This window comes from Desulfovibrio legallii (genome assembly GCF_900102485.1).
Taxonomy (GTDB): Bacteria; Desulfobacterota; Desulfovibrionia; order Desulfovibrionales; family Desulfovibrionaceae; genus Desulfovibrio; species Desulfovibrio legallii_A.
The window spans coordinates 55,983-151,554 of the sequence record NZ_FNBX01000006.1; the positions used below are offsets into that span (position 1 = coordinate 55,983).

A 95,572-nucleotide genomic window follows, 5' to 3' on the forward strand; every position below is an offset into this window, starting at 1 on the left:
TCGCAGGCCAGATCGCACCAGCTGGCCTGGCCGCTGTTGGCCGCGTGCCACAGCCCGGTGGCCTGCTTTTCGGCCAGGGCCGCGCTCCACTGAGCAAGATCCAGGCTGTAGGTGGGCGAACCCGTCTGATCGTGCACCACCGTAATGGCGTCGCGCCGGCGGCAGGCCGCCAGAATGGTGTCCACAAAATTCTTGCGCCCCGGCCCGAAGAGCCAGGCCGTGCGCACCACGCAGGCCCGGTCGGGCAGGACGCGCAGTACGGCCTGTTCGCCTTCCAGCTTGGTGCAGCCGTATACCGAGGTGGGGTGGGGCGCGTCCTCTTCCTTCCACGGGGTTTCGCCCGAGCCGGAAAAGACAAAATCCGTGCTGTAGTGCACCAGATGCCCGCTGCCCTGGGATTTGATCACCCGGGCCAGGGCGTCGGGCAGGGTGCGGTTGAGCAGGCAGGCTTCTTCGGCGTGGTCTTCGGCGTCGTCCACAGCCGTCCAGGCCACGGCGTTAAAGACCACGTCAGCCTTGGCCGCGGCCACCCGGTCTTCCAGAAAATTCAGGTCCGACAGATTGCCTTCCCCGCGCCCCAAGGTCTCCACCTGCCAGTCCTTTTGTCGCAGCACGCGCGCCAGCGCCTGACCCAGCAGGCCGGTAGCGCCCCCCAAAACCAAGGCTTTCGGCATCAGCATTTTCCTCCAGCAGCCCGTGCCGCGCCGTGGGGGTCACGGCGGGGCAGAGGACGCATGCGGCACTGTAGCCTTCTGGAGGGGCAAGGGTCAATACAAGACGTTCTACGGCGGTTTGCAGCGCCCCGTGCCGCTCCGGTCGCTGCCCTAGCTTGCTTCCGGCCCGCAACTGACGTACACATGGGGGCCATGAAGCGCGCTATTCTGCTGGTGGCCTTCGGCGCGAGCAGCGCCCAGGGACAAAACGCCCTCAAGGGTTTTGACGCCCTTGTGCGGCAGCGCTACCCCGGCGTGCCCGTGCGCTGGGCCTTTACCTCGCTGCTCCTGCGCGAGCGCCTGGCCCTGGCCCGGCAGAAAAGCGATTCGGTGTTCAAAGCCATGAGCCGTCTGGGGTTTGAGCGGTTCACCCATGTGGCCGTGCAGCCCCTGCAGACCATTCCGGGCAGCGAACACGAGCAGGTCTGCGCTGCCGTTGCAGAAGCGGCCGCCCCGCACGGGCTTGTCTGCCGGGTGGGCGCGCCCCTGTTGCAGAGCCCCGCGGACGTGCAGGAGGCCGCCAGGGCGCTGGTGCGGCACCTGCCCGCCGAACGCGCCCCCCATGAGGATGTGGTCTGCATGGGGCACGGCGCGCGGCATGCGGCTGTGGGCCGCTATGCGGATCTGGATCAGGCCGTGCGCGCCCTGGACCCGCGCGTGCATGTGGGCACCATGAACGGCGCGGCGCTGCTGGAGGATATCCTGCCCCGCCTTGCGTCTTCCACGGTCTGGCTCATGCCTTTGCTTTCAGTGGTGGGCCGCCACGCCCTGCGGGATATGGCCGGCGCGCAGGCCCAGTCCTGGCGCAGCCGCATTGAAAGCGATGGCCGCCGGTGCCGTCCCGTGCTCCTGGGTACGGCGGAATACGCCGGGTTTGCGGAACTTTGGCTGCGGCACCTGGAAGCCGCGGCCCAACCCCTGTTCGCGTCTGCGGAATAAACGGGCTTGCGTGAGGTGTGCTATGCGCGGAATGTTGTCGGCCCTGCTGGCATTGGGGCTTCTGCTGGGCGGTTGCGGCTTTTCCGGAGGCGAAAGCGCCCCGCGCGGCGCGGTAAATCTGCCTTCTGAGGCCCACAGCGACAAGGCCAATCTGTTCAATCCGTTCCTGCGGCAAAGCCTGCCCAATCTGCGGGCCGGCTCTCCGGAGGCGGTGGCCATGATCAACCAGCTGGGCGGCAAGGTCACCAGCATTGAGGGTGAGGCCGCCTACCGGCCGCAGTGGAAGACGGAAGTCTACCCCGTGGTTTTCGGCGACCCTAAAGCGCCCCACGAAGTCCTGGTGCTGCTAGATTTTGCCGCGCCCGAAAGCGCCAGGGTCTGGCGCGCGGCGAGCGAGGCCGCCCGCTCCCTGTCGCCCGCCCAGTGCAAGATTGTCGTTTTTGCCAACAGCAGCGAATACTACGGCACGGACCTTATGGGCATGGCCATCTGGATCGTCCACAACCGCCCCGGCCAGGCCATGCCCTATCTGACCTACGCCCTGGAGCGCTGGAACAGCGTCAAGGCCGCGCAGAAAAAGGCCCGCGGCAAGGCCGTGCCCTTCCATAACGAATACGACGCCACCGTGCAGTCCACGGATTACCCCATCCACTACAGCTATATGGCCCGTCTGCGGCCCCCCGTGCCCGCCAGCCAGGAGCTGGCCGTGGCCAAATACTGTTACGACGCGGGCAACGTGAATCTTTACCAGGCGCAGCAGATCAGCCAGTTTTACGGCGCGGGCCGCCTGCCCGCCGTGGTGGTGGACGGCACTGTGCTCGGCTCCGTTTCCAGCGCGGCGATTTTGAAGTCCTTGCAGTAGGGCAAGGCTCTTTGCGCGCGGGCAGGGGGCTTTGGTTCACAAAACGCCCTTTGTCCGCGCGGTCTTTTCCCCCTGAAGCAGCTTGTCTTTGAGAACGGGCATTCTCAAAGTTTGCGATACGCTCGCTCCGGCGCGTGCCAACGCAAAGGCATTGCGCCTACGCCGGCACGGCGGGCGTCTGCTCATGCAGCCGCCAGGGCATTTCCCAATTGAAGGGCCTATCCCTTTTCACCCTCGGTTCTCTTCTCTGGGGGAGCGCCCGCGCGTTCGCCTTCCCGGTGCGCGCTTTTGGGGGGAAGACCTGGGCGGCGACGCTCAGCGGCGGAAGAACTCCAGCGGCGGCACGGCGGGGATCATGCCGGCCTGGGCGAGCTTGGCGTAGAACAGGCTGAGGCCCTGCTGCTCTTCGTCACCCAGGCTGTAGACCAGCCCTTTGCGGTAGTAGAAGTCCAGCTCCTGGCGCGAGAGGGGGCAGCCGTGGGCCGTAAGGTCCAGAATCACGTCCATATGGCTGAGGCCCCAGTCCCGCCCCCGGCGCAGCAGGGCTCCGGGGTCGTCGTGAAAGAGGTCCGCCGCCGCGCGGCTGACCACCCAGAGGCCGAAAATAAAGGGCAGCCCTGTCCAGTCGCGCCAGGCTTCGGCCAGGTCCAGCCGGTAGGGGTAGTCCGGATGGTTGCGCAGGCGCAGGGCCTCGTCGCCGATGGCCAGAAAGGCCACGGGCGGGGTGGGGGAGTTGACGGCTGGGGTCACCTGACCGGTGCGGTAGGCGACCTCGCAGCGGTAGCGGTCATGCATGAGCAGCCGCAGCAGGGCTACGGAGGTGTGGGTTTCGCCGCTGATGAGGATTTCCTTGCCCTGGAGCTGCTCCACGGGCAGGCGCGAGAGCAGCAGCACGCTCATGACCGGCCCGCGGGAGCCGATGGAGAGATCCTCCACCAGAAAATAGCGCTCCGGGCGGCAGGCGTACTCAAAGCAGGAGCAGGAGGAGACGTGCAGCTCGCCCCGCGCCATCATGGTGTTGAGCAGGGCGGGCGGGCCGGAGACCAGCTCGTAATCGTGGGGCAGAATGCCCGCCTCCAGCGGATGGTAGATGGGCAGCACGTTGAGGTAGCCGATGCGCCCCATGCGCAGCACAGGGCGGGCGGCGGGGGAAGTGTTCATAGCAAAGCCTTTTGCGGGTCTGGCGGCCTGGCGGTTTGGTCAGGCCTCCGGCTGCGGGTCCACGGGGGTGTAGTCCATGGTGCGCTGCACGGGGGTAAAGCCCGCGGCGCGGATGACCTTGTGGATGTCCTTCCGGCTCATGCGGTAGGAGACGCCCGCGGCGGCCACCACGTTTTCTTCAATCATCAGGGAGCCGAAGTCGTTGGCCCCGTAAAACAAGGCCAGTTGGGCCACCTGCGGCCCCATGGTCACCCAGGATGACTGGATGTTGGGCACGTTGTCCAGCACCAGGCGGGAGACGGCCAGCAGACGCAGATAGGCCGGGGCGGGCAGCGGGTCCACGGCAATGCGGGTGTGCGCGGGCTGGAAGGTCCAGGGGATGAAGGCCGTAAAGCCGTGGGTGCGGTCCTGCAGATCGCGCACGGCAAAAAGGTGGTCCAGGCGCTGGCCGGGTTCCTCCTCATGGCCGAACATCATGGTGGCCGTGGTGCGCAGGCCTTCGTGGTGGGCGGCTTCCATCACGTCCAGCCACTGTTCCGCCGTGCATTTGTTGGGCGAAACCCTGGCGCGCACGGCGGTGTGCAGCACCTCGGCCCCGCCGCCGGGCAGGGAATGCAGCCCGGCCGCCTTGAGGCGGCGCAGCACCGTGGGCACGCTCAGGCCGAACTTCTGGGACCAGAAAAATATTTCCGGTGGGGAAAAGGCGTGGATGTGCAGGGTGGGCCAGGTGGCGCGCAGCCAGCGCAGCAGCTCTTCGTACCACTCCAGGGGCAGGTCGGGGTGGTGCCCGCCTTGAAGCAGAATCTGCGTGCCGCCCAGGCGCAGGGTTTCCTCCACCTTTTGGGTCATTTCCTCCCGGCTGATGACGTAGCCTTCGGGGCTTTCCGGCGGGCGGAAAAAGGCGCAGAAGCGGCAGCCGCACACGCAGATGTTGGAATAGTTGATGTTGCGGTCGCCCACATAGGTGACCACAGGCTCCGGGTGCAGGCGCAGGCGCGCCTGGTGGGCCAGGCTGGCCAGGGTGGGCAGGCTGGCCTTGTAGTAGAGGGCCTCGGCGTCCTGGCGCTCCAGGCGTTGGCCGGCTGCGGCTTTGGCCGCGGCCGCGCGCAGGTCGGCAAAGGCGGGGCCGGATTCTTCAAAGGGACTGTGAGCGGGCAAAAAGCTGGTCACGGGCGCGCCTCCGTGCTGACGGTCTCGGAAAGGGTGGTGAAGGTAGCGTTGCGCCGCACGGGCGTAAAGCCGGAGCGCAGGATCATCTGCTCCAGCTCGTGGATGGTCAGGCCCTGCGCTGAGGGCGCGCCGGCCATATGGCCGATGCGTTCTTCAATGATGGTGCCGTCCAGGTCGTCGGCCCCGTACCACAGGGCCACCGGGGCCAGCTTGGGGCCCATCATGATCCAATAGGCCTTGATGTGGGGGATGTTGTCCAGCAGCAGCCGGGACACGGCCACTGTGCGCAGCTGGTCCAGACCGCGCTGGGGGCCCACCTTGTCTTCCGGCAGCTTGAGGCGGCTGTTTTCCGTCAGGAAGGGCAGGGGAATGAAGCAGGTAAAGCCGCCGGTTCTGTCCTGTTGCTCCCGCAGGCGGCAGAGGTGATCCACGCGCTGTTCATAGCTTTCCAGGTGGCCGAAGAGCATGGTGCAGTTGGTCTGGATGCCCAGGGCGTGCGCCTCGCCGGAGACGCGCAGCCAGGTGGTGGAGTCGGCCTTGTGCGGGCAGATGCGGGCGCGCAGATCCTCGTCGAAGATTTCCGCGCCGCCGCCGGGCATCATGACCAGCCCCGCCTGCTGCAGCCGCTCCAGCACGGCGCGGGTGCTGATGCCCTCCAGACGGGAAAAGTGCTCGATTTCCACTGGGGTGAAGGCCTTGATGGGCAGATCCGGATGTGCGGCGCGCACGCGGCGCAGCAGATCCTCAAACCAGGCGAGGGGCAGATCGGGGTGGCACCCGCCCACGATGTGCAGCTCGTCCAGGCGCAGGGAAGAGGCCTCGGCCTCGCGCAGGCGGGCCAGAATGTCTTCATGGCTCAGGACAAAAGCGCCGGGTTCGTCCGCGCGGTCGCGTCGGAAGGCGCAGAAGACGCAGCCGTTGACGCAGACGTTGGTGTAGTTGATCTGGCGGTTGACCACATAAAAGGCCCGCTGGCCGTGGCGTCGGCAACGGTCGTGCAGGGCCAGCGCGCCCACGGCCGTGAGGTCGGGGCAGCGGAACAGGGCGAGCCCTTCTTCGGGCTCCAAGCGGCGGCCGTCAAGCACTTTCTCATAGATGGACGAAAGGCCGAGGCTGGCGTAGTATGCTGCGTCTAACATGGTTTAGGCATCCTGTGCGTAGGGGGCTGTGTAACCTTTTGAGAATAATCCCGGCCGCCGCGCGCTGTCAATGTGAGGTATCTCATGTCTGTTTCTCATCCGCAAACGCTGCGTCTGGGGCTTTCGTCCTGCCCTAACGATACGTTTATCTTCCACGCTCTGCTGCACGGCATCGCCCCCGCGCCCCTGCCCTTGCAGCCCCACATGGCCGATGTGGAGGAGCTGAATACCCTTGCCCGTCAGGGAAAGCTGGACGTAACCAAAATATCGCTGGGCGTGGTGCCCTGGATTATGGACGACTACGCGCTGCTTTCTTCGGGCGCGGCCCTGGGCTGGGGGTGCGGCCCCCTGGTGGTGGCGCGCGAATCCCTGCCGCCCACGGCCTGGCGCACGGCCAGCCTGGCGGTGCCCGGGGCCATGACCACGGCCAACCTGCTGTTGACCTTGCACGGCGGCTTTCACGGCCCGCGCCGGGCCATGCTTTTCAGCGACGTTATGCCCGCCGTGGCCCGGGGTGAAGCGGACCTCGGCCTGGTTATTCACGAAGGACGGTTCACCTACGAGCGGCTGGGGCTGGTCAAGGTGCTGGACCTGGGCCAGTGGTGGGAGCAGGAGTACCATCTGCCCTTGCCCCTGGGGGCCATTGCCGTGCGCAGGGATATCCCCCTGCCGACGGCTCTGGCCCTGCAGCGGGCCATTGCCGCAAGCCTGGCCTGCGCCCAGGCCGATCCCGCGGCTTCGCGGGAATTTGTGCGGGCCCACGCGCAGGAAATGGAGGAGCAGGTCACCGAGGCGCATATCAAGACTTTTGTCACCGAGTTCAGCCTGGATCTGGGCCCGGCAGGCCGCGCGGCCATAGAGAATCTGGTGGGCCGCGCCGCTGTGCTCCAGGGCAGGCGTCTGCCCGTGGACGGGCTGTTTCTGTCATCAGAATAGGTGCCTCATGCGTTTTTTTTCCTGGGCGGAAGCTCGCCGTTTTTATGCCATAGGACTGCCCATTCTTGTGGCGCAGATAGCCCAGACGGGCATGACCTTTGTGGATACGGCCCTGGCCGGACAGTACAGCGCCGAGCATATGGCCGCCGTGGCTGTGGCCGGTTCCGTGTGGCAGCCCGTGGCCCTGCTGGGTATCGGTTGTCTGCTGGCCCTTTCCCCTTTGAGCGCCCAGGCCGTGGGCGGCGGGCGGCCGGACAGGGCCGCGCACCTGCTGCGGCAGGGGCTGTGGCTGACCCTGGGCCTGAGCCTTGCGCTCATGAGTTTTTTTTATGTGGTTTCCTGGCGCATGGAGGCCTTTGGCCTTGCGCCGCATCTGGCGGCCATTTCCGGCGGCTTTTTGCGGGCCATGCTCTGGGGGCTGCCCGGATTCTTGCTGTTTGTGAACCAGCGCGGCTTTCTGGAAGGCTTTGCCCGCACCCGGCCGGCCATGATCATCGGCGTGCTGGGGCTGGTGGTCAACGTGCCCTGCAACTATGTGTTTATTTACGGCAAACTGGGTATGCCGGAGCTGGGCGGCGTGGGCTGCGGCGTGGCCTCGGCGGTGAGCTTCTGGTTCATGGCCGTGTGCATGTTCCTGCATTTGAATTTCTCACGGCAATACGCTGGGTTGCGGCCGCTGTTCGCGCCCCTCTGGCGCGGGCCGGAGCGCTTTGACGGAGCGCTGGTGCTGCGGGTGCTGCGCATCGGCCTGCCCGGCGCGCTGGCCCTGTTCTTTGAGGTGGCGCTCTTTGCCGTCAGCGCCATTCTGCTGGCCCCGCTGGGCACGGTCATGGTGGCCGGGCACCAGATAGCCCTTAATTTCGGGGCGGTGGTTTTTATGGTGCCGCTCTCCATCAGCATGACGGCCACCATCCGCGTGGGCGCCTGCCTGGGGGCGGCCCAGGTGGACAGGGCCAGGCTCGCGGCCCGTACCGCCTTGAGCATGAGCGTGGTTTTTGCCTTGGCCATAGCGGTGCTGACCGTGCTGCTGCGGCGGCAGATCGTGGCCATCTATACGGAAGACGCCGCCGTGGCGGCCCTGGCCGCGCATCTTTTGCTCTTCGGGGCCGCCTACCAGGTGGTGGACGGCCTGCAGGCCACGGGCATCGGCATCTTGCGCGGGCACAACGACACGCGGATCATCTCCGTCATCTGCTTTATGGCCTATGCCGTCATCGGGCTGCCCCTGGGCTTCATTTTGGGGCGCACGGATCTGCTGACCCCGGCGCTGGGGGCCACCGGCTTCTGGATTGCCTATATCGTGGCCCTGGGCTTCGGCGCGCTGTGCTACCTTACGCGCCTGCGCTATCTCTACCGCCTGCCCGCCCAGAGCCTGCTGGTCCGCGTGCGGCGTTGAGAAGCGCGAGGCGCTTCCCCCTCCGCAAAAAGGCCCCCTGCCGCAAGGGGGCAGGCGCACAGAGGCCGAGCGGGCTTGCGGAACATCTAGAGCAGATTCGTTTTGAGAATATGCATTCTCAAAGTTTCCGCCACGCTCGTTTCGGCGCTTACCAGCGCAAAGACATTGCGCTTACCACCTCCACAGCGGGCGTCTGTTCACGCAGCCGCCACGGCATTTCAAAGTTGAAATGCCTGTACACCCTGCCGGATTTGAATATGTGCCCAAGCGCATGTGCCAAAAGAAAAGCCCCTGCGGCGGTTACCGTAAGGGCTTGGAATACTTGGTGGGTCGTGCGGGGATCGAACCTGCGACTCTCTGCTTAAAAGGCAGATACTCTACCTACTGAGTTAACGACCCGTGTGAGAAGCGCAATATATCCATGAGCCTTGCAGGTGTCAAGAAGATTTCGCAAAATACGCTCTCCGGCTGCCGCGGCTCGCCGCGTCCGGGCGGAATGCGCTGCGGGCCCTATGTGCGGTTCTGTTTGCCGTTGCCATTGCGGGGTTCGATGCATTCCACGCCGTTCATGTAAGGCGCCAGCGCCTTGGGCAGGCGCACGCTGCCGTCTTTTTGCTGGCCGTTTTCCAGCAGGGCGGCAATGGTGCGGCCCGTGGGCAGGCCGGAGCCGTTGAGCGTGTGCAGATAGGCGGCCTTGCCCCCCTTGGGCTTGAATCGGATGCCCGCCCGGCGGGCCTGAAAATCCGTGCAGTTGGAGCAGGAGGAAATCTCGCGGTAGGTGTTCTGCGCGGGCAGCCAGACCTCCAGGTCATAGGTTTTGGCGGCGCTGAAGCCCATGTCCCCGGTGCAGAGGGTAATGACGCGGTAGGGCAGCTCCAGCATCTCCAGCAGGCGGCAGGCGTGCCCGCGCAGGATTTCGAGCTGGTTAAAGCTGTCTTCCGGATGGGAGAAGCGGACCATCTCCACCTTGGTGAACTGGTGCATGCGGATAATGCCCCGCGTGTCCTTGCCTGCGCTGCCCGCTTCGGAGCGGAAACAGGGTGTGGCCGCGCAGTAGGCGCGGGGCAGGTCGGTTTCGTCCAGCACCTCGCCGGCGTGCAGGTTGGTCAGCGGCACTTCGGCCGTGGGGATGAGGTAGTAGTCGTTTTCCCGCAGTTTGAAGAGGTCTTCCTCAAATTTGGGCAGCTGTCCGGTGCCGGTCATAGTGGCGCGGTTAACCATATAAGGAGGGCAGACCTCTATATAGTCTTCGTGCCTGGTGTGCTGATCCAGAAAAAAGTTGACCAGCGCCCGCTCCAGGCGTGCGGCCCAACCCCGCATGACCACGAACCGGCTGCCTGTAAGCCGCGCGGCGCGTTCAAAATCCAGGCCGTCCAGGGCCACGCCCAGCTCGCCGTGTTCGCGGGGGGGGAAGTCGAAAACGGGGGGCGTGCCCCAGCGGGAGACCTCTACGTTTTCCGTTTCGTCCTTGCCCACGGGCACGGAGGTATCCGGCAGGTTAGGCACGCGCATGAGCCAGGCTTCCACCTCGGCCTTGGCCTGGGCGGTTTCCCCGTCCAGCTCCTTAATGCGGTCCGCCAGAGCGGTGGATTCGGCCAGCAGGGCGGCGGCGTCTTCGCCCTTGCGTTTCAGTTCCGCCACCTTGGTCGAGGCTGCGTTGCGCTGCTGCTTCAGACCTTCCACCTGGGTCAGCAGGTTGCGGCGACGGGCGTCCAGGGCCAGAAATTCCTGAATGTCCAGCCCGGAATGCCGGTCGGCCAAGGCTTTGGCCAGCAGATCCGGCTGGCGTTGCAGCAGTTTGAGATCCAACATACCCGCTCCTCTCACAGGGCTGAAAATATCGATCGGCGGGGGAAGTCTTCCCCTCGCAAAAGGCGCGTTTGCGCTTCGCAAGGCTGTAGCACGGCCCGCCGCCGCCTGCAAGGCGCGTCCCGGCCCGCGAGGTTTCGGCCGCCGAGCCTTGCCAGAAGCTCAGATTCCGTATATAGAGGCTGGAGTAATCTGGAGAATTTCTATACAAACCGCGAGGCCGTCATGAAATCTATCCGCATTGTCCTGTATTGTTCTCTGCTGACCTTGTTGCTTGCGGCCTGCGGGCCCAGCAACACCGTCCGGCTGCTTGCCCCGCCGCCGCTGGACGGAGCTGTTCTGCCTACGCCCAACGCGCCGCGCGTGACCGTGGTCATGTTTGAAGACAAGCGCATGGATCAAACCACCTTGGGGCAGCGGCGCGACAAGAGCGCGTTTGTCACCGGCGACAACGTGCCGCAGTGGATCAGTAAGGCCCTGGCTGACGAACTGGCCCGCAACGGCCTGCAGATCTCCTACTCCGTGAGTGTGGCTGAGGCCCGCAAAGGCAACCCGGACTACCTGGTCACCGGTCAGGTGGACGAAGCCTGGATCAACGAAACCTCCAGTACGGATATGAACACCTCCCTGCGGGTCGGCTATGTGCTGGCCAACCGCCAGGCCCGGATGGTGCGCGAGTCGCTCAACGCTTCCCAGTCGCGCACGGGGCTGCCTTCCGGCAGCGCTGCGGACAACCTCATGCTGGAGACCCTGTGCGATCTGGTTAAGCCCATGGCCCGCAAAATAGTGCAGACCATTGAGACAAAAAAATAATTTTTTGACGGCAGCATGCCGCATTTGGGGCGCGCTCTGCCCTTCGGGGTGGGGGCTTATGGCTGTGCCGCCGGTCATTATGGCCGGCGGCCTGCTGTTTGGCGGCTTTGCACAGGCGGCCGCCGCGCCCGGCACTGAGGCCGCGCCCGCACCGGCGGCGGCAACGGTCGGTCCCGCGGCCATAACGGTGGCCGCAGCCTGCCCCGTCAAACCCAACGACGCCCGTCTTGAGCGGGCCTGCGCGGAGGCTGCAGCCTACCTGGAGGCCTTGCGCGGTGCGTCGGCCCGGCTGCGGCAGCGGCGGGACGTGGCCCTGAGCCTGGACGCGCCGGAAACGCAGGCGGCCTTGGCTGCAGCCTTATATACCCCTGTGTTGCGCCCGGCGGGCGCGGGCCGGGTGGAAGTGACGCTGGCCCCCCGACCGGATGAGGAGGCGCGCCTGGCCGCGTGGTTGCGCCAACCGCAAGCGCTGGACGTGTACCGGCGTCTGTTGCGGGACTATGCGGCTGCGCTCGCCCTGGTGTGCGCGCCGGCCCCGGCCGCCCGCGGCGGAGCGTGGTATCGGGCCAGGGCCGTTTTGCCAACGTCCGCGCCGCCTGGCGCGGACGCTGCGCCCTCGGCGGATGGGGGCCGTGACGCAGAGGGCCTTGCCGGACGACTGGAGGCCGTGAGCGCGGCCTTGGCGGCCTTGCGGCCGGATGCGGCCGTCTGGCTTGCGCGTCCTGAAAGCCTCAACGCGCTGGAGCGTGCGGCGGTGCGGCTGCCCCAGAGCGCCGCTGTCCTGCTCCTGTTGGGCGAAGTGCAATTGCAGCGGGATTTGCCGCAACAGAGCATAGGCGCCTGTACCGCAGCCCTGCGTCTGGCCCCGGAGCTGAACTACGCCCGCTTTGTGCGGGCCCTGGCTCACTGGCGGCTGCAGCAGCTGGCCCTGGCTGAAGACGATTTGAGCGCCGCCCTGGCCTCCTGGCACGGCCGGGCCCCCCAGGGCGCGGAGCGCGCGCGGATGCTGCGGGCGCGCGGGACCGTGCGGCAGCTGCGGCGTCATGCGACGGGCATGTGCGCCGATTTTGCCGCTGCCTGCGCGCTGGGGGATTGTGAGGGCCTGGCTGCCGCGCGAGCGCAAGGCCAGTGCTTGAAGGCTGCGGCGGCGCAGCCGCCGGAAAAGGCCGCGCCTCCGGCAAAACAGGACGCAAAGCCCGCACCGCAGCGCAGCCCTGCGGAGGCCGACGGCGCGGTACTGCCCCAGGAGATTTCCGGCCCGGCCGCCTCCCAGGCGACGCGACCTTCAGGCGGTAAAGGACGACAGCCATGAGGAACGATGTGCCCCTGAAAGTGTACGGCCACCTGTATCCGGTGGACGCGGCCGGGTACGCCGCCCTGGCGGCGGCCTGCGCCGACGCGCTGCCTGCCGCGGATGACGTGCCCGTGCTGGAGCGCGAGGGCGACATGGCCCGCATTTCGTTTGAAGGTGTTTATTTTCCTGTGGACGCAGTGCTGGCCGCCGTGCGCGCCCAGCTTCGGCCTGAGCAGCGCGGCAAGCTGGACGTGCTGGATTTGGAGGCCTGGCGGCTGACGCGCCACACCTTTGACCAGGGCGCGGTGCGGAGCCACAGCGCTTCCCTCAACAGCGTGCTGGATTATTCCGGATTTTGAGCCCGCAGTCAGACCGCCGCGTCAAGCGGACGCGCCTTGGTGCAGCGCTGTGCCCCCCCCCCCCGATATATTCTGACGGCTGCGCAAGCAGGCGTTCGCCACAAAGGCGTAAACGCCGGAGTGAGCATTTGGCCTGCCGTTGAAAGGCAGTGGCAGGAGTGACCCGCTCTGAGCGCTTGGCGCGGGAACAATGTTGACGGCCCATCCCGGTTCTGCCGGGATGGGCCGTCGTTGTCGCGCGGCAAGCGCGCTTGCGGATGCGGTTTTGGTTACGCTTCGGCCTCGGCTTCTTCCTCGGCGCCCTCAAACTTGATATAGCCGGGGTTCACGTTGGTCATGGCGTTGACAATGAGCTCCACCAGACCGCCGTAGGCGAAGTTGTTCTTGGTGTACAGGTCGTTGTGCTCCAGAATTTCGCGAATTTGCCCTTTGCAGTTGGAGCAGGGGGCGCAGATGTACTTTTTGGTTTCCGGCCCCAGGCAGTCCTTGAAGGCTTCGCTGATCTGCCACATCTTTTTGCGGCCAGAGATGTTGCCGCGCCATTGTTCGATATTGTTGCGGGTCATGATGGCAAAGCCGGATCCGCCGCCGCAGCAGTAGTTATCAACGCCGTGGCAAGGCATTTCGCGGAACTTGGGCGCGATTTTGCGCAGGATTTCGCGTTGCGGCTCCACAATGCCCATAAGACGCACGATGTTGCAGGGGTCGTGCAGGGTCACGGGAAAGTCGTTGCGCGCCGGGTCCAGCTTGAGGCGGCCGCTCATGACGATGTCGCGCAGGGTCACATAGCAGCTTTCGCGCGGCACCTGGTATTCATAGGGGATAACGCGGTCGGCGATGACGGTGAGGGCCTTGTGGGCGTGGCCGCATTCGCCGATGACGATCTTCTTCACGCCCAGTTCCTTGGCCGCCATCATGTGCTGCAAGGCGATGCGGGCGGTCTGGGCGTCGTCGTAAAACACGCCGTAGTTCACGCCGTCATAGGCCATGGCGTGGCTGGAGAGCGTCCAGGAGAGGCCCGCCTCCTGAAAGATGAGGGAGAAGGCGGCGATGTTTTCGGGCCAGGCCATGATTTCGCCCGCGTTGTGCAGCAGCATGATGTCCGCACCCTTGACGTCAAAGGGCGTGTGGATGCCCACGCCGGTGATCTCGGTGTAGTCCTCGTCGATGAACTCCACGTTGTCCTTGACCACTTCCGGCGTCATGCCTGTGGAGGAGCCGCACTTCATCTGGTTCATGGTGCCTTTTTCGTGCAGTTCCTTGGGGTAGATGCCGAGCTCCTGGCTGAACAGCTTGCGGATCTCGCGGGCCAGCAGGCCGTTGTCCACGCCGATGGGGCAGACCTGGGCGCAGCGGCGGCAGAGGTTGCAGCGGTAGGCCAGCTCGCCCAGGCGTGCCACGGTTTTCCAGTTGAGGTGCATGTCGCCGTAGCGCCATTTGGCCAGGGGCTCCTTCTTCACATACTGCTTGTAGATGCGGCGGAAAATCTCGGAGCGGAAGTTGGGCCGGTACATCTCGTTTTTGCCGGACATCTCATACAAATGGCAGGCCTCGGAACAGGAGTTGCACTGGGCGCAGTAGTCCATGCTGGTTTCCAGCATGGGCAGGAAGGTCCAGTTGTTTTCCTTGCTGAAGAGCTTGCGCATGCCATTGAGGAATTTGTTGACCAGCTCTTCTTCCTCTTCCTTGTTCTTGGGCTTGGGGATATTCAGCACGCAGACGTCGTCGAGAATACAGGCGGTTTCGGCCTTCTGTTCCTCGGTAAAGGGCTTCCAGGGCATGGTGGCCATGTCCACGGGCAGCTCAGGAATGTCTTTGAGGTCAATGCTGACCATCTGCCCTTCGGCGGTGGAAACGTCGGTCAATTGCAGGTTGTCTTTCATGTGGGACTCCCTAATCTTTCTTTTCAGGGGCTGCGGGCTTGGGGGCCGCGGGGTTGGTGGTGGCCACGTCCACCCAGGATTTGGGCGCGCCGTCGCCGGCAATGTGGCTGGCGGCCCAGCTGACCTTGTACTGCAGGGCTTCGTTGATTTTTCCCTGGTTTTTAGCGCTGTAGGCGGTGGGCTCGTCGCCCCAGCGGATGTCGTGATAGGTGAAATATTTCATGAAAACATGGCCCATGTGGGTCATGGGAATCCAGATAAGCAGGAAGAAGCCCACCAGCAGGTGCAGCACAAAGAGGGCGTTCTGGGGCAGCACGAAATTGGCGGTGAGCAGATTATAGATAAAGCCGCGAGCCAGCTCGAAGTAGGAGGGAGCAGTGGCCCAGGCGGCCAGGCCCAGCGCGCCGAAAAGCACGAAAATCAGGAGGTTGAAGTAGTGTTCCGGCGTGCTGTAGCGGCGCAGGCCGGGGTCGCTGCGGCGGCGTTGCACCAGGGCAAGCCCACCCACGATGATACAGACGGCGCCTATCAGGACCATGGCGTTGATGACGTTGCCCACAAAGATCATGAGCCCGCCCTGGGGGTTCAGCCCGCAGAGCTGGGCGACGGCGGCGCAGAGCACAATGATGGTGCCGCCCATGAGCATGTACATGCCCACATGGAAGGGATACGTGCGCGCCCAGAGCTTGATGTTGTGCTCAAAGGTGGCGTGCAGAAAAAGCACCTCGGTCAGCAGGGCCTTGATATCCCCCAGGTGGGACACATGGCGGGGATGAGTCCACCAGTCCTTTTCTTCCATGAAGCTGCCGCCGTAAGCGTTTTTGGGGCCCTCATGGGGGACGGGATACAGCTCCCAGCGCACGTGCAGGGGGCTGGACGCCAGGTAGGCCCGGATCTTGATATAGGCCATGCAGAAGAAGCCGACTACCGCCAGGTAGCCCAGGACATAAAACACAATGCTCATGAGTTTTCTCCCGTGGGTCGTGATGCCGCTGATCTGGGTTTGCACGCGGGGTGCGGCCTCGGCCTTTTGTCGCTGCAGCCGCGCTTCCCGCACCTTGGGCGCTGCTTCCGCCGTTGCCTTTAATGTAGACCGCTTTTGTCAGGAATTGATCATAATAAGCGGAAAAGTCAAGCGGCGTGCGGAACACTCGTGATAGCTAAAATTATAAAAAATGCAAAGATGTCAGGAGGATTCATTTGCATTTTTTAATCTTGATTAACATAATTTTATTTAAAAAAATCAGATAGATTCGATGTGAAAAATTTTTTTTGCGTATAAAAAAGAAATTTTTTCGATCGTCGGCGAGACCTTCCCGTAGGGGGGGAGGTCGTCCACCGCGCGGCCACGCAAATGGCCGTTTGGTGTGAGCCGACCGCCATGGCCGGAATCTGCGCCTCGACAACCCGCAGATGGTGATTGGGGGTGTGGCGCGCGGCCTGTGGAGCGGCCGGGGCTGCGGCTCTGCTCCCAGGCGGGGGCGCGCTGCATGCGGAGGAGGCTTGCGGCCTGGTGACGCCGCGGGGCAGGCCTTGGTGCTTGCGTGGAGACGCCGCTGCGGCGTTTGCGCCCGTCAGAGGCAGAAGGGGCAGCCGCGTCGCCGCGCCTGACGGTCTGCGCCGTGGGCAAAAGGGCGCAAGTGAACCGCGCCGGGCTTGCCTTTGCGGGCGGGTGTGTTTACTTTTGGCCAGACAAGGCGTAAAGTGTCACATTGCAGAACTGCCGACGAGACGCTGTGTCCTGTGCGTTTTTTTCTGCCCGCAAAGGAGTTTTTTATGACCGCTGCAGTGCATTTTACCAAGATGCAGGGCATTGGCAACGACTATGTCTATATTAACGGGTTCGAGGAGCGGGTGGAAAACCCCGGCGAGCTCGCCCGGCGCGTCAGCGACCGGCACTTCGGCGTGGGTTCGGACGGCCTGGTGCTTATCCTGCCTTCCGGCACGGCGGACGTGCGCATGCGCATGTTCAACGCCGACGGCTCCGAAGCGGAAATGTGCGGCAACGCCATCCGCTGCGTAGGCAAATATGTGCACGACCACGGCATTCTGGCCAAGGACGTCATCCGGGTGGAGACCCGCGCGGGCGAAAAGGTGGTGCGGCTGCTGTTTGAAGGCGGTGAGGTATGCGGGGCTACCGTGGATATGGGTGAGCCGGAGCTCAACCCCGCCCGCATTCCCGTGACGGACGAGCGCCCCGACGGCAGCCAGCGTTTTGTGGCCCGCCCCGTTGAAGTGGCCGGCACAACCTATGCCGTGACGGCCGTATCTATGGGCAATCCCCACGCCGTGGTCTTTCTGGAGGGCATCGACGCCCTGAATCTGCCGGAGCTGGGCCCGCAGTTTGAGCACCATCCGCTCTTTCCCCAGCGCACCAATACCGAGTTTGTGGAGGTGGCTTCTTCCACCGCCATCCGCATGCGGGTCTGGGAGCGCGGCGCGGGCGAAACCCTGGCCTGCGGCACGGGTGCCTGCGCCGCCGCCGTGGCCTGCGTGCTTAACGGCCGCACCAGCCGCCAGGTGGCGGTGCAGCTCAGGGGCGGCGTGCTCAAGGTGCACTGGGATGAGGCCTCCAACCATGTTTATATGACGGGCGGGGCCGAGACCGTTTTTACCGGCACATATTTTCTGTAGTAACAACCCGGCGGCAGGGGCGTCATCGCTGCCGTCATTATGCAGCATAGAAGGATGCAGTCCATGCGCACTACGGTCAACGGCAATTTTCTCAAGCTCCAGAGCAACTATCTGTTTTCGGACATCGCCCGCAAGGTGGCTGTGTTCAAGGACGCCAACCCCGACCGCCGCGTCATCAGCCTGGGCATCGGCGACGTGACCCGGCCGCTGGTTCCCGCCGTCATCGAGGCCCTGCACAAGGCGGTGGACGAAATGGGCGACGCGGCCCATTTTCGCGGCTACGGGCCGGAGCAGGGCTATGCCTTTCTGCGCGAAGTCATCGCCGAATACGATTACAAAGCGCGCGGCGTGGACCTGAGCCCGGACGAAATCTTTGTGAGCGACGGAGCCAAGTCCGACGTGGGCAACTTTCAGGAGCTCTTTGCCGCAGAGAGCGTGGTGGCTGTGACGGATCCGGTCTATCCTGTCTATGTGGATTCTAACGTCATGGCGGGCCGGGCCGGCGTTATGGCGGACAAGCAGTGGGACCGTCTGGTCTACCTGCCCTGCCTCAATGAAAACGACTTCGTGCCGGAATTTCCCAAAACCCGGCCTGACCTTATCTACCTGTGCTACCCTAACAACCCCACAGGCACGGTGCTTTCCCGCGAGGCCCTGCAGGGCTGGGTGGACTACGCCCGGCGCGAAGGCTGCGTTATTCTCTATGATTCGGCCTACGAGGCCTTTATCACGGAAGGGGAGGTGCCCCACAGCATCTATGAGCTGGAGGGCGCGCAGGAAGTGGCCGTGGAATTTCGCAGTTTTTCCAAAACCGCCGGCTTCACGGGCCTGCGCTGCGCCTATACCGTGGTGCCCAAGGCCCTTAAGGTGCGCGACGGCCAGGGCGGCATGACAGCCCTGAACGGGCTGTGGAACCGCCGCCAGTGCACCAAGTACAACGGCTGCCCCTACATTGTGCAGCGCGCCGCGGCCGCCACTTACAGCCCTGAGGGCCGGGCGCAGATCATGGGCGTCATCGGCGGCTACCAGCGCAACGCCGCCCAGCTGCGCGCCGCTGTGACCGGCATGGGGCTTGAGGTCTACGGCGGGGTGAACGCGCCCTACATCTGGGTGCGCGTGCCCCAGGGCGCGACCTCCTGGGGCTTTTTTGATCATCTGCTGGAGAGCGCGGCCCTGGTCTGCACGCCGGGCGCGGGCTTTGGGCTCTCCGGCGAAGGTTATGTGCGGCTTACGGCTTTCGGTTCGCCGGAGGATACGGCCGAGGCCATCCGGCGGCTGGAGTCTCTGCGCTAGCAGGCCTTGCTCCGCGGGGGTGGGGGCGGCCCGCCTGGGCTCCCTCCACCCTTGTGCTGGAAAAAGTGGCCATTTATCGCTTGCCCATCGTATCCGTTTGTAGCAATATTGCCTTCCCCCCTTTGCCGGCGTTAGCCTCCGCCAGGGCTGAATGACGGCGCCATAGTGCGGCGGAACCCCGTTTTTTGCGGAACGAGGAACCGCACACGTCGCATTTACGCGGCTGCTGGTCAGCCGCGTTCGTTGCACACACCCTTCGGTTGCGGTCGCAGGGCGGCTGGCAGCGGCTGTCCGCGCGGGCATCGCGCGGTCCGCGCGCTTGTTTCGTCGTCGGATTTTACGGACGCGCGCTCACATTCGGGTTATAAGCGCCCCGGTCTCCTCCCTGCGGAGGGCTGTGCCGCGGCGCATCTTTCCAGAGGTTACGCTATGTGCAGAATCGGTTCCATCAAAAGCAGAACGCCCGTGCCGCCGGCGCTGGCGCTCAATCTCATGCTGCCGCAGCAGGAAGGGCACGACAACTCCGGCTTTGCCATGGTCATGCAGGACCTGGAAGGCGTATTCGGGCATTACAAGGATAAGCCCCTGCTTTCCCTGGCCTGTACCACCAAGGGCGTGCAGCTTGTGGACGACTACATGGAAAAAAAGGGCTTTGTGCAGGTGGCCCAATGGGTGCCGGAGGTGGACAAACGCCCCGGTCTGCGCATCAAGGCCATGCCGCGCTACGTCTTTCGCAATTATGACTACCCGGAAGGCTACCGGGACGCCGGCCGCGAAGCCCGCGAGGATCTGCTGCTGGACACGCGCCTGGCCTTGCGCGCCCTGCTGGAGAAGGACGACAACGGCTTTGTCTACTCCTTCTGGCCGGACGTGCTGACCCTTAAGGAAATCGGCGACCCGGCGGACATCGCCACCTATTTTCGCCTCTGGGACGATACGGACCGCCTTACCGCGCGCAACATCGTCACCCAGTGCCGCCAGAACACCAACTACGATATCGTGCGCTACGCGGCCCACCCCTTCTTTTTGCAGGGCTACACCCTCTGCGCCAACGGCGAAAACACTTTTTTCACCAAGAACAAAGAGTTTCAGAAGTCCCTGCATCGGGGCTATGTGGGCTTTGAGTCCGATTCGCAGAATTTTCTCTACACCTTGCACTATGTGCTGCATGAGCTGCGCTGGCCCATCAAGTATTACAAGCACGTCATCACGCCGCTGCCCTTTGTGGAGGCGGAGCAGCGCGAAGACAGGCAGGTGCTGGCCCTTATCCGGGAATCCCTGGCCCACCTGGAGATCAACGGACCCAACACCATCATCGGGCTTCTGCCCGACGGCAAAATGATCACCTGCTGCGATTCCAAAAAACTGCGGCCCGTGGTGGTGGGCAGCGACGACAACATGGTGGCCATTACCTCCGAAGTCTGCGGGCTCAACGCCATTCTGCCCAACCGCGACATCGCCGGCGATATCTACCCCAACGAGCGGGAAATGGTGGTCATCGACAACGACCTGGCGGTGCAAAGATGGAAACAGTAAGAACCCAGGACGTGAGCGTTAACGATCTGCGCTGGAAGATCGAATACCGCCCGGAGCTGTGCACCATGTGCGGTTCCTGCGTGGCGGCCTGTACGTTCAACGCCCTTGAAGTGAGCATGATGCGCCGCAGCGTGACCCTTTCGCGCAAGGCTTTTCCCGATCCCAGTCAGGAGCACATGGCCCGGCCCGTCATCGCGCAGCGGCACACCATTGCCGAAGCCTGCGTGGGCTGCGGCATGTGCGAAAAAATCTGTCCCAACCGGGCCATCCGCCCGGTGCGCAACGAGGACAGCCGCTTCCCCCTCCTGGCCCGGCACCACGGGCCCATCAAGCGCGGCGGGCGCACCAATCTGAACCCGCCCCGCACCCTGGACGCCATTGTGGTGGGCCGCATCAGCCAGATGACCGACCCGGCCCTGGATTCGGAGCGCCACACCTTTGACATCCGTTCCCCCCTGGGCCGCGTCATGCTGGCGCAGGAGCTGCCCCTGACCGTGGACGGCGACAACCTGGTGCTCAGCGGGCATACGCCCCCGGTGCACTGGATCTACCCGGCCATCTTCAGCGATATGAGCATCGGCGCGCTCTCCACCCGCGCCTGGGAGGCCCTGGCCCTGGCCACGGCCTACCTCAACGAAAAATGCGGCATGCCCGTGCGCATGTGCTCCGGCGAGGGCGGCATGCCCATCAAGCTGCTGGAATCCGAGCAGCTCAAGTACATGATTTTGCAGATCGCCTCCGGCCACTTCGGGTGGAACCGCATCATCAAGGCCATGCCCCGCATGAAAACGGACCCGGCGGGCGTGCTCATCAAGATCGGTCAGGGGGCCAAGCCCGGCGACGGCGGCCTTCTGCCCGCCGCCAAGGTGGCCCCGCACATCCAGGCCATCCGCGGCGTGCCCAAGGCCACCCTGCACTCGCCGCCAAACCATCAGGGCCTCTATTCCATTGAAGAATCCGTGCAGAAAATGCACCTTTCGCTCAATGCGGCCTTCGGCTTCCGCGTGCCCGTGGCCATCAAGTGCGCCGCTTCGGCCACGTCCGTTTCCGTGTACAACAACCTGCTGCGCGATCCGTACAAAATCTGCGGCGGGTTCTTTATTGACGGCATTCAGGGCGGCACGGGCGCGGCCAACGAGGTTTCCCTGGAGCACACGGGCCATCCCATTGTCTCCAAACTGCGCGATTGCTACCAGGCTGCCGTGGCGCAGGGCCTGCAGGGGCAGATTCCCCTTTGGGCCGGCGGCGGCATCGGCATGACCGGCAACGCCGCGGCAGACGCCTTCAAGATGATCTGCCTGGGGGCCAACGGCGTTATCATGGGCAAGATACTCATCCAGCTTCTGGGCTGCGTGGGCAACGAGCACGGGCGCTGCAACGCCTGCAACACGGGCAAGTGCCCCACAGGCATCTGCACCCAGGATCCCCGGCTGGTCAAACGCCTGGATGTGGACCGCGGCGCGCAGAACGTGGTGGACTACATGTTGGCCTTTGACGACGAGCTGCGCAAGCTGCTGGCCCCGGTGGGCAACAGCTCCCTGCCGGTGGGGCGCTCCGACGCCCTGGTTTCCACGGACAAGGCCGTGGCCGACAAACTGGGCATCCAGTATGCCTGCTGACCCCTTGTCCCGGTTGACAAGAGTAGAAATGCCGAGGAGCGGAACATGCTGCGCGTAAGCACGGTGCACGAACACGAACGCATGTCCACCCAGGACCTGCTGCTGGCCATAGAGGCCGCGGTGGCCGCCGGTGAGACGGATTTTCATATTGAGGCCTCGGGGCAGCACGATATCGGCGGCCCCCTTTGGAACAAAGAAGGCAAAAAGCTGACCTTCACGGTGCGCAATCCCGGCCAGCGCGTGGGCTCCATGTGTCTGGGAAACACGGAAGTGCTGGTGGAAGGCTCGGCCCCGGCCGACGTGGGCTGGCTCAACGCCGGCGGGCGCATTGTGGTGCGCGGCGACGCGGGCGACACGGCCGCTCACTGCGCGGCCGCGGGCGTGGTCTACATCGGCGGCCGCGCGGGCACCCGTACCGGTTCGCTCATGAAGCACGACCCCGTGTACGAGCCCCCGGAGCTGTGGGTGCTCAAAAATGTGGGCAGCTTCTCCTTCGAGTTTATGGGCGGCGGCAAGGCCGTGGTCTGCGGCTGGGACTGTGCGGATTTTCCTTCTGTCCTGGGCGAGCGGCCCTGCGTGGGCATGGTGGGCGGCGTGGTCTATGTACGCGGCCCCGTGGGCGCGCTGCCCGCGGACGTGCGCGCTGCAGCGCTGGAAGAGGCCGACCAGGCCTGGCTGGCCACGGGGATGGAGGATTTTCTGGCGGCTGTGGGCCGGCCGGAACTGCGCGACGCGCTGACCTGCTGGGAAGATTGGCAAAAAATCGTCCCGCTCTCCTTTGACGTGCGCAGCCACTTGGCGGACAAGCCCGGTCTGGACGACTTCCGCGCCCAGGAATGGATCAAGGACGGCATCTTCAGCGACGTGGCCCCGGACGACTTCCGGGTCAACGGGCTGGTGGCCCACGGGGACTACCGCCTGCGCGTGCCTTTGTGGGAGAACGCCCGCTACGCGGCCCCTTGCGAGTTCAACTGCCCGGCCTCCATCCCCACCCAGCGGCGGCTCAACCTGCTGCGCGAGGGCAAGGTGGACGAGGCCTACCGCCTGGTGCTCGATTACACCCCCTTCCCCGGCTCGGTCTGCGGCAGCGTCTGCCCCAACCCCTGCATGCAGGACTGCACGCGCGGCCTGCTGGACAGCCCGGTGCAGATCGGTAAGCTTGGTTCCTGCTCCGCCGATATCCAGGTGCCCAAGCCCGAAGAACGCACGGGCAGGCATGTGGGCGTCATCGGCGGCGGGGTGGGCGGCCTGACCGCCGCCTGGCAGCTGGCCCGCATGGGCCACGACGTGACCGTGTATGAGGCGGACAGCGTCATGGGCGGCAAGCTGGAGCAGGTTATCCCCCGCGCTCGCCTGAACCACGACCTGCTGCGCAAGGAGCTTAAGCGCATTGAGGACATGGGCGTGCGCTTTGTGACCAACTGCAAGGTGGACGCCGCCAAATTCGCGGAGCTGCGCCAAAGCCACGATGCCCTTGTTGTAGCCACGGGCGGGCATATGCCGCGCATTTTCGACTGGCCCGGCAAGGAAAAAATCGTGCCCGGCATCGACTTCCTCAAGGCCGTGAACAAGGGTGAAAATCCCGCCGTGCCGGACGAGGTCATCGTCATCGGCTGCGGCAATGCGGGCATGGACGCGGCCGCCGGGGCCTACGCCATGGGCGCCAGGCACGTCACCTGCATCGATGTGCAGAAGCCCGCCGCCTTTGCGCACGAGATCAAGCACATTGAAGACCTGGGCGGCAAGCTCATCTGGCCTGTGCAGACCAAGGAAATCACCGACGAGGGCATCATCGTTCAGGATGGGCGGCTCATTCCCGGCCAGATGGTCATCATCACCATCGGCGAAGCGCCGGACCTCTCCTTCCTGCCCGAAGGGGTGGAAAAGTTCCGCCAGTGGTTGAAGCCCAAAGCCGACCAGAGCGTCATGGACGGCGTGTTTGCCGTGGGCGACGTCATCAAGCCGGGCCTTCTGGTGCACGCCATCGGCTCCGGACGCAACGCGGCCTTTGCCGCCGACGCCTGGCTTAAGGGCGCGACCTGGACGCCGGAGAAAAAACCGCTGGTGCCCACCACGCGCCTGCATACGGCCTATTTTGCCAAATGCCATGATAGTGACCTGCCCCGCCCGCAGGAGGAGTACGCCCGCTGCGTCAGCTGCGGCACCTGCCGCGACTGCAAAATGTGCCTCAAATCCTGCCCGGAAAAGGCCATTGACCGCAAGGAGACTGAGGGCGGCGGCTTTGAGTACGTTTCGGATCCGGAACGCTGCATCGGCTGCGGCATCTGCGCCGGCATCTGCCCCTGCGGCATCTGGACCATGTATCCCAACTGGGATATGTCTTAAAGCGGCAGCATCGCGGGCGATGGCCGTGTCTGCCCCCGCGACGCCGGCCCAGGGTGCAAGCGCAGCCCTGGAATGTGCTGGTGGCTGCGCTGGTGGACATCCGCCGCAAAGGCGCAAGACGCACAGGGCTTGCGCCACTGCCAGTCTGGCGCGCGCCTTGCCTGCCCTTAAGGATGCCCTTCTACGGGCAACAGGTTTGAAGGAGAACAGTTATGGACGTGTTGGAAGCCATTTTCACCCGTCGCAGCATCCGCAAGTTTACGCCGGAAGCCGTGAGCGAGGCGGACGTAGCCACCCTGCTCAAAGCGGCCATGTGCGCGCCCAGCTCGCACAATTCCCGTTCCTGGCATTTTGTGGTGGTGCGCGACCAGGCCCAGCGCCAGGGCATTGCCCAGCGTCATCCTTACGCCAAAATGGCCGCCGAAGCCCCGGTGGTCATCATTGTCTGCGCCAACCCGGCGGAGGCCAAGGAGGCGGGCTTCTGGCAGCAGGATTGCGCCGCGGCGCTGGAAAACATCCTGCTGGCCGCACGCGGCCTGAACCTGGGCACGGTCTGGTGCGGCATGTATCCCTTTGAGGACCGCGTGCGCCCCATTCGGGAGCTTTTGCAGGTGCCGGAAGCCGTTAATATTCTGGGCCTGGTGGTGGTGGGGCACCCCGCGCAGCCGTTCAAAGAGGCGGATCGCTTTGATCCCGCCAAGGTGCACCACGACCGTTGGTAAGCGTTTGCCGCGGCAGCGGGCGGATCCGGCATTATTGGGCCGGTCGGGGCTTCCTCCCGGCCGGTCTTTTTTGTGGGGGCCCGCGCGGCGGCAGCCTGGTTGTCGTCCGCAGGGAAACGGACTATGCTGCCACAGCCGGCGCGGCCGCCGTTTGACGCGGGGGGCCGAAACGGCTAAAGCCATTTTTTCGGCCGAAGGCCGAGCGGGGCCCGGCAGTGCCTTGCGCGGCGGGCCAGCGTGCTTTTTGCCGCGCAGCGCGTCTGCGCCTTTGGGGAAAACAGCGTTGGGGCGGCATAACCATAGCGTCTTCGGGGGCAGCATGCATCTGCGCAAAAGGGTTCTGGTCACCGGCGGTTCCGGTTTTTTGGGTTCGCATTTGTGCGAGCGTTTGCTGGAAGCGGGGCACGAAGTGCTCTGCGTGGACAATTTTTTTTCCAGCGCGCGCGCCAATGTGGAAGCGTTTATGGACAACCGGCGGTTTGAGATTATCCGCCACGATGTGACCTTCCCCCTGTATGTGGAAGTGGACGAAATCTATAATCTGGCCTGCCCGGCCTCGCCCATCCACTACCAGCACGACCCGGTGCAGACCATCAAAACCTGCGTGCACGGGGCCATCAATATGCTGGGCCTGGCCAAGCGCCTGCGCGCGCCCATTTTTCAGGCTTCCACCAGCGAGGTCTACGGCGATCCGGACGTACACCCCCAGCCCGAAAGCTATTGGGGCCATGTGAACCCCAACGGCATCCGCTCTTGTTACGACGAGGGCAAACGCTGCGCCGAGGCGCTCTTCTTTGCCTACTGGCGGCAGGGCGGCCTGCCCATCAAAGTGGGGCGTATTTTCAATACCTACGGCCCCAGGATGCACCCCAATGACGGCCGGGTAGTTTCCAACTTCATTGTTCAGGCCCTGCGCAACAAGCCCATCACTATCTACGGCGACGGCAGCCAGACGCGCTCGTTCTGCTATGTGGACGATCTTATCGAATGCATGCTGCGCTTTATGGCCTCGCCCGCCGATTTCGTGGGCCCCATGAACATGGGCAATCCTGGAGAATTCACCATCCGTCAGCTGGCCGAAATGGTGGTGGAGCTGACCGGCAGCGCTTCCGCCATTGTCTGCGAGCCCCTGCCCGGCGACGACCCCAAACAGCGGCGCCCGGACATCTCCCTGGCGCGGGAAAAGCTGGGCTGGGAGCCCCGCGTGCCCCTTCAGGCCGGTCTGCAGAAGACCATCGCCTACTTTGAGGCGCAGTTGAGCGCCGGCCTGATCTGAACGCCGTTGCCGACGCGGAGGGCGGCTGCGCGCCGACAAAGAAAGGCCCGAACCTTTGCGGTTCGGGCCTTTTCACTGCTGCGGCTTTTTTATTTTTCAGTCTGCGGCAGGGGGGATGTTGTTACTGCTGCAGCCAGGCGTTCACCTGGTCCGGGTAGGTTTTCATGAACCGGCGGGCGTTTTTCAGCGGGTCCGCGCCTTTTTCCTGGTTCCAGGCCATGAGCTGTTGCAGCTGGTCCGCGCCCGTATAGCTGAAGCGCGTGAGGAAGGCCCAGGCGGCGGGGTGGTCCTTTTTCAGACCTTTGCGGCCCACGTTATAGATGCCTTCTTCCTTGCCCAGGCTGCCTTTGGGGTCGTCCAGGTAGTGCAGCTTCCAGCGGCCGAACATCCAGTGCGGCGACCAGGCCGTGACCACAATCCATTCCTTGTTGCGGATGGCGTCGGCCAGGCTGGAGGTCATGATGGTGCCGCTGCCTTCCACCAGCTCCATGTTTTTGATGTTGTAGTCTTTGAGCAGCTTTTCCGTCAGCTGCATGATGCCGGAGCCGGGGTCGATGCCCACGATGCGTTTTTTGAACTTGGCGGCGTTGGTGCTCAGCTCCTCTACCGATTTGAGGGGTACGTAGTCCGGCACGGCCAGGCCCAGGCGCGCGCCGCCGGTGAGCTTGCCCAGCATTTCCACCTGATTTTTGACCTTGCCGTACATATCCTTGTGGGTATCGGGCAGCCAGGCCGTGACCATGGCGTCGGCGTCGCCGCTGGCCAGGCTGGTCCAGAGGATGGGCTGGGTCACGGGCAGAAGCTCCACCTTGTAGCCCAGGCGGTCTTCCAGCACGGCTTTGGCCAGATTGCTGGAGGCCGTGGCGCAGTCCCATTCCACATAGACGATCTTGAGCGTTTTGTTTTCCTTGGCCTGCACGGGCAGCGCCCAGCAGAGCAACAGCGCCAGCGCGGCGCAGAGGATAGTTTTTTTCATAGGGTCCTCCTGTAACAGGTTTTGGGGGATATGCCCCGGTTTGCGCCCAGGGGGGGATGCCCTGGTGGAACGGGGCGGGGCTGGAGCATTTCAGGCGTGAAAGGCCCTAGCGGGTGCGGCCAGCGCTTTTGCGGGCCAGGGCGCGGAACAGACGGTCCAGGGTAATGGCCACAATAACGATGCCGAGCCCCGCCTCAAAGCCGCTGCCCACCTGCAGCCGCTGGATGGCCTTCCACACTTCGCCGCCCAGGCCCCGCGCGCCGATCATGGCCGCGATGACGGCCATGGAGAGGGCCAGCATGATGGTCTGGTTCACGCCCGCCACAATGGTGGGCATGGCCAAGGGCAGCTCCAGCTTGCACAGGCGCTGGAGCCGGGTGGCCCCGAAGGCTTCGGCGCATTCCACCAGGTCGTGGGGCACCTGCTGGATGCCCAGGCAGGTCAGCCGGATGGCCGGGGGCACGGAAAATATGACCGTGGCCACCACGGCGCTGACCTTGCCGATGCCAAAAAAGGGAATGGCCGGGATAAGATAGACAAAGGCCGGCATGGTCTGCATAACGTCCAGCACGGGCATGATCACCCGGCGAACCCAGGGGCTCATGGCCGTAAGAATGCCGCAGGGCACGCCCAGCAGCACGGAAAGCAGGGTGGCGGCCAACACCAGAGCCAGGGTGCTGATGGCAGGGGCCCACAGCCCCAGGTTCCAGAGCAGGCCGAAGCCCAGCAGCACAAAGACGGGCAGCCCTGGCCGTCGGGTAACCCACCAGCCCAGGGTGGCCAGAAGGAGGATGAACAGCCAGGGCGGCGGCAGCAGCAGCGCGTGTTCAAAGCCGTCCAGCAGGGAAAGCATGACCGCGGACCCGGCGCGGGTAAAGCCGGAGAAGAGGACGACCAGCTCCTCCACCAGGCTGTCGATAGTTTCGGCCAGGGGGATTCTAGGCAGCATCAAGGGTTCCTCCCGTATCGCGGTGTTCCACCAGCGCGCCCAGCAACAGCCCCCGCACGATAACGCCCTGCAGGCGGCGGTTTTCATCCACCACGGCCAGGGCATGGGGCAGGTCGGCCATGAGGGGCAGCAGCTCGCTCACGGGCGCGTCCGGCCGCACGGTGGCAATGTCCGTGTGGGTGATGGATTCCAGATCCGAACGGCCTTCGCTCACCAGGCGTTCGGCCTCGGCGGCGTGCAGGATGCCCACAAAACGGCGGTGCCTGTCCAGCACGAAGAGCGAGGCCAGGGAATGGACGCGCATCTTGCGCAGGGCGGAGCGCGGCCCGTCCAGGCCCAGCACGGCGCAGGCCTCGGAACGCTTCATGACGCTGGCCGCCGTGAGCACCTGCGAGGCGTCCGCAGAGGCCACAAAGCGGGCCACATAGTCGTTGGCCGGGGATTTGAGGATGTCTTCGGCCGTGCCCGTCTGCACCACGGCCCCGTCCTGCAGCAGCACGATGCGGTCGCCCAGCTTGAAGGCCTCGTTGAGGTCGTGGGTGATGAAAACAATGGTCTTGTGGATGTCTTCCTGCAAGGAGAGCAGCTCGTCCTGCATTTCCTGGCGGATAAGGGGGTCCAGGGCGCTGAAGGCTTCGTCCATAAGCAGCACTTCCGGCTCCAGGGCCAGGGCGCGGGCCAGGCCCACGCGCTGCTTCATGCCGCCGGAGAGCTCGGCGGGGTAGGCGTTGGCCCACTGGGCCAGGCCCACGCGCTCCAGTGTGGCGGCGCTTTTGCGCAGGCGTTCGGCCTCAGGCGCGCCCATGACCTCCAGGCCGAAGGCCACATTGTGCAGCACGGTGCGGTGGGGCAGAAGGGCAAAATTCTGAAAGACCATGCCAAAGCAGCGCTGCCGCATGCGCCGCAGGTTGCGGGCGTTCATGGCGGTGATGTCCTGGTCGTCCACCAGCACTTTGCCGGCGCTGGGCATGATCAGGCCGTTAAGGCAGCGCAGGAGAGTTGATTTGCCGCTGCCGGAAAGGCCCATGACCACCAGCAGCTCCGAAGGGGAAATCTCAAGGGAGATGTCGCGCAGGGCCAGGGTGGACTTGGTCCGCCGCAGAATGTCCTCGCGCGATGCGCCCTGAAGCGCCAGCTCCAGCGCGTGCTCCGGATGGGGTCCGAAGACTTTTGAAAGGTTCTGGATGGAAATTTTTGCCATATACTCTCCTTCTGCCGCAGCATAACATGCCGCGGGTGTAGCCCAAGGGGCGAGTATATGGAAGCACAGCCGTAACGGCTGTCAAAACGAACGTACTGGAGCCATCAGCGTTGACCGCACCAGTACAGCGCCGCCTCCTCGGTATCTACCGAACTTCCATAAAACAGTTCATGCACCATTGCGATAACCGCCAATAACATCATTTGTTTGCCGCGATGTCAGACATACGGATAACAACATCTGCATCGGGTCGGCACACTTGCGCCTGGGAAAGCCCATTGGCGTATTTTTTCTGGATAGAAAAAATTTGTGTTGTGTGCTGTAAAAGTTTTTTCAGGAGTAATAAATGATTTTTACTGTGCAATGCTGCGCTTTTTGCGTATGCAGTCACATTGCACAATACTTTGTAAACACAAAAAAACACATAAGCGTATCAGAGCTATATTTTTGAAAATTTGTAAAAATTTCGGCACAATTGCCATGTAAATATCCACAAACGCTCTATGCAGTAAGAGTACGGCAAAAAAATATCTCTGGCAAGGTGTAATTTTTTTCTTAGCAATATTCGTAAAAAATTGATTTTTGGGAGCAGTAAATCAATTTTTTCTTGCTTTTTTAGGCGAAGGCGCATAGTTTTTAACAAAAGGTGTTTACTCTTCGCAAACCGTCGCTCGCCGGGCGCGTCGGGCGCTGGCCGTTTATGGCCCACGCCGCGCGCCCTCTCGGCGGAGGATCCGCAGATGTCGCATACCGTTTCTTTTCAGTGTGACGCCATGTTACAGCGCCTGATGCAGGCGCTTGAGGCCCATACCGACGCCGAGCTGGCCCGCGCCCTGGGCATCACCCCCCAATCCGTCAGCGGCGCGCGCAAACGCGGCGAGGTGCCCCCGGCCTGGGTGCAGACCTGCGCCGCCGCCACGGGCGTCAACGCCCACTGGCTGTTTTTCGGGCGCGGCCCCATGCGCCTGCCTGAGGCCGCGGAAGGGGAGCTGCCCAGCGTGCAGGCTGATTGCGAAAGCGATCTGATCACCGTGCCCCTGGCCGAAGCCCGCCTTTCGGCCGGGACAGGCAGCCTGGAAGTCAGCGCCCACAGCGAGGGCGGCTACGCCTTCCGCGGCGACTTCCTGCGCCGCAAGGGCAACCCCCGGCGCATGGTGCTGATGCGGGTTTCCGGCGACAGCATGGTGCCGGAAATTTTTGACAACGACCTGGTGCTGCTGGACCGGGGGCAGACGGAAATCAGCCCAGGCCGCCTGTACGCCGTGGGTTTTGAAGACGCCATCTACATCAAGCGCATCGACAAACTGCCCGGCAAGATCGTGCTGCACAGCGTGAACCCGGCCTATCCGCCGGTGAGCCTTGACCTGCGCGGCGACTGCGCGGAGCAGTTCCGCGTCATCGGGCGGGTGCTCTGGTCCGGGCGCGAGTACCGTTAGAGCGTTGCAACTCTGAAACGCCGTGGCAGCTGCGTGGGCAGATGCCCGCTGTGCAGGCGGAATCGCAAGTTGCTGGCGCTGCGCAGCGTTGGAACGCGCGTGCCGTGAACTTTGCGCATGTATATTCGCAACGTTACTCTGTTCCCAGGGGCTTGGCCGTTGCGGAACGGCTGCCCGCTACTTTGGGCTGCCCCTCGCGGCCTGCGGCTGGGGGGATGCGCCGGGGCGGGAGGCTGCCTTTGTGGGGGGGCAAGAACTGCCAAGCGCTTTCTGAAGTACCGGCTCTGCCCGCCAGGGGCCTGGCTTGCGGGGTGTGCCGCGCGGTCGCAGCACTGCGGCGCGACAGGCTGCAGCAGGGCTTGCGCGTTGACTCCATCGCGCGTAAATTTATTCGGTATATCGCGTTTTGCAAGGAGCTTTCCATGCGTTTGCCACGTGGACCCATGGTAGTCAGGACAGTATCCCTGCTGGCGGCGCTTGTGCTTTGCGGCGTTGCCGCGGCCGCTGCGGCGGCAACCTCGCCCGTGCAGGCCGCCCTGGAGCAGGCCGCCGCGCAAAAGGGCACGGCGGCCCCGGCTGCAGCCGCAGAGCAGGCCGCCCCTTCCCCTGGGGGGGCGCCTGATGCGGCAAGGCCCGAAGCCGCATCGTCTTCCGCCGCCCTTGAGGCGGAAACCGGAGGCGAAGCCCCGCGCGCGCAGGAAAGCCTGTTCAGCCCGGCTTACCAAAACTGCATGGACGAAGCCGCGGGCGTAACCACTGCCATGCAGGTCTGCATGGAGGCGGAGCAGACCAGGCTGGAGCGGCAGGCCGCCGATCTGCGCGGGCGGCTGGCGCAGGCCTTGCCGCAGGAACGGGCAGCGGCCCTGACCAAGGCGCTGGAAGCCTGGGAGAGCCTGCGGCGGAACGGCTCCATAGCCATGTACGCGCCGGAGGGCGGCAGCCTTTCGCCCTTGATGGCCTCGCTCTGGCATCTGGAGCAGACCGCTCGCATGGCCCGCTGGCTGGAGGGGCTGACGGAAAATCTTGACCAATAGAGCAGATTACCTTTGGGAAGGTGCATTCTCAAAGGTTGCGACACGCCCCTCCCGGCGCTTGCCAGCGCAAATGCATTGCGCTTACGCCCACACGGCGCGCGTCTGCTTACGCAGCCGGCACGACATTTCAAGTTGAAATGCCGTGGCGGCAAACGCTGGAGGCCATATGCCTTGAGGCGCTGTAGCCGCAAAAATGCCGTCCCCGCTTTACCGGAGACGGCATTTTTGCTTTGAAGAGCGTGTCGGCGCGACGCCGGGCGCGTATTCACAGCCGGGGCTTTTTACCGCCGGGCGGCCCCACGCCAGGGCGCGCGGCGTCAGCTTCGCCGGGGGCGGCGGAAGGCGTTCTGGGCGTAGTCCCCCAGTTGTTCCAGGCGGCGATCCACCTTGTCATAGAGGCTGCCGCGGGTAAAGCCGCTGTTCTTGAGGCGGCGGCCCACGGGCAGGCCCGTGAGCAGGGTGAGGGCTTCCTCAATGCTGCGCACGGTGTAGATGGCAAAGCGCCCCTGTTCCACAGCCGCGAGCACGTCCGGCGCAAGCATGAGGTGATCCGCGTTGTCGTGGGGGATGATGACGCCCTGGGTGCCCGTAAGTCCATGCCGGGCGCAGACTTTATAAAACCCTTCAATCTTGCTGGTAACGCCGCCCACGGCCAGAATCTGGCCGGTGTGGTTCACCGCGCCGGTAAAGGCCAGGTCCAGGCGCACGGGCGCTTCGGCCAGGGCCGAGAGCAGGGCGGCCAGCTCCGCGCCGGAGGCGCTGTCGCCCTCAATGCCCGCGTAGCTCTGGTCAAAGTAGAGGGAGGCCGAAAGCACCAGCGGCTTTTTGCGGGCAAACTGATCCGTGAGGTAACTTTTGAGGATCATCATGGCCTTGGTGTGGATGGGCCCGCCCAGCTCGGCTTCGCGCTCCAGATCCATAATGCCTTCGTGCCCCACGCCCACGGAGCAGGAAATGCGGTGCGGCAGGCCAAATTCAAAATCGCCGTGCCAGGTGACGGAAAGCCCGTTGACCTGGCCGATGGCGCTGCCCGCGGTGCGCACCTTGATCATCTCCCGGTCGTAATCCTCCATAAAGGCCTCTTCCACCAGATTGGCCCGGTAGGTTCTGGCGGCGTAGGCTTCCTCCAGCACGGGCGCGTCCACCATGGCCGCGCCGCGCAGGCGGGCCAGAGCGGCGGCCTCGATCATGATCTCGCGCAGCAGGGGAAAGCGGAGGGAGAGGCGGCGCTGGTCCTCGCAGAGGTGCGAGCCCAGGTCAATGAGCCAGGCCAGGGCGGTGCGGTCAAAGGGCGGCAGCGCATCCTCGTCGATCATGACGGAGAGGTGGGTGAGGTAGGCGCGGATATTGGCGGCCGTGCGCTCCGTGACCTCGGCCATGTGGGCCTTGATGCGGAAGAGCTTGGGGAAGCGCTCGTCGTTGAGGAGCAGGGTTTCGTACAGCTCGTCGTCGCCGATGAGCAGCACCTTGAGCTCCAGGGGCACCGGATCCGGCGTAATGCCCTTGGTGCGGATGGCGGTATCCGGGTTTTCGCCCGTATCCTCAATGCGGGCCTCATTGGCGCGCAGGGCGCGCAACAGACCCTCCCAGGCCGTGGGGTGCTGGAGCAGATCCTCCACATGCAGCACCAGAAAGCCGCCGTTGGCCCGGTGCAGGCTGCCCGCCCGGATGAGGGTGAAATCCGTGACCAGGGCCCCCATTTCCGATTCGCGCTCCACGCAGCCCAGCAGATTCACGGCCGTGGGGTGGTCCTCCACCACCACGGGCGCGCCCGTAAGGTTGTTGTTGTCCACCAGCAGGTTGGCCGCGTAGCGGTAGCGCACGTCGTCGGCGCCCTGGCCGTGGTCGCCGGGGGCGGCGGGGGCCTCACGCTGCAGGAAGGCGTCGGGATTTTTGAGCATGTCCTCGCGCAGGGCGTCAAAATAGGCCGTCAGTCCGGGCACCTGGGGGCAGGCCTTGAGGAAGCGCTGGCGCAAGGGGTTGAGCTGGGCGTCCAGCACCTGGTTTAAGGCCTCGCGTTCCAGGTCGCGCTCGCCGTCCTGGAGGGTTTCCTCCGCCCGGCTCAGCTGCCGCATAAAGCCGGACATGGCCTGAACCAGGGTGTCGCCGCGGGTTTTGAGCTTGAGGCGCACGGTGCTGTCCAGGCGGTCAAACTCCTCTTCGCTCAGGCGTTTGCCCTCCACCAGGGGGTAGAGGGTCAGGCCGCCGCTGTCGTCCATATCCAGGTTGAAGCCCTTGTCCACGGCCACGGAGTTCATCTTGCGCAGAAGCCCCAGGCGCGCGTTCTGGAAAGTGTCCACCAGCCGGGCGCGGCGCTTGACGTACGCGCCGGCCTCAAAACGCCGGGGCAGCTCTTTTTCAATCTGCTCCACCAGCTCGTTGAGGCTCTGCTTGAGCTTTTTGCCCAGCCCTGCGGGCAGGGCCAGGAGGGTGGGGCGGTCCGGATCGGCAAAATTGTGCACATAGACCAGGTCCGGCGGCGTGGGGGCCTTGCGGGCCTGCGGCCGCAGATAGGCGAGCAGCATGTGGCTGCGGCCCAGATCCGGATCGCCGGAAAGGTAAACGTTGTAGCCCAGGGCCTTGATCTGCAGGGCCAGATCCAGGGCCTGCATGGCGCGGGGCTGGAAAGGATTGCGCCGCCCGTTGCGCGGCTGCGGAATCTGGCGGCTGTCTTCCCAAGGCACGCGGGCGGGATCAAAGGTGGCGTGCAGACGGGACGCGGGGAGGGGTGTGATGGTGGGCATGCGTTTATTGCTGATAAAGTTGAGCCAGAATGGCGCGGCCGCCTCTGGACAAAAGGGTTGCGGCCAGATCCAGGCCCAGTTGACGCGCCAGGGAGGTGTGCCCGCGGACGCTTTCCCGCAAGAGGACGCTGCCGTCCACCTGCGCCACCAGACCCGTGAGGGTCAGCTCGTCGTCCGAAAGCAGGCGGGCGTGCCCGGCAATGGGCACCTGGCAGCCGCCGTCGAGGCCGGCCAGAAAACCGCGCTCGGCCTCCACGCAGACGCGGGTGGGGGTATCCTCCAGTTGCGCCAGCAAAGGGAAAAGATCTGCGGCGTCTTCCCGGCATTCAATGCCGAGCGCCCCCTGGCCCACGGCGGGCAGAAAGCGCTCCGGATCCAGAATCTGGACGTGGGGCGCGCTCAGGCCCAGGCGGCGCAGGCCCGCCGTGGCCAGCATGATGGCGTCGTAGCGGCCTTCGCGCAGCTTGCGCAGGCGCGTGTCCACATTGCCGCGCAGGCTTTCAATGCGCAGGTCGGGCCGCAGGGCCAGAAGCTGGGCCTGACGGCGCAGACTGCTGGTGCCCATGCAGGCCCCCTGCGGCAGGGCGTCCAGGCTTGCGCAGCGGCAGGAGAGCAGGCAATCGGCGGGTTCTTCCCGACGGGGAATGCAGCCCAGGATGAGCCCCTGGGGCAGCTCCATGGGCACGTCCTTAATGCTGTGCACGGCCAGATCGGCCCGGCCGTCCAGAAGGGCCTCTTCAATTTCCTTGACGAACAGCCCTTTGCCACCCACCTTGGCCAGAGGCACGTCCTGGATGACGTCGCCCTTGGTTTTGATGATTTCAAGCTGTACTTCAAGGTCTGGCTGCAGGGTACGGAGCCGCGTGGCAACGTGCCTGGCCTGCCAGAGGGCCAGCTGGCTGCCGCGGGTGGCAATGGTGATGGATGCGCGCATGTGGCCGCCTAGTGCCCGCAGCTCGCGCAGTTGCCGCCGGAGCAGCCGGCGCAGCCGCCGCCCCCGCTGCCGCCCGAAGGCGGGGCATAGTCGCCGCCCGCACTGCCGCCCGCGTGGTGGGCGCAGCAGGACATGAGCTTGTGCGTGGCGTGGGAGCCGCAGTGGGGGCAGACGGGCGCGGCGTCGTCAAAGACCAGTTCTTCAAAATCGCGTCCGCATTTGGTGCAGCTGTATTCATAAATGGGCATGATCAGACCTCGGTTCTGGCGGCCGTCGCCAGCAGGGGTTGCAGGGCGGCCACATTCTCAAACAAATAATAGTCCGTTAACTGGCAAAGTAAATGGCCGGCGGCGATGTGCGTCTCCTGAATAAGCGGCGTGCTTGTGTGGGGCACGTCCAGCAGGATATCGCAGAGGGAGGCCATGGCGCCGCCGCCGTTGCCCGTAAATCCTATGGTGCAGAGGCCTGCGCGGCGGGCCGTCTCCAGCGCGGCCAGCACGTTGGGGCTGTTGCCGGAAGTGGAAATGCCCGCCAGCACGTCCCCTTTGCGCCCCAGCGCCTCCACCTGACGGGCGAAAACCCTGCTGAAGTCCAGGTCGTTGCCGATGGCGGTAAGGGCGGAGGTATCCGTGGTCAGGGCCAGGCCCGGCAGGGCGGGGCGGTCCATAAGAAAGCGGTTGACCAGCTCCGCGGCCAGGTGCTGCGCGTCCGCCGCGCTGCCGCCGTTGCCGCAGAACAGAACCTTGCCGCCCTGGGCCAGGCAGGCCGCCGTGCGCAGGGCGGCAAGGCGCAGATCCTCGGCCCGCAGGCGGAAAAATTCTTCGCGCAGGCGCGCGCCGGCGGCCGCGTGCGCGGCGATGGTTTCCAGGGCAGTATCGTGCATGGCGTTTCCCTCTCCGCTATGGGATGACGGCGTGAAGTCACCATTCATATGTCAAAGCCCCGCCGCTGACAAGCGCGGCCGGAACAGGCTTGCGGTCAGCGCGGCTATAACGTAGATTGCCCACATGAAAAAACCACCGAGTCGCAACATCCTTCTGGTCTGCAAGGCCCGTCACGAGCGGGCCACGGCACTGGGTGAGGAAATCGGCACTTGGCTGCGCCGCCAGGGGCACAGGGCCACGGTCATCACGGCCGAGCAGGATTCGCCCGCCTACGGGCAGGAGGATCTGGACTTTGTGGTGGTCCTGGGCGGCGACGGCACCATGCTGGGCGTGGCCCGTCGGCTTGTGGGCCGGGGGGTGCCGGTGCTCGGCATCAACTTCGGCCGGGTGGGTTTTCTGACGGACGCCCAGCCGGACCAATGGCAGGATAAGCTGGTGGAGTGTCTGTACGGGGACGAACCCGTGCGCGCCTGTATGGCCCTGACCTGGTCCGTGACCCGCCAGGGGGGCGTGCTGGCTTCCGGGCACGGCGTCAATGATGTGGTGCTGAGCCGCGGTTCCCTGGCTCGGCTGGTGAGTATGGAAATCGCCGTCAACGGCGTGCGCATGGGCGCATTGCGCAGCGACGGCGTGATCGTCTGTACGCCCATCGGCAGTTCCGGCTACAGCGTCTCCGCCGGCGGCCCTTTGCTGTATCCTTCCATGGAAGCGCTGGGCTTTGTGCCCATCTGTCCTTTTTTGAACACCATTGCGCCCATGGTGTTTGACGGCAACACCTCCCTGACCATGGAAATTCTGCACGGCTCCACCGATTGTTACCTTACGGCGGACGGCCAGGAAGGCATGCTGCTGGAGCGCGGCGACGTGGTGCGGGTGGGCGGGCTGCCCGCGGCCGTGCAGTTTATGGGCGAGGGCACCTGCTTTTTTGAGCGGCTGCGTTCGCGCGGGTTTGTGCTTCAGGGCGCGCCCGGCGGCCTGGGCGGAGGCCTGGCATGAGCAACGGCCTTGCGGCCCCGGAGGCTGTAAGCCGCATCCGGCTGGGCCGGGACAACCGTTTCGACGCATGGCTCTACAGCATGCTCATCGACAACAACCTGGCCTTCCATATGAATCCCGGCCTCATCGCCAGCCCGGAACAGCTGGCCTTTATGGTGCAGCTGGAGCACGACCAGATCTACCTGCCCTGTTCCGACGCCACCTTTTCCCTGCTCTGCGCGCCCCACACGCCGCCGGACCTGCGCCGCCAGTATAACCGGGCCTGGCGCATCATCATGCGGCTGGTGCGCTCCTTTGCGCTGGAACGGCCCCGGCGGCAGCGGCTGCTGCAGTTCTGCCGCTACCGTTTTATGCAGTATGTGGCCCAGGGCACGCTTATTCCTTCGCGCCTGGTCAAGCGCATGACCAACCTGGTGCTGGCCCAGGAGGGCAGCCTGGACGACCCCTGGCGGGAACGCCGCCGGGATTCGGTGGTCCGGCAGCGCCGCCTGCTGGAGAGCCCGGCCGTAAAGACCCCCCTGGAGGCCGTGCCGCCGGGCTTTGCGCCCCAATGTCTGGAAGCGGCCCGCGTTGCCCTGGACTATGCGGAGGCGGTGCGCCTGCTCTGCCTTTCGGCCCATTCGCGGCAATGGCTGGAGCGCGCGCCCGCGGAGGACGAGGTCCGCGCGGCCTTTGCACAGGCGTCTGACGCGGCCGCCGGGCTGCGGGAATATTTTGCGGCCGGCGTGGGGCGCACGGGCACGGTGCTTTTTTTGTGCGACGCGGACGGCGGCGTATTTCTGGATCTGGTCATGGCCCGCAGCCTTATGCGCATGGGGCACCGGGTCATCTTTGCCGTCAAGCAGGGCTTCAACTTTTTTGCGCCCACGCTGGAGGATATGGAAAGCGACCCTGAGCTCCAGCCCCTGCTGCAGGGCGGCATTGTGCTGCACGACGAAAACCTGGGCAAAAACGAGCTGCTGCGCCATCTGCGCGAGCATCGCCTGGTGGTGGTGAGCGACGGCACCCGCGAGCGCCTGAACCTCTACCGCGTTTCCGTCACCTTTTCCCGCGCCTGGAAGGAGGCGGACTGCGTGCTGGGCAAGGGCTGGCGCGCGGCGGACATTTTGCTGGGCACGAGCCACAGCTTTACCCGCGACGTGCTCTGCTACTGGAAGGATCAGGAAGGCTTTCACCTTGCGCGGCGGCCCCACGCCGTCGGGGCGCGCAAATTCAGCGAGGCGGCCATCGCCGTCCAGGCGGAGCGCATCATCGGCGAGATGCGCGCGGCCAAGGCGCAGGGCCGGACAGTCATGTTCTACAGCTGCGTCATCGGCAGCATCCCAGGGGAGACGGCCACGGCCATTGCCCTGGTGCGGGCCTTTGTGGACAATCTGCGGGGAAAAATGGATAATATCTTGATTATCAACCCCGCGGAGCATTTTATCGACGGCATGGACGGCGACGACCTTATGTATATGTGGGAGCAGGTCCAGCGCAGCGGCCTTATCGACGTCTGGCGCTTTCAGACTGTTGAGGACATCGAAGAGAGCTTCGTCCTGCTGGGCCGCAAGGTGCCGCCCCGCTGGTCCGGCAAGGACGCCACGTTCTCCACGGGCTGCACCAAGGAAATGCGCATTGCCCTGGACGTGCAGGCCAAAAACCGCGAGATGCAGATCATCGGCCCCGCGCCCCGGCTTTTCTTCCGCCGCGGCGAGTACGGGGTAGGCAAGTATTTTGACGCCAGCATAGCCCGCTGAGGCCTTGCCTCAGAGTGGCAAGCCCCTGGCAGGGCCATTGCGCGACAGCCCTCGCCGCACGGCCTTGCACAGGCAAGGATAACCCGGGGCCCGGCCCCGCTTATGGAGTAAGCATACCTATGGCCGCCTATGAAATCGTTATCGGCCTGGAGGTGCACGTGCAACTGGCCACGGCCTCCAAGCTGTTCTGTTCCTGCCCCACCACCTTCGGGCAGCCCGCCAACGCCAACGTCTGCGAGGTCTGCGCGGGCATGCCCGGCGCGCTGCCCGTGCCCAACCGCGAGGCCGTGCACTACGCCGCCCTGGTGGGCCTGGCCACCAGCTGCACGGTTCACCGGCGCTCCGTCTTTGCCCGCAAAAACTATTTTTATCCTGATCTGCCCGCAGGCTACCAGATTTCGCAGTTTGAGCTGCCCATCTGCGAGCACGGGCACCTGGACGTGGAGGCCGACGGCCGCACCTGCCGCATCGGCATCACCCGCATCCATATGGAAAACGACGCGGGCAAGAATATCCACGCCCAGGGCGAGAATCTGAGCTATGTGGACCTCAATCGCGCGGGCACGCCGCTGGTGGAAATCGTTTCGGAGCCGGACATGCGCTCCTCCGCCCAGGCCGTGGCCTACCTCAGGGCGCTCTACGGTATTGTTACCTACCTTGGCGTGTGCGACGGCAATATGGAGGAAGGCAGCTTCCGTTGCGACGCCAACGTCTCGTTGCGCCCCGTGGGGCAGGCGGCCTTCGGCACGCGCACCGAGCTGAAAAATCTCAATTCTTTCCGCAATGTGCAGCGGGCCATTGAGTATGAAGTCGCCCGTCAGCAGGACGTGCTGGACGAAGGCGGCAGCGTGGTGCAGGAAACGCGCCTCTATGATGCGGCCAAAAACTGCACGGCCTCCATGCGCAGTAAAGAGGAAGCCCACGACTACCGCTACTTCCCTGATCCGGACATTCTGCCCGTGGAAATTGCGGAAGAGGAGCTGGAGCGCTGGCGCGCTTCCCTGCCGGAGCTGCCCCAGGCCCGCGCCAGGCGCTTTGCGGCCATGACGGGCCTGCCCGAAGCGGAAGTGGAAGTGCTGGTGCAGGGGCGCGGCCTGGCGGACTTTTTTGAGGCTGCCGCGCAAGAGGCCGACCCCCGTAAGGTGGCCAACTTCATCCTTGGCCCCCTGCTGCGGGAATGTCACGCCCGCAACCGCAACCCTGCCGAGACCGCGGGTTGGGCCATGAAGCCCGCAGCCCTGGCCCAGCTGGTCAGTATGGTGGACAAGGGCGCGATCAGCGCCAAAATCGCCAACGACATTTTCGGCGAGCTGTTTGCGAGCGGGGCCATGCCCGAAGCCTATGTGCGGGAAAAAGGCCTGGGCCAGATTTCCGACGCGGGCGCGCTGGAGACCGCCGTGGACAAAGTGCTGGCGGAAAACCCCAGTGAAGTGGCCGCCTACAGGGGCGGCAAGACCAAGCTCATAAGTTTTTTTGTGGGGCAGATCATGCGCGCCACCAAGGGCAAGGCCAACCCGGCCCTGGTCAACGAGCTGCTGGCGAAGAAGCTGCAGTAGCGGGGGGACGCGCCTTGCGGGGGACGCGCGTTTTTTTCCACAACGATAAACAGAACAGCGCCGGGCAACGCAGCCGGAGTAACGTTTTTGAAGGGTGAGAAGATGGGGGAAGGGGACTGTTGTGAACAACAGTCCCCTTCCCCCATCCGGCATTTTTTGTTGTTACACGCTTAGGTTGAGCCCCGCCAGCAGGGAGAGGCCGTCCTCGTCGCTATAGCTGCCGAAGTAGGAGCTGGCGCTGTCGGAGGAGGACCACCAGGCGGCCATGGATTCCAGCTGGATGCGCTGGCGCAGCTCCGAAGGGGAGAGCTGGAGGGCCTTGCGGGCGTCGTCCAGGCCGGAGAGGGCGTCTATCTGGCGATATTGTTTGACCAGGTCGGGGTTGTCGTCAAAGAACTGCTGGATTTCTTCGGTGTCGTCGCCCGCGCCGGCAATGGTTACGGTGCCGTCGTCATTGACCTGAATGGTGAAGGTGACGTCCGCGTCCACGCCCAGGCCGTTCATGCCCGCAGAGAGGGTGGAACCCAGATCGCTTGCGGTCAGCACGCTTTGTGCGGCGGTCAGACTTGCGGCGTCCGTGGAAGCGCCCACAGCCGTGGCCGTGAGCTTGCCGGTGCTGTCCACGGTCATGCTCACGGCGTCAGCGGCGTCCACGCCAGCCGAGGTTAAGGCGGCGCGCAGCTCCGTGCCCAGGTCGGGGTTAGTGGTGAGCCAGTTCTGCACGTTCTGCTGATCCGTGGCGTTGTCGCTGCTGGCGGTCAGGCTGCCGTCCGCCGCCAGAGTGAAGGTAACGCCTTCGGGGTCGCTCACGCCCAGGGCGGCGAGGCCTTCCTGCACGGAGGCGTTGAAATCGCTGGTGAGCTGGTCGCGGTATTTGAGGATCTGGCTGAAGGTCACCCGGCTGCCGTCCTCCAGGCCCATGGCGTCCATGGCGTACTGGGTCAGCTCCACCATGCTGGAGACCTGACTGGTGATGGAGTAGCTGCTGAGAAGGCTGCTCAGGCTGCTGCTGGTGGAGCTTTGGGAGCTGGAGCTGCCCGTGCTGGTAAGCTGCTGGTTCTGCCACTGGTACAGGGCGCTGGTGTAGCTGCCGCTGATGCTGGATACGCTCATGGGGCCTCCCGGCAAAAAATGCCCGTGGGGACGGCGTGCGCCGTCGTGACCGGAGATGTACCGCTGATGAAGCATTTTCTGTGCCAGGATTTTTTTGCCGCGCTGCAGCCGCGGGGCGCGGGCCTTGCGCCCTGGGCGGGCCCGGCGCGTGATGGACAGGTGCGCTGAAATAGGCTAGAGAGCCGGCATGGCAGTACACTTGACCACGCCAGAGTCCGCTGGTTCTAAATCCGCCGGGGCGGAATCCGTCGCCTTTGACGACCCCGTGGTGGCCAACCAGCTTTTCGGGCCGCGCAACGCGCACTTGGAGTTGCTGGCGGCAGCCAGCGGCGCGCGCATCACCAGCCGCGGGGCCAGCCTGATTGTGGATGCCCCGGAGCCGGAGGTGCGCGAAACCCTCTGCAATGTCTTCGTGCAGTTGTACGACCTGCTGCACGGGGGCGTGCCCCTGAGCCAGCAGGATATGGCCCGGGCCTATGAGATGCTGCGCCGCGACCCCGGCCTCAACCTGGGGCAGATTTTTCGCGACGCCGTGTTTGTGAACACCCCGCGCAAAACCGTTACCGCGCGCAATGTGGCCCAGCGCACCTATCTGGACCTGCTGCGGCGGTATGAGCTGGTTTTCGCTGTGGGGCCGGCGGGCACGGGCAAGACCTATCTGGCCGTGGCCATGGCGCTTTCCATGCTGCAGCAGCACAGGGTCAAGCGCATTGTGCTCACCCGCCCGGCCGTGGAGGCCGGGGAGCGCCTGGGCTTTCTGCCCGGCGACTTGGCGGAAAAGGTCAATCCCTACCTGCGGCCCCTGTACGACGCCCTGCACGATATGATGCCCCAGCCCAAGGTGGCCTCCATGCTGGAAGTGGGCTCCATTGAAGTGGCTCCGCTGGCCTTTATGCGGGGGCGAACCCTCAACGACGCCTTCATTATTCTGGACGAGGCGCAGAACACCACCCAGGAGCAGATGAAAATGTTTCTGACGCGCATGGGCTTCGGCTCGCGCATGGTGGTGACGGGCGACACCACGCAGATCGATCTGCCCGCGCAGCCCGGCGGCCAGCGTCCGCGTTCCGGCCTTATCCACGCCCTGGATATCCTCACCCAGGTGCCCGGCCTGGCCGTGCACCGCTTCACCAAGGCCGACGTGGTGCGTCACCCCCTGGTGGGAGCCATTGTAACCGCCTATGATCACGCCGAAAAGATCGACTCGTCCCGCTAGCATCCTGGCGCTTTTCCGTCTGTTGCGCGCCCGGCACCGCTGCGGTTGGGGGCTTGCCGCCCTGTGGGGCACGCTGTTGCTGCTCTCGCTGCTGGCTGGAGCCAATTTTGAAGCGGTGCCCAAGGTCTATGTGGCCGGCCAGGTGGCGGACGCGGACGTCATTGCCGATCGCGACCTGCTGGTGGAGGACGCCCAGGCCTCCAAGGCCCGGCGCAAACAGGTGCTGCTGCTCCAGCCGCCGGTCTACGATCTGAGTCTGGAGCCGTACACGGCCTTCCAGAACCGCATTGTGGAGATTCTGCGCACGCTCAATGCGGGCGGCGATTACAAGGCTGCCCATACCGGCCCCCTGCAGCGCCTGGTGGAAGACCTGACCCCGGCCGTGGCGGACGAGATTCTGCCGGAGCTGGCCTTGCCAGAGGTGCAGACCTATCTGCTCAAGGCGCTGTTGCCCAGCATCCGCGACCACATGGCCGAGGGCCTGGTGAGCGACATCCGGCAGGCCAGGGTGGGGCGATCGGGCGTCATTGTGCGCAACCTGGACGCCAATACGGAGCTGCTGCGGCCGGACGTGACCAATCTGCCGGACGTGCAGTCCTTTCTGGCGGAGATTTCCGCCAGCATCCGGCAGGAGCCCAGCCTGAATCCGCAGTCGCGGCGGGCCATCAACATCCTGCTTTCGGCCACCATGCCCGCCTCCCTGACCCTGAACCGCGAGGCCACCCAGAAGCGCGGCAACGCCGTGGTTTCCACCGTGGAGCCCGTGCTGTACCAGATCCAGAAGGGCGAGCTGCTCTTGCGGCGGGGCGAGCGGGTGAGCCGCGAGCAGCAGATCAAACTGCAAACGCTGTACAAATCCGCCGCCGATCCCATGCACTGGAATATGGCGGCCGGGGCCTTCGCGTTTTCTCTGCTGCTTTCCATCGGCTTTTTTGTGGCCCCCAGCGGCAAGCCGGGCACGCCTTTGCGCTGCAAGGACACGCTGCTCATTTCTCTTATTCTGCTGCTCTTCTGCGGCGGGGCCAAGTTCGTCTATGTGCTCGGCTCGCACCTGGACAACGTGACCCTGCTCAATGCCCTGAACCTGGGCTATCCCGTGGCCGGGGCCGTGGGCCTGGTGGCCATGGTGTTTGCCGCCCGGCGCTACTGCACCATGGGGCTGTTGCTTTCCTTTTTTACCATGCTCATGTTTCAGGAGGATTTTTCCTACTTCCTGTACCAGTTTCTGGGTGGCATGCTGGCCACCTGGCTGATGACCTCCGCCCAAAGCCGCCAGGACGTAGTCTGGAGCCTGGTGCCCCTGACCATCGGGCAGCTCTGCATCTGGCTGGGCGAAGCCTTTTTGTCCCAGGCAACCCTGCCTGAAGTGCCCATGCAGGTGCTGGCCGTGTGCCTTAACAGCCTCATTTCCCTCATCCTGCTTTTTGCCGTGAGCCCGGTGCTGGAGTTGAGCTTCGGCTACAGTACGCGCTTTCGCCTTATGGAGCTCATGAGCCTGGAGCAACCGTTGATGCAGGAGCTCATGGTCACGGTGCCCGGCACTTACCACCATTCCCTGGTGGTGGCCAATATGGTGGAAGCCGGGGCCAAGGCTATCGGGGCCAACAGCCTGCTCTGCAAGGTGGCGGCGCTTTACCATGATGTGGGCAAGCTCTCGTATCCGGAATATTTTATTGAAAACCAGTTCGGCGGGCCCAACAAGCACGACAAGCTGGCCCCCTCCATGAGCGCGCTTATTCTGCTCTCGCACGTCAAGAAGGGCATTGAGCTGGCCGAGCGCTACAAGCTGGGGCAGGAAATTACGGACATCATCGGCCAGCACCACGGCACCAGGCTGATCCGCTATTTTTATCAGAAAGCCGTGAACCTGGGCGAAAAGCCCCGCGAATCGGACTACAGTTACCCCGGTCCGCGCCCCCAGACCAAGGAGGCCGCCATCCTTATGCTGGCGGATTCTGTGGAGGCCAGCAGCCGCACCCTTGCTGACCCCACGCCCGCGCGCATCAAGAGCCACATCGATACCATCATTAAGGGGATTTTTTCCGAGGGGCAGCTGGACGAATCGGAGCTGACCTTCAAGGATCTGCACTACCTGAGCGAAAATTTCCAGCGCATCCTTACGGGGCTGTTCCATCAGCGCATCGCCTATCCAGAGGCCAGAATAGGCGGAGCGCCCAGACCGGAAGGCAAGGCGGCCGAACCCAAGGCCCCCGACGGCAAAACCGTTGCGGAGGCCCGCACGCAAAGCCGCGCGCCCGCAGCCGCCGCGCGCCCTGCGCCCAGAGCGGAAGAGGCCACCCTTGCCGCCGCGGCGGAAAAACTCCTGCCTGGGGGGCCGGGCGGCACGCCTTTGCCTGCGGCAGCCCATGCGCATCCCCTGGCCGGTCGCGGCGCGCCCGCGTCGATACCCCCCGCCAAACCCGCCGACACCGGCGCGCCCAAGGCATGAACGCGCCGGACGCGTGCGGTGCCGACGCTGTGCGGGTGGCGCGGACCAGCCCCGCCCTGGCCTGGCTTTTGCCGCTGGACCGGCGTGCCCTTGCCGCCGTGCTGGCGGCTATGTTCCGGGCGGCGCGGCAGAACCCTCGCGTGCCGGCCCCCCCGTGCGGCGTTGACCTGCATATTCTTGACGATGCTGGGATCAGCGCGGCCAACCGGCGCTTTCTCGGCTGCGTAGGGCCCACCAACGTGCTGTCTTTTCCCGGCGATGCCGCCATGCCGGGGGCGCTGCTGCTCTCGCTGGATACCCTGCGCCGGGAGTGCCTGCTTTATGGTCAGGAGCCTGTGGAGCATTGCCTGCGGCTGCTGGCCCACGGCATGGGGCACCTTTGCGGCCTGGACCATGGGCCGTTGATGGACGCCCTCTGCGCCGATTTTGCTGCTGCAGCCGCGGCTGCTCTGGAGGGGAAGGAAGGGATCTTTCCCCGGCGGTTCAGGGGGCTTGCCCCCTGAAAGGCCCTCCCCGCCATGCGGAGGCGGTTGTTCGCGCCGCGCTCGTTCCGGCGCTTATCAGCGCAAATAACTTGCGCCCACGCTTCCACGGCATTGCAACATTGAAATGCCGTATATTGGCCTTCCGCGACTTCAAGATGGAATTGCCGGCCGCTTGCGGTACGCCCCGCGCGTTACCATGGAGAAAAAAGTTTTTTGAAGGATGGGGGGTGTGGGGGGCAGGGAACTTTTGTGAACAAAAGTTCCCTGCCCCCCACAAAAATCTTTCTCCCTATCCCCCCTTGTCGCGCAGGGCGGCCAGGGCCTGGCAGTGGAGCTCGCGCAGGCGGCGGGCGCTTTCCGCGCCCTGGTTGCGCCAGCGTTCCGGCAGGGTTACGGGCAGCATAGCCGCAAGCTGAACCTGGGCGGCGGCGCTTACGTTGCTGCCGCTGTCCGCGTCGGCCAGCTTCCAGAAGGGCTCGGCAAGTCCGGTGCGGTGCACATGCCAGAGCAGGTCGCGGCGGGTGCCGGTGCGCAGCGTATGGAACTGGCCGGCCTTCATGTGTTCGGCGGCGGCCAGGGCTCCCGCCTTGGCGTAGAGGGCTGGCAGGCGCAGGCGGTTGGCCAGCTGGCGGGCCAGGGGCACGCCGCGTTGTTCGTGCCCGTAGTGGTGGGGGAGCAGGGTAGGATCGGTGGTGATTTTGCCCAGGTCGTGGCACAGGGCCATCCACACGGCCAGAGGGTCGCCGGCCAGTAGGTCGGCCAGGCGCAGACTGTGGCCGAAAACGCTGTTGGCGTGCCAGCGCGCCGGTCCGGCCGGGATGGCGCGGGCGGTTTCCAGCTCCGCAAACCAGGGGCAGAGGGCCTGGCCCTGGGCCAGAACGCGGAAAAAGCGGGCGGGGGCCGGGGCGGCCAGGGCTTTGCGCAGCTCGCGGGCCACACGTTCGGCCGGCAGGGCGGCCAGGGCCGTGGAGGAAAGGGCGCGCATCTGGGCGAAGGCTTCGGCGTCGATACGCCAGTGGGGCCAGAGGGCGGCGAAGCGGGCCAGGCGGAAAATGCGGGTGGGGTCGTCGGCAAAGGCCGTGGCGGCGGCCGGGCGCAGAAGGCTGTTCTGCAGGTCCTGCGCGGCCTTGGGGTGCATATGGATTTTGCCATCGCCGCCCAGGGCCAGGGCGTTGATGGTCAGGTCGCGGCGGCAAAGGTCCGTTTCCGGGCGGCCGCCTTCCAGGGGCATGCATTCCCGGCCGCGCCAGAGGCAGACGTGCACGCTGCGGCCCACCATGCGGGCGTCGGGGTGGGCGGCCAGAAAATCTTCCGCGCTGCCGGAAAAAGCGAAATCCAGTTCGGTGGGGGTGCGGCCCAGCAGCATGTCGCGCACGGCGCCGCCGACAAGGTAGAGTTGCATGAACAGAGCGTATCAGAGTCCGCAGGCAGAGGGAAGCCGTACCGCCGCGGCGGTGGGGCGGGGGCCCTGGGTCTGGCGGTTCGGTGTGGTGGGCTCCTGCCTGGACACGGCGCGGATGCTGGCGGCGCGAGGCTGGCTTGCCCCGTGGGAGAGCGTGCAGGCTGTAAGCCAGACGGCGGGGCGGGGGCAGTTGCGGCGGCAGTGGCGTTCGCCGCCGGGCAATCTGTATGCCGCGCTGCGTTTGCCGTGCGCGCCGCCTTTTGACGGCAGCGCCGCCGCGCCGGCCATGGGCGTGCTGGCGGCCAGGGCTTTGCAGACCATGGGCTGGCCCGTGCGGCTCAAGTGGCCCAATGACCTGGTGCTGGACGGCGCGGACGGGACGCCGCGCAAGGTGGCGGGTGTGCTGCTGGAGGAGCGGGGCGGCGTGCTGCTGGCCGGGATGGGGCTTAATGTGGCGTGGGCCCCGGAAACTGCGGAACTGCGGGCCGACGCGGCCCTGGAAGCCACCTGCCTTGCCGCGGCCGCGGCGGGAAGGGAAAACAAAGGCGCAAGCCGCCATATTCCCACAGCGGAGGCCCTCTGGCAACACCTTGTAATGTGCCTGTATTCGGCATATAACAGCGGCCACTCTTTTTCGGAGCAGTGGCGGGACGGATTGGAGGATATGCTGCTCTGGCGGGGCCTCATTGTGGAGCTCTGCGACGATGGACGGGTGACGCGAGGGCGTCTGGAGGGGCTGGGCGCCTCCGGCGGCGTATGCCTGGATACGGGCGGGCGCGTGGAGGAGTTTTTTTGCGGCAGCCTCCGGCGCGGGGGCTGAGCCGGAGGGGTTTTCGTCTGTGATCGCGGGTCGCTGCGGCGGCTCCGGCGCGGGGCGGCACACGGGCAGTGCGTCCGGACATGTTGTCCGGGCCGCCCACGAAAACGGCGCGGGGCGTTGTGCCTGGCGCGCCGAAGCAGACGCCAGGGCGGAGCTTTGGCGGGAAAGGGCTGAGAAAAGGCATGGCCAACAAGACATTTGCGGAAGTGCAGGAATTTTTGAAGGGTAAGGTTATCCTGGTTGCCAACCGCGGCATCCCGGCCCGGCGCATCTGCCGCTCCATTCGGGAGCGCTTTGACGCTGTGGCCGCCATGACCGCCACGGACGTGGACAAAACCGCCCCCGCCGCGGCCACGGCCCAGGAGCTGGTGCTGCTTGGACCCGAACCCCGGGCCTACCTGGATATTGACCGCATTATTGATAAGGCCAAACAGCGCGGCGTTGTGGGCATTCACCCCGGCTGGGGCTTTGCCTCCGAGGACACGCGCTTCCCGCAGCGCTGCAAAGAGGCCGGCATCACGTTTATCGGGGCCACGGCTGAGGCCATGAACCTGCTGGGCAACAAAGTGCAGGCCCGCCAGGTGGCGCGTAAGCTGGGCATCCCCGTGGTGCCCGGTTCCGACGGCGCGGTGGATGTGGATACGGCCCGCAAGCTCATCGCCGAAATCGGCCTGCCCATCATGCTTAAGGCCGAGGGCGGCGGCGGTGGCCGCGGCATCTTTGCCATCCATAAGGAATCGGAGCTGGAGGACGCCTTTTTTAAAGCCTCCACCATGGCTCAGGCTTCCTTCGGCAACCCGCGTCTGTTTGTGGAAAAGTTCCTGGCCGGCGTGCGGCACATTGAGATTCAGGTCATTGCCGATATGTACGGCAACGTGTTCGCCTTTGACGAGCGCGACTGCACCGTGCAGCGCAACCACCAGAAGCTCATCGAAATTACTCCTTCGCCCTGGTCGGGCATTACCCGCAACCTGCGGGAAAAGCTCAAGGACTACGCCCGGCGGCTGATCAAGGCCGTGGGCTACCACTCCCTGGCGACGGTGGAGTTTCTGGTGCTGCCGGACGGCACGCCGTACCTTATTGAGGTGAACACCCGCCTGCAGGTGGAGCACGGCATCACCGAATGCCGCTACGGCATCGACCTGGTGGAGGAGCAGATCGCCGTGGCCTTCGGCGCGGAGCTGCGCTACCGGGAGGAAAATCTGCGGCCTTCCTACTGCTCCATGCAGGTGCGCATCAATTGCGAGAACCCGCAGGACAACTTCGCCCCCAACTCCGGGCTTATTTCACGCTACGTCTCGCCCGGCGGCCCCGGCGTGCGGCTGGATTCCAACATCAGCGCGGGCTATGAGTTTCCGGCCAACTACGATTCCGCGGGCGCGCTGCTTATCGCCTACGCCCATGACTGGGAAAAGACCCTGGGCATCATGGACCGGGCGCTGGGCGAATACGTCATCGGCGGCATCAAGACCACCATTCCCTTTTTCCGTCAGGTCATCAAAAATCCCTTGTTCCGCCAGGGCGGGATCAACACCAACTTCATCGCCGACCACCCGGAGCTCATGATCTATACGGATCTGGCCCCGGAAGGGGAGCGGCTTTCGCGTCTGGTGGCCGAAATTTCGGCCAAGGGCTACAACCCCTATGTGCAGCTGGGCCAGTACCGCTCGGCGGATACCCCCTGTCTTGGCCCCTTTGAGCCGGTGCTGCCGCCCATCAGCAGCGCCGTGCGGCGGCAGCCTTCGCCCTACCCCCAGGGCGACCGCACGGCCACCCTGGACTATATCCGCGATTCGGGCAGCGTCCACTTCACGGACACCACGCCGCGCGACTTCACCCAATCCAATTCCGGCAACCGCTTCCGGCTGGCTGAAGACAGGCTCATCGGCCCCTATCTGGACAACGTGGGCTATTTCTCCATTGAGAACGGCGGCGGCGCGCACTTTCATGTGGCCATGATGGCCAATATGACCTATCCCTTCACCGAGGCGAAGGAGTGGAACAGTTTCGCCCCCAAGACCCTCAAGCAGCTCCTGGTACGTTCCACCAACGTGTTGGGCTATACGCCGCAGCCGCGCAACCTCATGCGCGTCACCGGCGAGATGATCTGCGACCACTATCAGGTGGTGCGCTGTTTCGACTTCCTCAACCATGTTGAAAACATGCGGCCCATCGCCGAAGTGGTCATGGACCGCAAGGACGTCATTTTTGAGCCGGCGCTTTCCATGTCCTGGGCCAAGGGCTTTGACGTCAGGCACTATCTGGGCGTTACCGAGGCCATCCTGGGCATGGTGGCGGACATTATGGGCAAGGACAAAAAGGCCGCCGCGCGCCAGATCATTCTGGGCCTCAAGGATATGGGCGGCGTCTGCCCGCCGCGCTTCATGAAGGAGCTGGTGGGCGCGCTGCGCAAAGCCTGGCCTGAGCTCGTGCTGCACTACCACCGGCATTACACGGACGGGCTGTTTGTGCCTTCCTGCGGGGCGGCCGCCAAGGCCGGGGCGCACATCATCGACGTGGGCCTGGGGTCGGCGGTGCGCGCCTACGGCCAGGGCGACGTGCTCGCCACCATGGCCTATATTGAAGACGAGCTGGGCCTGACCTGCCACCTTAACAAAAACGCCATCCGCGACGCCAACTTTGTGTGCAAGCAGATCATGCCCTACTACGACCGTTACTGCGCGCCGTACTTCCAGGGCATAGACTACGACGTCACCCGCCACGGCATGCCCGGCGGGGCCACCTCCTCTTCGCAGGAGGGGGCCATGAAGCAGGGTTATATCCACCTGCTGCCTTATATGCTCAAGTTTCTGGAAGGCACCCGGCAGATCGTGCGCTACCACGATGTGACACCGGGCTCGCAGATCACCTGGAATACGGCCTTCCTGGCTGTGACCGGGGCCTGGAAGCGCGGCGGCGAGGATGAGGTGCGCTACCTGCTGGAGGTGCTGCAGCAGGTGACCCGCCTGCCCGATGCGGAGCTTCCGGCAGAGATGCGCAAGGCGCGGCTCGCCATCTACCGCGACTGCAACGACGCCTTCCGCAACCTCCTGCTGGGCAAGTTCGGCAGGCTGCCCCTGGGCTTCCCGGCTGACTGGGTTTACCAGAGCGCCTTCGGCTCGGACTGGAAGAACGCCATCGCCAACCGCACGGAGGCCTCCCCCCTGGATGCCCTGCCCGACGTGAACCTGGCGGCGGAAGAAAAGGCCTGTACGGATATCCTCAAGCGCAGGCCCAATGCCGAGGAATTTGTGCTCTACCTCAACCACCCGGCGGACGCGCTCAAGACCATTCAGTTCCGGGCCAAGTTCGGCGATCCCAACAATCTGCCCCTGCACGTCTGGTTTGAGGGGCTCAAGGTGGGGCAGGATCTCTACTTCAACGACAGCAGCGGCAAGCCGCACCATCTGCTGCTGCTGAGCATTTCCGAGCCCGACAGCACCGGCGTATCCATCTGCCGCTATGTGCTGGACTCGGAATTCATGAGCTGCGAGGTACAGGTGCGCCAGCCCACGGGCGGCGGCGTTAAAAGCACCCTCATGGCCGACCCGGCCAATAAGTTCCATGTGCCCGCGCCGAGCAACGGCGACCTCTGGGTCATGTATGTGCACCCTGGCGACCTGGTGAAGGCCGGCGAGGAGCTCTTTAACGTCTCCATCATGAAGCAGGAAAAGGCCGTGCTGGCGCCCGTGGACGGCATTGTCAAACGGGTGCTCAAGACGGCGGACTTCAAGGAGAACAAACAGATGGTCTCCGTGCGGGAGGGCGAACTTATCGTGGAGCTGGGGCCGGTGCCGCGCATCTGCCCCAACGAAGCCTGCGGACAGCCCATCCCTATGGACAATATTGCCTTTTGCCCGTATTGCGGTTCTCGCATCGGGTAGCGCGCGTGCCGGGCGGCTGCGTCCGGCCCCGCGGCCCGCGGCTGTGCCGCGCGCGGAGCCTGCACAGCCCCTGTCCCGCCGCAGAGGGTCGCCCGTCAGAGCGACGACTGCAGCGGCGTCTTTGCGGCCTGTAGCGCCGCGGGTTGCCGCGTTGGACTGCCCGGCAAAGCGTACGCTCTGGTGGACAGTCTGGTGTTGTCACGATACAATTTCACCGGTTGATCGCTGATTCCCAACCCGGAGGAAGTCATGGCCAAATGTCCCGCCGCCAAACCCGCACAACCCAAACCCAAGACCGCCACATCCGAATCCATCCAGAAAAAGCTGGTGCTGATCGGGGCGGACATCGTACAGCTTGGGCCTGAAGCGGAGCTGCTTGTTGGTGGTAAAAACTATAATACGGCCCTCATCAGCCAGATTGAGGGCATCCAGGCTCCCCATTTTCGCGCCGTTTCGTCTCTGGCCTTCCATCGCGTACTGGATGAGACCAAGGTCAACGGCCGGGTGGTGCGCAATGTTGTGGACCGCGAGTACGGCCGCATCGACTGGAACGATCCGGAAATCAATCAGGATCCGGACTTTCTGCAGAAATTCGTCCGCCAGCTGGGCAAGCAGATCCACCAGGCCGCCGAGGCCGAAGGCGAGCAATCGCACACCAAGCTGCGCACCTTTATCAATAACGTGGTGGAAGGGTTCGCCACCTCGCCCGAAGGCATCGACCAGCTGCGCAAGCGCTCGGTTATGGTGCAGGCCGCCATCCTCTCCGTAACCCTGCCGGCCGAGGTGGACGAGGCCGTGCGCGGCGCGTACCGCGCCATCTGCAAGGAAAATGAGGACGACATGACCCCCGTGGCCGTGCGCTCCTCGGCGGCGGGCGAAGACTCCCGCAAAAAGGCTTTTGCCGGCCTGCAGGACACCTACCTGAATATGGTGGGCGAGGATAAAGTGGTGGAAGCCTATCATTGGGACTGTTCCTCCGCCTACAACCTGCGCTCCATGACCTACCGGCGGGAAGCCATCCTCGACGCCCTGGCCAAGGCCGAAGAAACGGGCGACGAATCCATCGCCGCCGCGGCCAAGGAAGAATGGGCCATTGAACATACCTCCCTTTCCGTCTGCATGATGCAGATGATCAATCCCGTTATCTCCGGCACGGCCTTTTCCGCCGATACGGCCACGGGCTGTCGGGGCACGGACCGCAAAGACCTGGTCAGCATCGACGCCAGCTACGGCCTGGGCGAGGCCGTGGTGGGCGGCAAGGTCACGCCCGACAAGCTCTACGTCTTTCAGCGCGACGACGGCGGCGAAGTGGTCATCCGGCAGATGGGCTGCAAGGACATGCGCATTGTCTACGACGAGCGCGGTGGCACCAGGGAGGAGAAGATCTCCGAGCTGGAAGCCCTGCGCTGGGCCCTTTCCCTGAGCCAGGCAGAGCGCGTGGCCGAGGGCGTGCGCGCCGTGAGCAAGGCTTACGGCGGCATCATCATGGATACGGAATTCTGCATCGACGCCAAGGACCGCCTCTGGTTCGTCCAGGCCCGGCCCGAAACCCGCTGGAACGAGGATCTGGAGCTGCACCCCAGCACCATCTTCATGCGCCGGCGTGAAGTGGACGCCAAGGCCGCGGCCGAGGCCGAAGTGCTGGTGGAAGGCAACGGCGCCTCCCGCGGGGCGGGGCAGGGCACGGTGCGCTTTTTGCGCTCCGCCCTGGAGCTGAACAAAATCGCCAAGGGCGACGTGCTGGCCGCCGAACGCACGGATCCGGACATGGTGCCGGGCATGCGGGTGGCTTCGGCCATCATGGCCGATGTGGGCGGCGATACGAGCCACGCGGCCATCACCTCGCGTGAGCTGGGCATCCCCGCCGTCATCGGCATCCAGCGGCTGGACGTGCTGCGCGCCCTGGACGGGGTGGAAGTGACCGTGGACGGCACGCGCGGCCGGGTGTTCCGCGGCCTTTTGCCCTTGCACCAGGTGGGCGGCGAAATGGACGTGGCCAAGCTGCCTCTCACCAAGACCAAGGTGGGCCTGGTGCTGGCCGACGTGGGCCAGGCCCTTTTTCTCTCGCGTTTGCGCAACTTCCCGCAGTTTGAAGTGGGCCTTCTGCGCGCCGAATTCATGCTGGGCAACATCGGCGTGCATCCGCAGGCTCTGGAAGCCTTTGACAAGGGCGAGCTGGAAGGCGTGGTGCAGACCAAGCTCAAAGAGCTGGAAAACCGCCTTTCCAAAGTACTGCGTGAGCAGATGGCCAACGGCCTTATCGTCTTCAATTTCAACCTGCGCGAATATGTGGGCGAGGTGACCGGGCTGGCCGCCGAGGTGGACGCTCTGGCCGACGCCGACAAAAGCCTCAGCGCCGAAGAAGTGCTTCTGCAGCACCGCAAGATGCGCGAGCTGGACCATAAAATTGACCAGCACATGGAGCTGGCCTCCCGCCGCATTGAGGTGCTCAAAACTTCGCCGGAGCTGGCCGAGCATGTGCGCATCATCATGGGCTATGACGACGAGCTGGCCCTGAGCAACCCTGCGGACCCGGAAGGCGCCAAGCGCGCCGCCGAAATCGAGGCCGCCGTGGAAGCCCATGTGCGCCGCATTGAGAACCTCCCCGCCGTGGTTCGCCTGCGGGACAACATCCAGCACCTGCGGGAAGAAGTGGGCCTGCGCACCGGCCTCAAAAAAGAAATGGACGACGTGCGCAACCTGCCGGAAAAAATCCGCAGCCTCATCAAATCGCGCGGCTTCCGTACGGGCAAGGAGCACTATGTGCAGACCCTGGCCCAAAACCTGGCCCTCTTTGCCATGGCCTTTTACGGCAAGCCCATCACCTACCGCACCACGGACTTCAAGAGCAACGAATACCGCAACCTGCTCGGCGGCAACCTCTTTGAGCATGTGGAAGACAACCCCATGCTGGGCTACCGCGGCGTCTCGCGCAATATCCACGACTGGGAAATCGAGGCCTTCAAGCTGGCGCGCGGCGTCTACGGCGGCAACAACCTGCGGCTCATGCTGCCCTTTGTGCGCACCCTGGAGGAAGCCCGCTCCATGCGCAGCTACCTGGAGCAGGTGCACAAGCTCAAAAGCGGGCAGGACGGGCTCAAGATCATCCTCATGTCTGAGCTGCCTTCCAACGCCATTCTGGCCAAGCAGTTCATTTCGGAGTTTGACGGCTTCTCCATCGGCTCCAACGACATGACCCAGATGGTTCTGGCCACGGACCGCGACAACGCCCGCTTGTCCCACATCTACGACGAGGAAGACCCCGCCGTGGTCTGGGCTATCCTGGTGAGCATCTTCACCGGCCAGAAGTACGGCAAAAAGGTAGGCTTCTGCGGTCAGGGCGTTTCCAACAGCGTCATCCTGCGCGGCCTTGTGGCCATTGCGGGCATCACCTCCGCCTCTGTGGTGCCGGATACCTACTACCAGACCGTGTTCGACATCGCCGCGGTGGAAGGGGAGAACCTTCCCGCTTCCCAACTGGGAACCTGGCTCGGCCAGCAGCACCACAAGCGTCTGGCCGACCTCATGGAGCGCAACGGCTACGGGCACATCCTCAAAAAATACAAGGAACCCCAGGATATTCAGGAATGGTACGAGGGCGAGCTGCAACGCCGCCACGAGCAGTTCCGCGAACACCTGGACACGCCCAAGGAAGACTTCTACCGCGCTGAGCTCCAGGGCTTCCGCTCCACCTTCCACAAGCCGGTCATCTACGCCACCTGGAACTGGGACGAAACTGTGCTGGACGCCCTGCACCATTCCGGCTTTGCCGACTTTGAGGCGCAGGCCAAGGCGCTGGAAATATCGCGACAGTTGAACGGATAAAAGTGTCGGAACCGTGTTGAACAAGAAAGGGAGCTTCCTGCGGGGGGCTCCCTTTCCTTGTTGGGCCGCCGTGCCCTTTTGCGCCTGCCGCCCAAGTGACCCACTGCTCCCGGTACAGCGCAGGCGGCTTTGCTTGCCCTTTGGCCGGGTTTGGGCCACAATCCCTCCTGCTTCCACCGTCGCGCACACCAACCGGAGGGCCGGGTGAAGCCTTTTTTGACCTTACAATCCGTTGAATCCGTCCTTGAGCATATCCGGTCCTTTCCTGTTCTAGAGGAAGAGGCCGTCCCGCTGGATGCGGCCCTGGGGCGCCGTCTGGCCGGGTCTTTTGCGGCCCCGGAAGCGCTGCCGGGTTTTGACCGCGCCACCGTGGACGGCTTTGCCGTGCGCGCGCGGGATGTGTTCGGCGCGCAGGAGGGCAGCCCCGCCCTGGTAGAATGCGTGGCGGACTGCCCCATGGGCGTTGTGCCGGAGGTGGTTCTGCAGGAGGGCCAGGCCGCGCGCATCCTGACTGGCGGCATGCTGCCGCAGGGCGCGGACTGCGCGGTGATGGTGGAATATTCCCGCCCGGCCGGAGGCAATCTGGTGGAATTAACCCGCAGCCAGGCCCCGGGCGACAACGTCATCCTGCGCGACGACGACGCCGCGGCCGGCGATGTGCTGCTGCAGGCCGGGCAGCGCCTGCGGCCCCAGGATCTGGGCCTGCTGGCGGCCTTCGGCGTCAGCGGGGTGGGCGTGCGGCGGCGGCCGCGCGTGGCGGTGCTTTCCACCGGGGACGAAGTTGTCCCCAGTGCGGAGACGCCCCCGCCCGGCAAGGTTCGCGACGTCAACGCCCACAGCATTGCAGCCCTCTGCCGCGAGGCCGGAGCCGACGCCCTGCGGGCCGGGCTGGTGCGGGACGACGCCCAGGCCCTGCAGGCGGCCGTGGCACGCCTGGCGCAGGAATACGATGTGGTGGCGGTTTCCGGCGGTTCTTCCGCGGGCATGCGCGACCACACGGTGGAAATTTTCGCCTCCCTGCCGCAGGCAAGCCTGCTGGTGCACGGGGCGGCCATCAGCCCCGGCAAGCCGTTTATTCTGGCCAGATCTGTTATGGCTGGCCGCGTGGTCGCTCTGGTGGGCCTGCCTGGCCACACCACCAGCGCGCTCATCTGCGCCCGCGTTTTTTTGGCCCCCCTGCTGGCCCATCTGCAGGGCGGGGCCGTGCCGGAAACGCCCGCAGCGCTCCCGGCCGTGCTGGTTCGCTCCGTAGCTTCCGCGCAGGGAAGGCGCGACTACCTGCGCGTCAGGCTGCGCGCCCTGTGCGGCGCGGAGCAGGAGCGGGCAGCCGTTGCTGGTCTGCGGCCTCGCTACGCGGCGGAACCCATCATGGGCGCTTCCGGGCTTATTTCCGGCATGGCCGCCGCGGACGGCCTGCTGGTCTGCCCGGAAAACCGGGAGGGTTACGACGCCGGCGAGCTGGTCATGGTGGAGCTTTTTCGCTGAAACACGCCCCGCGGGGCATACGCGCATGGAGAAACTGCCTTGAAGCGCACAACATATCTGACCCTTCTGCCGCCGGAAGAGGCCCGCGCCCGCTGGTTCAAAGACCTTGACGCCGCAGCCTTCACCCTGGGCGAAGAGCAGGCGCCCCTGACCAAGGCGCTGCGGCGCGTGCTCAGCCGCCCCGTGGCGGCCCTGCGGTCTTCCCCGGCTTTTCACGGGGCGGCTATGGACGGCATTGCCGTCCATGCCGAAGACACCTTCAGCGCTTCAGCCCGCAAGCCCCTGCGGCTCAAAATCGGCGCGGAAGCCCACTGGATCAATACGGGCCGCCCCCTGCCCCAGGGCTGCAACGCCGTGGTCATGATGGAGCACGTCCACCTTGAATGCGTTCAGGGGCCGCACGCGGAAGAGCAGTGGGCCGTCATCGAAAAAGCGGCCTTTCCCTGGCAGCATGTGCGCAAGATGGGCGAGGACATGGTGGCTACAGAAATCATCCTGCCGCCGGGCACCTCTCTTGGCCCTTACGACCTTGGGGCTCTGGCCGCGGGCGGGGTTCTGGATGTGCCCGTTTTTCGGCGGCCGTGGGTTTCCATTATTCCCAGCGGTTCGGAGATCGTGCCCCTGGCGGAGGCCCGCGAAGAGGACCTGCGCGCGGGACGGGCGCTGCCGGAATTCAACTCGTTGATTTTTTCCGCCATGATAGCCGAAGCCGGGGGCGAAGCTGCCGTTCTGCCTGTGGTTCCGGATGAGCCCGCCGCCATCCGGGACGCCGTGGCCGCGGCCCTGGAAACGGCGGATCTGGTCATCCTCAATGCCGGTTCTTCGGCGGGCAGCCACGATTTTACGGCGCATGTGCTGGAGGGCATGGGCACGGTGACGGCCCATGGCGTTGCCGTCATGCCGGGCAAGCCCACGGTGCTGGCCGTGGCGGGCGGTAAACCCGTGATCGGCGTGCCGGGGTATCCGGTTTCCGCGGGCATTGCTATGGAAGAGTTTGTGCTGCCCCTGCTCGCCCTGTGGCAGCGGCGTTGCCCTCCTGAGCGGGAAAAGATCCGCGCCGTGCCCTGCAACCCCCTGCCTTCCCGGCCTGGCATGGAAGAGCGGCTGCGGGTCAAGCTGGGCTGCGTGGGGGATACGGTGGTGGCCGTGCCCCTGGCGCGCGGCGCGGGCGCTGTTACCAGCCTCAGCCGTGCGGACGGCATTGTCCGCATCCCCCGCGACAGCGAAGGCTGCAACGCCGGGGAGCCCGTGGAGGTGGAGCTGCTGCGGCCGCACGCTGCCCTGGCCGGGGCGCTGCTGGCCATAGGCAGCCACGACAACACGCTGGACCTGCTGGACAGCCTGCTGCGCAAAGCGCACCCGCAGTTCCGGCTGACGTCCGCCCATGTGGGTTCGCTGGGCGGCCTCATGGCCCTGAAGCGCGGCCAGTGCCACCTGGCGGGCAGCCACCTGCTGGACCCGGCCAGCGGCGTGTACAACCGCAAAGCTATTGAAGACAACCTGGACGAACCGGTAGTGCTGCTGCGGCTTGTGGACAGGGAGCAGGGCCTTCTCACCGCGCCCGGCAACCCGCTGGGCATTGCGGGTATAGAAGATCTGGCCCGTCCGGGGGTGCGCTTCGTTAACCGGCAGCGCGGCAGCGGCACCCGCGTGCTGCTCGACTACCGACTGGAGCGCCTGGGCCTGGCGCCGGGCAGAATTTCCGGATACTGCGACGAGGAGTATACCCACATGAATGTGGCCGCGGCCGTGCTTTCGGGCCGGGCGGACGCCGGTCTGGCCGTGCGGGCCGCCGCCAACGCCCTGGGCCTGCCCTTTATCCCGGTGGGGGTGGAAGAATACGATCTGGTCATTCCCCGCCGTTTTTTTGCGGGGGACGCAGTGCAGGCCCTGCTGGAGGTCATTCGCGGCGCGGCCTTCCGGCAGGCAGTGGAGCGCATGGGCGGCTACGGTACGGAAAAGACCGGGCAGATTGTTTGGGAGTATGCGGGAAAGCGGGCCGGGCTAAGCTGAATCGGGCCAGGCAAAGGGCTCCAGCTCAGGCACGCTCAGGTCCAGATGAAAGAGGGGAGAATCCGCGCTGTGTTCCAGCAGGGCCCGCAGCGCTAGCCGGACCATGAGACAGGCCACGGCGGCCGGGGCCAGAGCGCTTACCCCTTCGCGCCGGGCCTGCTCGCGTTGACGGGGGCTTTGCCCTTCAGGATAGAGCTGCGCAAGGCGGGCTTCCGGCCCGGCGTTGGCGTAGCAGAAGCCTTCGTCCCGCAGCACGGAACCGTGGATAAACGGCACGCCCGCGGCCAGAGCGGCTTTTTCCAGGGCCGTCTTGGCGGCGATGTCGTCCAGGCAGTCCAGGGCCAGATCCATGCCCGCCACCAGGCCGGGCAGGCTTGTGGCGTCGGCCCGCAGCTGCAGGGCCTCCACATCCATGTGGGACGCCATGTCCCGCAGGGCCTCGCGCGCCGTCAGCGCCTTGGAAAGCCCCAACGCGCGTTCGCCGCAGAAGCGCTGGCGGTTGAGGTTGCTTTCCTCAAACACGTCGTCGTCCACCAGGCGCAGGCCGCCCAGGCCGGTGCGGGCCAGCAGCTCCGCCACATGCCCGCCCAGGCCGCCGCAGCCCAGCACCAGAACCCGGCTGTGCAGCAGGCGCGCCATCTGGGCGGCGGAAAACAGCCCGAAATTGCGGCGGAAGCGTTCCGGCCAGACGTTTGCGCCCAGCAGGCTGACCATGGCCGCGCGGAGGGGCAGGGCGTTGTGCGCGGCCCACAGGCGGATACCGTCAAGACTGACGAAAAGTGTTTCCGCTGCGCCTGCGGGGGCCGCTGCGCCGCGCGGGCCTTCCGCCACCGGGCAGGCCGCGCGGATGTGGGGGCCGAAAAAGGCCCGCAGCTCCGGAAGGGTCATGGTCAACGGGCTAGCCTCCCCCGACAGCCGGGAAATAGGCAACACGGTCACCGTCGCGCATGGGATCGTCCACCTTGTGCTGACGCCCGTTGACCATGACGATTTTGATGTCTTGCAGCGGCAGGCCCAGATGCTGCGCCAGCTGCGCTACGGTGCTGCCTTCCGGCATGCTGACATGCAGCCCGGTTTCCGGCGCATAGTCCGGCACATAATCGCGCAGGGTTGTGCTCAGCTTTACGGTTAAGTGCATAAGGCGCTCCTGTTGTTGGGCGACCGTATCCATACTGCCCGCGCGGGTTCTGGGCCGTCAAGCGGCATCTTTCTTCCGCCGCAACACAAAATATGCCGGGCCGTCCAGCACGGTACGGGGCGGCCCGGCGAACAAAGGCGCTATCGCTCCTTATAGCAGATTCACTTTGAGAATCTGCATTCTCAAAGTTTGCGGCACGCTCATTTTGGCGCTTAACGGCGCAAATAAATTGCGCTTACGCCTCCACAGCGGGCGTCTGCTCACGCAGCCGCCAGGGCATTTCAACTTTGAAATGGCTTAATCCAGTTAAACACCGTTTTGAGCTCTTCGTGGGTGATGTCAAAGGTGGTGTTGTGCGGGGGCAGCTTCTCGTCCATAAAGAATTCGGGCAGGATGTCCGCCGCCTGGGTGATGCCCGCGCGGCGGTTGAAGTCGATTTCTGTGGAGAGCACGCGCTGACCCAGGGTGACCACATCCTCCCCGGTGAGCCGCCAGTCGAACTTGGCGTTAAGCATGTCCACCACGGCGGGCAGGGCGTCCGGCACGTCCAGAATGGCAAAAGCCGTGAACAGGCAGAGGCCCACGGAATCCACGGAGGCGGTGGCCACCTGCAGATTGCGTGAAAGCTCAATCTGCCCTTCCTTTTTGAGGGGATCGACCGTGCCGCCGCTGTTGAGGATATTGGAAGTGACCGCATAACCCGCCGTGTGGTCCGCGCCCATGGGCGTGGTGGCGTAGGTGACGCCCTGGCCCTTGACCGCGCGCGGGTCATAGGCGGGCAGGCTCTGCCCCTTAACCACGGGCACGCGCCGTACGCCGAAGACGCGCCCGGTAGTGGCCGCGCCGCAGCCGATAACGCGGCCCAATGGGGTGCCCTCGCTGATGCCGTTCATGGCATCCAGCACGGCCTTGGCGTCGCCGTAGGGGATGCCCCCCCCGGCCATGGCCACGCCCACGGCCACGCCCACGTCAATGGTGTCCAGGCCGATGTCGTCGCACATGTAGTCATAGCGGGAAATGGCGTCCAGATCGGCAATGCCGGAATGGGGGCCGAAGCACCACAGAGTTTCGTATTCCGGCCATTTGCTTTGGAATTTTCCTTTTTTGTCCGGCAGAATGCCGCTGCAGCGGATCATGCAGCCGCTCATGCAGCCGTGGGCCACCACGCCTTCGCCGCCGCGCTCTTTGGTAATTTTGTTCATATATTCGCCGGAAACGGCCTCGTGCTTGTCAAACTGCCCCACCGTAAAGTTGGCCGTGGGCAGGCCCCCGGCCTCGTGCAGGATATTGACCAGCACGGCGGTGCCGTATTCCGCCAGACCTTTGCTGGTAATGGGGTGCTCCGCCAGGGCTTTGGCAAAGCGTTTGGAGGCCTCGCGAAAAGCTTTGGCGTCGGCAAGGGGCTGGCTTTTGCCGCCCTCTGGGTTCACGATGATGGCCTTGAGGCCCTTGGAGCCCATAACCGCGCCCACGCCGCCGCGTCCTGCATGGCGCATGGGGCGCAGCTCCCGGTCGGTGCAGGCGATGGAGGCCGCCGTCAGCCTGAATTCGCCCGCGCGGCCGATGGTGATGTAGCTGCATTCCTTGCCGTGCTTTTCCACCAGCTTTTCCACAGCGGCAAAGTTGTTCAGGCCGGCAACCTCGGCCGGAATGAGCCTGGCGCGGTCCTTGCCCACCTCCAGCTGCCACCAGGAGCCTTCCTCGGCCATGTTTTCCACAATAACGGCCAGAATGCCCAGGCGCGCCAGATGGCCGCCGGGCTGCCCGCCGGCGTTGGATTCCTTGATGCCCTCGGTAAGGGGGCTTTTACAGCCGACGGAAAGGCGGTTGGTGTTAGGGCTGTTGGTAGCGCCCAGCAGGCCGGGCGCAAAGACCAGCTTGTTGTGCGGGCCAATGGGGGTGCAGGTGGGCGGTACCTCGCGCGCGACAATGGTGGATGTCAGCGCGCGGCCGCCAAGGCCGGCATATTCCTGGGGAATTTCTTCAAAAGCACAGGTCTTGGTCGCCATATTGACGCGCAGAAAACGGAACATGGAGCCTCCTTGCCAGGCCGCATAGGGTACGCCTGTACGTGTTTTCCCTTCTGTACCCTGTGGGGAAAAAGGAGCGCAACTCCGCACAAAAATTGTCTCGCTTTTCTGTTGCAGACGGCAAAGGATTGGAAAAAAGAGGGCTGTTTTGCAAAAACTTGTTCTATTCCAGATGGGTAGGGTAGCTTTGTGCTGTGGGGCTGCAGCGATGGTATTGCCTGGTCGTTCAGTCAGTCTCGTCCCAGGCGGTCCCAAGGCGTATTTCCCGCGCCTCCAGGGCACGCAGCAGGGCCGCGTCGTGGGTGGCGCAGACCACCGTGACGCCCTGGGCCGCACAGCTTGCCACGGCCGCCGCCATGGCCCGCGCGCTGGCCGCGTCCACATTGGATGTGGGCTCGTCCAGTAGCAGCACCTTGGGCCGCAGGGCCAGGCGGGCGGCCAGGGCCACGCGCTGGCGTTCGCCGCCGGAAAGCTCGTGCGGGCCGCGCCCGGCAAGGGCCCAGGGGTCTGCAAAGCCTGCCGCCCGCATGCACTGCGCGTAGATCTGCCGCAGGTTCCCTGTCTGGCGGCGCAGCCGCAGGCCCAGCAGTACGTTGGAGAGAACGCTCATTCGCAGCAGATACGGTTCCTGCAGCAGAAGAGTGACTTCCTTTCGCCCGGCCGCGCCGCCGTGGTAGCGCAGGGTTCCGGCCACGGGGCGCTCCAGAAAGGCCAGCAGGCGCAGGAGCGTGGATTTGCCGCAACCGTTGGGGCCGGTGAGGGCCGTCACCGCGCCCTGCGGAATGGCCAGCCGCGGCAGACGCAGCGCCTCGCGGCCTTCATAGCGCTGCACAAGGTCGCGTCCTTCATAGATTGCGGCTGTCATACGCGGCTCCTGCGGCGGAAAAAGGCGAGCGTCAGGTTAACGAAAAAAGCCATGAGCAGCAGCACCAGCCCCAGGGCAATGCCCTGGGCAAAATCCCCCTTGCTTGTTTCCAGCGCAATGGCCGTGGTCATGGTGCGGGTGGCATAGCGGATGTTGCCCCCCAGCATCATGGCCACGCCCACTTCGGTGATGACGCGGCCGAAGGCGGTAATGCAGACCATGCCCACGGCGTAGCGGCATTCCCAGAGGGAGCAGAGGGCCAGCTGGCGGCCATCGGCCCCCAGGGTCAGGAGGGTCTCGCGGCAGCGCGGGTCCAGATCCTCCACGGCCTGCGCCGTCCAGGAAACCACAATGGGCAGGGCCAGCACGGCCTGACCTATGGCCATGCCCCGCAGGGTGAACAGCAGGCCGTAAGCGCCCAAGGGGCCGCGCGCGGTAATAAGGGTATAGATCAGCAGACCGATGAGCACCGTGGGAAAGGCCAGCAGGGTATCGGAAGCAAGCCGCAGCGCACGTCGGCCCGGAAAGGCGCAGTAGCCCAGCAGAAAGCCCAGGGGCAGCCCCAGCAGCAAGGCCGCCGCCATGGCCAGACAGGTGGAGGCCAGTGTGGCCTCAATGGCCGAAAAAGTGGCCGCGTCCATCCGCGTCAGCAGGTGCAGGGCGCTCTGAAAGCCGTTGATAAGGTAGTCCATAGTGGCCGCCGGTGCTTTCTGAGGGAGTTCGGAATGCAGACAGGGCCTGGCCCCCGCGCCTTCGGCCCTGTCTGTTCCGCACTGTGCGGCTTTATTGGCCTGCGTTGGGGAAGAAGAGCTGCTTGCCCTTCAATTTGTAGGCGGCGATTTTTTGCTGGGTGGACGGTGCTGCCCACCAATCTTCAAATTTTTTGGCCAGATCTTTTCTGACCTTGGGGCATTGGGCGGGGTTGACGGTTATCACGCTGTACTGGTTGAAGAGGGCCTTATCGCCTTCCACCACAATGGTCAGGGGGTTTGTGTCGCCTGTCCTTTCAGCGAAGGAAATCCACGTCCCGCGGTCCGTAAGGGCGTAGGCGCGCCTTTCTGCAGCCATGTTCAGTGTGGCCATCATGCCCTGCCCGGCGGAGATGTAGTGGGGCTCCGCATCAGGGGCAAGATTGCACTGTTGCCAAAGCCTTTGCTCGGCCTTGTGCGTGCCGGACTGGTCGCCGCGGCTTACAAAATTTGCCTTGGCGGCAAAGATGCGCTGGAGCGCCGCGTCAGCGGAGCGGCCTTTAACGTCCGCCGGATCGGCAAGGGGGCCCACGATGATAAAGTCGTTGTACATGACCTGCCGCCGGTCAATGCCGTGGCCTGCCGCAACAAAGGCCTTTTCTGCCGCGGGGGCGTGCACCAGCAGCACGTCGGCGTCGCAGTTTTTGGCTATTTCCAGGGCCTTGCCGGTGCCCACGGCCACCCATTTAAGGTCGATGCCGGTTTCCTTTCTGAAGTCTGGTTCAAGGTATTCCAGCAGGCCGGAATCCTGGGTGCTGGTGGTAGTGGCCATCATGAGGCTTTCCGCGGCCTGGGCCGCCGGGGCGAAGGTCAGAACCACGGCGGCGCAGACTGCGGCGCTGAAGCGTGCCGGAGAGAACATGCGTGCGACTCCTGTTGTAAGGGCAAGTTTGCCTGTAGAGCGTTGTGCGCGACAATGTTCACGGTATCATGAAAAAGCGGGATAGAAAAGCCAGGCGGGGGCTGTCCGTCGGCACGGCTTGCTGCGGGGTGGGGCTAACCCTTGCGGGGCAGGGCGGCGGTTCAGTCGTCCAGAAGGCGGACAGCGGCGGAGGAGAAGTAGGCGCAGACCTTGCCGCCCTCGCGCAGCCGCGCCTGGGTAAGAGCGGCGGTTTCCAGCGTGGCGCGCAAGGTGGTGCCGTCCGCAAGGCCGATGCAGGCAAAACTTTCCACCAGGTCGGAATGCAGGCTTTCCACCACGCCTTTGAGGCAGTTGGCAAGGCTCAGGGGGGTTCTTTCCGGGGTGAGGGCGATGCGTTCCGGATCGACGCGGGCGCTCAGAACCTGGTTTTCGTGCACTTCCAGAAGTGCCGCCTCTTCCGGGGTGCAGGCGGCAAGCAGACGCAGATCGGAAAAAGTGGTGATCTCCACCTGCACCTTGCGCATGCCGACGGCCATACGGCTGACAATGCCCCAGAAGAGGTTGGCGCCATCGTCCGCCTCGCCGCCGCAGGCGGCGTTCCGGCGTTGGGCCTGGGCGCTCAGAACCTGTCGGGCCGCGCCGCCGGAAAAATTCAGAAAGGCCAGCAGCTGCTCCGCGTCCTGCTGTCCCAGAAATTTGAGCACCAGCGGCATGGGCACGTGCAGCTCCAGCAGCTCAAGGCCACGGGAATAGCGGATGGCGCGCGGGCCTACGGCATTGGCCGGCAGGCCCATGCGGCTGCCCACCGCATAAAGTTTTTTGCGCAAAAAGCTCTGGTCCAGCTGCAAAAAATCCGGCTCGGCCGCCTGGGGCAGGCTGAGGATGCGCCGGATGTTGCGCATGGCGCTCACCGGCAGCAGGATTTCCCTGGCGTTGGAGCCCGGCACGCGGAGCACGCCCGTAATGGTGTCAATGGCGGCGCGGGGAACAATCTGCAGCGCTTCGCCCAGGCGGAGGCCGCCGTAGCGCATGAGCAGAAAGGCCAAGTGCAGCCGTGCCCGCAGGAGCTTCTGGGTGCGGGTGACGGCCTCGGCCTCCCACTGTTCCCAGCACAGGGTCAGGCCTTCAAGCTCTTGGCGTGTAAGATGGCGTTGCATGGTGCGATGGCGTCCGGCGCAAGGAGCGGCTGTGGGCCGCGGATTTTTCAGGTCGGCGCGCCCGCGGCGGGAGTGCGGCGGCGGCGCGCCGCGCGGGCAGCCGGAGCGCAAGGGGTCAGTCCGCGGCCGTTTCCGGGGCGTCCACAGCGGCGTCCATATCCACCGTGGGGCCGATGCCGCCGGCGGCAAAGGCCGTGAGCAGCCGGTTGGTCATTTCCTGGTCGTAGCGGGCGTCGCCGGCCAGCTCTTTGGCGGCGGCCAGGATGTCCTTGCTCTGGCCGTAGGGGCGGTCGCAGATCATGGCGGAAAAGGAATCCGCAATGGCCGTGATGCGGCCCACCCGGCTGATCTGCGCGCCCTTGAGGTGTTGCGGATAGCCGGAGCCGTCCAGGCGTTCGTGGTGCTCAAAGCAGGCCCGCACCAGCTCCTCGAAGGCTACGTCCATCTTCTGCATGAGTTTGATGCCCACCAGGGGGTGCGGCAGAATTTTTTCCCGTTCCTCCGTCTTGAGGGGGCCGGATTTGTTGGTCAGGAAGGCGGGCACCTTGAGCATGCCCACATCGTGCAGCAAGAAGGCAAGGGCCATGCGGTCCAGGTCGCGGCGGCGGATTTCGCCCGTGCCTTGCAGCCACAGCCAGAGGCCCACAATCATGGTGTTGATGGCGTGGCGCGGCTGGGAATATTTGCGGAACAGCCGCCGCATAAAGATAGTGCAGCGGTGGCGGTCGTTCCAGAGGTATTCCGTTACCACCATGACGTCGCGGTACAGAGGCTCAAAGACCAGCTTGACCGGCTGTTCCGCAAATTGCCCGTAGCGCAGGAGCAGAGCGCGGATGCAGATGTCGGCGATTTCCGCTTCCTTGAGGTTCTGATCCTGCAGCACCAGGTCCAGCTGCTTGACGATATGGCGCGAGTAGATGGGGTGGTCGGAGCGGGAAACAAAAAGATTGCCCTCGGCGCAGAGGGCGGCCACCTCGTCCACCTGCTCGTTGCTGAGCCGCACGCCCTTTTTGCAGTAGGGGGCCAGCACGCTGATGTCCTCGCGAAAGCTGAACAGATCTACCGGCGGACGGTATTTGGGAAAGCTGGAGAGGATTTCTCCACTAATCTGGTAGTATTCCTCATTGATGTTCTGAGGGATGGGCCGGCTTTCCCTAATATTCTGGGCCATAGGTTATTTCCAGTAGATTTTCACGAGGTTGGTGCCGCGCGGCGTGGCTGAAGAGCCCTTGACCTGCCCGGCGGTGATCACGGCGCAATCGTTGGGGGCGAATTCCGGGCTGTTGTGGATGAAGTTCTCCGCCCGGATCAGGTGGCTGGGTTCTTCTTCAGGGTTTTCCACAAAAACGGGTTCCACGCCCCAGACAAAGTTGAGGGCCTTGACCGTAACCGGGTCCGGGGTCAGGGCGTAGATGGGCTGCGAGGGGCGCCTGGCCGAAACCTGCCGGGCTGAGCTGCCTGAAAGGCTGTGGGAAACCAGAGCCCTGGCCCCGGCCTTGTCTGCCAGCAGGCAGGCGGAATAGGCCAGAAATTCCGGAATGCCCTTGTCCGCGTCCGGTTCCTCCAGCTTGCGGTTGAGCAGCAGCAGGCTTTCGGCCTCGTCGGTAATGCGGCGCATGTAACGCACGGTCTCCACCGGAAAGTTGCCCATGGCCGTTTCTTCCGAAAGCATGACGCAGTCCGCGCCGTCCAGCACGGCATTGGCCACGTCTGTGGTTTCCGCGCGGGTGGGGGCGGGGCTGTTGACCATGGAAAGCAGCATCTGCGTGGCCACGATGACGGGCTTGGAGGCCTTGTTGCAGGCGCTGATGATGCGCTTTTGCAGGGCCGGCAGGTGGGGCAGGGGGCACTCCACCCCCAGGTCGCCGCGCGCCACCATAACCACGTCCGTTTCGTGCAGAATGGCGTCCAGGTTGTCCACGGCGCTCTGGCGCTCCAGCTTGACCACCACGGGAATGCTCTTGCCCGCGGCGGCGATGAGCTCCTTGGCCTCCCGCACGTCGTCAGCGGTCTGCACATAGGAAACGGCCACGGCGTCCACGCCCAGCTTGAGGCCGTCGGCCAGGTCTTTTTTGTCCTTTTCCGTCAGGGCGCGTACCTTGGTGGCCTTGCCGGGCAGTGCCAGCCCCTTGCGGGAGGTCACAAGCCCGGCATTTTCCGCTTCCAGGGTCACCAGCCCGTCCGCGCGCCGTTCCTGCACCACAAACTGCAGGCCCCCGTCGGCCAGCACCATGCGGTCACCGGGCACCAGGCTTTCAAGGATGACGTCGTGGTCAAAAGGCAGGTAAGGGGCGTCGGCCACGCGCCGGTCCGTGGGGCCCAGCACAAGGCGCATGCCCTTGCTCACGCTGATGGTTTTTTCCGGCAGAACGCCCAGGCGGATCTTGGGGCCGGAAAGGTCCTGCATGATGGTGATGGGCCGCCCCAGGGCGCGCTCCACCTCGCGGATGCGGTCAATGATGGCGACAAAATCCGCTGCGCCGCCGTGGGAAAAATTGAGGCGGAATACGCTGACGCCGGCCTCGGCCAGGGCCAGCAGCTTCTCGCTGCTGTTGGAGGCGGGACCGATGGTGGCGACGATTTTGGTTTTCATGCGGTATTCCCCAATGCCGATCGCTCTCCCGACCCCGTTTGCCTTTGCCGCTGCTGCGTGGCCCGGCTCGGCTGCGGGGCTCCCAGGGCGGGGCGTCGCAAGGACAGCGCGGGGCGGGCGATGGTGCTCTTGTGGTTAAAGGCCGCAGGGGCGCGGGGCCCCTGGTGATTCCCGTTGTTGCGCAGTGCATCCGGATTACAGAACTCTCCCCGCTTTTCCCTTCATTGTCAAGGTATTTGGCCCGGCGGCCAAGGGTTTCCGGCGCTGCGGCCAGGCCCGCTTGACACCCCCGGCCCCTTGGGGCATAAGTGGGAAAAAGTGGTAAAAAGTAGTAAAAAAGTGGTAAGACGGTGCAAAAGATCTTCAGCAAAAGCCTTTCCCGCAGCCTGGACCCCAAGGGCCGGCTTATGCTCCCGCCGGAGTACCGGGAGGGGCTTTGCGCCGCGAGTGAGAACGGGGCCTTCTGGCTTACCGCTTTTTATGGCCGCCTGGTGGCCTATCTTCCGGAAGACTGGGGGGCCGTCACCACGCAATTGTGCCGCATAGCCCTGCCTTCGCCCCGCCTGGCCCATTTTAAAACCAAGGTCATGGGCCTGGCGCAGGAGCTGATCCCGGACGCGCAGGGCAGGGTGCGCATACCCCAGGCGCTCATCCGCGAAGCCGACCTTAAAAAGGACGTCATGCTGGTGGGCATGTTCAACAAATTTGAAATTTGGGACCAGAGCCGATTCGACGCCCTGAGCATTGAGGATGTTTCCGCGGAGCTGGCCGCCAGCGGGCTGGACATCAGCCTGTAAACGCGGGCCGCGGCGCTTCCTGCGTCTCGCCGAACCAGGGCAAGGCCCGCGCTTTCGCCTACAGGATATGGTCATGCAGCAGCTTACGTCGTCAGAGCAAGGCCCGGCCCGGCATGTGCCGGTGCTGCCCGCCCAGGTGCTGGAGGCTTTGGCCCCGCGCCCCGGCGGGCGCTACCTGGACGGCACGCTGGGCCTGGGCGGCCACGCCGCCGCCGTGCTTGCGGCGGCCCCCGGCGCGGAGCTCTGCGGTCTGGACCGGGATGCGGAAGCCCTGGAGCTGGCCCGGGAGCGGCTTGCGCCCTTTGGCAGCCGGGCGCACTTTTTTCACTGCCGCTACAGCGAATTTGCCCAGGCCCTGGACGAACTGGGCTGGGACCGGGTGGACGGCGCGCTGCTGGACATCGGGGTCTCGTCCCTGCAACTGGACGAGGCGGAGCGGGGATTCAGCTTCCACAGCGACGGCCCCCTGGACATGCGCATGGATCCGCAGCCCGGTCTGCCTTCGGCCTGGCACTGGGTCAACCGGGAGAGCTTCGCCCGACTTAAGGAATGCATCGCCACCCTGGGGGAGGAACCCCAGGCCGGGCGCATTGCCCGCGTCATTGTGGAGGCCAGGCAAAAGGCCAGCATTGACACCACCGGCGAGCTGGCCGCCCTGGTGGAAAAGGCCTATCCCGCCGCCTGGCGGGCCAGGGCCCGGCGGCACCCGGCCACACGCACTTTTCAGGCCCTGCGCATGGCCGTCAACGACGAACTGGGCGAGCTGCGCCGGTTTCTGGACGCCATTCTGGGCAGGCTTGCTCTGGGCGGCAGGCTGGCCGTCATTACCTTCCACTCCCTGGAAGACCGCATGGTCAAGCAGGCCATGCGCCACTGGGCCGAAGGCTGCCGTTGCCCCCGGCATGTGCCCGTTTGCGTTTGCCATCATGTGCCTGAAGTGCGCCTGCTGCACAAAAAGCCCCTTCAGGCCGATGCGGAAGAACTGGCGCGCAATCCCAGGGCCAGCAGCGCCAAACTGCGGGCCGTGGAAAAGATCGCCGAGGCCGTGTCATGAGGCGCGGGGCCGTCACGCGGCAGTCCGGCGGCAGGGGCTGGCTGCTGGCCCTGGTCCTGGGCCTGCTGTCCTGCATGGTCATGGGGCTTGTGCTGGTGTGGAGCAACATAGAACGGATGGACACCACTTACTTCATCAATATTTCGCAGAATACTCTGCGCGAACGCGAGGCCCTGCGGGCCAAGCTGGAAGTGGAGCGGGAGCGCCTGCTCTCGCCTTACGAGCTGCGCCGCCGCGCTGAGGAATACGGCATGCATGAGCCCAAGCCGGGGCAGATCCGGCGGCTGGAGCTGCGCTGAAGGCCCGGTTTCCGGGCGGATGTGGGTGCATTTTTTACGGCGCTTGCCCGGCGTCATATCAGGAACCGCCATGTTCAGACTCAAATCCCGCAAAAACAACAGGTCAGGCGCCGCCCCCCGGCAGAGGGCCGCCCCCAGTCCCAACCGCCACGTCGCTTCCGGGCGCGAAGGCGCGTCCTGGGTGCGCTCGGTGGACTGGGGCCGGGCGCGCATCCGCCTGGTGGTGGGCGTGTTCTGCCTGCTGTGGGTGGGGTTGTGGGGCCGGGCCTGGTACCTGCAGATGATTGAAGGGCCGCGCCTGGCGGAGCGCGCCCGGCGGCAGCACATGGCTACAGAGCTGGTTACGGGCCGCCGGGGCATGATCCTCGACCGCAACGGGCAGGTGTTGGCCCGCAGCGTGGAGGCCCGTTCCGTCTACGCCCGGCCGCAGGACATTGAGGATTTTCAGGCTATGGCCCTGAAGCTGGGGCCCATCCTGGGGCAGGATCCGCAAAAACTTTACGCGGAGCTTTCCCAGACCAAACGCCGTTTTGTCTGGCTGCGCCGCAAGGTGGACGACTACACCGCCGAGGCCGTGCGCAAGGCCAATATCCCCGGCATCGGCCTGAGCAAGGAATACGACCGCATCTACCCCTTCAAGCATATGGCCGGGCAGCTTCTGGGCTTTGTGGGCCTGGACGACAAGGGGCTTGAAGGCATTGAGCGCACCCTGGACGACCGCCTGGGCTGCGTGCCCACCCGCCAGATCGTGCAGCGCGACGCCATGGGCCGCCGTTTTTACCTCCATGAGGAAGGCCAGAGCGAACCCGTGGGCCAGGACGTTACCCTGACCATCGACGTGCAGATGCAGTTTATTGTGGAGGAAGCCATAGCCCGCGCCGTGCGCGACTTCGACGCCCGCTGGGGCGGCGCGCTGGTGGTGGACGTGCCTTCCGGCGAGATCATGGCCTGGGCCCAGTATCCCTTCTTCAATCCTAACACCTATAAAGAATCAAGCCCGCTCATCTACCGCAACCGCCTGGCGGCGGACGCGCTGGAACCGGGATCCACCTTCAAGCCTTTTGTCATGGCCGCCGCCCTGCAGGAGCACAAGGTCACGCCCGGCACCCTCATTGACTGCGAGGGCGGCAAATGGGTGAACAAAAATTTCACCATCCGGGACACCTCGCGCCAGGGCATCCTTCCCGCCACCAAGGTGCTGCGCTATTCCTCCAACATCGGCATGGCCAAGATCGGTCTTTCGTTGGGCGCGCCCACGTTTTACAAATACCTGCACGCCCTGGGCTTCGGGCAGCACACCGGCGTGCCCGTGGCCGACAGCCGGGGCATTCTGCGCCAGCCGCGCGACTGGAGCGAGGTGGACGTGCTGGCCACCTCCTTCGGGCAGAGCATTTCCGTCACCGGCCTCCAAATGATGCAGGCCTATCTTACCCTGCTCAACAACGGCGTGTTCAAGCCTTTGCGCCTCACCCGCGACGACGGCGCGGTGGTGGAAGCCCACAAGCGCGTCTACACGGAAACCGCAGTGCGCCAGGTCATGCACATGATGCGCGACGTGGTGGAGGAAAAGGACGGCACCGGCAAACGCGCCCGCGTGGACGGCCTTCTGGTGGCGGGCAAAACCGGCACGGCGCAGAAGGCCGACCACCGCTCCGGCACTTACGGCAGCAAGCGGCTGGCCTCCTTTGTGGGCTTCTTCCCCGCGGACAAGCCCCGCTATCTTATTCTGGTCATGGTGGACGAGCCCACCCGCAACCAGTACGGCGGCGTGGTGGCCGCCCCGGTGTTTAAGGAAATTGCCTCGCGCACCGTGACCTATACGGGCATGCTGGCCGCAGGCGCAGCAAACGAGGAAGCCGACAAAGGCCGCCCGGCTGCAGGCAAAAGCAGCGGGCGCAGCCTCAAATTGGCCGGGCTGGAGATGCCCTTCAGCCGCGACGCGCGCAAGAGCGCGCCTGTGCGGCCGGAAGCGGGCATGCGCCTGCCGGGGCATCTGGCCAAGGCCGGCAGCCGCGTGCCGGACGTCATGGGCAAGACTGTGCGCAATGCCGTGGAGCTGTTCGCCCGCGCGGGCGTCGTGCCGGAGCTCAAGGGCAGCGGTAGCCGCGTGGTCAGGCAAAGCCCCCCGCCGGGCACGGCCTGGCCCGAAGACGACCGGGGCGCGGAATACGTCCTCTGGCTTTCGGAACGGTAGCGGAACAGATTTTCAGCCTTCCTGACGGCGCGGCAGCGCGCGGTTGTGGGCCACAAGGGGCCGCGTCCGTCAGGCAGTTATCGCCCGCAAAGGGCGCAGGCGCGGGGACCGGCGGCGGTCCGCAAGGGAGAAAACAGGGTATGGAACGGGATTTTGCGGCCTTGCTGGAACAGTGCCGGCGCGGCGGGGTGGAGGTGCGCTCCGATTCGCGCCAGGTCGGGCCTGGCGACGTGTTTGTGGCTGTGCCCGGCGCGAGCGAGGACGGCGCGCGTTTTATTCCCGCGGCCGCGGCTGCGGGCGCGGCCTGGGTGGTCTGCCGGCCCGAAGCGGCGGCCGCCGTGCCCCAGGGCTGCACGGCCGTGCAGCACACTGACCCGCGCCAGGCCCTCTGGCGGCTGGCGCAGGCCCGCTGGCATACGGACGCTCTGCCCCTCAGGATCATTGGGGTTACCGGCACCAACGGCAAAACCACCTGCGCCTACCTGCTGGAGCGGCTGTTCAGCGAAACCGGACACAAGGTGGGCGTTCTGGGCACGGTAAACTACCGCTGGCCCGGCCATGCGGAGCCGGCACCGCTGACCACGCCCGATCCCCTGCATGTGCACGCCATGCTGGCGCAGATGGCCGCCGCCGGGGCGGATGTGGCCGTGATGGAGGCCTCCTCCCACGCCATAGAGCAGCAGCGCGTGGATGGCATACCCTTTGCCGGGGCCATATTTACCAATCTGACCCAGGACCATCTGGACTACCACAAGGATATGGAGAGCTACTTCAAGGCCAAAGCCCGCCTTTTTCTGGAGCTGCCCAGGGCGGACAAGGCCATGGCCGTCAACGCCGACGACCCCTGGGGCCGTCGCCTGCTGGAGCTTTGCCCCGGCGCGCTCTCCTTCGGGCTGCAGAAGGGCGGGCCCCAGCGCCGCCACCTGTGGGGCGACCTCATTTCCGCAGGCCCTGAGGGCTGCCACCTGCGCATGCGCCTGGGAAAGGCCGCCTGGGATCTGCGTTCGCCTCTGGTGGGGGCCTTCAACGCCTCCAACCTGCTGGCCGTGCAGGCCCTGGCCCTGGAACTGGGCATGGAGCCGGAAACCTTCACGGCCCTGGAACATTTTACGGGCGTCTGCGGACGCCTGGAGCGGGTGCCCAATCCTCGCGGGCTGCATGTCTTTGTGGACTACGCCCACACGCCGGACGCCCTGGTTAATGTGCTTAAGGCCCTGCGCAAGGCGGGCTTTGCGCGCATCGTCACCGTGTTTGGCTGCGGCGGCAACCGAGACCGCACCAAGCGGCCGCTCATGGGTGAAGCCGTGGCCCGGTGGTCTGATGTGGCCGTGCTTACCTCGGATAACCCGCGTTTTGAAGATCCGGAAGCCATCCTCAAAGATGTGCTGCCGGGCCTCAAAACTGCCAGAGAAGTGCTGGTGGAGGCGGACCGGCGCACGGCCACGGCCAGGGCACTGGAGATGCTGGGGCAGAGCGACGCTTTGCTTATTGCGGGCAAGGGGCATGAGGATTATCAGATCGTCCAGGGAATAAAGCACCACTACAGCGACCAGGAAGTGGTGCGGGAGCTGTTGCATTGCGCCTGAGTTATGCGGAAATAGCGGCCTACCTGGGCCTGCCCGGCGGCAGCGATGATCGCCTGCTGACCGCTGCCGTGACGGACAGCCGCGAGGCCTCGCCCGGCGCGCTTTTTGTCTGCGTGCCCGGCAGCCGGGTAGACGGGCACGATTTCGCCGCCGCTGCCGTGGCGCGGGGCGCAGCCGCAGTGCTGGCCCAGCGCCCCTTGCCCTCTGTGGGCGCGCCCGTGCTGCTGGTGCCGGACACGGTGGCGGCCCTGGGGCGCATCGCCGCCCTCTGGCGCTCCCGAACCACGGCCAGAGTGGTGGGCGTTACAGGCACGGCGGGCAAAACCACCCTCAAGGAAGTGCTGGCCCAGGTGCTGGCCGTGCGCGGCCGGACGGCCCGCAACGCCCTGAACCACAATAATCAGATCGGCATGCCCCGCGCCATGCTGGCCGCGGACGGCCAGGAAGATTTTTGGGTTATGGAGGCCGGCATCAGCCACGCGGGCGACATGGACGCCCTGGGCGCCGTGCTGCGGCCGGATCTGGGGGTAATCCTCAATGCGGGCGCAGGGCATACGGAGGGCCTGGGCGAGAAGGGCGTGGCCTGGCACAAGGCGCGTCTTTTGCGCTACCTGGCCTCCGGCGGCCTGGGGCTGGTTTGCGCCGACTATCCCGATCTGGCGCGCGAGGCGGGCGCATACGCCGCGCAGGTGCGCTGGTTCAGCGCCGCAGGGCGGAGCGCGGACTACGCTGCGGCCTATCTGGGCCCGGCCGCGCTTACGGACGTGCCTTGCGGCACGGCGCAAGCGGACAGGGCCGGGGAACTGGGGCTTTTCCGGATCCGCCTGGAGGGGGCCACGGCCGCCGTGGCCGCGCCTTTCCGGGGCGCTTACGGCGCGGAAAATGTGGCTGCCGTGGCCGCGGCGGCGCATCTGCTGGGCCTGAGCCTGGAGGAAATTGCCCTGGGCCTGGGACGGGCCGTACTGCCGGCGCAGCGCCTGGCGCGGCTGCGGCTGGGCGGCTGGCAGGTGCTGGACGATACCTATAATGCCAACCCCCTCTCCATGCGGCGGATGCTGGAAGCGACCGCCGGGCAGGCCGCGGGCGTGCCTCTGGTGGCGGTGCTGGGCGAGATGCTGGAGCTGGGCGCGCAGGCTGCGCCTTGCCATGAGGAACTGGGACGGCAGCTGGCTGCGCTGGGGCCGGCCGCCGTGTTCTGGAAGGGCGGGCAGGCAGAGGCCGTGCGCGCGGGCCTGGTCCGGGGCGGCTATGCCGGGCCCTGGCTGCCCGTGACCGACGCGGCGGATTTTGTGGCGGCCTGGGAAAGGACCACGGCGGGCCTGCCTGCCGGGGTGGCGTTGTTCAAAGGTTCACGCGGCAACCGGCTGGAAGTGTTGCTGGCGGCGTTGCAGGAGCGTTTGGGGCGGTCGGAGGCCGCGCGGGCGCAGTGCGGAGCGTAGCGGCCCAGGCGGGCCAAACCAACGGAACGGATCGGCATGTTTTATAATTTTCTGGTGCCTTTTTCTGCGGAATACACCTTTCTTAACGTGTTCCGCTACATCAGCTTCCGTTCCATGGCCGCGCTCATTACGGCCCTGGTCTTCTCCATTCTGGTGGGGCCGCGCTTTATTGCCTGGCTGCGGCGGATCAAATGCGGCCAGTACATTCTTGAGGACGTGGCGGCCCACGCCTCCAAAGCGGGCACGCCCACCATGGGCGGGTTGCTCATGCTGGCGAGCCTTGCCCTGAGCCTGCTGTTCTGGTCTGACTTGTCCAATCCCTATGTCTGGCAGGCTGTTTTCGTCTTTGTAGGCTTTGGGGCCGTAGGCTTCTGGGACGACATGACCAAGCTGCGGCACCACGAGAACCGGGGCATTTCCCCCAAGGCCAAAATGGCCGGGCAGTTGGCGGTGGCCTGCGCGGCCATGCTGCTGCTCTATGCCAATCCGGACTACAGCAGCAAGCTCACGGTGCCGTTTTTCAAAGAAGTGACCGTAGACCTGGGCTGGATGTACCTGCCCTTCGGCATTTTTGTCATGGTGGCCGCATCCAACGCCGTGAACCTTACGGACGGGCTGGACGGCCTGGCCATCGGCCCTTCTATCGTTGCCTGCCTGGTGTTTTCCATCTTCATCTACATTACGGGCAACGCGCGCTTCTCCAGTTATCTGCTGGTGCCCTATATGCCGGGCGTGGGCGAGGTGACCGTATTCTGCGCGGCCCTGGTGGGCGCGGGCCTGGGTTTTTTGTGGTTCAACGCTTATCCGGCCCAGGTCTTTATGGGCGACGTGGGTTCCCTTTCCGTGGGCGGCGTGCTGGGCTACCTGGCCCTGCTCTGCAAGCAGGAGCTGGTGCTGGCCGTGGTGGGCGGCCTGTTTGTGGCCGAAACCCTTTCGGTCATCCTGCAGGTGAGCTACTTCCGTTGGACCGGCGGCAAGCGCATCTTCCGCATGGCCCCGCTGCACCACCATTTTGAACTCAAGGGCGTGCCGGAATCCAAGATCATCATCCGGTTCTGGATCACGTCCATTCTGTTGGGGCTCATGGCCCTTTCAGTCCTGAAACTGCGCTGAGGAGACGGCTTATGGCGCTGGAAAAAGCACGGGGCAGACGCATCAATGCCGGGGAACTGGCGGTGGTGGTGGGCGCGGGCCGTTCCGGCCTGGCGGCGGCGCGACTGCTGCGCCGCGAAGGCGCGCGCGTGCGGCTTCTGGACAGCAACCCCAAAGCCTTTGCGGGCCGGGAGGCCCTGGCCGGCGAGCTGCGCGCCCTGGGCATAGAACTGCTGCTGGGCGAACACAAGCCGGAAATGTTTGCCGACGCGGCTTTTGTGGTGCCCAGCCCCGGCATGCCGGCCGTGCGCCTGCAAGGGCTGGCGGACGCGAAAACCTCAGAAATTCTGGCCGAGATGGAGCTGGCCTGGCGTTACCTTGCCGACGAGCCCGTGCTGGCCGTCACCGGCACCAGCGGCAAGACCACCACGGCTTCTCTGGCGGCGGCCATGCTGCACGAGCAGGGCTATGCCGTCTTTTTGGGCGGCAACATCGGCACGCCCCTTTCGGAATATGTGCTGGCCGGGGCCAAGGCCGACGCCCTGGTGCTGGAAATTTCCAGTTTTCAGCTCCAGACCTGCACCACCTTCTGCCCCAGGGCGGGCATTTTGCTCAACATCACGCCCAACCACCTGGATTACCACAAGGATATGGAAGAATACATTGCGGCCAAATTCCGCCTCTTCCGCTGCCAGGACGAAGGCGACCTGGCCGTGCTGGGCGCGGAGCTGCGGCCCCTGGCCGCGCGCTTCGGGCTCAAAGCGCGCACAGTCTTTGTGGAGGCTACGGAGCGCTTCCCCCACAGCAAGCTCATGGGGCGGCACAACCGCATCAATGAGGAAGCGGCCTGGCAGGCTTGCCGCCTGTTCGGCGTGCAGGAGGAGAGCGCCGCCCGCGCCGTGGCCCGCTTTGCGCCCTTGCCGCACCGCCTGGAGCGGGCGCGCGAGCTGCGCGGCGTGCTCTATGTCAACGATTCCAAGTGCACCACGGTTTCGGCCCTGCAGGTGGCCCTGGAGGCCTTTGACCGGCCCGTGCGCCTGCTCTGCGGCGGCAAGTTCAAGGGCGGCGATCTGGCGGCCCTTTCCCCCCTAGTGAAGAAAAAAGTTAAGGAAGTTGTGCTGTTTGGCGCAAGTCGCGAACACTTTGAAAAGGCCTGGCAGGGCATTGTGCCCCTGACCTGGCACGCCACGCTGGCGCCTGCCGTGCGCTTTGTGAGCGCCAATGCGCGGCCGGGCGAGGTGGTGCTGCTGGCCCCTGCCACCTCCAGCTACGATCTGTACCGCAATTATGAAGAGCGCGGCGACGACTTCAAGCGCCTGGTGGGGTTGCTGGCATGAAAAACGTTTTTACGAACAAAACCGCCAAAAAATCCGGGGGCAGCGCCCTGGCCCGCGCCGTGAGCGGGGCGGAGGCTTCCGCGCCTTTTGATTGGTGGCTGTTTGCCCTGATGCTCGTCATTCTGGCCATTGGGCTGGTCATGGTGCTTTCGGCCAGCGGTATTGTGGCCGAGCAGGTCAACGGCGACAAATACTATTTTTTCAAGCGGCAGATCGTTTTTGCTCTGGCGGGCGGGGCGGCCCTTTGGGGGGCGGCCCTCATGCCGCGCCAGTGGCTTTACCGTCTGCAGTATCCGGCCTTGTTCCTGGCCCTGCTCTTGCTGCTGGTGACGCTTTCGCCGCTCACCCCGGCCATTAACGGCGCCAAGCGCTGGATTCCGCTGGGGCCTGTTTCCGTGCAGCCCATGGAATTCGTCAAACTCGCCCTGGCCCTGTATCTGGCCTATTTTATGAGCGCCAAACAGGATCTTATTAAGACCTTCAGCCGGGGCGTCATTCCGCCTTTTGCCGTCACGGGCCTGTTCTGCTTTCTGCTTTTGCTCCAGCCGGACTTCGGCAGCGCCGTGGTGCTGGCCTGCCTGCTCTTTTTTATGTGCGTGGCGGGCGGCACCCGCTTCATCTACCTGTTCTTTTCCGTGGCCCTGGCCTGCGCGGGCGCTATGGCCCTGGCCATCTCCTCCCCCTACCGTCTGCGGCGGCTGCTGGCTTTTCTTGATCCTTTTCAGGACGCCCACAACACGGGCTACCAGCTGGTGCAGTCCTTGCTGGCCATTGGGTCGGGCAGCTTTTTCGGCGTGGGCGTGGGGGCCAGCAAGCAGAAGATGTTCTACCTGCCGGAAGCCCACAACGACTTCATCATGGCCGTGCTGGCCGAAGAGCTGGGCTTCGTGGGCGTGAGCGTGGTTATGATCCTGTTCGCCCTGCTGTTCTGGCGCTGCTACAAGATCATCATGGGCCAGCAGAACCTGCGCGACCGCTTCACCGCCTTTGGCATTACCACCATCCTGGTTATGGGCGCAGTGATGAACCTGGCCGTGGTCATGGGCGTGGCGCCGCCCAAGGGCGTGCCCATGCCGCTCATGAGTTACGGCGGCAGCAACCTGGTGGCCACCATGCTCTGCGTGGGGCTGCTCATGAACTTTTCAAGGACGGCGGAACCGTGGACAGCATCCTCCTGACCACCGGCGGCACCGGCGGGCACATCTTCCCGGCTCTGGCCGTGGCTGAAGAATTGCGGCGGCGCAATCCGCAGGTGCGGCTCCTTTTTGTGGGCTCGCTCTACGGGCCGGAGGAGCGCCTGGCCCGCCTGGCGGGCGTGCCTTTTGCGGGGCTGCCCGTGCGCGGCTTTCTGGGGCGCGGCCTGCGGGCCGTGGGCGCGGCGGGCCGCATGGCCCTGGCCGTGGGCAAGGCCCTTGGCCTGGTGCGGCGCTTTAATCCCCAGGCCGTGGCCGGATTCGGCGGCTATGCGGCTTTTGCGCCCATGCTGGCGGCGCGCCTTCTGGGCGTGCCTGGCCTGCTGCACGAGCAGAACGCCGTGGCCGGGGCGAGCAACCGCCTGCTGGCTCGCCTGGCGCGCAAGGTCTGCCTTTCGCTGCCCAATACGGAAGGGTTTGCCCCCCGGAAGTGCGTGCTTACCGGCAATCCCGTGCGGGCCGCCGTGAGCGCCGTGGGCCAACTCTCCCGCGAGCGGCGCACGCGCCGCCTGCTGGTCATGGGCGGTTCTCAGGGCGCGCACGCCCTCAATGCCTTTATGGTGGAAAATTTGCCCGCCTTCCGTGGCGCGGGGGTGGAAATCCGCCACCAGACCGGCGAGGCGGATGCGGGCTGGGTACGCGCCGCCTATGCGGCTGCGGGCTACGCGCCGGAAAGTGTGGCCCCCTTCATCGACGACATGGCCGAAGCCTATGCCTGGGCCGATGTGGCCCTGTGCCGGGCCGGGGCCAGCACCGTGGCCGAACTCTGCGCCGCGGGCCTGCCTTCGGTGCTGGTGCCTTTTCCCTACGCCATCCACGACCATCAGACCCGCAACGCGCGCGTGCTGGCCCGTTGCGGCGCGGCGGAGCTGGTTCCCGAAGGGCGCATGGTGGCGCAGCAGATGGCCGAAACCCTGCTGCGTCTGCTGACCATGCCGGGGGCGCGCGCGCCCATGGCCGCCGCGGCCCTGGCCGCCGCCCGGCCCGACGCCGCCGCGCGGGTGGCCGACATGCTGGAATCCATTACCAAACCGCGCGCCTGAGCGTCGCGCACGTTCGCCGGGTTTTCGACCAGGAATGCAGCTAACAGCGCAATCTATCTAGACTTTTTTTAAAGGATTTTTGGAATGAACAGCAAAATCAAGCGCATCCATATGGTGGGCATCGGCGGCGCGGGCATGTGCGGCATTGCGGAAGTGCTGCTCAACCAGGGCTACGCGGTTACGGGCTCGGACATGGCAGATTCCGCCGTGGTGCGCCACCTGCGGGATCTGGGCGCGCACATCGCCCTGGGGCATGCGGCGGAGAATATCGGCGACGTGCAGGTGCTGGTCAAATCCACGGCTATCAGCGACGACAACCCGGAGCTGGTGGAGGCCCGCCGCCGCAACATCGCCATCATCCCCCGCGCTGAAATGCTGGCGGAGCTCATGCGCCTGCGTCAGGGCGTGGCCATTGCCGGCACCCACGGCAAAACCACCACCACCTCGCTGACGGCCTCCATCTTTGATACTGCCGGTCTGGACCCCACGGTGATCATCGGCGGACGGCTCAATGTCTACGGCACCAACGCGCACCTGGGCCACGGCGATTACCTCATCGCCGAGGCGGACGAATCCGACGGCTCTTTTCTTTGCCTGCTGCCCATCGTCAACGTGGTGACCAATGTGGATGAGGATCATCTGGACCATTACAAGACCCGTGAATGCCTCAACGCGGCCTTTGTGCAATTCATGAACCAGGTGCCGTTTTACGGGCTCAACGTGGTCTGCGGCGACGACCCCGGCGTGCGGGCCCTTCTGCCGCAGGTCAAACGCCCGGTGCTCACCTACGGATTTGCCGAAGAAAACGCCCTGCGCGCCGTGCCCCTGGCGAGCGGGCGCACCAACCGCTTTGAGGTCTGGCGCGATGGCGCGAAGCTGGGTGAAATCAATCTGCCCCAGCCAGGGCGGCATAATATGCTCAACGCCCTGGGGGCCATCGGTGCGGCCATGGCGGCCGAGATCAGCTTTGCGGCCTGCGCGCGCGGTCTGGACGGCTTCAGCGGCGTGGGGCGGCGCTTTGAATTCAAGGGCGAGCGGGGCGGCGTTACGGTGGTGGACGACTACGGCCACCACCCGGCGGAAATCGCGGCCACCCTGGCCACGGCCCGTCAGGTTTTTCCCGGCCGCCGCGTGGTAGCGGCCTTTCAGCCCCACCGCTTCACGCGCACCCAGGCCCATTTCGGCGAATTCTGCAAGGTTTTCGACGCGGTGGATCTGCTGCTGCTCACGGAAATCTACCCTGCGTCGGAGAAACCCATCCCCGGCGTTTCAGGCCAGAGCCTGGCCCAGGGCATTCGGCAGGTGTCGAGCACGCCGGTGGAATATTTTCAGACTCTGGACGCCATGGCCGCGGCCCTGCCCGCGCTGCTCCGGCCCGGCGACGTGCTGCTGACCCTGGGCGCAGGCAGCATCACCCGCCTGGGCCCGGCCTGGCTGGAGGCGCATGAGCATGCGTGAAACCCCCGCCCCCTGGCTTGCCCCGCGCACGACCCTGCGCATAGGCGGCACAGCCCTGGCCGAGATCGTGCTGGAGCGTCCGGAGGACGTGCCCTTGCTGGCCGAGCGGCTGCGCGCCTTGGGCGGCACGCCGTTTATCCTCGGTGCGGGCAGCAATATCCTGGCGCAGGACGGTGAGCTGCCACTGGTGTTGGTGCGGCCCCTGCTGACGCACGGCCCTGAGATCGTGGGGGAGGCGGAAGGGCTGGTGCTGGTGCGCGCGGGGGCGGGCGTGCCCTTGCCGCGCCTGTTGCGCTTTTGCGCCGCCCAGGGCTTGAGCGGCCTGGAGGGCCTGGTGGGCATTCCCGGCAGCGTGGGCGGGGCCATTGCCATGAACGCCGGGGCGCACGGTGTGGAGACTTGCAAAAATATCGTTGAAATTCAAGCTGTTATTGATGGAGCAGTGCGCACTGTCAACGCAGTTGGACTACAGTATGGCTATCGACATCTGTGCATTGCAGGCAACATGGGTGATTTTATTGTCTTGGAAGGCACATTTGGCTTGACCAGAGCGGCAAGGGATGGCATCTGTAAGTGCATGCGTCACAACTTTCTTAAGAAAAAGTCTAAACAACCTGTGACGGCCTGGAGCGCGGGCTGCGTGTTCAAAAATCCCGCGCCGGATATGTCCGCCGGCAAACTTCTGGAGCAGGCGGGCTTTAAAGGAAAAAAACTGGGCGGCATGGCCTTTTCCAGCCTGCATGCCAACTTTCTGATCAATGAGGGCGAAGGCAGCGCCGCCGCGGCCCTGGCCCTGTTGCAAGAGGCGCGGGAAACCGTGCTGCGGCGTTGCGGCATCCTGCTGGAGCCCGAGGTCAGGATAGCGCCATGCCTCTTGCCGTAAAAAAAAATGGACGCAAAGCCCGTAACGCATATACCCGCGCTGCGGTTTCGGGCAAAAAGGGGCGCCAACCCTCGCGCCCCGGCATAACGGCCCTGTTGCGCGCCCTGAGCGCGCGGCTGCGGGGCCTGCGGGGGCTGAAAAGCCTGGCGGCGCTGGCCGCGCTGCTGCTGGGGCTGGGTCTGGTGCTGGCCTGTGTGTGTTTTGCCTCTCTGTGGCTGTACAACGCGGCGATAACCAGCGATTTTTTCACCACGCGCCATGTGGATGTGACAGGCAATGTACGGCTTTCACGGCAGATGGTGCTGCAGTACGGCGGGCTGCGCGAGGGCGATAACAGCCTTTCCGTGAGCATTGCCAAGGTTGAACGCAACCTGCGGCAAACCCCCTGGGTGGCGGAAGTATCGGTCAAACGTCTTTTGCCCGACAGGTTCGTAATAAAAATTAAAGAGCGGCTGCCTTCATTCTGGGTGCACAAAAACGGCGTGCTGTATTACGCCAATGAGCACGGCGAGATCATCGCCCCGGTAGAGAGTGAGAACTTCCTTTCGCTGCCCACGCTACGCGTGGAACCAGGGGCCGAGGACGACATCCCGTACCTGACGCGACTGCTGCAGGATATGCGCAAGGGCGCGCTGCCCGTGGAGGCCGGGGCCATAGCCACGGTAACGCTCAGCCCCGGCAGGGGCATTGAGCTCTACCTGGAGGATCGGGAGCTGCGCCTCTCCCTCGCCACGGACGACTGGGAGGGCAACCTGGCCCGCCTGGGCATGGCCCTGGGCGATCTGGCCCGCAGGCGAGAGCTGCGCAATGTGCGCGAGGTGCGGGCCGTCAACGGGAGCGTGTGGGTGCTGCTCAGCAAGCCCGCGTAGCGCGGCCGCAAGGCCAGGCGAACGAAAACTGCAGAGGAAGCTCACGGGTCGGCGCATTGCGGGCGCATAGCCGCAGCCCCGGCACAATTCATATAAAGGCGTTTCAGGAGTATGGCATGAACAAGTCCGAGCTCATCGTTGGCCTCGATATCGGCACTACCAAAATCTGCGCGGTAGTCGGGGAGCTTACGGAGTCGGGTCTCGTCGACGTGGTGGGCATCGGCACCAGTGTTTCCACAGGGTTGCGTAAAGGAGTGGTCGTCAACATTGAGCAGACCGTCCAGTCCATCCGCAAGGCGGTGGAGGATGCGGAGCTTATGGCCGGCTGCGAAATCCACTCGGTGTATGTGGGCATTGCCGGCAGCCATATTATGGGCATCAACAGCCACGGGGTCATTGCCGTCAAAGGCGGCGAGGTGGCCCAGCGCGACGTGGAGCGCGCCCTGGACGCGGCCCGCGCCGTGGCCATTCCTGCTGACAGGGAAGTCATCCATATCCTTCCGCAGGAATATATTGTGGACAGCCAGCGCGGCATCGCCGACCCCTTGGGCATGGCCGGAGTGCGCCTGGAGGTCAAGGTGCACATTGTTACCGGGGCCGTTTCCTCCGCGCAGAACATTGTGCGCTCCTGCCACCGCAGCCAGCTGGAAGTTTCGGATATTGCGCTGGAATCTCTGGCCTCGGCCCAGGCCGTACTCACTGAGGAGGAGCGCGAAATCGGCGTGGCCCTGGTGGACTTGGGCGGCGGCACGACGGATATTGCCGTCTTCGCCAACGACGCCATCAAACATACGGCCGTGCTGGCCCTGGGCGGGCAGAACCTCTCCAATGACATCGCCTTCGGCCTGCGCACGCCTGTGGCTTCCGCAGAAAAAATCAAGCTCAAGTACGGCTGCGCCTTGGCGGACATGGTGCGCCATGATGAATTTATCGAGGTTCCCAGCGTGGGCGGGCGCGATCCGCGCCGCCTGTCGCGTCAGGTGCTGGCCGAAATCTGCGAACCGCGCATGGAGGAAATCCTTTACCTGGTGGACCAGACCCTGGTCCGCTCCGGCTACAAGGATATGATCGGCGCGGGCGTGGTGCTTACCGGCGGCACGGCCCTTATGGAGGGCTGCCAGGAGCTGGGCGAGCAGATCTTCAACCTGCCCACGCGCATCGGCTACCCCCGCAATGTGGGCGGCCTGAAGGACGTGGTCAACAGCCCCAAATTTTCTACGGCCGTGGGCCTGTTGCGCTATGGCGCGGAAAAAGAGCTCTCCGGCCAGAAAAAATTCACCACGCGGAGCGAGAGCGGCGTTTTTGACGGCGTGCTCGTGCGCATGAAAAAGTGGTTTGCGGATATTTCCTAACAAACAAACCTCAAGCGGGCATTTGAGGTCTGAACTACAGGAGAGGACGTATGGCTCAATCAATCGTTGACGATATTGACACTTCGTTGGCCAGCAACGCCAAGATCAAGGTCATCGGCGTGGGCGGCGGCGGCGGCAATGCCGTGCAGAACATGATCGCCTCCGGGCTGCGCGGGGTACAGTTCGTCTGCGCCAATACGGATTTGCAGGCTTTGGCCAAAAACGGCGCTTCCGTAAAGGTGCAGATGGGCGAAAAGCTCACCAAGGGGCTGGGCGCCGGGGCCAACCCCGAGATCGGCCGCGAGGCCGCGGTGGAAAGCGTCAACGCCATTCGTGAAGCCATCGGGGACGCGGACATGGTTTTTGTCACCGCGGGCATGGGCGGCGGCACGGGCACGGGCGCTGCTCCGGTGGTGGCCCAGGCCGCCAAGGAACTGGGCGCGCTGACCGTGGGCGTGGTCACCAAGCCCTTCAGCTTCGAGGGTGCCAAGCGCAAGCGCGCTGCGGATTCGGGCCTGGAGGAATTCAAGCAGCATGTGGACTGCCTGATCACCATCCCCAATGACCGGCTGCTGGCTTTTGCCCCCAAGAAGGCCCCTTTCTCTGAAATGCTGCAGAAGGCCAATGACGTGCTCTATTACGCCGTCAAGGGCATTTCTGACGTCATTGTGGGCGAAGGCCTCATCAATCTGGATTTTGCCGACGTGCGCACCACCATGGCCGAGTCTGGTCTGGCGCTCATGGGCACGGGCATCGCCTCCGGCGAGAACCGCGCGCGCGAGGCGGCCCAGCGCGCCATTATGAGCCCGCTGCTGGAGGACGTTTCGCTGGAGAGCGCCAAGGCCGTGCTCTACAACATCACCGCGCCTACGGACATCACCGCCGACGAAATCGCTGAAATCGGCGAAATCATCGGCGACGCCACGCCTGAGGACGCCAACATCATCTTCGGCGTGGTCTTTGACGACAATATCGGCGACGAAATCCGCCTGACGGTCATCGCCACAGGCATTGAGTCTCCTCAGCCCGTGGAGAGCGTGCAGCCGCAGGCCGCCACGGTGACCAACTTCCGCAAGCCCGGCCGCGACGCGGTCATGGCCGATTCGCGCCGTCTGGGCGGCCGCGCCGGCGCGCCGAGCCCCCGCAGCGGAGAGATGGACGAACCCGCGCTGGACGAAGAATCCGGCCGCGTTACGCGCCGCACCCAGGTGGGGCGCTGGAGCGACGAAAAAGACGCCGCCGGCGGCCCTTCCTATCTGCGCAAGCGGCAAGCCCTGGGGCAGTCCATGCGCAGCGCGCACAATCCTGGGCAGAAGGATTTCACCTACGATGAGGACGATTTTGAAATTCCCACCTTTATCCGGACGCAGGCGGACTAGAGCAGATTAACTTTGAGAATATGTATTCTCAAAGTTTACGGCACGCTCGTTTCGGCGCTTACCAGCGCAAATACAGTGCGCTTACGCCGCCACAGCGGGTGTCTGCTCACCCAGCCGCCAGGGCATTTCAAAGTTAAAATGCCCTAACACCGCAGAACGGTAAAGGCCTGACGGCCGCGCAGCGCGGCCGTCAGGCAAGGCGCAGAAGCGGGGATAACGTGGTTCTGGGGCGTGTGCGGCCTGCGAACCTGAGCTGCAGATTTTTTTACTTTTCAGGGCTTGCCTCTTCGGCCCTGAAATGCCCGCCGGGAGGCCCATTGGGGGCCTCCCAGTGCTGGGCGTAAATGTTCGCAAAGGTCCGTGAGACGCAGGTTTCACGGGCTTTTTTGTTGAATAACTGTCCGCTGGATTCCCTTAGAGCAGATTCACTTTGAGAATATGCATTCTCAAAGTTTACGCCACGCTCGGTTCGGCGCTTACCAGCGCAAATACAGTGCGCTTACGCCGCCACAGCGGGCATCTGCTCACGCAGCAGCAGGGCATTTCAAAGTTAAATATCCTATTGGGGGGATTACCTCTGGCCCCAAAAGCCATAAGCCATTTCCGCCAGAGGAGGTTCTGCCGGGTGATTCCGTTTAACCGCTGTTCCGCCAGGCGGCCGCCATCCGCGGATCATGAGAGGGGTCCCGCAGGATAGTTGCTAACGTCAGGCTTTTCCCTTAATCTTTATACATGCGCTATCTTTCCACAGAATTCATCTTTAAAATGCAGAGCGAAGGCCACTTCCCGCTGTATAAAGGATCTATGTTGCGTGGCGTCCTGGGGAACAGCCTGCGGCATGCGGTCTGCATGATGCAGGGCAGGAACTGCCAGAATTGCATGTTGGAGCGAACCTGTATTTTTCCAAAACTGTTCACCTTTGCCAGTGCGCCGGAAAACAGCCGTGCTGCTCCTATGTTGCCGCCTCCTTTCTGTATAGAGCCGCCGCAAAACAATATCTGTGATTTAGCGCAAGGTGACATCTTCTGTTTCAGGCTTAAACTGTTCTCCTATGCCGTGGAATACCTGCCGTATTTTATCCACGCCTTCAAACTTGCCGGACAACGGGGCATGGGGCGCGGCATTGCGGAAGGGCAGGGCAAGTTTTCTCTGGATGATGTCCGGCAGGATGGCGTCTCCATCTATGATGGCATCAACGAGCGGTTGCTGCCGTACCAAATACAAAACTTGCCCGTGCCCCGACTTGCCGGCTTCCGCGCAGAAGGCAGACTGACTTTTGAGTTATTGACCCCGTTGCGCTTCAAGCAGGCGAATCACTTGGCAGCCGATCTGGATTTCAGTCTGCTGTTGCGGCTCATCTTGCGCCGTCTGGGCAACCTTTATGCATTGGACGGCAAGGATTTTCGCCTGTCACCTGATGATTTCAGCGCCTTGCGTGAGGCAGCATCGGGCATATGTACTGCGGCAAGCGTACTGCGCTGGCACGACTGGCGCCGCTATTCAGGGCGTCAGAACACGGCGATGCATTTGGGCGGTCTTGTGGGACGAGTCAGTTACGCCGGACCAGTGGCAGCCTTTGCAGAATATGTGGATTTTGCGGCCAGGGTCCATCTTGGCAAGCAGACCAGTTTTGGCCTGGGCGCAGTAACCGCCACATGGGAAAGTTCCGATGCCTAGCGTGCTGCTCGCCGTCTGCGGTCTCAGGCCCCAGATTTTCACGGAAACGCTATACGCGCTGCATCAGACTGGGGACTTTCCTCGCCGTGCCATTATTCTCACTACGCAGCAGGGTGCGGCCCTCAGTCGAGAAATCCTTCTGGGCGCAGGCGGGCGCATAGCCGCTTTTCTTCGCGATTATAGGCTGCCTTCCGATGCCAATCCGCTTGTCGAACGGGACATTCTGGTTCCGTACTGCAGGGGACATCCTGTGGAGGATATCACAACCAAGGAAGAAAGTGAGGCATTTCAGGAACTGGCCATGCGCCAAGCCTGGGAATGGACGCTTGATACATCTGGGCGCGTGAACTTCTCCCTCGCAGGAGGGCGCAAGACCATGAGCGCAAGCCTCGCCTTGGCCGCACAGTGCTATGGGAGGCAGCAAGATCGCCTGTTCCATGTGCTGGCCGCACCACACTGCGAGGCGGATGTGCAGTTTTTCTATCCGCCACCGGGGACGGAAGGCTCCGCACACGTCATTCTGGCCCCGGTCCCTTTCCCCCGCCTGCGCTCCCGCCTTCCGGCGTCTTTTTTACGCCAGCCCTGTCGACCACAAGACCTTCTGGATCACTTCAGCCTTTCAGACGCCCCTGATGTGCATGTTTATATCCGGGAGCGCCATCTGACCATCAACGCTCGTGGCTGTACTCTCCCGCCAGCCCTGTTCGCGCTGTTTCTCTGGTTCGTCCGCCATAAAAAGGAATTCCCCTGCAACGGCTGGTGCGCCTCCTGCTGCGGACGAGCCTGCTTTACAGAAAGCTCCTCCCTCCTGGCGGATGCCAGTGGTATTGCCCGGCTGTACACAATGGTCAGGGCCTCGGATGCGGCCGCCAGCAGCACCGGCATTCTTGACCTCAATCAGGAAAATTTCATGGCCTACAAGGCTAAGCTGAACCGTCGCCTGCATCGGGATCTGGGCGCTCTTGCCGCGTATGCCGCCATCCTCAGCTTAGGCCGACGCCCCGGCGTTCGCTACGGCCTTTCCGCCATACAATCATCCATCCATATTCATTAAAGAAAATTGACGGCAACGTTGCCATTATTCCCAAGACCTTGTCGCACAATGTGTAATTAGTTATCCTGTAACGAAAAGGAGGCCGGTATGACGCAAATTCTGCCTGTACTGGCGGCATGGCTGCACGGCATCGACAAATTCGCCCAGCGGGCAGATGCTCCCTGTTCCCAAGGACTGGAGCAGGAATACTGCCCCCACGGTACCTCGCACCGGCATGTGCTCTATACGGATTACTTCATTGAACGCGTGCTGCCGCTGCCGCCGGAATTGGAGGGGCAGAGAAGCCGCCTGGCCCGGCTGGCTTCCGCCCACCACCGGCCGGACGCCTCCTCCCGCGAGGAAATGGCCCTCAAATTGGCAGACTGCCTCTCCTCCGGCGGCGACCGCGTGGATGGTGAGGCAGATGGCGGCTACAAGACAGCCAGGCTGGAATCCGTATTCACCAACGTCCAGCTGGACGGCAAGGGCATGCCGCAGGACGCGCCGCCGTTGCGCTATCGCCTGCTCCGCCTCGATGATGCTCTGGAACCTGCGGACGATTCTCCTATCTTCCCTGTTACGAACGCTGGAGAGAGTAATTCCTACAAGGAGTTGTACCGCAATTTCCTCGACGCCCTCCAAGAGGAAAAATCCTTGCCGCTCCACATGGGGGTGCGCCATTATGCAGCATCTCTGGTCAGCCTGCTGGAACAGTTCACTTGGTGTGTTCCCTCGTCCACCTATAAGACGCGAGCCGATATCTCGCTCTATGACCACGCCGCCACAACGGCGGCCATCGTCCAATCGCTGCTGGCCTGTCCGGACAAGGAACAATGCCTTCTGCTCTGTGGAGGCGAGATCTCCGGCATTCAGCGGTTCATCTTCGGGGCCGAAGGCCAAGCGGACAAGGGCGCCAGCAAGCTGTTGCGTGCGCGTTCCCTCTATTTGCAGGCGCTCACTCGCTCCGTGTGGCTGACCCTGCTGGATCGGCTCGGGCTTAGCCCGGCCGCCAAAATAGCGGATGCGGGCGGCCGCTATGTCCTGCTGTTGCCTGACACGCCGCAAGCCCGTGAGATACTCCAGGATCTCCATATGGAAGTGGAGACGTGGCTGTTCAAGACTTTTCAGGGCACTGTGCGCATGACCTTCGCCACGGTGCCCCTGCGGCCCGACGACCTGGAACGCGCGCGCTTTTGTGAGCGTTTCGAGTGCTTCAACGATGCGCTGGAAGAGGCCAAGTTGCGGCCCTTCGCCACTGTCTTTCGGAGCGGTACCTCTCCGGTTTTGTCCGTGAATCATAAAGATTATGCCAGATATGGCGAATGCGACTGCTGCCGTTCCCGTCCGGCCACCAGTCTTTTGGATGACAGGACGCCAGTCTGCGATCTTTGCCGCCTGCTCATGGAACAAGTTGGGAGGCGCCTGCCCACAGCGCGTTACCTCATCTTCACACGCTCCGCCGACGGCGTGGAACTCTTCGGCGGTCTGCGCCTGCGCCTTGAGGCTCAGGACGCAAAGGAGGACGTGCTGCGTGCTGCGCTGGATGTGGTGAACATGCGCGGCCATGACGGTTTTTCCGCCGTGCCCGTGGCCGGGCATCTCCCTACCGTGACCCAGGCAGACCTGGCTCAATGGAAAGCTGAGGGTCGCGTTCACAACGTAAATGGCGTGGACTTCATGCAGGGCGAGCCTGTGCAGGTGGGGAGCCCCAAGACCTTTGCCATGCTGGCAGAGGAGGCGCGCGTGGCTGGCCCTGACGGCAGCCGCCTACGGTCCGTGGCCTGCCTGGCGGCCTGCAAGGCGGACGTGGACAATCTGGGTCTGCTTTTCGGTATGGGCTTTGCCGCGGAGGGGAAACAAAACCTTTTCTCCATTTCCCGCTTCGCCATGCTCTCACGCATGTTGAACCACTTTTTCGCCGCCCATGTGCCACGCCTCATGCAGCGGGAATTTCCCGGCATGTACCTCATCTTCGCCGGCGGCGATGACCTCTTTGCCCTGGGGCCGTGGTCCGAGGCCGTGCGTTTTGCCCAACGTCTGCGTAGTGACTTCGGCAGATTCACTGGCAACAATCCCGCCTTGACCTTTTCAGCGGGCCTTCCGGTGTTCAAGCCCCGCCTGCCCATGCGTGCCCTGCGCCATGCTGCCGAGGAGGCGCTGAAGGCTTCCAAGGATCAGCCCGGCAAAAACGCGGCCACGCTTTTTGGCGTCACTGCGGAATGGCCCGTGTTCCACCGCCTTTGTGAGGATGGTCAATGGCTGGAAGAACTGTGCCTGACAGGTGCTGTCACACAGGGCTTTGTCCGCCGCATGCTGGGCTATGCGCGCGCCTGCGGCGAATTTAATCAGGGCGACATGCGTAAGGGGCTCTATCTTGCGCACATGGCGTATGATATGGCGCGCAACTGTGACCGCAGCAAAGTGTCGCCGCAGGACCGTGAACGTCTGCAGCGCATGGGGCAAGACAAGAAGGAATTCCCTTGCAAGGAGATGTCCATCACATGGGCACTGTACCGCACCCGCATCACAGGAGAGAGGAACACAGTATGATTGACTATTACATGGATAAAGACAAGCAGGAGCTAAACCCAATATGGGTGGACGAGAAGGCCCGTGAGGCTGCGGAATCATTTTTCAGCGAGCAGGGCGCGCTTAAATCTTCGCAACTGCGCAAATTCTATACGAACGTGAAATCACTGGAGCGCCAGTATCAGGCGGCCCAGGGCGAGAAGAAAATCGCCTTTGCACGAATTCTGCCCATGATCAAGCTGCTCAAGGCCAAGTCGGAATATGCGCTCAAGCGCAAGGTCGTGCCTGAAAGCTTCAAGACGTGGCTTTGGAAGAATGTGGACAGCGTTAAGGATGCATCTGATTTCAAGGCCTTTCTGCTGCACTTCGAGGCAGTTGTCGGCTTCAGCGCCCAATATACCAAAGACTGACATCCCGGAGGAAACCATGCAGTTGCAATCCATCCGCACTCTTACGGGCCGAATCCGTCTGCACACCGGCCTGCACATCGGCGCGGGCAAGGACACGGTGGAAATCGGCGGCCTCGACCAGCCTATTGTCAAAGACCCGCTCACCGGCGCGCCCTATATTCCCGGTTCGTCAATCAAGGGCAAGATGCGTTCCCTGTTGGAGGTGGGCATTGTCATGGGCATGAGCGAAGACACCAGAAAATTTGTTCTCGACGGCAAGCCCTGCGGATGCGGAAGGCCTACCTGCCCAATATGCAGGCTTTTCGGCGCGCATAATGATCCGAGCAAATGTGATCCAAAGCTCGGTCCCACGCGTCTGCTGGTGCGCGATGCCATGCTCTGCAAGGAGGATGGGGAGCGTTTCGCGGCCGGGGATTTGCCCATGGAGATCAAGAACGAAAACACCATCCATCGGGTCAACGGCACGGCCGGAAATCCCCGGCCGCTGGAGCGTGTGCCCGCGGGTGTGGTTTTTGATCTGAACATCGTCCTTAAGGTCTTTGAGGGCGATGATCCTGACAATCTGGCGCAGTGGCTCTTCAAGGGGCTCAGGCTCATTGAGATGGATGCTCTTGGGGGCGGCTCTTCGCGCGGCAGCGGCCAGGTCGTGTTCGAGAATATCATCCTGGACGGGAAGCCCATCGACCTCAGCACCATTAACGTCCTCTAACCGGAGGCACCCATGCAGCTTCTGCGCTACATCGTGCGTCCGCTTTCCCCGTGGGGCACACCCCTGCGCAGCGACACGCTGTGCGGCCTCTTGCTTTGGCGCTTGGCAGAGCGTTACGGCTCCGCTGCCTGCCGTGCGGCCATTGCCGCCTTCCGTGCAGGCGAACCGCCCTTTGTCCTGTCCTCCGCGTTGACTCTGGGCATGGTGAGCAGCCCATGCCTGCCCCCGGCGCCGCGTGCGCTGTTTCGGCAGTGGGTTAACACCGGGGAATTTCGTGATGCGGGTGGCAAAGCCATCTCGCTCTTTGAGGCACTGCAGGCCTACAAACGTTTCCGCAAAACGGCGCACCTGCCGGTGGAGGTGTGGGCGCGACACGCCCCGTCACTGTCGCTGCGGCCCTTGCTTGCCTGGTTCTGCCAATGGAGTGCGAAAAAAGATTCGCCGAAAACTGGCGAAAGTGTGGAGCCGCATGTTTCCATTGACAGGCGGAGTGCCACGGCAGCTGAGGGCGGCCTGTTTTTCAACCGGCTTACCTGGTTTGCCGAAGGGGCGCCCTTCCATCTGTATGCGCGCGCCGCCGACCCAACGGCCCTGCTTGAACTGCTGCGCGAGGCCGGCGACCTGGGCTTTGGCAAAGACGCTTCCACGGGCAAAGGACGTTTCGCCGTGGAGCCGGACAATGCCTTCGACCCGGCACCGCTGGAAAATGACGGCCCGCATGCCATGCTCTGCTCTGTCTGCGCCAGCATGGACATGTCCTGCGTGGATGGCTGGTACTCTGTTGCGACCAAGCGCGGCAAGGCCGGACCAGGGTTGGCAAGCCCGCACAAGGCACCCATGCTGCTGCTGCAGGAGGGCAGTGTGCTGCGCCGCCTGCCCGCGGGCCCCTATCTGCTGGAAGGCATTCATGCGGATCCGGCCATTGTCCAGGTTACCCCGCCGCTAACACTGCCATGCCGCATCGCCGAGGAGGCATCCCATGTATGACCGCCCTCACTCTAGCCGGTTTGCCGCGCCCAGTGCCGGCGGGCGCTCCGTACCGCGCCGCTGGACGCGCGAGAGCTTCATCCCTTTCAGGCTGGAGGTGCTTACTCCCGTGTTCATCGGAACCGGCAGCGACTTCTCTCCGCTGGAATACGTTATCCGAGCGGAGAATGGCGGCCACGCCCTGCATATGGTGGACACGGAATCCTGGCTGCTGGCGGCACAGGACAGGGAGGATACCCACGCGGCTCTGGACAGAGGGGATACGTTGGGCCTGCGCCGCCTTATGAACGAGCAGTTGGATACGGCCCTGTATTCTCAGGCGCATGTGCCCGTGCCCTCTGCGAAACTGGCAAAGGATCTGCTGGAAAATATCAAAAATCCAAACAGCCTAAGCAAGGCCGAGATCCAGCCCTTCGTGCGCAATCCCGTCACCAAGACAGCCCTTGTGCCTGGTTCCTCCCTCAAGGGGGCCTTGAGCACGCCGCTCATTGACAGCCTCGACCACGGCGCCCTGCTCAGGGCGGTGCAACAAGGGGACAAATATACTGGGGAGATGGAGCATCTGTTGGGCAACATCAAAGAACACAGTATGCAGGCGCTCAAGGTGTCGGATGTTCCCGTGCCGCCAGAAGGCACACGCATCGTGGCCGCTGTGGAGGTGCGGCGCGAGGGCGGCAAGCCTGGTACGCCCAAGACGCCCTGCGAGGCGCTGGCCCCCACCGGCTTCGGTGGTCTTCCGCTCTACGGTCGCTTGCTCATGGACATAGTGTCGGGCGTACCGCGTATCACCCTGCCCAAAGACCGGCCCGTCTCCCTCACAGAATTGGCGAGACTGTGCAACGCCTTCTATGGGAAGCGTTTTCGGGATGAGATGGACAAATTCTACCGCCTGCCTCACCTTACCGCCGTGGGCGAACGCCTCCAGCCTGTGCTACGCCGCATTGAGGGGCTCAACCCGGAACGGGAGCTCCTGCTGCGCGTGGGGCATTATTCCCATGTGGAGTGTGTCACCGTCAGCAACAATAAGCCGCAGGCGCGCAAGGGCTTTGGCAAGACGCGGACGCTGGCTGACAGGGAACTGCCCTTCGGCTGGGTGGTGCTGTCTTTTTGTCCTGAGGCGGAATACGAACAGGGGCTGGCGCGGGTGGAAGCGGCCATTGCCACAGCTGTACAAGAGCGGCAAGCCAAGCGCAGCGCACGGAATAAGGGACTTTGCCGCCTCCTTGATGCGCAGCGCAAGCTGGCGGAAGCCGCTGAACAGGCCCGGGCAAAGGCCGAGGAGGAACAGCAGCGCAAAGAACGCGCGGCTGCCGAACGCGCGAAGATGCTTGCCGCCCTTTCCCCCGATGAGCGTTCCATTGCCGAGGTGGCCGAGTCCGATGCCACGGAAAAGCAGAGCATGGACCTCTATGGTCGTCTGTCCAGCCTGGACGGCGATGTGCAAACCCGGGCCGCGTCCGCCTTGCGCGACTGTTGGCAGCGGCTGGGCAAATGGGAGGGCAAGCTCTCCAAAAAACAGACGGAGAAGGTGGCCGCGGTGAAGCGGATTCTGGAGGGGTGACGCGAACCTCGGACGCTTGGGGCGGCCTTTTGTCACCCTATTGGGAATTGGGCAGATTTTCAGGCCGTCCGGCAACGGTTCGCGCACAAACAATATTCAATGAGTATAACATGTTGGCATGCTATGTTCCCCATATGCCGTTCCATGCCGGCAAAAGCGGCGAGGGTTCGCGAAAAGTCCTCCGTCAAATATTGGCGGCCAAGGGATGGCGGAGGCAGGTGAAGAAAGAGACCTGAAATACAAAGGGATTGTGACC

The 95,572-nt window shown here is 64.4% G+C and carries 75 protein-coding genes and 1 tRNA gene (1 of these 76 running past the window's edge); 49 read left to right on the forward strand and 27 right to left on the reverse strand.

Annotated elements, in window-relative coordinates; all coding sequences use genetic code 11:
• Positions 1-674, reverse strand: partial view of a dTDP-4-dehydrorhamnose reductase gene (gene rfbD, locus BLS55_RS05170; protein ID WP_092153299.1) — the 5' portion only. Its footprint begins 232 nt before the window's first position; only the first 674 of its 906 coding nucleotides appear in the window; its start codon is at positions 672-674; its stop codon lies beyond the left edge, outside the window.
• Between the two features lie 192 nt (positions 675-866).
• Between rfbD and BLS55_RS05175 the strand changes: the two genes are divergently transcribed.
• A complete protein-coding gene (locus BLS55_RS05175; protein WP_092153300.1) occupies positions 867-1,652 on the forward strand; it encodes a sirohydrochlorin cobaltochelatase in 786 nt (261 codons plus the stop codon).
• A 22-nt stretch (positions 1,653-1,674) separates the two neighbouring features.
• The gene (locus BLS55_RS05180; protein WP_092153301.1) at positions 1,675-2,514 is read left to right on the forward strand and encodes a hypothetical protein; all 840 of its coding nucleotides are present in this window, start codon (positions 1,675-1,677) and stop codon (positions 2,512-2,514) included.
• Between the two features lie 315 nt (positions 2,515-2,829).
• On the opposite strand, the gene BLS55_RS05185 is transcribed toward BLS55_RS05180, so the two are convergent.
• From BLS55_RS05185 to mqnE, 3 genes are read right to left on the reverse strand one after another with little or no spacing between them, the layout of a single operon-like run.
• On the reverse strand, positions 2,830-3,675 hold the full coding sequence (locus BLS55_RS05185) for a menaquinone biosynthetic enzyme MqnA/MqnD family protein (protein ID WP_092153302.1): 846 nt from the start codon (positions 3,673-3,675) through the stop codon (positions 2,830-2,832).
• A gap of 39 nt (positions 3,676-3,714) precedes the next feature.
• Positions 3,715-4,845 carry a cyclic dehypoxanthinyl futalosine synthase gene (mqnC, locus tag BLS55_RS05190; protein ID WP_092153303.1) on the reverse strand — a complete coding sequence of 377 codons (1,131 nt, stop codon included), beginning with the start codon at positions 4,843-4,845 and terminating at the stop codon, positions 3,715-3,717.
• The gene (mqnE, locus tag BLS55_RS05195) at positions 4,842-5,984 is read right to left on the reverse strand and encodes an aminofutalosine synthase MqnE (protein ID WP_092153304.1); all 1,143 of its coding nucleotides are present in this window, start codon (positions 5,982-5,984) and stop codon (positions 4,842-4,844) included. Before mqnE ends, mqnC begins: the two co-directional genes overlap by 4 nt.
• An 84-nt stretch (positions 5,985-6,068) precedes the next feature.
• Between mqnE and BLS55_RS05200 the strand changes: the two genes are divergently transcribed.
• Both BLS55_RS05200 and BLS55_RS05205 read left to right on the forward strand, forming a co-directional pair.
• Positions 6,069-6,920 carry a 1,4-dihydroxy-6-naphtoate synthase gene (locus BLS55_RS05200; RefSeq protein ID WP_092153305.1) on the forward strand — a complete coding sequence of 284 codons (852 nt, stop codon included), beginning with the start codon at positions 6,069-6,071 and terminating at the stop codon, positions 6,918-6,920.
• A gap of 7 nt (positions 6,921-6,927) precedes the next feature.
• The gene (locus BLS55_RS05205) at positions 6,928-8,316 is read left to right on the forward strand and encodes an MATE family efflux transporter (RefSeq protein WP_092153306.1); all 1,389 of its coding nucleotides are present in this window, start codon (positions 6,928-6,930) and stop codon (positions 8,314-8,316) included.
• A gap of 323 nt (positions 8,317-8,639) precedes the next feature.
• Here the strand turns inward: BLS55_RS05205 and BLS55_RS05210 are convergent.
• Positions 8,640-8,715: transfer RNA gene (locus BLS55_RS05210), tRNA-Lys, on the reverse strand.
• Between the two features lie 111 nt (positions 8,716-8,826).
• Positions 8,827-10,128, reverse strand: coding sequence for a serine--tRNA ligase (gene serS / locus BLS55_RS05215; RefSeq protein ID WP_092153307.1), 1,302 nt, complete (start codon positions 10,126-10,128; stop codon positions 8,827-8,829).
• A gap of 222 nt (positions 10,129-10,350) precedes the next feature.
• On the opposite strand from serS, the gene BLS55_RS05220 reads away from it, so the two are divergent.
• Genes BLS55_RS05220 through BLS55_RS05230 form a run of 3 tightly spaced genes read left to right on the forward strand, consistent with a single transcriptional unit; the run spans position 10,351 to position 12,591 of the window.
• Positions 10,351-10,938 carry a hypothetical protein gene (locus tag BLS55_RS05220; RefSeq protein ID WP_092153308.1) on the forward strand — a complete coding sequence of 196 codons (588 nt, stop codon included), beginning with the start codon at positions 10,351-10,353 and terminating at the stop codon, positions 10,936-10,938.
• 58 nt (positions 10,939-10,996) lie between these two features.
• A complete protein-coding gene (locus BLS55_RS05225; protein ID WP_092153309.1) occupies positions 10,997-12,250 on the forward strand; it encodes a tetratricopeptide repeat protein in 1,254 nt (417 codons plus the stop codon).
• Positions 12,247-12,591 (forward strand): hypothetical protein, encoded by a 345-nt coding sequence (locus tag BLS55_RS05230; RefSeq protein WP_092153310.1) that lies wholly within the window; start codon positions 12,247-12,249, stop codon positions 12,589-12,591. Before BLS55_RS05225 ends, BLS55_RS05230 begins: the two co-directional genes overlap by 4 nt.
• Positions 12,592-12,860: 269 nt before the next feature.
• On the opposite strand, the gene BLS55_RS05235 is transcribed toward BLS55_RS05230, so the two are convergent.
• Together BLS55_RS05235 and BLS55_RS05240 are read right to left on the reverse strand one after the other, a co-directional pair.
• A complete protein-coding gene (locus tag BLS55_RS05235; RefSeq protein ID WP_092153311.1) occupies positions 12,861-14,474 on the reverse strand; it encodes a (Fe-S)-binding protein in 1,614 nt (537 codons plus the stop codon).
• Positions 14,475-14,484: 10 nt separating this feature from the next.
• Positions 14,485-15,438 carry a respiratory nitrate reductase subunit gamma gene (locus tag BLS55_RS05240; RefSeq protein ID WP_092153371.1) on the reverse strand — a complete coding sequence of 318 codons (954 nt, stop codon included), beginning with the start codon at positions 15,436-15,438 and terminating at the stop codon, positions 14,485-14,487.
• Positions 15,439-16,250: 812 nt separating this feature from the next.
• Here BLS55_RS05240 and dapF point away from each other — a divergent pair.
• The 7 genes from dapF to BLS55_RS05275 all read left to right on the forward strand — a co-directional run bounded on the left by dapF (position 16,251) and on the right by BLS55_RS05275 (position 25,900).
• The gene (gene dapF, locus BLS55_RS05245) at positions 16,251-17,108 is read left to right on the forward strand and encodes a diaminopimelate epimerase (RefSeq protein WP_092153312.1); all 858 of its coding nucleotides are present in this window, start codon (positions 16,251-16,253) and stop codon (positions 17,106-17,108) included.
• Positions 17,109-17,171: 63 nt separating this feature from the next.
• Positions 17,172-18,401, forward strand: a complete 1,230-nt coding sequence (locus BLS55_RS05250) for an LL-diaminopimelate aminotransferase (protein WP_092153313.1) — start codon at positions 17,172-17,174, stop codon at positions 18,399-18,401.
• Between the two features lie 429 nt (positions 18,402-18,830).
• Positions 18,831-19,937, forward strand: coding sequence for a class II glutamine amidotransferase domain-containing protein (locus tag BLS55_RS05255; RefSeq protein ID WP_092153314.1), 1,107 nt, complete (start codon positions 18,831-18,833; stop codon positions 19,935-19,937).
• Positions 19,925-21,556 carry a glutamate synthase-related protein gene (locus tag BLS55_RS05260; protein ID WP_092153315.1) on the forward strand — a complete coding sequence of 544 codons (1,632 nt, stop codon included), beginning with the start codon at positions 19,925-19,927 and terminating at the stop codon, positions 21,554-21,556. Before BLS55_RS05255 ends, BLS55_RS05260 begins: the two co-directional genes overlap by 13 nt.
• Before the next feature lie 45 nt (positions 21,557-21,601).
• Positions 21,602-23,902: an FAD-dependent oxidoreductase gene (locus BLS55_RS05265; RefSeq protein WP_092153316.1), complete on the forward strand. Its 2,301-nt coding sequence runs from the start codon at positions 21,602-21,604 to the stop codon at positions 23,900-23,902.
• A gap of 212 nt (positions 23,903-24,114) precedes the next feature.
• Complete coding sequence (locus tag BLS55_RS05270; protein WP_092153317.1) at positions 24,115-24,624, forward strand: nitroreductase family protein; 510 nt, start codon at positions 24,115-24,117, stop codon at positions 24,622-24,624.
• Between the two features lie 319 nt (positions 24,625-24,943).
• A complete protein-coding gene (locus BLS55_RS05275; protein ID WP_092153318.1) occupies positions 24,944-25,900 on the forward strand; it encodes a UDP-glucuronic acid decarboxylase family protein in 957 nt (318 codons plus the stop codon).
• A 121-nt stretch (positions 25,901-26,021) separates the two neighbouring features.
• On the opposite strand, the gene BLS55_RS05280 is transcribed toward BLS55_RS05275, so the two are convergent.
• The 4 genes from BLS55_RS05280 to BLS55_RS12085 all read right to left on the reverse strand — a co-directional run bounded on the left by BLS55_RS05280 (position 26,022) and on the right by BLS55_RS12085 (position 29,417).
• A complete protein-coding gene (locus BLS55_RS05280; protein ID WP_092153319.1) occupies positions 26,022-26,876 on the reverse strand; it encodes a glycine betaine ABC transporter substrate-binding protein in 855 nt (284 codons plus the stop codon).
• A 106-nt stretch (positions 26,877-26,982) separates the two neighbouring features.
• Positions 26,983-27,825: an ABC transporter permease gene (locus BLS55_RS05285; RefSeq protein WP_092153320.1), complete on the reverse strand. Its 843-nt coding sequence runs from the start codon at positions 27,823-27,825 to the stop codon at positions 26,983-26,985.
• A complete protein-coding gene (locus tag BLS55_RS05290; RefSeq protein WP_092153321.1) occupies positions 27,815-29,026 on the reverse strand; it encodes a quaternary amine ABC transporter ATP-binding protein in 1,212 nt (403 codons plus the stop codon). Before BLS55_RS05290 ends, BLS55_RS05285 begins: the two co-directional genes overlap by 11 nt.
• A 199-nt stretch (positions 29,027-29,225) precedes the next feature.
• Entirely contained in the window at positions 29,226-29,417 is a 192-nt protein-coding gene (locus tag BLS55_RS12085; RefSeq protein ID WP_180365402.1) for a hypothetical protein, read from the reverse strand.
• Between the two features lie 349 nt (positions 29,418-29,766).
• Here BLS55_RS12085 and BLS55_RS05295 point away from each other — a divergent pair, with 349 nt between their 5' ends.
• Together BLS55_RS05295 and BLS55_RS05300 are read left to right on the forward strand one after the other, a co-directional pair.
• Positions 29,767-30,462, forward strand: a complete 696-nt coding sequence (locus BLS55_RS05295; protein WP_257243139.1) for a LexA family transcriptional regulator — start codon at positions 29,767-29,769, stop codon at positions 30,460-30,462.
• Between the two features lie 422 nt (positions 30,463-30,884).
• Complete coding sequence (locus tag BLS55_RS05300) at positions 30,885-31,496, forward strand: lysozyme inhibitor LprI family protein (RefSeq protein ID WP_143339523.1); 612 nt, start codon at positions 30,885-30,887, stop codon at positions 31,494-31,496.
• A gap of 317 nt (positions 31,497-31,813) precedes the next feature.
• Here BLS55_RS05300 and BLS55_RS05305 read toward each other — a convergent pair whose 3' ends face one another.
• The 4 genes from BLS55_RS05305 to BLS55_RS05320 are packed head-to-tail and all read right to left on the reverse strand — an operon-like array spanning position 31,814 to position 36,057.
• On the reverse strand, positions 31,814-34,240 hold the full coding sequence (locus tag BLS55_RS05305; RefSeq protein ID WP_092153323.1) for a Lon protease family protein: 2,427 nt from the start codon (positions 34,238-34,240) through the stop codon (positions 31,814-31,816).
• 4 nt (positions 34,241-34,244) lie between these two features.
• Positions 34,245-35,174, reverse strand: coding sequence for a hydroxymethylbilane synthase (gene hemC, locus BLS55_RS05310; RefSeq protein WP_092153324.1), 930 nt, complete (start codon positions 35,172-35,174; stop codon positions 34,245-34,247).
• An 8-nt stretch (positions 35,175-35,182) separates the two neighbouring features.
• A complete protein-coding gene (locus BLS55_RS05315; RefSeq protein WP_092153325.1) occupies positions 35,183-35,422 on the reverse strand; it encodes an FmdB family zinc ribbon protein in 240 nt (79 codons plus the stop codon).
• 2 nt (positions 35,423-35,424) lie between these two features.
• The gene (locus tag BLS55_RS05320; protein WP_092153326.1) at positions 35,425-36,057 is read right to left on the reverse strand and encodes a D-sedoheptulose 7-phosphate isomerase; all 633 of its coding nucleotides are present in this window, start codon (positions 36,055-36,057) and stop codon (positions 35,425-35,427) included.
• Positions 36,058-36,181: 124 nt separating this feature from the next.
• Between BLS55_RS05320 and BLS55_RS05325 the strand changes: the two genes are divergently transcribed.
• The 3 genes from BLS55_RS05325 (at position 36,182) to gatB (ending at position 40,349) form a co-directional block, all read left to right on the forward strand.
• Positions 36,182-37,054 (forward strand): NAD(+)/NADH kinase, encoded by an 873-nt coding sequence (locus BLS55_RS05325; protein WP_092153327.1) that lies wholly within the window; start codon positions 36,182-36,184, stop codon positions 37,052-37,054.
• Positions 37,051-38,793: a hypothetical protein gene (locus BLS55_RS05330; RefSeq protein WP_092153328.1), complete on the forward strand. Its 1,743-nt coding sequence runs from the start codon at positions 37,051-37,053 to the stop codon at positions 38,791-38,793. The genes BLS55_RS05325 and BLS55_RS05330 overlap by 4 nt, the downstream gene beginning before the upstream one ends.
• A 119-nt stretch (positions 38,794-38,912) precedes the next feature.
• Positions 38,913-40,349: an Asp-tRNA(Asn)/Glu-tRNA(Gln) amidotransferase subunit GatB gene (gene gatB / locus BLS55_RS05335; RefSeq protein ID WP_092153329.1), complete on the forward strand. Its 1,437-nt coding sequence runs from the start codon at positions 38,913-38,915 to the stop codon at positions 40,347-40,349.
• Positions 40,350-40,511: 162 nt separating this feature from the next.
• Here the strand turns inward: gatB and BLS55_RS05340 are convergent, their stop codons facing one another.
• The gene (locus BLS55_RS05340; protein WP_092153330.1) at positions 40,512-41,462 is read right to left on the reverse strand and encodes a hypothetical protein; all 951 of its coding nucleotides are present in this window, start codon (positions 41,460-41,462) and stop codon (positions 40,512-40,514) included.
• Positions 41,463-41,649: 187 nt separating this feature from the next.
• Here BLS55_RS05340 and BLS55_RS05345 point away from each other — a divergent pair, with 187 nt between their 5' ends.
• From BLS55_RS05345 to ybeY, 3 genes are read left to right on the forward strand one after another with little or no spacing between them, the layout of a single operon-like run.
• Positions 41,650-42,678 carry a PhoH family protein gene (locus BLS55_RS05345; protein WP_092153331.1) on the forward strand — a complete coding sequence of 343 codons (1,029 nt, stop codon included), beginning with the start codon at positions 41,650-41,652 and terminating at the stop codon, positions 42,676-42,678.
• Positions 42,644-45,127, forward strand: coding sequence for an HD family phosphohydrolase (locus tag BLS55_RS05350; RefSeq protein ID WP_092153332.1), 2,484 nt, complete (start codon positions 42,644-42,646; stop codon positions 45,125-45,127). Before BLS55_RS05345 ends, BLS55_RS05350 begins: the two co-directional genes overlap by 35 nt.
• Positions 45,124-45,630 carry an rRNA maturation RNase YbeY gene (gene ybeY, locus BLS55_RS05355; RefSeq protein ID WP_180365403.1) on the forward strand — a complete coding sequence of 169 codons (507 nt, stop codon included), beginning with the start codon at positions 45,124-45,126 and terminating at the stop codon, positions 45,628-45,630. Before BLS55_RS05350 ends, ybeY begins: the two co-directional genes overlap by 4 nt.
• 271 nt (positions 45,631-45,901) lie before the next feature.
• Here the strand turns inward: ybeY and BLS55_RS05360 are convergent, their stop codons facing one another.
• Entirely contained in the window at positions 45,902-47,014 is a 1,113-nt protein-coding gene (locus tag BLS55_RS05360) for a tRNA nucleotidyltransferase/poly(A) polymerase-related protein (RefSeq protein WP_092153333.1), read from the reverse strand.
• Between BLS55_RS05360 and BLS55_RS05365 the strand changes: the two genes are divergently transcribed.
• The 5 genes from BLS55_RS05365 (at position 47,013) to BLS55_RS05385 (ending at position 59,041) form a co-directional block, all read left to right on the forward strand.
• Entirely contained in the window at positions 47,013-47,834 is an 822-nt protein-coding gene (locus tag BLS55_RS05365; protein ID WP_092153334.1) for a biotin--[acetyl-CoA-carboxylase] ligase, read from the forward strand. The two genes, BLS55_RS05360 and BLS55_RS05365, sit on opposite strands and share 2 nt — an antisense overlap.
• A 182-nt stretch (positions 47,835-48,016) precedes the next feature.
• On the forward strand, positions 48,017-51,718 hold the full coding sequence (locus BLS55_RS05370; RefSeq protein WP_092153335.1) for a pyruvate carboxylase: 3,702 nt from the start codon (positions 48,017-48,019) through the stop codon (positions 51,716-51,718).
• 249 nt (positions 51,719-51,967) lie between these two features.
• Positions 51,968-55,543, forward strand: coding sequence for a PEP/pyruvate-binding domain-containing protein (locus BLS55_RS05375; RefSeq protein ID WP_092153336.1), 3,576 nt, complete (start codon positions 51,968-51,970; stop codon positions 55,541-55,543).
• 204 nt (positions 55,544-55,747) lie between these two features.
• Entirely contained in the window at positions 55,748-57,028 is a 1,281-nt protein-coding gene (locus BLS55_RS05380) for a molybdopterin molybdotransferase MoeA (protein WP_092153337.1), read from the forward strand.
• A 39-nt stretch (positions 57,029-57,067) separates the two neighbouring features.
• On the forward strand, positions 57,068-59,041 hold the full coding sequence (locus BLS55_RS05385) for a molybdopterin biosynthesis protein (protein ID WP_092153338.1): 1,974 nt from the start codon (positions 57,068-57,070) through the stop codon (positions 59,039-59,041).
• Here BLS55_RS05385 and BLS55_RS05390 read toward each other — a convergent pair.
• The 9 genes from BLS55_RS05390 to pyk form a co-directional block, all read right to left on the reverse strand.
• Positions 59,033-59,929 (reverse strand): HesA/MoeB/ThiF family protein, encoded by an 897-nt coding sequence (locus BLS55_RS05390; RefSeq protein WP_257243142.1) that lies wholly within the window; start codon positions 59,927-59,929, stop codon positions 59,033-59,035. The two genes, BLS55_RS05385 and BLS55_RS05390, sit on opposite strands and share 9 nt — an antisense overlap.
• A 10-nt stretch (positions 59,930-59,939) precedes the next feature.
• Positions 59,940-60,179, reverse strand: coding sequence for a MoaD/ThiS family protein (locus BLS55_RS05395; protein WP_092153340.1), 240 nt, complete (start codon positions 60,177-60,179; stop codon positions 59,940-59,942).
• A 281-nt stretch (positions 60,180-60,460) separates the two neighbouring features.
• Positions 60,461-62,212: an aldehyde ferredoxin oxidoreductase C-terminal domain-containing protein gene (locus BLS55_RS05400; protein ID WP_092153341.1), complete on the reverse strand. Its 1,752-nt coding sequence runs from the start codon at positions 62,210-62,212 to the stop codon at positions 60,461-60,463.
• 223 nt (positions 62,213-62,435) lie between these two features.
• The gene (locus BLS55_RS05405) at positions 62,436-63,074 is read right to left on the reverse strand and encodes an ATP-binding cassette domain-containing protein (RefSeq protein ID WP_092153342.1); all 639 of its coding nucleotides are present in this window, start codon (positions 63,072-63,074) and stop codon (positions 62,436-62,438) included.
• On the reverse strand, positions 63,071-63,766 hold the full coding sequence (locus BLS55_RS05410) for an ABC transporter permease (RefSeq protein WP_092153343.1): 696 nt from the start codon (positions 63,764-63,766) through the stop codon (positions 63,071-63,073). Before BLS55_RS05410 ends, BLS55_RS05405 begins: the two co-directional genes overlap by 4 nt.
• Positions 63,767-63,857: 91 nt before the next feature.
• Complete coding sequence (locus BLS55_RS05415; protein WP_092153344.1) at positions 63,858-64,685, reverse strand: ABC transporter substrate-binding protein; 828 nt, start codon at positions 64,683-64,685, stop codon at positions 63,858-63,860.
• 161 nt (positions 64,686-64,846) lie between these two features.
• Entirely contained in the window at positions 64,847-65,842 is a 996-nt protein-coding gene (locus BLS55_RS05420; protein ID WP_092153345.1) for a transporter, read from the reverse strand.
• Between the two features lie 115 nt (positions 65,843-65,957).
• Entirely contained in the window at positions 65,958-67,013 is a 1,056-nt protein-coding gene (locus BLS55_RS05425; RefSeq protein WP_092153346.1) for an HD-GYP domain-containing protein, read from the reverse strand.
• A 3-nt stretch (positions 67,014-67,016) separates the two neighbouring features.
• Entirely contained in the window at positions 67,017-68,435 is a 1,419-nt protein-coding gene (pyk, locus tag BLS55_RS05430) for a pyruvate kinase (protein WP_092153347.1), read from the reverse strand.
• Positions 68,436-68,785: 350 nt separating this feature from the next.
• On the opposite strand from pyk, the gene BLS55_RS05435 reads away from it, so the two are divergent.
• The 22 genes from BLS55_RS05435 to BLS55_RS05540 all read left to right on the forward strand — a co-directional run bounded on the left by BLS55_RS05435 (position 68,786) and on the right by BLS55_RS05540 (position 95,316).
• Positions 68,786-69,232: a division/cell wall cluster transcriptional repressor MraZ gene (locus BLS55_RS05435; protein ID WP_092153348.1), complete on the forward strand. Its 447-nt coding sequence runs from the start codon at positions 68,786-68,788 to the stop codon at positions 69,230-69,232.
• Between the two features lie 67 nt (positions 69,233-69,299).
• The gene (rsmH, locus tag BLS55_RS05440; protein WP_092153349.1) at positions 69,300-70,286 is read left to right on the forward strand and encodes a 16S rRNA (cytosine(1402)-N(4))-methyltransferase RsmH; all 987 of its coding nucleotides are present in this window, start codon (positions 69,300-69,302) and stop codon (positions 70,284-70,286) included.
• Positions 70,283-70,585, forward strand: coding sequence for a hypothetical protein (locus BLS55_RS05445; protein ID WP_092153350.1), 303 nt, complete (start codon positions 70,283-70,285; stop codon positions 70,583-70,585). Before rsmH ends, BLS55_RS05445 begins: the two co-directional genes overlap by 4 nt.
• A gap of 70 nt (positions 70,586-70,655) precedes the next feature.
• On the forward strand, positions 70,656-72,779 hold the full coding sequence (locus tag BLS55_RS05450) for a penicillin-binding protein (RefSeq protein ID WP_092153351.1): 2,124 nt from the start codon (positions 70,656-70,658) through the stop codon (positions 72,777-72,779).
• A 140-nt stretch (positions 72,780-72,919) separates the two neighbouring features.
• Positions 72,920-74,365 carry a UDP-N-acetylmuramoyl-L-alanyl-D-glutamate--2,6-diaminopimelate ligase gene (locus tag BLS55_RS05455; RefSeq protein WP_092153352.1) on the forward strand — a complete coding sequence of 482 codons (1,446 nt, stop codon included), beginning with the start codon at positions 72,920-72,922 and terminating at the stop codon, positions 74,363-74,365.
• Positions 74,356-75,804: a UDP-N-acetylmuramoyl-tripeptide--D-alanyl-D-alanine ligase gene (locus tag BLS55_RS05460; protein WP_257243140.1), complete on the forward strand. Its 1,449-nt coding sequence runs from the start codon at positions 74,356-74,358 to the stop codon at positions 75,802-75,804. The genes BLS55_RS05455 and BLS55_RS05460 overlap by 10 nt, the downstream gene beginning before the upstream one ends.
• 36 nt (positions 75,805-75,840) lie before the next feature.
• Positions 75,841-76,917 carry a phospho-N-acetylmuramoyl-pentapeptide-transferase gene (gene mraY / locus BLS55_RS05465; protein ID WP_092153353.1) on the forward strand — a complete coding sequence of 359 codons (1,077 nt, stop codon included), beginning with the start codon at positions 75,841-75,843 and terminating at the stop codon, positions 76,915-76,917.
• 11 nt (positions 76,918-76,928) lie between these two features.
• Positions 76,929-78,233, forward strand: a complete 1,305-nt coding sequence (murD, locus tag BLS55_RS05470) for a UDP-N-acetylmuramoyl-L-alanine--D-glutamate ligase (RefSeq protein ID WP_092153354.1) — start codon at positions 76,929-76,931, stop codon at positions 78,231-78,233.
• Complete coding sequence (gene ftsW / locus BLS55_RS05475; RefSeq protein WP_092153355.1) at positions 78,230-79,411, forward strand: putative lipid II flippase FtsW; 1,182 nt, start codon at positions 78,230-78,232, stop codon at positions 79,409-79,411. Before murD ends, ftsW begins: the two co-directional genes overlap by 4 nt.
• On the forward strand, positions 79,393-80,469 hold the full coding sequence (murG, locus tag BLS55_RS05480) for an undecaprenyldiphospho-muramoylpentapeptide beta-N-acetylglucosaminyltransferase (protein ID WP_092153356.1): 1,077 nt from the start codon (positions 79,393-79,395) through the stop codon (positions 80,467-80,469). Before ftsW ends, murG begins: the two co-directional genes overlap by 19 nt.
• A gap of 84 nt (positions 80,470-80,553) precedes the next feature.
• The gene (gene murC, locus BLS55_RS05485; protein WP_092153357.1) at positions 80,554-81,927 is read left to right on the forward strand and encodes a UDP-N-acetylmuramate--L-alanine ligase; all 1,374 of its coding nucleotides are present in this window, start codon (positions 80,554-80,556) and stop codon (positions 81,925-81,927) included.
• Positions 81,920-82,810, forward strand: a complete 891-nt coding sequence (gene murB, locus BLS55_RS05490; protein ID WP_092153375.1) for a UDP-N-acetylmuramate dehydrogenase — start codon at positions 81,920-81,922, stop codon at positions 82,808-82,810. Before murC ends, murB begins: the two co-directional genes overlap by 8 nt.
• Before the next feature lie 95 nt (positions 82,811-82,905).
• Entirely contained in the window at positions 82,906-83,679 is a 774-nt protein-coding gene (locus BLS55_RS05495; RefSeq protein ID WP_257243141.1) for a cell division protein FtsQ/DivIB, read from the forward strand.
• 116 nt (positions 83,680-83,795) lie between these two features.
• On the forward strand, positions 83,796-85,031 hold the full coding sequence (gene ftsA / locus BLS55_RS05500; RefSeq protein ID WP_092153359.1) for a cell division protein FtsA: 1,236 nt from the start codon (positions 83,796-83,798) through the stop codon (positions 85,029-85,031).
• Between the two features lie 50 nt (positions 85,032-85,081).
• On the forward strand, positions 85,082-86,410 hold the full coding sequence (gene ftsZ / locus BLS55_RS05505) for a cell division protein FtsZ (RefSeq protein WP_092153360.1): 1,329 nt from the start codon (positions 85,082-85,084) through the stop codon (positions 86,408-86,410).
• A 732-nt stretch (positions 86,411-87,142) separates the two neighbouring features.
• Entirely contained in the window at positions 87,143-88,087 is a 945-nt protein-coding gene (cas6, locus tag BLS55_RS05510) for a CRISPR system precrRNA processing endoribonuclease RAMP protein Cas6 (RefSeq protein WP_092153361.1), read from the forward strand.
• Position 88,088: 1 nt separating this feature from the next.
• Positions 88,089-89,141, forward strand: a complete 1,053-nt coding sequence (gene csm6, locus BLS55_RS05515) for a CRISPR-associated ring nuclease Csm6 (RefSeq protein WP_180365404.1) — start codon at positions 88,089-88,091, stop codon at positions 89,139-89,141.
• Between the two features lie 87 nt (positions 89,142-89,228).
• The gene (gene cas10 / locus BLS55_RS05520; RefSeq protein ID WP_092153363.1) at positions 89,229-91,670 is read left to right on the forward strand and encodes a type III-A CRISPR-associated protein Cas10/Csm1; all 2,442 of its coding nucleotides are present in this window, start codon (positions 89,229-89,231) and stop codon (positions 91,668-91,670) included.
• Positions 91,667-92,059: a type III-A CRISPR-associated protein Csm2 gene (csm2, locus tag BLS55_RS05525; RefSeq protein ID WP_180365405.1), complete on the forward strand. Its 393-nt coding sequence runs from the start codon at positions 91,667-91,669 to the stop codon at positions 92,057-92,059. Before cas10 ends, csm2 begins: the two co-directional genes overlap by 4 nt.
• A 16-nt stretch (positions 92,060-92,075) precedes the next feature.
• Positions 92,076-92,768, forward strand: coding sequence for a type III-A CRISPR-associated RAMP protein Csm3 (gene csm3 / locus BLS55_RS05530; protein ID WP_092153365.1), 693 nt, complete (start codon positions 92,076-92,078; stop codon positions 92,766-92,768).
• Between the two features lie 12 nt (positions 92,769-92,780).
• Positions 92,781-93,755, forward strand: a complete 975-nt coding sequence (gene csm4, locus BLS55_RS05535; protein ID WP_092153366.1) for a type III-A CRISPR-associated RAMP protein Csm4 — start codon at positions 92,781-92,783, stop codon at positions 93,753-93,755.
• The gene (locus tag BLS55_RS05540; protein ID WP_092153367.1) at positions 93,748-95,316 is read left to right on the forward strand and encodes an RAMP superfamily CRISPR-associated protein; all 1,569 of its coding nucleotides are present in this window, start codon (positions 93,748-93,750) and stop codon (positions 95,314-95,316) included. The genes csm4 and BLS55_RS05540 overlap by 8 nt, the downstream gene beginning before the upstream one ends.
• Positions 95,317-95,572 lie beyond the last annotated feature (256 nt).

Bases quoted from the DNA above. Each gene is read 5' to 3' on its own strand.
- BLS55_RS05185 (WP_092153302.1), bottom strand. From the start codon at position 3,675: ATGAACACTTCCCCCGCCGCCCGCCCTGTGCTGCGCATGGGGCGCATC.
- BLS55_RS05340 (WP_092153330.1), bottom strand. From the start codon at position 41,462: ATGAGCGTATCCAGCATCAGCGGCAGCTACACCAGCGCCCTGTACCAG.
- murC (WP_092153357.1), top strand. From the start codon at position 80,554: ATGAACAGCAAAATCAAGCGCATCCATATGGTGGGCATCGGCGGCGCG.
- BLS55_RS05330 (WP_092153328.1), top strand. From the start codon at position 37,051: ATGAGCAACGGCCTTGCGGCCCCGGAGGCTGTAAGCCGCATCCGGCTG.
- pyk (WP_092153347.1), bottom strand. From the start codon at position 68,435: ATGAAAACCAAAATCGTCGCCACCATCGGTCCCGCCTCCAACAGCAGC.
- BLS55_RS05315 (WP_092153325.1), bottom strand. From the start codon at position 35,422: ATGCCCATTTATGAATACAGCTGCACCAAATGCGGACGCGATTTTGAA.
- BLS55_RS05305 (WP_092153323.1), bottom strand. From the start codon at position 34,240: ATGCCCACCATCACACCCCTCCCCGCGTCCCGTCTGCACGCCACCTTT.
- BLS55_RS05280 (WP_092153319.1), bottom strand. From the start codon at position 26,876: ATGAAAAAAACTATCCTCTGCGCCGCGCTGGCGCTGTTGCTCTGCTGG.
- BLS55_RS05255 (WP_092153314.1), top strand. From the start codon at position 18,831: ATGTGCAGAATCGGTTCCATCAAAAGCAGAACGCCCGTGCCGCCGGCG.
- serS (WP_092153307.1), bottom strand. From the start codon at position 10,128: ATGTTGGATCTCAAACTGCTGCAACGCCAGCCGGATCTGCTGGCCAAA.
- BLS55_RS05445 (WP_092153350.1), top strand. From the start codon at position 70,283: ATGAGGCGCGGGGCCGTCACGCGGCAGTCCGGCGGCAGGGGCTGGCTG.
- csm4 (WP_092153366.1), top strand. From the start codon at position 92,781: ATGCAGCTTCTGCGCTACATCGTGCGTCCGCTTTCCCCGTGGGGCACA.
- BLS55_RS05275 (WP_092153318.1), top strand. From the start codon at position 24,944: ATGCATCTGCGCAAAAGGGTTCTGGTCACCGGCGGTTCCGGTTTTTTG.
- BLS55_RS05360 (WP_092153333.1), bottom strand. From the start codon at position 47,014: ATGCAACTCTACCTTGTCGGCGGCGCCGTGCGCGACATGCTGCTGGGC.
- cas10 (WP_092153363.1), top strand. From the start codon at position 89,229: ATGACGCAAATTCTGCCTGTACTGGCGGCATGGCTGCACGGCATCGAC.
- BLS55_RS05225 (WP_092153309.1), top strand. From the start codon at position 10,997: ATGGCTGTGCCGCCGGTCATTATGGCCGGCGGCCTGCTGTTTGGCGGC.
- hemC (WP_092153324.1), bottom strand. From the start codon at position 35,174: ATGCGCGCATCCATCACCATTGCCACCCGCGGCAGCCAGCTGGCCCTC.
- BLS55_RS05540 (WP_092153367.1), top strand. From the start codon at position 93,748: ATGTATGACCGCCCTCACTCTAGCCGGTTTGCCGCGCCCAGTGCCGGC.
- BLS55_RS05200 (WP_092153305.1), top strand. From the start codon at position 6,069: ATGTCTGTTTCTCATCCGCAAACGCTGCGTCTGGGGCTTTCGTCCTGC.
- BLS55_RS05300 (WP_143339523.1), top strand. From the start codon at position 30,885: ATGCGTTTGCCACGTGGACCCATGGTAGTCAGGACAGTATCCCTGCTG.
- ybeY (WP_180365403.1), top strand. From the start codon at position 45,124: ATGAACGCGCCGGACGCGTGCGGTGCCGACGCTGTGCGGGTGGCGCGG.
- rsmH (WP_092153349.1), top strand. From the start codon at position 69,300: ATGGTCATGCAGCAGCTTACGTCGTCAGAGCAAGGCCCGGCCCGGCAT.
- ftsZ (WP_092153360.1), top strand. From the start codon at position 85,082: ATGGCTCAATCAATCGTTGACGATATTGACACTTCGTTGGCCAGCAAC.
- BLS55_RS05455 (WP_092153352.1), top strand. From the start codon at position 72,920: ATGGAACGGGATTTTGCGGCCTTGCTGGAACAGTGCCGGCGCGGCGGG.
- gatB (WP_092153329.1), top strand. From the start codon at position 38,913: ATGGCCGCCTATGAAATCGTTATCGGCCTGGAGGTGCACGTGCAACTG.
- BLS55_RS05325 (WP_092153327.1), top strand. From the start codon at position 36,182: ATGAAAAAACCACCGAGTCGCAACATCCTTCTGGTCTGCAAGGCCCGT.
- BLS55_RS05405 (WP_092153342.1), bottom strand. From the start codon at position 63,074: ATGACAGCCGCAATCTATGAAGGACGCGACCTTGTGCAGCGCTATGAA.
- BLS55_RS05395 (WP_092153340.1), bottom strand. From the start codon at position 60,179: ATGCACTTAACCGTAAAGCTGAGCACAACCCTGCGCGATTATGTGCCG.
- BLS55_RS05420 (WP_092153345.1), bottom strand. From the start codon at position 65,842: ATGCAACGCCATCTTACACGCCAAGAGCTTGAAGGCCTGACCCTGTGC.
- mqnE (WP_092153304.1), bottom strand. From the start codon at position 5,984: ATGTTAGACGCAGCATACTACGCCAGCCTCGGCCTTTCGTCCATCTAT.
- BLS55_RS05390 (WP_257243142.1), bottom strand. From the start codon at position 59,929: ATGACCCTTCCGGAGCTGCGGGCCTTTTTCGGCCCCCACATCCGCGCG.
- ftsW (WP_092153355.1), top strand. From the start codon at position 78,230: ATGAAAAACGTTTTTACGAACAAAACCGCCAAAAAATCCGGGGGCAGC.
- BLS55_RS05375 (WP_092153336.1), top strand. From the start codon at position 51,968: ATGGCCAAATGTCCCGCCGCCAAACCCGCACAACCCAAACCCAAGACC.
- csm3 (WP_092153365.1), top strand. From the start codon at position 92,076: ATGCAGTTGCAATCCATCCGCACTCTTACGGGCCGAATCCGTCTGCAC.
- BLS55_RS05205 (WP_092153306.1), top strand. From the start codon at position 6,928: ATGCGTTTTTTTTCCTGGGCGGAAGCTCGCCGTTTTTATGCCATAGGA.
- BLS55_RS05220 (WP_092153308.1), top strand. From the start codon at position 10,351: ATGAAATCTATCCGCATTGTCCTGTATTGTTCTCTGCTGACCTTGTTG.
- BLS55_RS05370 (WP_092153335.1), top strand. From the start codon at position 48,017: ATGGCCAACAAGACATTTGCGGAAGTGCAGGAATTTTTGAAGGGTAAG.
- BLS55_RS05400 (WP_092153341.1), bottom strand. From the start codon at position 62,212: ATGTTCCGTTTTCTGCGCGTCAATATGGCGACCAAGACCTGTGCTTTT.
- BLS55_RS05425 (WP_092153346.1), bottom strand. From the start codon at position 67,013: ATGGCCCAGAATATTAGGGAAAGCCGGCCCATCCCTCAGAACATCAAT.
- BLS55_RS05270 (WP_092153317.1), top strand. From the start codon at position 24,115: ATGGACGTGTTGGAAGCCATTTTCACCCGTCGCAGCATCCGCAAGTTT.
- BLS55_RS05320 (WP_092153326.1), bottom strand. From the start codon at position 36,057: ATGCACGATACTGCCCTGGAAACCATCGCCGCGCACGCGGCCGCCGGC.
- murB (WP_092153375.1), top strand. From the start codon at position 81,920: ATGCGTGAAACCCCCGCCCCCTGGCTTGCCCCGCGCACGACCCTGCGC.
- csm2 (WP_180365405.1), top strand. From the start codon at position 91,667: ATGATTGACTATTACATGGATAAAGACAAGCAGGAGCTAAACCCAATA.
- BLS55_RS05345 (WP_092153331.1), top strand. From the start codon at position 41,650: ATGGCAGTACACTTGACCACGCCAGAGTCCGCTGGTTCTAAATCCGCC.
- BLS55_RS05180 (WP_092153301.1), top strand. From the start codon at position 1,675: ATGCGCGGAATGTTGTCGGCCCTGCTGGCATTGGGGCTTCTGCTGGGC.
- BLS55_RS05250 (WP_092153313.1), top strand. From the start codon at position 17,172: ATGCGCACTACGGTCAACGGCAATTTTCTCAAGCTCCAGAGCAACTAT.
- BLS55_RS05295 (WP_257243139.1), top strand. From the start codon at position 29,767: ATGTCGCATACCGTTTCTTTTCAGTGTGACGCCATGTTACAGCGCCTG.
- mraY (WP_092153353.1), top strand. From the start codon at position 75,841: ATGTTTTATAATTTTCTGGTGCCTTTTTCTGCGGAATACACCTTTCTT.
- BLS55_RS05410 (WP_092153343.1), bottom strand. From the start codon at position 63,766: ATGGACTACCTTATCAACGGCTTTCAGAGCGCCCTGCACCTGCTGACG.
- BLS55_RS05285 (WP_092153320.1), bottom strand. From the start codon at position 27,825: ATGCTGCCTAGAATCCCCCTGGCCGAAACTATCGACAGCCTGGTGGAG.
- BLS55_RS05350 (WP_092153332.1), top strand. From the start codon at position 42,644: ATGATCACGCCGAAAAGATCGACTCGTCCCGCTAGCATCCTGGCGCTT.
- BLS55_RS05235 (WP_092153311.1), bottom strand. From the start codon at position 14,474: ATGAAAGACAACCTGCAATTGACCGACGTTTCCACCGCCGAAGGGCAG.
- BLS55_RS05240 (WP_092153371.1), bottom strand. From the start codon at position 15,438: ATGAGCATTGTGTTTTATGTCCTGGGCTACCTGGCGGTAGTCGGCTTC.
- murD (WP_092153354.1), top strand. From the start codon at position 76,929: ATGGCGCTGGAAAAAGCACGGGGCAGACGCATCAATGCCGGGGAACTG.
- BLS55_RS05260 (WP_092153315.1), top strand. From the start codon at position 19,925: ATGGAAACAGTAAGAACCCAGGACGTGAGCGTTAACGATCTGCGCTGG.
- dapF (WP_092153312.1), top strand. From the start codon at position 16,251: ATGACCGCTGCAGTGCATTTTACCAAGATGCAGGGCATTGGCAACGAC.
- BLS55_RS05415 (WP_092153344.1), bottom strand. From the start codon at position 64,685: ATGTTCTCTCCGGCACGCTTCAGCGCCGCAGTCTGCGCCGCCGTGGTT.
- cas6 (WP_092153361.1), top strand. From the start codon at position 87,143: ATGCGCTATCTTTCCACAGAATTCATCTTTAAAATGCAGAGCGAAGGC.
- BLS55_RS05230 (WP_092153310.1), top strand. From the start codon at position 12,247: ATGAGGAACGATGTGCCCCTGAAAGTGTACGGCCACCTGTATCCGGTG.
- BLS55_RS05365 (WP_092153334.1), top strand. From the start codon at position 47,013: ATGAACAGAGCGTATCAGAGTCCGCAGGCAGAGGGAAGCCGTACCGCC.
- BLS55_RS05175 (WP_092153300.1), top strand. From the start codon at position 867: ATGAAGCGCGCTATTCTGCTGGTGGCCTTCGGCGCGAGCAGCGCCCAG.
- ftsA (WP_092153359.1), top strand. From the start codon at position 83,796: ATGAACAAGTCCGAGCTCATCGTTGGCCTCGATATCGGCACTACCAAA.
- BLS55_RS05450 (WP_092153351.1), top strand. From the start codon at position 70,656: ATGTTCAGACTCAAATCCCGCAAAAACAACAGGTCAGGCGCCGCCCCC.
- BLS55_RS05290 (WP_092153321.1), bottom strand. From the start codon at position 29,026: ATGGCAAAAATTTCCATCCAGAACCTTTCAAAAGTCTTCGGACCCCAT.
- BLS55_RS05265 (WP_092153316.1), top strand. From the start codon at position 21,602: ATGCTGCGCGTAAGCACGGTGCACGAACACGAACGCATGTCCACCCAG.